Annotated in this window: 77 protein-coding genes, 1 pseudogene and 1 riboswitch; of the genes and pseudogenes, 44 read left to right on the top strand and 34 right to left on the bottom strand. The window is 75.2% G+C overall.

Annotated features, from left to right (window positions below; genetic code table 11):
* Positions 1-373 precede the first annotated feature (373 nt).
* The 5 genes from OO57_RS05555 (at position 374) to OO57_RS05535 (ending at position 6089) form a co-directional block, all read left to right on the top strand.
* A complete protein-coding gene (locus OO57_RS05555) occupies positions 374-1531 on the top strand; it encodes a 3-deoxy-7-phosphoheptulonate synthase (protein WP_033251127.1) in 1158 nt (385 codons plus the stop codon).
* Positions 1532-1707: 176 nt separating this feature from the next.
* On the top strand, positions 1708-2478 hold the full coding sequence (locus tag OO57_RS05550) for a 2,3-dihydro-2,3-dihydroxybenzoate dehydrogenase (protein WP_033251126.1): 771 nt from the start codon (positions 1708-1710) through the stop codon (positions 2476-2478).
* A 50-nt stretch (positions 2479-2528) separates the two neighbouring features.
* The gene (locus OO57_RS05545; RefSeq protein ID WP_033251125.1) at positions 2529-3158 is read left to right on the top strand and encodes an isochorismatase family protein; all 630 of its coding nucleotides are present in this window, start codon (positions 2529-2531) and stop codon (positions 3156-3158) included.
* A complete protein-coding gene (locus OO57_RS05540; RefSeq protein WP_033251124.1) occupies positions 3155-5074 on the top strand; it encodes an anthranilate synthase family protein in 1920 nt (639 codons plus the stop codon). The genes OO57_RS05545 and OO57_RS05540 overlap by 4 nt, the downstream gene beginning before the upstream one ends.
* 169 nt (positions 5075-5243) lie before the next feature.
* Positions 5244-6089 carry an arylamine N-acetyltransferase family protein gene (locus OO57_RS05535; protein WP_051776635.1) on the top strand — a complete coding sequence of 282 codons (846 nt, stop codon included), beginning with the start codon at positions 5244-5246 and terminating at the stop codon, positions 6087-6089.
* A 107-nt stretch (positions 6090-6196) separates the two neighbouring features.
* Here the strand turns inward: OO57_RS05535 and OO57_RS05530 are convergent, their stop codons facing one another.
* From OO57_RS05530 to leuA, 4 genes are all read right to left on the bottom strand, one after another.
* Positions 6197-7765 carry a class I adenylate-forming enzyme family protein gene (locus tag OO57_RS05530; protein ID WP_033251123.1) on the bottom strand — a complete coding sequence of 523 codons (1569 nt, stop codon included), beginning with the start codon at positions 7763-7765 and terminating at the stop codon, positions 6197-6199.
* Positions 7766-8064: 299 nt separating this feature from the next.
* On the bottom strand, positions 8065-9615 hold the full coding sequence (locus OO57_RS05525) for a class I adenylate-forming enzyme family protein (RefSeq protein WP_234337228.1): 1551 nt from the start codon (positions 9613-9615) through the stop codon (positions 8065-8067).
* 232 nt (positions 9616-9847) lie between these two features.
* Positions 9848-10393, bottom strand: coding sequence for an SRPBCC family protein (locus OO57_RS05520; protein WP_033251121.1), 546 nt, complete (start codon positions 10391-10393; stop codon positions 9848-9850).
* 215 nt (positions 10394-10608) lie between these two features.
* Positions 10609-12450 (bottom strand): 2-isopropylmalate synthase, encoded by a 1842-nt coding sequence (gene leuA / locus OO57_RS05515; protein ID WP_199811201.1) that lies wholly within the window; start codon positions 12448-12450, stop codon positions 10609-10611.
* 397 nt (positions 12451-12847) lie between these two features.
* Between leuA and OO57_RS05510 the strand changes: the two genes are divergently transcribed.
* On the top strand, positions 12848-13351 hold the full coding sequence (locus OO57_RS05510; protein ID WP_033251120.1) for a YbaK/EbsC family protein: 504 nt from the start codon (positions 12848-12850) through the stop codon (positions 13349-13351).
* 506 nt (positions 13352-13857) lie between these two features.
* Complete coding sequence (locus tag OO57_RS05505; RefSeq protein ID WP_199811200.1) at positions 13858-16380, top strand: discoidin domain-containing protein; 2523 nt, start codon at positions 13858-13860, stop codon at positions 16378-16380.
* Between the two features lie 78 nt (positions 16381-16458).
* On the opposite strand, the gene OO57_RS05500 is transcribed toward OO57_RS05505, so the two are convergent.
* Positions 16459-18183, bottom strand: coding sequence for an ABC-F family ATP-binding cassette domain-containing protein (locus OO57_RS05500; protein WP_081973468.1), 1725 nt, complete (start codon positions 18181-18183; stop codon positions 16459-16461).
* Positions 18180-19805 carry an ABC-F family ATP-binding cassette domain-containing protein gene (locus tag OO57_RS05495; RefSeq protein WP_033251118.1) on the bottom strand — a complete coding sequence of 542 codons (1626 nt, stop codon included), beginning with the start codon at positions 19803-19805 and terminating at the stop codon, positions 18180-18182. The genes OO57_RS05500 and OO57_RS05495 overlap by 4 nt, the downstream gene beginning before the upstream one ends.
* Before the next feature lie 759 nt (positions 19806-20564).
* Here OO57_RS05495 and OO57_RS05490 point away from each other — a divergent pair.
* Positions 20565-22589, top strand: a complete 2025-nt coding sequence (locus tag OO57_RS05490; RefSeq protein ID WP_035789624.1) for a sigma-70 family RNA polymerase sigma factor — start codon at positions 20565-20567, stop codon at positions 22587-22589.
* Between the two features lie 44 nt (positions 22590-22633).
* Here OO57_RS05490 and OO57_RS05485 read toward each other — a convergent pair whose 3' ends face one another.
* Positions 22634-24100 carry an amidase gene (locus OO57_RS05485; RefSeq protein ID WP_033251116.1) on the bottom strand — a complete coding sequence of 489 codons (1467 nt, stop codon included), beginning with the start codon at positions 24098-24100 and terminating at the stop codon, positions 22634-22636.
* 170 nt (positions 24101-24270) lie between these two features.
* Here OO57_RS05485 and OO57_RS05480 point away from each other — a divergent pair, with 170 nt between their 5' ends.
* A complete protein-coding gene (locus OO57_RS05480) occupies positions 24271-24726 on the top strand; it encodes a nuclear transport factor 2 family protein (protein WP_033251115.1) in 456 nt (151 codons plus the stop codon).
* Positions 24727-24729: 3 nt separating this feature from the next.
* Here OO57_RS05480 and OO57_RS05475 read toward each other — a convergent pair whose 3' ends face one another.
* Positions 24730-24999, bottom strand: coding sequence for a hypothetical protein (locus tag OO57_RS05475; RefSeq protein WP_033251114.1), 270 nt, complete (start codon positions 24997-24999; stop codon positions 24730-24732).
* A gap of 31 nt (positions 25000-25030) precedes the next feature.
* The gene (locus OO57_RS05470) at positions 25031-27334 is read right to left on the bottom strand and encodes an MMPL family transporter (protein WP_033251113.1); all 2304 of its coding nucleotides are present in this window, start codon (positions 27332-27334) and stop codon (positions 25031-25033) included.
* 170 nt (positions 27335-27504) lie between these two features.
* A riboswitch (ZMP/ZTP riboswitch) is annotated at positions 27505-27594 on the top strand.
* 38 nt (positions 27595-27632) lie between these two features.
* Between OO57_RS05470 and OO57_RS05465 the strand changes: the two genes are divergently transcribed.
* Positions 27633-28799 carry a phosphoribosylaminoimidazolecarboxamide formyltransferase gene (locus tag OO57_RS05465; RefSeq protein ID WP_033251112.1) on the top strand — a complete coding sequence of 389 codons (1167 nt, stop codon included), beginning with the start codon at positions 27633-27635 and terminating at the stop codon, positions 28797-28799.
* A 118-nt stretch (positions 28800-28917) separates the two neighbouring features.
* Here the strand turns inward: OO57_RS05465 and OO57_RS42220 are convergent.
* The 3 genes and pseudogenes from OO57_RS42220 to OO57_RS05455 all read right to left on the bottom strand — a co-directional run.
* Positions 28918-29112 (bottom strand): annotated as a pseudogene (locus tag OO57_RS42220) (zinc-binding dehydrogenase); the annotation flags it as partial.
* A gap of 14 nt (positions 29113-29126) precedes the next feature.
* A complete protein-coding gene (locus OO57_RS42215) occupies positions 29127-29615 on the bottom strand; it encodes a protein-tyrosine phosphatase family protein (protein ID WP_033251111.1) in 489 nt (162 codons plus the stop codon).
* Between the two features lie 303 nt (positions 29616-29918).
* Entirely contained in the window at positions 29919-30554 is a 636-nt protein-coding gene (locus OO57_RS05455; protein ID WP_033251110.1) for a TetR/AcrR family transcriptional regulator, read from the bottom strand.
* 135 nt (positions 30555-30689) lie between these two features.
* Here OO57_RS05455 and OO57_RS05450 point away from each other — a divergent pair, with 135 nt between their 5' ends.
* From OO57_RS05450 to OO57_RS05435, 4 genes are all read left to right on the top strand, one after another.
* Positions 30690-31832 (top strand): FAD-dependent oxidoreductase, encoded by a 1143-nt coding sequence (locus tag OO57_RS05450; RefSeq protein WP_081973467.1) that lies wholly within the window; start codon positions 30690-30692, stop codon positions 31830-31832.
* A 134-nt stretch (positions 31833-31966) separates the two neighbouring features.
* Positions 31967-32614, top strand: a complete 648-nt coding sequence (locus OO57_RS05445) for a TetR/AcrR family transcriptional regulator (protein ID WP_033251109.1) — start codon at positions 31967-31969, stop codon at positions 32612-32614.
* Positions 32611-33534 carry an aldo/keto reductase gene (locus OO57_RS05440; RefSeq protein WP_033251108.1) on the top strand — a complete coding sequence of 308 codons (924 nt, stop codon included), beginning with the start codon at positions 32611-32613 and terminating at the stop codon, positions 33532-33534. Before OO57_RS05445 ends, OO57_RS05440 begins: the two co-directional genes overlap by 4 nt.
* A gap of 112 nt (positions 33535-33646) precedes the next feature.
* A complete protein-coding gene (locus OO57_RS05435; protein ID WP_033251107.1) occupies positions 33647-34666 on the top strand; it encodes an NADPH:quinone reductase in 1020 nt (339 codons plus the stop codon).
* Positions 34667-34797: 131 nt separating this feature from the next.
* Here the strand turns inward: OO57_RS05435 and xylA are convergent, their stop codons facing one another.
* Positions 34798-35964, bottom strand: a complete 1167-nt coding sequence (xylA, locus tag OO57_RS05430; protein ID WP_033251106.1) for a xylose isomerase — start codon at positions 35962-35964, stop codon at positions 34798-34800.
* Between the two features lie 236 nt (positions 35965-36200).
* Between xylA and xylB the strand changes: the two genes are divergently transcribed.
* Complete coding sequence (xylB, locus tag OO57_RS05425) at positions 36201-37628, top strand: xylulokinase (protein ID WP_033251105.1); 1428 nt, start codon at positions 36201-36203, stop codon at positions 37626-37628.
* A gap of 98 nt (positions 37629-37726) precedes the next feature.
* The gene (locus OO57_RS05420; RefSeq protein ID WP_033251104.1) at positions 37727-39013 is read left to right on the top strand and encodes an ROK family protein; all 1287 of its coding nucleotides are present in this window, start codon (positions 37727-37729) and stop codon (positions 39011-39013) included.
* 191 nt (positions 39014-39204) lie between these two features.
* On the opposite strand, the gene OO57_RS05415 is transcribed toward OO57_RS05420, so the two are convergent.
* The 3 genes from OO57_RS05415 to OO57_RS05405 form a co-directional block, all read right to left on the bottom strand.
* On the bottom strand, positions 39205-39969 hold the full coding sequence (locus OO57_RS05415; RefSeq protein WP_033251103.1) for an LPXTG cell wall anchor domain-containing protein: 765 nt from the start codon (positions 39967-39969) through the stop codon (positions 39205-39207).
* A gap of 375 nt (positions 39970-40344) precedes the next feature.
* Complete coding sequence (locus OO57_RS05410; protein WP_081973465.1) at positions 40345-40983, bottom strand: polysaccharide deacetylase family protein; 639 nt, start codon at positions 40981-40983, stop codon at positions 40345-40347.
* Positions 40984-41132: 149 nt separating this feature from the next.
* Positions 41133-42164 (bottom strand): LacI family DNA-binding transcriptional regulator, encoded by a 1032-nt coding sequence (locus OO57_RS05405; protein ID WP_033251102.1) that lies wholly within the window; start codon positions 42162-42164, stop codon positions 41133-41135.
* A gap of 363 nt (positions 42165-42527) precedes the next feature.
* On the opposite strand from OO57_RS05405, the gene OO57_RS05400 reads away from it, so the two are divergent.
* From OO57_RS05400 to OO57_RS05350, 11 genes are all read left to right on the top strand, one after another.
* Positions 42528-42926 (top strand): DUF1508 domain-containing protein, encoded by a 399-nt coding sequence (locus OO57_RS05400; RefSeq protein WP_033251101.1) that lies wholly within the window; start codon positions 42528-42530, stop codon positions 42924-42926.
* Positions 42923-43339 carry a hypothetical protein gene (locus OO57_RS05395; protein WP_158715025.1) on the top strand — a complete coding sequence of 139 codons (417 nt, stop codon included), beginning with the start codon at positions 42923-42925 and terminating at the stop codon, positions 43337-43339. Before OO57_RS05400 ends, OO57_RS05395 begins: the two co-directional genes overlap by 4 nt.
* 405 nt (positions 43340-43744) lie before the next feature.
* Complete coding sequence (locus tag OO57_RS05390; RefSeq protein ID WP_051776634.1) at positions 43745-44767, top strand: substrate-binding domain-containing protein; 1023 nt, start codon at positions 43745-43747, stop codon at positions 44765-44767.
* Between the two features lie 284 nt (positions 44768-45051).
* The gene (locus tag OO57_RS05385) at positions 45052-45636 is read left to right on the top strand and encodes a hypothetical protein (RefSeq protein ID WP_033251099.1); all 585 of its coding nucleotides are present in this window, start codon (positions 45052-45054) and stop codon (positions 45634-45636) included.
* 326 nt (positions 45637-45962) lie between these two features.
* A complete protein-coding gene (locus OO57_RS39140) occupies positions 45963-48413 on the top strand; it encodes a hypothetical protein (protein ID WP_051776631.1) in 2451 nt (816 codons plus the stop codon).
* Between the two features lie 179 nt (positions 48414-48592).
* Positions 48593-49609, top strand: a complete 1017-nt coding sequence (gene pstC, locus OO57_RS05375) for a phosphate ABC transporter permease subunit PstC (RefSeq protein ID WP_033251098.1) — start codon at positions 48593-48595, stop codon at positions 49607-49609.
* Between the two features lie 13 nt (positions 49610-49622).
* A complete protein-coding gene (gene pstA, locus OO57_RS05370) occupies positions 49623-50867 on the top strand; it encodes a phosphate ABC transporter permease PstA (protein ID WP_051776629.1) in 1245 nt (414 codons plus the stop codon).
* Positions 50868-50893: 26 nt separating this feature from the next.
* Complete coding sequence (locus tag OO57_RS05365) at positions 50894-52609, top strand: substrate-binding domain-containing protein (protein ID WP_051776627.1); 1716 nt, start codon at positions 50894-50896, stop codon at positions 52607-52609.
* Between the two features lie 88 nt (positions 52610-52697).
* Positions 52698-53609 carry a sortase gene (locus OO57_RS05360; protein ID WP_033251096.1) on the top strand — a complete coding sequence of 304 codons (912 nt, stop codon included), beginning with the start codon at positions 52698-52700 and terminating at the stop codon, positions 53607-53609.
* 41 nt (positions 53610-53650) lie between these two features.
* A complete protein-coding gene (locus OO57_RS05355; RefSeq protein WP_106973904.1) occupies positions 53651-54541 on the top strand; it encodes a phosphate ABC transporter ATP-binding protein in 891 nt (296 codons plus the stop codon).
* Between the two features lie 182 nt (positions 54542-54723).
* A complete protein-coding gene (locus OO57_RS05350) occupies positions 54724-55275 on the top strand; it encodes a YceI family protein (protein ID WP_033251095.1) in 552 nt (183 codons plus the stop codon).
* 59 nt (positions 55276-55334) lie between these two features.
* On the opposite strand, the gene OO57_RS05345 is transcribed toward OO57_RS05350, so the two are convergent.
* Together OO57_RS05345 and OO57_RS05340 are read right to left on the bottom strand one after the other, a co-directional pair.
* Entirely contained in the window at positions 55335-56555 is a 1221-nt protein-coding gene (locus OO57_RS05345; RefSeq protein WP_033251094.1) for a hypothetical protein, read from the bottom strand.
* Complete coding sequence (locus tag OO57_RS05340) at positions 56545-57159, bottom strand: SigE family RNA polymerase sigma factor (protein ID WP_033251093.1); 615 nt, start codon at positions 57157-57159, stop codon at positions 56545-56547. The genes OO57_RS05345 and OO57_RS05340 overlap by 11 nt, the downstream gene beginning before the upstream one ends.
* A 147-nt stretch (positions 57160-57306) precedes the next feature.
* Here OO57_RS05340 and OO57_RS05335 point away from each other — a divergent pair, with 147 nt between their 5' ends.
* From OO57_RS05335 to OO57_RS05325, 3 genes are all read left to right on the top strand, one after another.
* Positions 57307-58785, top strand: coding sequence for a dihydrolipoyl dehydrogenase family protein (locus tag OO57_RS05335; RefSeq protein WP_267884950.1), 1479 nt, complete (start codon positions 57307-57309; stop codon positions 58783-58785).
* A 369-nt stretch (positions 58786-59154) separates the two neighbouring features.
* The gene (locus OO57_RS05330) at positions 59155-60111 is read left to right on the top strand and encodes a GNAT family N-acetyltransferase (RefSeq protein ID WP_033251091.1); all 957 of its coding nucleotides are present in this window, start codon (positions 59155-59157) and stop codon (positions 60109-60111) included.
* 168 nt (positions 60112-60279) lie between these two features.
* Positions 60280-61302 carry an LLM class flavin-dependent oxidoreductase gene (locus OO57_RS05325; RefSeq protein WP_033251090.1) on the top strand — a complete coding sequence of 341 codons (1023 nt, stop codon included), beginning with the start codon at positions 60280-60282 and terminating at the stop codon, positions 61300-61302.
* A gap of 60 nt (positions 61303-61362) precedes the next feature.
* Here OO57_RS05325 and OO57_RS05320 read toward each other — a convergent pair whose 3' ends face one another.
* On the bottom strand, positions 61363-62283 hold the full coding sequence (locus tag OO57_RS05320; protein ID WP_267884949.1) for a LysR family transcriptional regulator: 921 nt from the start codon (positions 62281-62283) through the stop codon (positions 61363-61365).
* Positions 62284-62482: 199 nt separating this feature from the next.
* Between OO57_RS05320 and OO57_RS05315 the strand changes: the two genes are divergently transcribed.
* Positions 62483-63898: an MFS transporter gene (locus tag OO57_RS05315; RefSeq protein WP_081973463.1), complete on the top strand. Its 1416-nt coding sequence runs from the start codon at positions 62483-62485 to the stop codon at positions 63896-63898.
* 164 nt (positions 63899-64062) lie between these two features.
* On the opposite strand, the gene OO57_RS39135 is transcribed toward OO57_RS05315, so the two are convergent.
* The 4 genes from OO57_RS39135 to OO57_RS05295 form a co-directional block, all read right to left on the bottom strand.
* Positions 64063-64782, bottom strand: coding sequence for a hypothetical protein (locus OO57_RS39135; protein ID WP_199811199.1), 720 nt, complete (start codon positions 64780-64782; stop codon positions 64063-64065).
* A 280-nt stretch (positions 64783-65062) separates the two neighbouring features.
* Positions 65063-67891 carry a cellulose binding domain-containing protein gene (locus OO57_RS05305; protein ID WP_081973462.1) on the bottom strand — a complete coding sequence of 943 codons (2829 nt, stop codon included), beginning with the start codon at positions 67889-67891 and terminating at the stop codon, positions 65063-65065.
* A 379-nt stretch (positions 67892-68270) separates the two neighbouring features.
* Positions 68271-70094 carry a hypothetical protein gene (locus tag OO57_RS05300; protein ID WP_051776625.1) on the bottom strand — a complete coding sequence of 608 codons (1824 nt, stop codon included), beginning with the start codon at positions 70092-70094 and terminating at the stop codon, positions 68271-68273.
* 180 nt (positions 70095-70274) lie between these two features.
* Entirely contained in the window at positions 70275-71384 is a 1110-nt protein-coding gene (locus OO57_RS05295; RefSeq protein ID WP_234337229.1) for a LacI family DNA-binding transcriptional regulator, read from the bottom strand.
* 451 nt (positions 71385-71835) lie between these two features.
* Between OO57_RS05295 and OO57_RS40325 the strand changes: the two genes are divergently transcribed.
* The gene (locus OO57_RS40325; RefSeq protein WP_106973903.1) at positions 71836-72273 is read left to right on the top strand and encodes a DUF4333 domain-containing protein; all 438 of its coding nucleotides are present in this window, start codon (positions 71836-71838) and stop codon (positions 72271-72273) included.
* Positions 72274-72393: 120 nt separating this feature from the next.
* On the opposite strand, the gene OO57_RS05285 is transcribed toward OO57_RS40325, so the two are convergent.
* Together OO57_RS05285 and OO57_RS05280 are read right to left on the bottom strand one after the other, a co-directional pair.
* Positions 72394-73167, bottom strand: coding sequence for a glycosyltransferase family 2 protein (locus tag OO57_RS05285; protein ID WP_033251088.1), 774 nt, complete (start codon positions 73165-73167; stop codon positions 72394-72396).
* Positions 73168-73363: 196 nt separating this feature from the next.
* A complete protein-coding gene (locus OO57_RS05280; RefSeq protein ID WP_033251087.1) occupies positions 73364-74005 on the bottom strand; it encodes an NADPH-dependent F420 reductase in 642 nt (213 codons plus the stop codon).
* Positions 74006-74112: 107 nt separating this feature from the next.
* Here OO57_RS05280 and OO57_RS05275 point away from each other — a divergent pair, with 107 nt between their 5' ends.
* Both OO57_RS05275 and OO57_RS05270 read left to right on the top strand, forming a co-directional pair.
* Positions 74113-74484 (top strand): winged helix-turn-helix transcriptional regulator, encoded by a 372-nt coding sequence (locus OO57_RS05275; protein WP_033251086.1) that lies wholly within the window; start codon positions 74113-74115, stop codon positions 74482-74484.
* A gap of 345 nt (positions 74485-74829) precedes the next feature.
* The gene (locus OO57_RS05270; RefSeq protein ID WP_051776623.1) at positions 74830-76530 is read left to right on the top strand and encodes a PP2C family protein-serine/threonine phosphatase; all 1701 of its coding nucleotides are present in this window, start codon (positions 74830-74832) and stop codon (positions 76528-76530) included.
* A 93-nt stretch (positions 76531-76623) separates the two neighbouring features.
* On the opposite strand, the gene OO57_RS05265 is transcribed toward OO57_RS05270, so the two are convergent.
* Positions 76624-77487, bottom strand: a complete 864-nt coding sequence (locus tag OO57_RS05265; protein ID WP_033251085.1) for a universal stress protein — start codon at positions 77485-77487, stop codon at positions 76624-76626.
* A 345-nt stretch (positions 77488-77832) separates the two neighbouring features.
* Between OO57_RS05265 and OO57_RS05260 the strand changes: the two genes are divergently transcribed.
* The 3 genes from OO57_RS05260 (at position 77833) to OO57_RS05250 (ending at position 82699) form a co-directional block, all read left to right on the top strand.
* Positions 77833-78480 carry a pyridoxamine 5'-phosphate oxidase family protein gene (locus tag OO57_RS05260; RefSeq protein ID WP_033251084.1) on the top strand — a complete coding sequence of 216 codons (648 nt, stop codon included), beginning with the start codon at positions 77833-77835 and terminating at the stop codon, positions 78478-78480.
* Positions 78481-78861: 381 nt separating this feature from the next.
* Complete coding sequence (locus OO57_RS05255) at positions 78862-80391, top strand: SDR family oxidoreductase (protein WP_051776620.1); 1530 nt, start codon at positions 78862-78864, stop codon at positions 80389-80391.
* An 88-nt stretch (positions 80392-80479) separates the two neighbouring features.
* Positions 80480-82699: an NADP-dependent isocitrate dehydrogenase gene (locus tag OO57_RS05250; protein WP_033251083.1), complete on the top strand. Its 2220-nt coding sequence runs from the start codon at positions 80480-80482 to the stop codon at positions 82697-82699.
* A gap of 106 nt (positions 82700-82805) precedes the next feature.
* On the opposite strand, the gene OO57_RS44560 is transcribed toward OO57_RS05250, so the two are convergent.
* Complete coding sequence (locus OO57_RS44560; protein ID WP_081973461.1) at positions 82806-84728, bottom strand: cellulose binding domain-containing protein; 1923 nt, start codon at positions 84726-84728, stop codon at positions 82806-82808.
* Positions 84729-85049: 321 nt separating this feature from the next.
* Between OO57_RS44560 and OO57_RS05240 the strand changes: the two genes are divergently transcribed.
* Both OO57_RS05240 and OO57_RS45140 read left to right on the top strand, forming a co-directional pair.
* On the top strand, positions 85050-85520 hold the full coding sequence (locus OO57_RS05240; protein ID WP_033251081.1) for an NUDIX hydrolase: 471 nt from the start codon (positions 85050-85052) through the stop codon (positions 85518-85520).
* A gap of 567 nt (positions 85521-86087) precedes the next feature.
* The gene (locus OO57_RS45140; protein WP_234337226.1) at positions 86088-86246 is read left to right on the top strand and encodes a hypothetical protein; all 159 of its coding nucleotides are present in this window, start codon (positions 86088-86090) and stop codon (positions 86244-86246) included.
* Between the two features lie 3 nt (positions 86247-86249).
* On the opposite strand, the gene OO57_RS05235 is transcribed toward OO57_RS45140, so the two are convergent.
* The 4 genes from OO57_RS05235 to OO57_RS05220 form a co-directional block, all read right to left on the bottom strand.
* A complete protein-coding gene (locus OO57_RS05235) occupies positions 86250-86798 on the bottom strand; it encodes a GNAT family N-acetyltransferase (protein ID WP_033251080.1) in 549 nt (182 codons plus the stop codon).
* 102 nt (positions 86799-86900) lie between these two features.
* Positions 86901-87332: a GNAT family N-acetyltransferase gene (locus tag OO57_RS05230; protein WP_033251079.1), complete on the bottom strand. Its 432-nt coding sequence runs from the start codon at positions 87330-87332 to the stop codon at positions 86901-86903.
* Positions 87333-87464: 132 nt separating this feature from the next.
* Positions 87465-87782, bottom strand: coding sequence for a hypothetical protein (locus OO57_RS05225; RefSeq protein ID WP_033251078.1), 318 nt, complete (start codon positions 87780-87782; stop codon positions 87465-87467).
* 182 nt (positions 87783-87964) lie between these two features.
* Positions 87965-89716 (bottom strand): cation:proton antiporter, encoded by a 1752-nt coding sequence (locus OO57_RS05220; RefSeq protein WP_033251077.1) that lies wholly within the window; start codon positions 89714-89716, stop codon positions 87965-87967.
* A gap of 233 nt (positions 89717-89949) precedes the next feature.
* Here OO57_RS05220 and OO57_RS05215 point away from each other — a divergent pair, with 233 nt between their 5' ends.
* Positions 89950-91296, top strand: coding sequence for an NAD(P)/FAD-dependent oxidoreductase (locus OO57_RS05215; RefSeq protein WP_051776618.1), 1347 nt, complete (start codon positions 89950-89952; stop codon positions 91294-91296).
* A gap of 27 nt (positions 91297-91323) precedes the next feature.
* On the opposite strand, the gene OO57_RS05210 is transcribed toward OO57_RS05215, so the two are convergent.
* Entirely contained in the window at positions 91324-91620 is a 297-nt protein-coding gene (locus tag OO57_RS05210; protein ID WP_033251075.1) for a hypothetical protein, read from the bottom strand.
* A gap of 259 nt (positions 91621-91879) precedes the next feature.
* Here OO57_RS05210 and OO57_RS05205 point away from each other — a divergent pair, with 259 nt between their 5' ends.
* The 3 genes from OO57_RS05205 to OO57_RS05195 all read left to right on the top strand — a co-directional run bounded on the left by OO57_RS05205 (position 91880) and on the right by OO57_RS05195 (position 94225).
* Entirely contained in the window at positions 91880-92509 is a 630-nt protein-coding gene (locus OO57_RS05205; RefSeq protein WP_033251074.1) for a helix-turn-helix transcriptional regulator, read from the top strand.
* Between the two features lie 32 nt (positions 92510-92541).
* Positions 92542-93033, top strand: a complete 492-nt coding sequence (locus OO57_RS05200; RefSeq protein ID WP_051776616.1) for a DUF3291 domain-containing protein — start codon at positions 92542-92544, stop codon at positions 93031-93033.
* Positions 93034-93217: 184 nt separating this feature from the next.
* A complete protein-coding gene (locus OO57_RS05195) occupies positions 93218-94225 on the top strand; it encodes an NADP-dependent oxidoreductase (RefSeq protein WP_106973901.1) in 1008 nt (335 codons plus the stop codon).
* An 800-nt stretch (positions 94226-95025) separates the two neighbouring features.
* Here OO57_RS05195 and OO57_RS43565 read toward each other — a convergent pair.
* Entirely contained in the window at positions 95026-96840 is a 1815-nt protein-coding gene (locus OO57_RS43565; RefSeq protein WP_063737496.1) for a hypothetical protein, read from the bottom strand.
* Positions 96841-97146: 306 nt separating this feature from the next.
* On the opposite strand from OO57_RS43565, the gene OO57_RS05180 reads away from it, so the two are divergent.
* Entirely contained in the window at positions 97147-97614 is a 468-nt protein-coding gene (locus OO57_RS05180) for a ricin-type beta-trefoil lectin domain protein (protein WP_033251072.1), read from the top strand.
* A gap of 66 nt (positions 97615-97680) precedes the next feature.
* Here OO57_RS05180 and OO57_RS05175 read toward each other — a convergent pair whose 3' ends face one another.
* The gene (locus OO57_RS05175) at positions 97681-99981 is read right to left on the bottom strand and encodes a CRISPR-associated endonuclease Cas3'' (protein ID WP_033251071.1); all 2301 of its coding nucleotides are present in this window, start codon (positions 99979-99981) and stop codon (positions 97681-97683) included.
* Positions 99982-100413 lie beyond the last annotated feature (432 nt).

Here is a 100413-nt window from a genome sequence, read left to right as displayed (position 1 = left end):
ACCCCACCCCGCCCCGCTCCGCCCCGCGCCAGCCCCCGCTGCACCCCGTCCGACCCCTGCTCCACCCCACCGGCACCGTTCGGCCACCGCCGAACGGTGCCGGACCCGTTGCGCGCCCACCGCCCCCCGCGCACCGCCCACCTGACGGAGTCTCCCGTCACCTGATGGAGTATCCGGTTACCTGACGGAATGCGGCGGCGGACGTTGGCCCGGACCGGTGGCACCGCACAGGATCGGCACGAGCCCGGCCGGTGGGACCGCCGGACGGCCCGGCCCGGACCTGCCCGCCACCCGTCCGCGCCGCCCGTCCGAGCCGCCCGCCCGCGCCTCCCCGCGCGCCCGAGCCGGACCGTCCACGCCCTGGGAGACACCCATGGACACCGCCCCGCCCACCCTGGCGACCCGGCCCGCCCTCCAGCAGCCCGACTGGGCCGACGACCCGCTGCTGCCCGTCGTCCGCACCGCGCTGGCGGCCCTGCCGCCCCTCGTCGACCCCGCCGACACCGCGCAGCTGCGCACCCTGCTCGCCGAGGCCGCCGCCGGACGCGCCCTCGTCCTGCAGACCGGCGACTGCGCCGAGGACCCCGCCGAGTGCACGGCCGAGGACGTCGCCCGCAAGACCGCCCTCCTCGACGACCTGGCCGGACTCCTCGGCGCCACCAGCGGCCTGCCCGTCCTCCGGGTCGGCCGCCTGGCCGGGCAGTACGCCAAACCCCGCTCCCGGCCCACCGAGCACGTCGACGGCCGCGAAGTCCCGGCCTACCGCGGCCACCTCGTCAACGGCCCCGAACCCGACCCCGAGCAGCGCCGCCCCGACCCCGGACGCATCCTGCCCTGCTACCTCGCCGCCGCCGAGACGCTCGCCCACCTCGGCCGCCCCGACCCGGCCCGCCGCCCGCCGGTCTGGGTCAGCCACGAGGCCCTGCTGCTCGACTACGAACAGCCACTGCTCCGGACGGACGACGACGGCACCACCCTGCTCGGCTCCACCCACTGGCCGTGGATCGGCGAACGCACCCGCGACCCGGACGGCGCCCACGTCGCCCTGCTCGCCGCCGTCGCCAACCCGGTCGCCTGCAAGATCGGCCCCGGCACCACCCCCGAGCAGCTGCGCGAACTCTGTGCCCGGCTCGACCCGCACCGCGAACCCGGCCGGCTCACCCTGATCGCCCGGATGGGCGCCGACCGGGTCGCCGACCGGCTGCCCGCCCTGGTGCGCGCCGCCCTGGACGCCGGCCACCCCGCGGCCTGGCTCACCGACCCGATGCACGGCAACACCTTCACCGCCCCCGGCGGCCCGAAGACCCGCCTGGTCGCCACCGTCGCCCACGAGGTCCGGAGCTTCCAGGACGCCGTCCGCGAGGCCGGCGGCACCGCCGCGGGCCTGCACCTGGAGACCACCCCCGACGACGTCACCGAGTGCGCCGACGACGCCGCGGCCGCGCACGTCGGCGACAAGTACACCAGCCTCTGCGACCCCCGGCTCAACCCCGCCCAGGCCCGCACCGTCGTCGCCGCCTGGCGCGCCTGAGCCGCCGCCCGCCGGAGTGCCGGAGTGCCGGAGCGCCGGAGCGCCTGTGCGGCCGACCGCCCGGCGCGCGACACCGAGCGTGCGACCGCTGGGCGCGCACCCGCCACCGATCCACCACTGACCCACCACCAGTCCACGAGCGGTCCGGCCCCCGGCCGGTCCGGAGGAGGTCTGCCATGAGCGACACCATCGCCCTGGTCACCGGCGCCGCGGGCGGCATCGGCGCCGCCGTCGTCCGCGCCCTGGCCGAACAGGGCACCACCGTCGCCGCGCTCGACCGCGACGAGGCGGGGCTGCGCGCGGCGGTGGCCGCGCTCACCGCCGAAGGGCTCCCCGTCACCATCCACCCGACCGACGTCAGCGACCGGCGGGCGGTCGACGAGACCGTCGACCGGGTCGAGCGCGAACTCGGTCCGATCGACCAACTGGTCAACGCCGCCGGGGTGCTGCGCCTCGGCGAGGTCCGCGACTACTCCACCGAGGACTGGACGGCCACCTTCGCCGTCAACGTCAACGGCGTCTTCCACGTCTCCCGCGCCGTCGTCGACCGGATGATCCCGCGCGGACGCGGCGCCCTGGTCACCGTCGCCTCCAACGCCGCCCGCACCCCGCGCGCCGAGATGGCCGCCTACGCCGCGTCCAAGGCCGCCGCCACGATGTTCACCAAGAGCCTCGGACTGGAGGTCGCCAAGTACGGCATCCGCTGCAACCTGGTGGCGCCCGGCTCCACCGACACCCCGATGCTCACCTCGATGTGGCACGACGAGACCGGCTCCGAGGGCACCCTGCGCGGCCGCCCCGAGGCGTTCCGGATCGGCATCCCGCTGAACAAGCTCGCCACCCCCGACGACGTCGCCGCCGCCGTGCTCTTCCTGCTCTCCGACGCGGCCGGCCACATCACCCTGCACGACCTCACCGTCGACGGCGGCGCCGGCCTCGGCGCCTGACCCGCGGCCCCTCCCACCCCCTCACCGGACCCACCCAGGAGCGTCCACCCATGGCAGGCATTCCGACCATCGCGCCCTACCCGATGCCGACCGCGGGCGACCTGCCCGCCAACACCGTGTCGTGGACCCTCGACCCGGACCGCGCCGTCCTGCTCGTCCACGACATGCAGCGCTACTTCGTCCGCCCCTTCCCGCCGGACGCCGCACCCGGACGCGAACTGCTCGACAACACCGCCCAGTTGCGCGAACGGGCGGTCGAGCTCGGCGTGCCCGTCGCCTACACCGCGCAGCCCGGCGACATGACGCCCGAACAGCGCGGACTGCTCCGGGACTTCTGGGGCCCCGGCATGCGCACCGACCCCGCCGACCGCGAAGTGGTCGACACGCTCACCCCCGGCCCCGACGACTGGCGGCTCACCAAGTGGCGCTACAGCGCCTTCTTCCGCTCCGACCTGCTCGACCGGATGCGCGCCGACGGCCGCGACCAACTGGTGCTGTGCGGCGTCTACGCCCACGTCGGCGTGCTGATGACCGCCGTCGAGGCCTTCACCCACGACATCCGGCCGTTCCTGGTCGCCGACGCCGTCGCCGACTTCGACGCCGCCTCGCACCGCCTCGCCCTCGACTACGCCGCCGCGCGCTGCGCGATGGTCACCACCACCAAGGAGACGCTCGCATGACCGACCGGACGGCCGAGGCGCTGCTCGACCGGGTCACGGCCGAGCAGCCGCCCGCCTACGCCCTCCTGCACCGGCCCGAGACCACCGGCCCCGGCACCCTGGACGTCCTGCTCGGCGAGGTCACCACCCCCGCCACCCTGGCCGACGTCCCGTTCGGCACCGGCCCCGGTGCGTTCGGCCCCGGTGCGTTCGGCCCGCCCGGCCCCGAGGTCCTCGTCCTGGTCCCGTACCGGCAGATCGCCGAACGCGGCTTCGAAGCCCCCGACGACGGCGCCCCGCTGCTCGCGCTGACCGTCACCGAGCACGCCACCGTCCCGCTCGCCCAGGCCCTCGCCCGCATCCCCGACCGGCCCACCACCCTCACCGGCGCCCGCTTCGACCTCGACGACGAGGCGTACGCCGACCTGGTGCGCCGGGTCGTCGCCGACGAGATCGGCACCGGCGAGGGCGCCAACTTCGTGCTGCGCCGCACCTTCCTCGCCGAGATCACCGACTACACCCCGCACGCCGCGCTCGCCTTCTTCCGCCGCCTCACCGAGCACGAGGCCGGCGCCTACTGGACCTTCCTCGTCCACACCGGCGACCGCACCTTCGTCGGCGCCAGCCCCGAACGCCACCTCAGCCTCCACGACGGCACCGCCGTCATGAACCCGATCAGCGGCACCTACCGCTACCCCGCGGGCGGGCCCACCCTCGACGGCGTCATGGACTTCCTCGCCGACCGCAAGGAGGCCGACGAGCTCTACATGGTCGTCGACGAGGAACTCAAGATGATGGCCCGGATCTGCCCCGACGGCGGCCGGGTGGTCGGCCCCTACCTCAAGGAGATGGCCCGGCTCGCCCACACCGAGTACCTGATCGAGGGCCGCACCGACCGCGACCCGCGCGACATCCTGCGCGAGACGCTGTTCGCCCCCACCGTCACCGGCAGCCCGCTGGAGAGCGCCGCCCGGGTCATCCGCCGCTACGAACCCGCCGGACGCCGCTACTACAGCGGCGTCGCCGCACTGATCGGCCGCGACGGGCACGGCCGACCCGAGATGGACTCCGCGATCCTGATCCGCACCGCCGAGATCGACCCCGCGGGCACCGTCCGGATCGGCGTCGGCGCCACCCTCGTCCGGCACTCCGACCCCGCCTCCGAGGTCGCCGAGACCCGCGCCAAGGCGGCCGGCCTGCTCGCCGCCCTGGAGACCGGCCGGCCCCGCAGCTTCGCCGCCCACCCGCAGGTCCGTGCCGCCCTCGAACAGCGCAACCGCACCATCTCCGGCTTCTGGCTCGGCCACCACGCCGCCCGCGCCCGCCCGCACGACGAACTCACCGGACGCCGGGTGCTGGTCGTCGACGCCGAGGACACCTTCACCGCCATGGTCGGCCAGCAACTCGGCTCGCTCGGACTGGACGTGACGATCCGCCGGTTCGACGAACCGTACGCCTTCGACGGCTTCGACCTGGTCGTGATGGGCCCCGGCCCCGGCGACCCGCGCCGCACCGGCGACCCCAAGATCGCCCACCTGCGCGCCGCCGTCACCGAACTCCTGGCCCGCCGCCGCCCGTTCCTCGCGGTCTGCCTCAGCCACCAGGTGCTCTCCACCCTGCTCGGCCTGGAACTGCGCCGCCGACCGGTGCCCCACCAGGGCGTCCAGGGCGAGATCGACCTGTTCGGCAGCCCGGAACGGGTCGGCTTCTACAACACCTTCGCCGCCCACAGCCCGCACGACACCGTCGAGATCGACGGAGTCGGCACCGTCGAGGTCAGCCGCGACCCGGCCACCGGCGACGTGCACGCCCTGCGCGGCCCGCACTTCGCCTCCACGCAGTTCCACGCCGAGTCCGTCCTCACCCAGGACGGCCTGCGGATCACCGGCGGCCTGATCGCCGGGCTGCTGCGCGCGGCCGCGGTCCCCGCCCGGTAGGGGGAGGCGAGGCAGGGGAGAGGGGGACGGGGAAGGGGAGGCCCGCGGGGCGCCGGTGGCTTGATCACGGCGCTGCCGCGCGTAGCAGCGGGCCCGGTCCGGTAGGGCGGGCGGAGACGGGGGAGGAGGAAGGGGAGAGGGACGGGACGGACGACAGGAAGGGCGGCCGGTGGTGGAGCGGGGCGACGAGTGGGGGGCCGCGCTGGTCGACCCCGGGGCCTACCTGCGGCGGATCGGGGTGCTCGGGGCGCTGCCGCCCACCGCCGAGAACCTGCACCGCCTGCACCGGGCGCACCAGTTGGCGCTGCCGTTCGGGAACCTGGACCCGGCGCTCGGGCGGCCGGTGCCGCTCGAACCGGAGCTGGTGCAGGCCAAACTGGTCGGGCGCGGCCGCGAGGGCTACTGCTTCGAGCACAACCTGCTGTTCGCCGCCGTCCTGGAACGCCTCGGCTTCCGCGTCACCCGGCTCGCCGCCCGCGCCCTGCTGAACATCGACCGGCCGCTGCCCCGCACCCACCTGGTGCTGGTGGTCGCGGCCGGTTCCGGGCGTTTCCTCGCCGACGTCGGGTTCGGCGCCAAGGGCCCGCTGGAGCCGCTCCCGCTCGCCGACGGCGCCCTGCTGCGGGACGGCGCCCGCAGCCACCTGCTGCGCCGCACCGGCACCGCCCCCGACCAGTGGGACCTCGAACTGCGGGACACCGCGGGCCGGTTGCCGCTGTACCGGTTCGAGAGCGGCCCCGCGCTGCACCAGCCGGACTGCGTGGTGATGAACCACTACACCGCCACGCACCCGTGCTCCCCGTTCACCGGCCGGATCCACCTCACCCGGTTCGCCCCCGGACGCCGGTTCACCCTCGACGGGCGGACCCTCACCGTCGAACGGGCCGACGGCCGGGTCGAGACCGTCCGGCTGACCGACCGGCAGTGCGCCGACACTCTCGCCGAGGACTTCGGCATCCGGCTCGGCCCGGACGAGCTGCGCGCGGTGCTGCGCCTGCTGCCCGCCGCCGACTGAACCCCGGGCGCGCGAGGGCCCCGGATGCGCGAGGGCCCCGGACGTGCGAGGGCCCCGAACGTGCGAAGGCCCCGCCACCGCGGCGGGGCCTTCGCACGTCCGGGCCGTCAGTGCTCCTCGGCGGTCGCCAACTCCCGGGCCAGCTCCAGGCGCTTGACCTTGGTGGTGGCGGTGTGCGGCAGCTCGTCCAGGCGGCGCTGCACCGGCGGCGCCAGGTCGGGCAGGCCGCGCACCGCCCGCTGCCAGCGGGCCCGGTCCAGCGGACGGTCGTCGCGGGTGCAGACCACCGGGACGGGGGCGCTCCCGGCACCGGGCACGATGATCACCTCCAGCAGTTCGGGCAGCCGGGTGAACAGCGCGTCCTCCAGGGCGAGGGTGCTGCTGATGCCCGGGATCTCGTCCACCTCGCGGTCCAGCAGGTGGACGCAGCCCCACTTGGTCCGGTAGCCGAGGTCGCCCATCCGCCACCAGCCGTCCGCGGAGAACTGCCCCTCGAAGCGCTCCTGCTCGCCCAGGTAGGTGACGATCTGGCCGCCGCTGCGGGCCTCGATGTGGCCCGGCGAGTCCGCGGTCACCGGACGGCCGTCCCGGCTGACCACCCGGACCTCGCTCATCCCGGGGAAGGTCCGCCCCACGCAGCGCCCGTCGGAGCCGCCGCGCCGCCACTTGGTCCAGGTGCGGGCGCAGATCGCGCCGGTCTCGCTCTGGCCGTACGTCTGGGCGAAGAACGGCAGGCGGCGCCGGGAGGCGCCCAGCAGGGTGTCCACGGTGCGGGGGTGGATGGCGTCGAAGGTGTTGCTGAAGCAGCGCACCCGGGCCAGCGGGCGGGCCGGGTGGTCGGCCAGCACCTCCCAGGCGAGCAGGGTGTTGGGGTGGGTCTCGATGACGCCGGGGGGTATCCGGGAGAACAGTTCGGCGGCGTGCTCCGGGGCGTCGTCCCGCATGACGATCATCGGGTGGCCGCGCAGCGCGAACAGCGCGGCGCCGCTGATCATCCGGGAGTGCACGAAGGAGACGTGCACGGCGATCGGCTCGTGCCGCCCGACCGGCGCCAGCAGGACGGACTGCGGACGGCAGCGGGCCTGGATGGTGATGCCGGTCTGCACGGCCAGCTTGGGCAGGCCGGTGGTGCCCGAGGTGTGGGTGATCAGGGCCGGGCCGTCCTGCGGGGCCGTCACCGGTGCCACCCGCTCCACCCCGGCCAGCGAGGCGAGCGAGGTGGCGCCCGGGTGCTCGCCGACGGCGGTCAGCACCCGCGCGGACAGCTCGAACACCTCGGCGGGCAGCGAGTCGGTGAGCTTGGCCGCGTCGGTGAGCAGCGTCGGCCGGTCGAGCCGGGCCAGCAGCCGGGCCACGGTGGCGCCGTCCAGCTTGGGGGAGAGCAGCACCGGGACGGCGCCGACCCGGGCCGTGCTGTAGGCCAGCAGCGAGATGTCGAAGCCGTCCGACTTGTGGATCACCACCTGCTCGCCGGGCCGGACCCGGGCCGCCCACAGCCGGGAGGCGAAGTCGTCGACCAGGTCGGCGACCTCGGTCAGCGTCAGCCGCCGGCCCAACTGCGGGGCGATGTCGAGGTCGTGGTCGAGGTAGACCGGGCTCGCCGGGTGGCGGGCGGCGGCGCGGTCGAAGACCGTGCCCAGCCGGATGCCCCGGTTGCCGACGCGTTGCAGGAACATGCTTCCGTCTCTCCTTCGGTTGGTCGTCGGGCGCACACCCCGCACGGGGCCCGGTCGACGGTCGGGCGGTCCGGCAACGTCGGCTCCGACGTCTCCGACAGCTCCGTCGGCTCCGACGGCTCCGACGTCTCGAACGCGCCTGTGAGGCAAGGAAGATGGGACGGCCGCCCACCGGCCGCACGGGGCATCGGTGGGCGACCGCCCGGCCGGCGCCCCGCCGAGTCGGGGCGCCGGGGTCCGGGGGCGGTGGTGCTCCGCGCGGGAGCACCCGTCCGGTCGGCTGACTGCCTGACTGATCGTCAGATCAGGTTCGCCGCTTGATCGTTCGGCGGAACAGCGGCCAGGTGGCGGGCCAGCTCAAGGCGCTTGATCTTGGTGGTCGCGGTGCGCGGGAGCTCCTCCAGGCGCCGGTGCACCGGGTCCGCCATCGGCGGCAGGCCGGAGGCTGCGCGCTGCCAGGCCGTCAGGTCCAGCGGGGCGTCGTCCTTGGTGCACACCACGGGCACCGCCCGGCCGTCCGGGCCCGGGATGATGATCACCTCGGCGAGGTCGGGCATCCGGCCGAACAGGGTGTCCTCGGCGGCCAGCGTGCTGCCGAAGCCCTCGATCAGGTCGACCTCGCGGTCCAGCAGGTGCACGCAGCCCCACCGGGTGCGGTAGCCCACGTCGCCCATCCGCCACCAGCCGTCCTTCGACACCTGCGCGTCGTAGCGGTCCTGCTCGCCCAGGTAGGTGACGATCCGCCCGTCGCTGCGCACCTCGATGTAGCCGGGGTTGTCCGCGGACGGCGGCAGGCCGTTGCGGCTGACCACCCGCACGTCCGTCATCCCCGGGAACGGCATGCCGACGCAGCGGCCGTCGTCGTCCAGGGTGCGGCGCCGGGTGAAGCCGCGGACGATCGCCGGGCCGACCTCGCTCTGCCCGTACAGCTGGCCGAAGTACGGGGCGCGGCGCCGGGTCGCCCGCAGCAGGCGGTGCACGGTGCGCGGGTGGATCGCGTCGAAGGTGCTGCTGAACAGCTTCACGTTGCTCAGCGGCCCGCGCGGGTCGTCCGCCAACTCCTCCCACTCCATGAAGGAGTTGGGGTGCGCCTCCAGGACGCCCGGCTTCAGGCGGGCGAACAGGTCGCCGACGTGCGCCGGGTCCGAGTCGCGCAGCACCACCAGCGGGAAACCGCGCAGCAGCGAGATCGCCAGCGCGGTGAACAGCCGGGAGTGCACGAAGGAGACGTGGATCGCGATCGTCTCCCGGCCCGGGACGAGCGGGGCCAGCACCGAGGCCTGCGGGCGGTAGCGCGACTGCAGGCTGAACCCGGTGTGCACCGCCAGCTTCGGCGTCCCGGTGGTGCCCGAGGTGTGGGTGATCAGGGCCGGGCGGTCCGGCGCCAGGGTGACCGCGGGCACCCGCGGCGCCCCCGCCAGCGAGCGCAGCTCCAGCGCGTCCCGGTGGCTGCCGGAGGTCAGCAGCACCCGTTCGGCGAGCGCGAAGACCGACCCGGGCAGCGAGTGCTCCAGCTTGTCCTGGTCGGTGACCAGGAACGGACGGTCGGTGCGGCGCACCAGTTCGGCGACGGTCGCACCGTCCAGCGCGGGGGAGAGCAGCACCGGTACGGCGCCGATCCGGGCCGCCGCGCACGCCAGCAGGGTGATGTCGAAGCCGTCGGCCTTGTGCACCACCACCCGCCGGTTGGGCCGGACCCCCGCCGCCCACAGCCGGGCGGCCAGCGCGTCCACCCCGTCGGCCACCTCCGCGACGGTCGAGCGCCGCTCCAGCTCGGGCAGCGCGTCCAGGTCGTGGTCGAGGATCAGGACGTTGGCGCCGTGCTTCGCCGCGGCGCGCTCGAACAGCATTCCGAGCCGGATTCCCCGGTTTCCGATACGTTGAAGAAACACCTGTACGCCTTCCGGAACGGCGGCAGTGCACCATCGGCACTCGACGTGGAAAATGAACGGGACAGTGAGCAGGGAAACGACGGCGGCCCGGGCCGGATGATTCCCGGGAATTACCGGAAATCACCGGGAATTACCGGAAATTGCCGGGAATTCACGGAAATTCACGGAAGGCGGCCGGGGGCGGAATTCCTCAGCCCTGCTCGACGACGGCCTTGATGCGGCGCAGGGTGACGGCCAGGTCGGCGGAGATCTTGTCGCCCCACTCGGCGAAGAAGCGCTCCCGCGCGGCCTCGTCCATCTCGGCGGTGATGCCCCGGATGCCCTCGGTGGGCGCGTCCATCCGGAAGTGGTGGGTCAGCAGGCTGCCGCCGTCCCCGGCGGGCTCGACGTCGAAGCCCCAGACGCTCTCCTGCTTGCGGCCCTGCGAGTCGCACATCGCCCAGCGGAAGGTCCGGCCGGGCTCGGCGGCGACCACCTCGGAGTGCGTCTGCCACCGCCCGCGCACCACCGGGGCCCACTCCACGACGTCCTCGGCGCGGAGGTTGTCACCGCGGAACACCGACCCGACGGCCGACGGCTCGCCGGACACCCACTCGCCGCCCAGGCATTCCGGGCTCCATTCGGAACTGCGCGGCAGGTCGCTGACCACCGCGTAGACCTCCGCGGGGGACGCGGAAACCCGGATGTCGGCGTCCGTGGAGAATATCGGCCGCTTCTCGTTGATGATTTCGCCCATGGCACGAATGCTCCCAGCCGCCCCCCGGCGGGGGTCAAGGCGGAAATGCCGGGTCCGTCAACTCCGGGATTCCGTGTCAACTCCGCCCGCCGCCCGCGGGAGCGCCCGCGGGAGCGCCGGTGGGGCGCCCGCCGCGGGCCGCACCGGGCCCGTCGGCGGCGCCCCGATCGGCCGGTGGCCGTCCGGCGCCGCCGACGCCGACTCCTGAGGGAGCGTCAGTTGTGGTCGCGGCAGCCGCGGTTGACGGCCGACACCACGGCCTGCAGCGAGGCGGTCACGATGCTGGAGTCGATGCCGACACCCCAGAACGGCCGCCCGTCCACCGAGCACTCCACGTACGCGGCGGCCCTGGCGTCACCGCCGGTGGCCATCGCGTGCTCCTGGTAGCCCCGGACCCGCACGTCCACGCCCAGGTCGGCCAGCGCCGCGGTGAACGCGTCGATCGGGCCGTTGCCCGACGCCGTCAACCGGTGCCCGACCCCGTCGAAGACCACCTCGGCCTCGATCGAGTCCTTCTCGTCGACGACCGCCACCGACCGGTGCGACAGCAGCGACAGCCGCCCCCACGGACGGGACGCCACCTCCGTGCCCAGCGCCCGCGCACCGGCTGCGGGCAGGTACTCCTCGACGAACAGCTGCCACATCTGCTGCGGCGACACCTCGCCGCCCTGCTCGTCGGTGCGGGCCTGCACCACCCGGGAGAACTCGATCTGCAGGCCGCGCGGCAGGTCCAGCTGGTGCTCGGTCTTGATCAGGTACGCGACCCCGCCCTTGCCGGACTGCGAGTTGACCCGGATCACCGCCTCGTAGCTGCGGCCCACGTCCTTCGGGTCGATCGGCAGGTACGGCACCGCCCAGTCGAACTCGCCCACTGGCTTCCCGGCGTCCGAGGCCGCCCGCTCCAGCGCCCGCAGGCCCTTGTTGATCGCGTCCTGGTGCGAGCCGGAGAACGCCGTGTAGACCATCTCGCCGCCGTAGGGGTGGCGCGGGTGCACCGGCAGCTGGTTGCAGAACTCCACCGTGCGGCGGATCCCGTCGATGTCCGAGAAGTCGATCATCGGGTCGACGCCCTGCGAGAACAGGTTCATCCCCAGCGTCACCAGGCAGACGTTGCCCGTCCGCTCGCCGTTGCCGAACAGGCAGCCCTCCACCCGGTCCGCCCCCGCCAGCACGCCCAGTTCGGCCGCCGCCACCGCGGTGCCCCGGTCGTTGTGCGGGTGCACCGACAGCACCACCGCGTCGCGCCGGTCCAGGTGGCGGTGCATCCACTCGATCGAGTCGGCGTACACGTTCGGCGTCGCCATCTCCACCGTGGCCGGCAGGTTGACGATCACCTTGCGGTCCGGCGTCGGCTGCCACACCCCGATCACCGCGTTGCAGATCTCCGCCGCGTAGTCCAACTCCGTTCCGGTGTACGACTCGGGGGAGTACTGCAGGCTGATCCCGGTGCCGCCCGCCCGTTCCGCCAGGTCCACGCAGGTGCGCGCCCCGTGCACGGCCAGCGCCGTGATCTCGTCGCGGTCCTTGCCGAACACCACCTGCCGCTGCAGCGTGGACGTCGAGTTGTACAGGTGGACCACCGCGTGCCGGGCCCCGCGCACCGCCTCGAACGTCCGCTCCAGCAGCTCGGTGCGGCACGGCACCAGCACCTGGATCGCCACGTCGTCCGGGACGAGGTCCTGCTCGATCAGCTGCCGGACGAAGTCGAAGTCGGCCCGGCTGGCCGACGGGAAGCCGACCTCGATCTCCTTGTAGCCCATCGAGACCAGGAGTTGGAACATCCGCAGCTTGCGGTCGGCGCCCATCGGGTCGATCAGCGCCTGGTTCCCGTCCCGCAGGTCCACCGCGCACCACTGCGGGGCCCGGGTCAGCGTCCGGGTCGGCCAGCTGCGGTCCGGCAGGTCGACGCCGCGGAACGCCTGGTAGCGCTGGTGCGGCATGCCCGACGGCAGTTGCCGCGGGAACGCGCGGGGAGCGGGGAACGGGGCGGGGGAGGGAGCGGGGAACGGGGGGACCGGCTCGGAGGCGCGCCGGGCCGGGAAAGGCGTGGAGGTCATGCGGAGACTTCTTCCTCTGGGTCGTCCTCTGCGTCGGGCCGACGACTTCGGCGCACGGCCGGACTCCGCGACGAGGAGGTCGAGCCCTCAGCGGCCCTCGTCGCGGCGCATAAGGAGGAGGCGAAGCTGCGCGGCGTTCATGACGCCCACCCTATCCCCACCTCCGTCCGGCGGCTTCCTGATTCTCCGTCAACACACCCGAGGAGAAGCCCTGTTGGGGCGAGGGGCGGCACCGGACCGGTCGGCGCCGCCCGGTACTGCCCGGTACTGCCCGGCGCCGCTCGGCCCGGGGCCGCCGGTTGATCCGGAACTCGTACGAGGCCTATCGTTCCACATGCGGAACGTTCCGTATGTGGAACGCTGAAACTCTGCTCCCCGAGGAGCCCAAGGAGCCAGCATGGAATCGACGACCACCAGCCCCTCCCTGCCCGCCCGCAGCGAACGGGTCGCCCGGGCCCTCGCCGCCGCCGGGATCCCGGGGGCGGTCAGGCAGCTCGCCGACTCGACCCGCACCGCCGCCGAGGCCGCCGCCGCGCTCGGCTGCGAGGTCGGCGCGATCGCCAACAGCCTGGTCTTCCTCTCCGACGGCCAGGCCGTCCTGGTCCTCACCAGCGGTCGCCACAAGGTGGACACCGCGGCACTGGCCGCCCGTTGGGGCCGCGGCAGGCTCCGGCGGGCCACCCCCGAGCAGGTCCGCGAGGCCACCGGCCAGGCCATCGGCGGCGTCGCCCCCACCGGCCACCCCGCCCCGTTGCCCACCGTGGTCGACCGGGCCCTGACCGACTACCCCCGGGTGTGGGCCGCCGCGGGCACCCCGCACACGGTCTTCCCCACCACCGCCGAGGAGTTGCTCCGCCTCACCGGCGGCACCCTGCTGCCGGTCGGGCCGGACGAGGACTGAGCCCGTTCGCCGGCCCCGCCCGCCGACCCTGCCCGCTGAGCCCGCCCGCCGACCCCGCCCGCTGCGCCGTCCGCCGACCCCGCCCGCCGACCCCGCTCGGCGAACTCCCGGGCCCCGCCCGCGTCCTGCACCTCAGGGCGCGGGCGGGGCTCGTGGCGTTTCCCCTGGCCAAGCTGGGTTTCGGAGAGCGCTCTCCAAGCGCGGTCCAGGGAAATTGAGATGTCGCCGCCAGGGTCTCTACTTTTCTCTCGCCATGAACTAACCTGATCCCGCGGTGTTTCCCCCAGGTGAAGCCGAGGTTTCAAGTCGTCCCCACGTGCGCCTTGACGCCCGGTGGCTCCTGCCGTGAGACTCCGCCAGGAGAGCGCTCTCCAAGGTTCTCCTCCCCCACCCCACCCATCCTCACAGCAGGAGGAGCCATGCGGCTCGCCCCTCCCCCTTCCGGTGCCCCCCTGCGCCGGACGCCTGCCGTACTCGCCGCCGCGGCCTTGGTCGCGGGTGCTGTCATGACGATCCCGGGCACCGCGCAGGCCGCGGACTCGCTGATCTCCCAGGGCAAGACGGTCACCGCCTCGTCCAGCGAGAACGGCGGGACCCCCGCCACCGCGGCCGTCGACGGCGACCTCGGCACCCGCTGGTCCTCGGCCGCCTCCGACCAGCAGTGGCTGCAGGTCGACCTCGGCTCCGTCTCCAGCATCAGCAAGGTACAGCTGAACTGGGAGGCCGCCTACGGCAAGGCGTACCAGATCCAGACGTCCACCGACGGCACCACCTGGACGACGATCTACTCCACCACCACCGGCGCGGGCGGCAACGAGACGCTCAACGTCTCCGGTTCCGGCCGCTACGTCCGGATGAACGGCATCACCCGCGCCACCGGCTACGGCTACTCCCTCTGGGAGTTCCAGGTCTACGGCACCCTGGGCGGCACCCCCACCGGCACCCCGTCCACCCCCTCGGGCGGCACCTGCTCCACCGACAACGCCGCGCAGGGCAAGACCGCCACCGCCTCCTCCACCGAGAACGGCGGCACCCCGGCGGCCTCCGCCGTGGACGGCAACACCGGCACCCGCTGGGCCTCCGCCGCCGCCGACCCGCAGTGGCTGCAGGTCGACCTCGGCTCCGTGCAGCAGCTGTGCAAGGTCGACCTCAGGTGGGAGGCCGCCTACGGCAAGGCGTACCAGATCCAGGCGTCCACCGACGGCGCCACCTGGGCCACGATCTACTCCACCACCACCGGCGCGGGCGGCAACGAGACGCTCAACGTCTCCGGTTCCGGCCGCTACGTCCGGATGTACGGCACCCAGCGCGGCACCGGCTACGGCTACTCGCTGTGGGAGATGGGCGTCCACACCGGCAGCGGCGGCTCCACCACCCCGCCCGTGCAGGGCGGCGGCGACCTCGGCCCGAACGTGCTGGTCTTCGACCCGTCCACGCCGAACATCCAGGCCAAGGTCGACGAGGTCTTCGCCAAGCAGGAGTCGAACCAGTTCGGCACCGACCGCTACGCGCTGCTGTTCAAGCCGGGCACGTACAACAACATCAACGCCCAGATCGGCTTCTACACCTCGATCGCGGGCCTCGGCCTGAACCCGGACGACACCACCTTCAACGGCGACGTCACCGTCGACGCGGGCTGGTTCAACGGCAACGCCACCCAGAACTTCTGGCGCTCCGCCGAGAACCTGCACCTCAAGCCGGTCAGCGGCACCGACCGCTGGGCCGTCTCGCAGGCCGCGCCGTTCCGCCGGATGCACGTCGAGGGCGGCCTCAACCTCGCCCCCAACGGCTACGGCTGGGCCTCCGGCGGCTACATCGCCGACTCGAAGATCGACGGCCAGGTCGGCAACTACTCGCAGCAGCAGTGGTACACCCGCGACAGCTCCATCGGCGGGTTCTCCAACGGCGTGTGGAACCAGACCTTCTCCGGCGTCCAGGGCGCCCCCGCCCAGGGCTTCCCGAACCCGCCGTACACCACGCTCGACACCACGCCGGTCTCGCAGGAGAAGCCGTTCCTGTACCTGGACGGCAACGACTACAAGGTGTTCGTGCCCGCCAAGCGCACCAACGCCCGCGGCACCTCCTGGGGCAGCGGCGCGCCGCAGGGCGCCTCGCTGCCGCTCAGCCAGTTCTACGTGGTGAAGGCCGGCGCGACCGCCGCGAGCATCAACCAGGCGCTCGCCCAGGGCCTCAACCTGCTCTTCACCCCCGGCGTCTACCACGTCGACCAGAGCATCAACATCACCCGCCCGGACACCGTGGTGCTCGGCCTCGGCCTCGCCACCGTCATCCCGGACAACGGCGTCACCGCGGTCAAGGTCGCCGACGTCGACGGCGTCAAGGTCTCCGGCCTGCTGCTGGACGCGGGCACCGTCAACTCCCCGGCCCTGCTGCAGGTCGGCAACGACACCCCCGGCGCCAACCACGCGGCCGACCCGATCGTCATCCAGGACGTCTTCGTCCGGGTCGGCGGCGTCACCGCGGGCAAGGCCACCAACGGCATGGTGATCAACAGCAACAACACCGTCGTCGACCACACCTGGATCTGGCGCGCCGACCACGGCGCCGGCGTCGGCTGGGAGAGCAACCGCTCCGACTACGGCTTCGTCGTGAACGGCAACGACGTCCTCGCCACCGGCCTGTTCGTCGAGCACTTCAACAAGTACGACGTGTGGTGGAAGGGCAACGGCGGCCGGACGATCTTCTTCCAGAACGAGAAGGCCTACGACGCCCCCAACCAGGCCGCCATCCAGAACGGCACCACCAAGGGCTACGCCGCCTACAAGGTCGAGAACAACGTCACCACCCACGAGGGCTGGGGCCTGGGCAGCTACTGCTACTTCAACGTCGACCCGACCATCGTGATGGACCACGGCTTCGAGGTCCCGGACACCGCGGGCGTCAAGCTGCACGACGTCCTGGTCAACTCGCTCGGCGGCAACGGCCAGTTCCTGCACGTGGTCAACAACACCGGCGCCGGCACCTCCGGCACCGGGACCGTCCCCTCCAACCTGGTCTCCTACCCGTAACCGCAGGTAGCCCAGGCAGGTCCTGACGCACACAGGCGGCCACCGTCCCCGGGCCGGGGGGCGGTGGCCGCCGCCGTCTCAGCGCCGGACGTCCGGCGGGACGTCCGGCGCTGGGGCGGCCGGTCGGACGCCAGATCGGGTGCCCGGTCGGACGCCCGGCCGGGTGCCCAGCTCCAACTCCCGGCCCCGCCAGCGGCGGCGCAGCCAGCGGTCGTGCCCCGCCACCACCACCGCGCCCGGGCCGCCCGCGCCGATCGCCTCCTCCAACTCGTCGCACAGCAGCGGCGAGAGGTGGTTGGTCGGCTCGTCCAGCAGCAGGAGCTGCGGCGGGCGCGCCACCAGCAGCGCCAGCGCCAACCGGCGGCGCTGGCCCACCGACAGGGCGCCGACCGGACGGTCCAGGTCCGCCGCCGCCAGCAGGCCCAGCGCCGACAGCGGCACCCGCTCCGCCCGCTCCGGGCCCACCGCCCGCGCGTAGGTGGCGGCGGCGGTGCGGTCCGGACGCGCGAACACGGTGTCCTGCGCCAGCAGGCCCACCGTCAGGCCGGGCCGCCGGTGCACCACCCCGCCCGCCGCCGCCTCCAGCCGACCGGCCAGCACCGCCAGCAGCGTCGACTTGCCCGTCCCGTTCCCGCCGGTCACCAGCAGCCGGTCGTCCGCGGCGAGTTCCAACGAGAGCGGGGCCAGCCGCCCCGGGACGCCGACCCCGCGCAGGGCGAGCAGCGCGTCCTCCGGGAGCGGACCGGACCCCTCCTCCGCCCGCGCACCCGCCACCAGCGCGGGCGGGGCGAACCGCAGCGGGACGGGCGGTTCGGCGACCTGCGCCCGCTCCAGCTCCGCCAGCCGCCGCGACGCGTCGCGCACCCGGCGGGAGACCTGCTGCTGCACCCGGCCCGCCCGGTGCCCGTACCCCATCTTCTCGTTGTCGGTGCGCCCCCGGTCCGGCGCGACCCGGTGCGCGGTCACCCCCGCCGAGTGCCGCAGCCGCTCCAACTCCTGCTGCTCCTCCGCGTGCTGCCGCTCCCAGCGGGCCCGGGCGGCCCGCTTCGCCGCCAGGTAGGCGAGGTAGCCGCCGCCGAAGCGCACCGGGCCGCCCACCGCCGGATCCAGGTCGACCAGGTCGGTGCAGACCGCCTCCAGGAACGCCCGGTCGTGGCTGGCGACCACCACCGTGCCCGGCAGCGCGAGCAGTTGGGCCTCCAGGAAGGCGGCCGCCGCGTCGTCCAGGTGGTTGGTCGGCTCGTCCAGCAGCACCGCCGACGGGCGGCGCACCAGCAGCGCCGCCAGCGCCAGCCGGCCGCGCTGGCCCCCGGAGAGCGAACCGAGGACGCGCTCCGGAGCGAGACCGGACAGGCCCAGGCCGTCCAGCACCAGGGCGGCCCGGCGGTCGGCGTCCCAGGAGCCGCGGGCCTCGGCCTGCTCCAGGCGCTGCCCGTACTCCGCCAACAGGCCCGGAAGGGACGGGTCGTGCTCCGGCAGGACGGCCAACTCGGCGCCCAGCCGCTCCAGTTCAGCGAGGTCGGTGCGGGCCTCGCGCAGCGCCCCGTCCAGCACCGCGGCGACCGTCGCACCCGCGTCGAACGGCAACTCCTGGTGCAGGAAGCCGAGATCGGCGGGCCGGACGACGCTCCCCGCATCGGGCTCGTCCACCCCGGCCAGCACCCGCAGCAGCGTCGACTTGCCGCAGCCGTTCTCGCCGATCAGGCCGATCCGGCGGCCCGGCGCCGCCGTCAGCGACACCCCGTCCAGGACCCGGCGCCCGCCCAGGACCCGGACCACCTCGTGCGCGAGCAGCGCCGTCACGCCGCCACCTCCGCCAACTGCCCGTCCGCCAGCAGCAGTCGGCGCCCCACCCCGATGCCCGCCAGGAACCGCTCGTCGTGGCTGACCACCACGAACGCGCCCCGGTACGCGTTCAGCGCGCCCTCCAACTGGCCCACGCCCACCAGGTCCAGGTTGTTGGTCGGCTCGTCCAGCAGCAGCAACTGCGGCGCGGGCTCCGCGCACAGCACGCACGCCAGCGTCGCCCGCAGCCGCTCGCCGCCCGACAGCACCCCCACCGGCAACTGCGCCCCCGCGCCCCGGAACAGGAACCTGGCCAGCAGGTTCATCCGCTCCGCCTCCGGCCGCTCCGGCGCGAACCGGGCGAAGTTCTCCGCCACCGACCGGTCGTCGTCCAGCAGGTCCAACCGCTGCGACAGGTACGCCACCCGGCCCTCGCCGCGCCGCAACTCGCCTCCGGTCAGCGGAAGTTCACCGCTGATCAGCCGCAGCAGGGTGGACTTCCCGGCGCCGTTCGCACCCGTCAGCGCGATCCGCTCCGGGCCGCGCACGATCAGGTCCACCCCGCCGGGCCCGAACACCTCCGCCCCGCCCAACTCGGCCTGCAGGCCCGCGCCGTGCAGCAGCGTCCGCCCCGCGGGCACCTGGGTCTCCGGCAGCTCCAGGCTCAGCCGCTGCTCCTCGCGCACCGCCCGCCCCGCCTCGTCCAGCCGGGCCCGCGCCTCGTCCACCCGCGCCGCGTGCACCTGCCCGGAACGGCCCGCGGACTCCTGCGCGCCGCGCTTCATGGTGCCCGCGAAGATCTTCGGCAGACCGGCGCTCTTCAGGTTCCGCGCCGCGTTGCCCGCCCGCCGCTCGGCCCGCTCCCGGGCCTGCTGCAACTCGCGCTTCTCCCGCTTCAACTGCTGCTCGGCACTGCGGACGTTGCGCTCGGCGACCTCCCGCTCCGCCCGCACCGCCTCCTCGTACGCGGTGAAGTCGCCCCCGTACAGCCGCAGTTCGCCGCCGTCCAGCTCGGCGATCCGCTCCATCCGGTCGAGCAGCTCCCGGTCGTGGCTGACCAGCAGCAGCGACCCGCGGAACTCGGCGAGGACGTCGTACAGCCGGTGCCGGGCCGCCACGTCCAGGTTGTTGGTCGGCTCGTCCAGCAGCAACACGTCCGGGCGGCGCAGCAGTTGGGCCGCCAGGCCGAGCGAGACCACCTGGCCGCCGCTGAGCGTGCCCAGCGGCCGGTCCAGCGCCAGGCCCTCCAGGCCCAGGCGGTCGAGCTGGGCGCGGGTGCGCTCCTCGACGTCCCAGTCGTCGCCGATCACCGCGAAGTGCTCCTCCGCGACGTCACCCGCCTCGACGGCGTCCAGCGCCCGGATCACCGCGTCGACGCCCAGCACCTCGGCGACGGTCAGGCCCGCCGCCAGCGGCAGCGTCTGCGGCAGGTACCCGAGCGTGCCGGAGACCGCCAACGAACCGGCGGTGGGAGTGAGTTCACCGGCGATCAACCGCAGCAGGGTCGACTTGCCGGAGCCGTTCGGCGCGACCAGGCCGGTACGGCCCGGCGGCACGCTGAACGACAGGTCGTGGAAGACCGGAGTGTCGTCCGGCCAGCAGAAGGACAGGTGGGAGCAGACGACGGCGACGTCGGACACGATGAGACCTCGAACGGTGCGAGAGGGCAGGGCGGCACGGTGAACTGCCGCTGCCCGGAAGGGAAGTGGAAAAAGGGGACGACGAAACGGACCACTCCCGCGGCGCTCCGAGCGCCGACCGGTGGCCGTCAGGACCGGGTCTCACCCGGAGATGTCGTCGTCACCCGCCACAGCTGTCCCTCTTCCGTACCTCGCGGGCGCACCTGCTGCGCCCCTCCTGATCCTCCGACTGTAACAGGCCACCCGGCCGGACCAATGGACGCACCAGCGGGGCGGCTACGCCGGACCGAAGCGGGGCGGTACACCGCACCGGCCGGGCACCGGCTCCCGCCCGGCGGTGGCGGTGGCGGTGGCGGCGGACGTGCGGAAGGGCCGGGCACCGCGCCCGGTGCAGGGGAAAGGGCGCGGTGCCCGGCAGTTGCCCTGCCGGGTCCGGGTGGGGGCGCCGGGGTAGCGCCCGGACCGGCAGGGTCGGAGGCGGACGGGCGGTGGGGGCCACCCGTCCGCCGGGCTCAGCCGGGGGAGCGGGCCCGACGGCCGGAAGCCGACCCCGTGCCGGGGCGGCGGCGTCCGCGTGCCATGCTGTGCCTCCTTCCGCTCCCCTGGTTGTGCGTGCGCACGTATCGGTGACCCCGGCGGACGCGCCCGATAACAGAAATCTCGCCGCGGGCCGGAAATTTCTGTTGGCGGACGCCCCTGCGGACGGTCTCCGTGAACGGAGAACGCCGCCGCCCGCACCCCACGTAGAGGAACGCACCCATGCCGCACACCAGACGCAGTGGACCCGACAGCGGGACGGTGACCGCGGCGCGCGCCGGCGACCGGCGGGCCCTGGAGGAACTGGTGGCCCAGAGCCTGCCGCTGGTCTACAACATCGTCGGCCGGGCGCTGAACGGCCACGCCGACACCGACGACGTCGTACAGGAGACGCTGTTGCGCGCGGTCCGCGGACTGTCCGACCTGCGGGACCCCGCCGCCTTCCGGTCCTGGCTGGTCGCCATCGCCGTCCGGCAGGTGCGCAACCGCCAGCAGGACCGGGCCGCCGCCCTCGACCGCTCCGCCCGCCTGGAGGACGCCGAGGCGATCCCCGACCCCGCACTGGACTTCGCCGGCCTCACCATCCTGCGCCTCGGCCTCACCGAACAGCGCCGCGAGATCGCCGAGGCCACCCGCTGGCTCGACCCCGACGACCGCGAACTGCTCGCCCTGTGGTGGCTCAAGGAGACCGGCGAACTCGAACAGGCCGACCTGGTCTCCGCACTCGGCCTCAGCTCCGGCCACGCCGCCGTCCGGACCGGCCGGATGAAGAAGCAGCTCGAACTCTCCCGCCTGGTGGTGCGCGCCCTCGCCGCCGACCCGCGCTGCCCCGCCCTGGACACGGCCGCCACCGGCTGGAACGGCACCCCCGCCCCGCTGTGGCGCAAGCGCCTGGCCCGGCACGTGCGCGACTGCGAACGCTGCGCCGGAACCCGGCACGACTTGCTCCCCGCCGAACGGTTGCTGTACGGCCTGCCGCTGCTCGCCGTCCCGCCGACCCTCGACCCGGCCCGGATCCTCGCCGGCCTCGCCGGCCTCGCCGGCCTCGACGGCCTCGCCGGCCTCGACGGCCTCGCCGGCCTCGACGGCCTCGCCGGCCTCGACGGTCCCGCGGGCCTCGACGGCCCCGGCGCGGACGGTACGGGGCCGGGGCGGGGGCCGGGCGGACACCGGGGCCGCTCCCGCGGGCGGGCCGGGCACCGGCGTGCGTCCTCCGGCGTCCCCAAACCGGTGCTCGGCGGCGCGGCCGTGGCGCTGGTGGCGGCCGCCGTCCTGATCGGGGCCGAACTGACCCCCGGGCAGGCCGACCCGCGGGCGGCGTCGACCGCGACGCCCGCAGCCGCCGCGGCCGCCCTGCCGCTGCCCGACGCGACCTCGTCCGCGGCCTCCTCGCCGTCGGCCCCGGCGTCGCCGTCCGCCCCACCGTCCCCCGCGGTCCCGTCGTCCGTTCCTTCGCCGTCCGCCCCTTCGCCGTCAGCCGAGCGGCCCGCGCCCCCGGCCGGGATCGCCACGTCCGCGCGCAAGGGCGTCGGCGTGTGGTCGTTCGACGGGGTGAGCCAGGCGCTCGCCGCCTCCGGGGCGGGCTGGTACTACACCTGGGCGCCGCAGCACCCCGGCATCACCACGCCCGCCTCGGCCTCCTTCGTCCCGATGATCTGGGGCGCGTCCTCCGTCACCGACGGCGCCCTCGCCCAGGCCCGCGCCAACGGCCCCTACCTGCTCGGCTTCAACGAGCCCGACATGGCGTCCCAGTCGAACATGACGGTCGACCAGGCCCTGGACCTGTGGCCGAAGCTGATGCAGGCCGGGCAGACGCTGGGCAGCCCGGCGGTCGCGTACGGGGCCGACACGCCCGGCGGCTGGCTGGACCGCTTCATGTCCGGGGCCGCCGCCAAGGGGTACCGGGTCGACTTCATCGCACTGCACTGGTACGGCGGCGACTTCCGCACCCCGCAGGCCGTCCAGCAGCTGACCTCCTACCTGGAGGCCGTCCACCAGCGCTACCACAAGCCGATCTGGCTCACCGAGTACGCCCTGATCGACTTCTCCCAGGGCACCCGCTTCCCCACCGCCGACCAGCAGGCCGCCTTCGTCACCGCCTCCACCAAGGCCCTCGACGCGCTGCCCTACCTCCAGCGCTACGCCTGGTTCGGCCTCGGCGCGGACCCGGCGAAGCCCAGCAGCGGCCTGTTCACCGACGGCACCACCCCCACCGCCGCGGGCCGCGCCTACCAGGCCGCCCGCTGAGCCGCTGGGCCGCCAGCCAATCGGTGGCCCAACGGCCCATCGGCTCAGCGCTTCAAGGTCGTCGGGACGCGGAAGCCGCCGAGGCGTTCCTCCAGGAGTTCGGCGAGGCGCAGCGGGGTGCGGTCCTCGTACATCGGGCCGATCAGCTGGACGCCGACCGGGAGGCCCTCGGCGGAGGGGCCGGTGGGGACGGCGGTGGCGGGGAGGCCGGGCATGGTGGCGACGCCCGCCCAGACGAGTTGGTCGAAGTAGGGGTGGGCGGTGCCGTCGACGGTGATCCGGCGGTTCAGCAGGTCGGGGTCCTGCTGGTGCGGGAAGGCGGCGGTGGGGGTGATCGGGGCGACCACGGCGTCGTACTCGGCGAAGAGGGCCCGCCAGCTGCGGCGGTGCAGTTCGCGGCGGTGGTCGGCGCCCGCCCAGTCGCGGTGGGAGAGGGACATGCCGCGCAGCCGGGCGGCCGACAGGCTGTGGTCGTCGGCTCCCAACCGGGCTGCCTGGTCGCGCAGTTGCTCGTACATGTCGAGGGGGAAGTTGGCGGCGAGGGCGGAGAACATCAGCAGCGAGTAGACCTCGGCGGCCTCGGCCAGGTCGGGCAGCAGCGGGCTGCGGTGCTCGATGCGGGCGCCGCCGTCGGCGAGCGCGTCGACGACCCGGGCGAGGCCCGCGCGGACGTCGGCGCCGGTCGGGATCAGCGGGTGCTCGTCCAGGACCAGGACCCGGAAGTCGCGCAGCCGTTCGTGCCGGGCGGGCGGTAGCGCGGTGGTGTGGGCCAGGCCGAGGGTCAGCGGGTCCGGGCCGGTCATCACGTCGAGCAGCAGGGACAGGTCGCGGGCCGAGCGGGCCATCGGGCCGACCACGGCGAGGTCGATGTCGGCGGGCAGCGCGGGCACCCCCGGCGGGACCATGCCGCGGGTGGGCAGCAGGTGCAGGGTCGGCTTGTGCGCGTACACGCCGCAGAAGTGGGCGGGGGTGCGCAGCGAGCCCCCGATGTCGGTGCCCAGCGACAGCGGGCCGTACCCGGCGGCCAGCGCGGCCGCCGACCCGCCGGAGGAGCCGCCGGGGGTGCGGGTGTGGTCCCACGGGTTGTTGGTGGTGCCGTGGATCTCGTTGTAGGTCTGGATGTCCCGCAGCCCGAGCGGCACGTTGGTCTTGCCGATCACCACCGCGCCCGCGGCCCTGACCCGCGCGACCTGCAGCGCGTCCTCGGCCGGGACGTGCTCCCGGAACTCCGGCATGCCCCAGGTCGTCGGCAGCCCGGTGACGTTGTACGAGTCCTTGACGGTGAGCGGGATCCCCAGCAGCGGCCGCTCCTCCCCGCGCGCCCGGGCCCGGTCGGCCTCCCGCGCGGTCTCCCGGGCCCGCTCGAAGTCCGGCGCGCAGATCGCGTTGAGCGCCCCGTCCTCCTGCTCGATCCGGGCGATCGTGCCCTCGGTCAGTTCCGCCGAGGTGACGTCCCCGGAACGCAGGGCTGCGGTGAGTTCTTCGGCCGTCGCATAGGTCCACTTGTCCATGCCGAGGACCGTACGCGCCCGTCGGAGGGGGCACGAAACATTCTTTCGGGCAACCGGTGACGGCGTACAACGACAGTGCGCCGACAGCGGGTTGAGAGCGATCTGACGGTGCGGCCCGGAACGGTGGTGGTCGACGGAGGAACGCACACCGACCCGAGGGGACGAGGACCATGGACGAGGCGCTGAACGAGGCGCTGGACGAGACGTTGGTCGCACGGATGCGGGAGTACCTGGCCGCGGGCGCGGCGATGGACGTGGACGCGCTGGAGGCGCTCTACGACGAGGAGTTCGAGAACCTGCGGGTCGACGAGGCGGGCCAGGTGGTGCGGCTGACCAAGGCGCATTTCATGGCCCGGTTCCGGGCCCTGGCCGCGCAGGGGCAGGCGGTCGGCGGCAGCACCGACGACGTCCGCTTCCTGGCCACCACCCGGCACGGCGACCAGGGCACCGTCGTCATGTACCGCTGCGAGCACGGCGTCCCGGCCCGCTACGCCTTCGTCTGGCGCCGGGTCGACGGTCAATGGGCCACCGTACTGCAGGAGTTCACCTTCGAACGGGACGTCACCCACCTGCTGCGGATGATGGCGGCGGCCTCGGCCTCGGCTTCCGCGCCCGCGGCCGGGTGAGGCTCAGCGGCTGGTCCGGCCCTTGCGCAGCGGCAGCACCCGCTCCTGCGGGCCGTTGCCGTCCTGCCGACGCAGCCGGACGGTGAAGCGCCGCCCGCCGCGGTACCCGTCCCCGACGGGCAGCCACGGCAGCGGGTAGCGGCCGTCGCGGTCGATCCGGGAGAGCGGGAACTCGTCCGCTCCGAGGTCGGCGAGCTGCACCGACTCCCCGTCCGCGGCGGCGAGTTCGAGCGGCACGGAGGTCGCGGGCGCGGGCCCGCGGTTCCACACCACCGGCGGGGCCGGGGCCGGGCCGTCGTCCGGGTCAGCCGTCCCTGAGGCCCTCGGCGTCGAGGTCGGGCAGCAGCCGGTCCATCCAGCGCGGCGTCCACCAGGCGGCGCCGCCGAGCAGCGTCATCGCGGCGGGGACCATCAGCAGCCGCACCACGGTGGCGTCGATCAGGACGCTGACGGCCAGGCCCAGGCCCATCATCTTGATCACCACGTTGTCGCTGACGACGAACGCCGCGAACACGCTGACCATGATCAGGGCCGCGCAGCTGATCACCCGCGCGGTGGTCTCCAGCGCGTGCGCGACCGCGCCGCGGCTGTCGCCGGTCAGGCGCCAGCGCTCGTGGACCCGGGAGAGCAGGAACACCTCGTAGTCCATGCTGAGGCCGAAGACGATCGCGAACATCATCATCGGGACGTAGCTCTCGATCGGCACCTTGCCCGACACCCCGAGCGCGGGCCCGCCCCAGCCCCACTGGAACACCGCGACCAGCACCCCGTACGAGGCGGCGATCGAGACCAGGTTGAGCACGGCCGCCTTCAGCGCGATCAGCGGCGCCCGGAACACCAGCAGGATGATCAGGAACGCCAGCGCCACCACCACCGCGATGATCGGCAGCAGGCGGCTGGCGACGAGGTCCAGGAAGTCGACCTGGGCGGCGGTCGTGCCCGTGACGTACGTGACGGCGGGCGTGCCCGCGACCGCGTCCGGCAGCACCGTGTCGGAGAGGTGGCCGACCAGGTCGGTGGTCCCCTGGTCCTGCGGGGCCTGCGCGGGCGTGACGGTGGTGAACAGCACGTCGCCGTCCGCACTGGTCTGCAGCGGTGCGGTGCCCGCCGTGTCCGGCACGCCGGTCAGCGCCTGCTGGACGGCGGAGGCCAGCGCCGGACGGTCGGCCGCGGCGACCGCGCTCTGGTCGACCACCACGGTCAGCGGCCCGTTGGAACCCGGACCGAACGCCGCCGACATCAGGTCGAACGCCCGCCGGTCGGTGAACGAGGTCGGGTCCGCGCCGTCCCCGATGTGCCCGAGCTGGATCGACGGCAGCGGCACCGCCAGCACCAGCACCGTCACCAGCCCCGCCGCCAGGTACCACCACGGGCGGCGCTCGACCCGCCGCGCGTACCGGTGCCACATGCCGCCGGTTGCGGTTGCGGTTGCGGTTGCGGTTGCGGTTGCGGTGGCGTCGGCGGGTGTCGCGTCACCGGGCGTCGCGTCAGCGGTTGACGCGACATCGGCCCCGGCGCCTTCGGCGACCGGCGTGCGGACGGTGAAGCGGTCCATCCGGCGGCCGATCAGGCCCATCAGCGCGGGCAGCAGCGTCAGCGCGCCGCACACCGCCGTCACCACCGTGACGCCCGCCGCCAGGCCCAGCTTCGCCATGAACGAGATGCCCGACACCGACAGGCCCGCCAGTGCGATCACCACGGTCGTGCCGGAGATCAGCACCGCCCGGCCGCTGGTCGCCACCGCGTGCCCGGCCGCGGTCTGCGGGTCCCGGCCGTCCATCAGGTTCTGCCGGTGCCGGGTCAGCAGGAACAGCGCGTAGTCGATGCCGACGCCCAGCCCGATCATCGTCGCCAGCGTCGGCGCGACCGTCGCGAAGGTCGTCAGCGCCGCCAGCAGGCCCAGCAGGCCCAGGCCCACCACCACCGCCAGCAGCGCGCTCACCAGCGGCAGCCCCGCCGCGATCACACTGCCGAACCCGACCAGCAGCACCACGATCGCGACCCCGAACCCGATCAGCTCGCTCACCCGGTCGCTCGGCTCCGGCCGCGCCAACTCGCCCAGCGGGCCGCCGTACTCGACCTGCACGCCCGCCTGCCGCAGCGGCGCCACCGCCGCGTCCACCTGGTCCAGGTAGTCGTCGCCGAACGTGGCGAGCACCCCGTCGAAGCGCACCGTGACGTAGGCCGTCCGCCCGTCCGCGGACAGCGGGCCGCCCGGCTGCGGGGCCTGGCCCTGCGGCGGCAGCGGGTTCTGCGCCGACAGCACGTGCGGCAGGTGCTGGAGGGAGGTCACCGCCTGGTCCACCTGCGCCTGGAAGTCCGTCAGCGGCTGCCCGTCGTGCAGCACCACCTGCGCGCTCGTCCCGCCGACGGCGGGCTCGTGCGCGGCCAGTACGTCCGCGCCCTCCTGCGCCTGGGTGCCCGGCAGCGAGAAGTCGTCCGAGTACGTGCCGCCGACGGCCCGGTCCGCGACCTGCACCCCCACCAGCACCACCAGCCAGCCGACGACCACCACCACCGGATGCCGGGCGCACCACCCGCCCAACCGCCACAACCACCCGCGGCGCGGCGGCACTCCGGACACTGACGCGGCGTCGGACGAGGACATCGACCCTCCCAGGGGCACAGCGCCACCCGCGCACGGTGACGGAACTCCGACGGTAGGCACGCCCCCGCCACCCGCCCGGCCACCCGCCCCACGACACGGCCGAACCCACTCGAACGCCGCTGCCCGGCCCCGGCCCGTTCCGCCCGGGCGCGTTCCGCCCGCTGCTAGCATCGGCGCGTCGCGACTGGCGAGAGGTGGAGCACCACCGGGGAGCGGCGCAGCACAGCACGGGACCGGCACCGTCCGCCTGGGTGTCCTCCGAAGCCGTCACACCGACTTCACGGAGGGGGCCACCACCATGGACCTTCGGTACGGAACCAACCCGCAGAACACCCGCGCCCGCGCCGAGGCGCTGCCCGGCACCGACCTGCCACTGAAACTGCTGCAGGGACAGCCCTCGTACGTCAACCTGCTGGACGCGCTCAACTCCTGGCAGCTCGTCAGCGAAGCCGCCGCGCTCCTCGGCCGACCCGCCGCCGCCTCGTTCAAGCACGTCTCCCCGGCCGGTGCCGCCCTCGCCGGGCCGGTCGACCCCGCCACCGCCGAGCTGTACGCCGTGGACCCGGCCGCCGTCGGCCCGCTCACCTCCGCCTACCTGCGGGCCCGTGACGCCGACCCGAAGTCCTCCTACGGCGACTTCGTCGCCGTCTCGCACGAGGTCGACCTCGAACTCGCCGACCTGCTGGTCCGGGTGGTCTCCGACGGCGTCGTCGCCCCCGGCTACGCGCCCGGCGTGCTCGACGTGCTGGCCCGCAAGAAGAACGGCCGGTACCTCGTCCTGGAGGCCCGCCCCGGGCACGTCCCGCCCGCCGTCGAGCGCCGCGAGGTGCACGGCCTGTGCCTCGTCCAGGACGTCGACACCGCCCCGCTCACCGTCGACCTGCTCACCGACGTCCGGGTCGGCGCCCTCACCCCCGCCACCGCCGACGACCTGCTGCTCGGCCTGGCCGTGCTGCGCCGCACCCAGTCCAACTCGGTCTGCTACCTGCGCGACGGCGCGGCCCTCGGCATCGGCGCCGGCCAGCAGTCCCGGGTCGACTGCACCCGGCTGGCCGGGGCCAAGACCGAAACCTGGTGGCTGCGCCGCCACCCCGCCGTCCGGGCCCTCGACTTTCGGCCCGAAGTCCGCCGACAGGACCGGATCAACTGGCAGATCCGCTACCTGGAGGGCGACTTGACGCCCGACGAGCGCACCCGGTTCGCCGCCGCCCTGCGCGGCGGCGGCGACGTGCCGGACGAACTCGGCGCGGCCGAGCGGGCCGCGTGGACGGCCCGGCTGGACGGTGTCGCGTTCGTCTCCGACGGCTACCTGCCGTTCCGCGACAACGTCGACCACGCCCGCCGCCACGGCGTCACCGCGATCGCCGAACCCGGCGGATCCGTCCGCTCCGCCGAGGTCGAGGCCGCCTGCGCCGAGCACGGGATCACGCTGGTGCACACCGGGCTGCGGCTGTTCCACCACTGACGACCCGGCCCCGGTGCTCCGGCACGCGCGGGCGCTCCGGGATCCACGGCCCGGGGCGGTCGGGGCGCTCGGGCCGGTCGGGTCGGGTTCCGTCGCGGTGACCGTGGACGGGCCGTCCTCACACGGAGGTGAGCACGATCTTGCCCCGGAGGTGTCCGCGGGCGGCCCGTTGGTGGGCCCTGCGGGCGTCCGCGAGCGGGGACGTGCTGTCGACGGCGACGCGGACCGTGCCCGCGTCGAGCAGGCGGCCGGGCCCTTCGAGCTGCGGGCCGTTCGAGCGCACCCGGGTCCCGGAGGTCGTGAGGCCCAGCCGACACGCACGTCCTGTCACCGAAGCGGGGGCACCCGGTCGGTCCAGGCGCGCTGCTCGGCGGTGTCCGGCACGGCCAGGCCGCGGGCGCGGGCGATCCGGGCCCAGGTGTCGTCCGGGTCCGCGCCGGAGCGGATCAGGACCGAGGCCGCCAGTAGTGAGGAGCGGCCGATCCCGGCCCGGCAGTGCACCACCAGGTGGCCGCCCGCGGCCAGCCGCTGCGCCAACTCGTCCACCACCGGCAGGACTTCGGCCAGGGCGGGCACGGTGCGGTCCGGGACCGGCACGGCCGTGAACCGCAGCCCGGCGGCCCGGGCGCACTCGGCCTCCGCGGTCAGACCGAGCTCGGCGCACTCCGCCGCCGTCAGGGCGCTGACCAGCTCGGTCACCCCCAGCGCGGCCAGCGCCGCCAACTCGTCGGCCAGCCAGTCGCCGCCGCGCGGCCGGGCCATGGTGCTGAGCCGGCCCGGGCCGGGCCGTTCGATCGTGAACAGGGTGGGACGCATGACGGAACCGACCTCCGGGCGGGAAGGGGCGTCCGGCCGGGCCGGGGCGGCAGCGGCCGGGAGCGGTGTCGGCCCGGCGGTCGGCAGGACAGCGGACCGGGGCGTCGACACCGGGGAAGGGCCGACCCGGTCGGGCACGCGCGGCAGGGACCTGGGCGCGGCGGGACGGCGGGCGGTGCGCCGAGGCTAGCAGCACCCGCCGCCACCGCGGCGGCGCACCGTGAACCCCGTACCGGACTCCAGGGCGAACCCGGCGTCACCCCAAGGGCGTTGCCGCCCCGGCGGTAGCGGTGCCGGAACTGTCTAGGAGGCCGGTTCGGCTGGCCCGGCCGGTTCGGCGGGCCCGGCGAGGCCGTGCAGGAGGAGGTCGGTGAGGGTGTCGACGACCTCGCTGTCCGGGTGGGCGGGGTGGTCGGTGGTGAGCAGGGCGTAGGAGAGCAGGCCGAGCATGGCGCCCATCGCGGGGGCGAGCAGGGCGGGGTCGCCGGGGAGGGGGCGGTTCTGTTCGCGCAGGTAGTCGAGGTGGTCGCGGAGGACGTCGGTGTCCGCGACGAGGCGCTGCCAGGCGCGGCCGGAGCGCGGGCCCTCGGCGACGATCGACTCGAACACGGCGATGGTGACCGGGAGGTGGTCGCGCATCGCCTGCCAGGACGCGCCGATGTGGGCGTGCAGTTGGCCCCGGTCGGCGAGGTCGTGGTCGCGCGGGTGGACCTCGGCGACGACCTGGTCGCGGGCCTGGGTGCGGACGTCGTCGAGCAGGGCCCGCAGCAGTTCGTCCTTGTCGGCGAAGTGCGCGTAGAACGAGCCGGTGGCCCGGCCCGCGGCCGCCGTGATGTCGGTGATCTTCGTGTTGAGGTAGCCGCGTTCGACGAACTGCTGCCGGGCGGCCTCCAGCAGCGCCGCCCTGGTCTCCGCCGCCTGCGCCTTGCGCACGCTCATCGTGTCCGGCCTCCTTCGCCCCTCGGGCCCCGCGCTCTCCCGCGCCTTGACCTGTCGCTCGTGCGGACATCATACTGACGGCCAGTTCAGTGAATACGGATTCATTGAACTTCGATTCAGTGAGGAGTGGGGCAGATGGAGCAGCTGAAGGCGGTAGTGATCGGCGCCGGAGTGGCCGGTGCGGCGAGCGCGATCGCACTGCGCAGGATCGGCGCCGAGGTGACGGTGTACGAGGCGTACCCGGACCCGGCGGGCAAGGTCGGGGCGTTCCTGAGCCTGGCCGTCAACGGCCTGCGCGCCCTGGAGACGCTCGGCTGCCTGGACGCCGTGCGGGCCGCGGGCTTCGAGGTCGACCGGCAGCGGATGTGGTCGGGCCGCGGCAAGCTGCTGGGCGACGTCCCGCGCGGCCGGCCCGCGGGCGACCCGCTGCGCAGCGTCACGCTGATGCGGGCCGACCTGGTGGCGGCCCTGCGCGCCGAGGCGGTGCGGGCCGGCGCGCGGATCGTGGTCGGCGAACGGCTGACCGGGACGGGGGCCGGGGGAGGGGTGGCGGACGAGGCGGCGGCCCGGGCCGACCTGGTGGTCGGGGCGGACGGGCTGCGCTCCGCCGTCCGCCGGATGCTCGACCCGGACGGGCCGGAGCCCGCGTACGCCGGACTGTACGGGCTCGCGGGCATCGCGCCGGGCGTGCCGGAGGCGGGCCCCGGCCGGACGTTCAACCTGACCTTCGGGCGGCGCGGCACCTTCCTGCACCTGCCCGCGCCGGACGGCACCGTGTGGTGGTCCGTGCAGATCGCAGACCCGGCCGTGCCGGCCGGGATCGGGCTCGACGTCGAGGAACTGGCCGCCCTGTTCGCGGACGAGGAGGTGCCCCGGCGGATCCTCGGTGCGGGCGCGCGGATCGACGCGACCACCCTGTTCCACGTCCTGCCGCCGGTGCCGCGCCGCCAGGACGGGCGGTGCGTGCTGGTCGGCGACGCGGCGCACCCGGTCGGCGCGGGCCAGGGCGCCTCCATGGCGCTGGAGGACGCGGTGGCCCTGGCCCGGGCGCTGCACGCCGGGCCCGACCGGGCCGCCGCGCTGGCCGCCTTCGACCACGGGCGGGCGGCCCGCGCAGGGAAGCTCGCCCGCTCCGCCGCCGCCAACCGGGACGCCAAGACCGCGGGCCCGCTCGCCGCCCGGGTGCGGGACGCGGTGATGCCGCTGGTGTTCACCCGCGCGTACGCCCGGTCCACGGGCTGGCTGTACGACTACCGGCCGGGCGCGCTGCCGCAGTGAGGCGGCCCGCGGGGCCGGTGCCGCTGCCGGGCTGACGGGGGTGAGGGCGGCCGGTGACAAACAGAACGGTGGTTCTGCTAGTGTCCTGGATGTCTGGACAAGCAGAACCGCCGTTCTTTTTGAAGGAGGGTGCGGTGCCCCGGCTCACCGACGCACGCAAGGAACTACGGCGCACGCAGATCGCCGAGGCCGCCGTCCGCTGCTTCAGCCGCAACGGCATGGAGCGGACCTCGATCGCCGACATCAGCGCCGAATCGGGCCTCTCGACCGGCTCGATCTACGCGCACTACCGGAACAAGGCCGACCTGGTCCGGGGCGCCGCCCGCGAAATGCTCCACCGGCGCGGCGACACCATCGGCGAGTACGCCGCCGCCGACGTCCCGCCCGACCCCGACGAACTGCTCGCCCGGCTGACCGCCGCGATCGACCCCGTCCACGCCCGGGTCGGCGTGCAGACCTGGAGCGAGTCGACCACCGACCCGGCCGTCCGCGCCGTCGTCGTCGACGCGACCGACCGGATGCGCGCCATGCTGCACGACTGCGTCACGGCCTGGCTGGTGAAGGTCGAGCACCACGAACCCGCCCCGGCCCGGGAGCTCGCCGCCCCGATCGCGCACCGGATCATGGCGCTCTACCAGGCCGAACTGCTCTACACCGCCCTGCGGACACCGGCCGAGCAGGCACCGGCCGAACCGACACCGGCCGAACCGACACCGGCCGAACCGACATCAGCTGAGCCGACACCAGCCGAGCCGACGCCGACTGAGGAGAGCACGCGATGACCAGCGCCCCCGCTGCCGCCGCCACCGCCCCGTTAGGAGCCCGCACCGTCCTGCGGACCGGGTACGGCGCGCTCCAACTCGAACGCCTGCACGCCCGCCGCGAGGAGGCCGTCGCCCTGTTGCGCCGCGCGGTCGAACTCGGCGTCGACCACGTGGACACGGCCCGGTTCTACGGCGACGGGTTCGCCGACGACGTGATCCGCGAGGCGCTGCGCCCCGAGGACGGCGTCCTGGTCGTCACCAAGGTCGGGGCCGACCCCGACCCCGGCGGCCGCCCGCCGCTGCGCCTGGCGCAACGCCCCGAACAGCTGCGCGCCAGCGTCGAGGAGAGCCTGCGCAGCCTGGGCACCGACCGGCTCGACGTCGTCAACCTCCGCCGCCTGGACACCGGGCCCGGCCTGCGCGCCGAGGGCGACCAGGTGGTCGACCTCGACGACCAGCTCGCCGTGATGACCGCCCTGCGCGACGAGGGCAAGGTCGGCGCGATCGGCCTCAGCAGCGTCACCCTCGACGGCCTGCGCCGCGCGCTGCCCGCCGGGATCGTCTGCGTCCAGAACGCCTACAGCCTGGTCGCCCGGGCCGACGAGGACGTGCTGCGGCTGTGCGAGGCCGAGGGCATCGCCTGGGTGCCGTTCTTCCCGCTCGGCGGCGCCTTCCCCGGCCTGCCCAGGGCGACCGACGAACCGGCGGTGCGCGCCGCGGCGCACGACCTGGGCGTCACGCCCGCCCAGGTCGGCCTGGCCTGGCTGCTGCACCGCGCCCCGAACGTGCTGCTCATCCCCGGCACCGCCGACGCCGCCCACCTGGAGGCCAACGTCGCGGTCGGCGGGGTCGCCCTCGACGCCGCGACCCTCGCGGCCCTCGACGGCATCGAGTCACGCACCACCGACCTCGCCCTCGACGTCACCGAGTCACGTTGAGGCGGCCGTCACCGGCAGTGCCGCCACCACCGGCAGCGCCGTCACCGGCAGTGCCGTCACCGGCCGACCGGGCCACGGCGGGGGCCACGGCCCCCGGGCACCGAGGAGGATCATGAAAGCCATCGTCCACCGCGAGCACGGCACCCCCGACGTCCTCCGGTTCGTCGACCGCGACCCGCCCGAGCCCGGGCCGGGCGAGGTCCGGGTCCGGATCGCGGTGTCGGGCGTCAACCCGACCGACTGGCAGGCGCGTTCCGGAGCCGGTCACCCCCGGCCCTTCCCGGAGCTCGTCCCGCACCACGACGGCGCCGGTACGGTCGACGCCGTCGGCGAGGGTGTCGACCGGAGCCGGCTCGGCCAGCGCGTCTGGCTGTTCATGGCCGCCGCCGGGCGGCCCACCGGCACCGCCGCCGAGTTCACCGTGCTGCCCGCCGACCAGGCCGTGCCGCTGCCCGACGCGGCCGGGTTCGACCTCGGTGCCTCGCTCGGAGTCCCCGCGCTGACCGCGCACCGGGCGCTCACCGTCGCCGAGGACGGGCCGCGCCGACTGGCCCCCGGTGCGCTCGCCGGGCGGACGGTGCTCGCCGCGGGCGGGGCCGGAGCGGTCGGGCACGCGGTGATCCAGCTCGCCCGCTGGGCCGGCGCCACCGTGGTCAGCACGGTCAGCGGCCCGGAGAAGGCCCGGCTGGCCACCGCCGCCGGGGCCCACCACGTGGTCGACTACCGCCGGGGCGACCCGGCCGCCGCGGTCCGCGCGGCCGCCCCGGACGGCGTGGACCTCGTCGCCGAGGTGGCGCTCGGCGCGAACCTCGCCCTGGACCTCGCCGTCCTGCGCACCCGCGGCACGATCTCGACCTACGCCAACGACGGCGGCGCGACGGTCGAACTGGACGTGCTGCGGAACATGGTGCTCAACGCGCGCTTCCAGTTCCTGGTCCTCTACCTGGCCGGTCCGGAGGCGCGCGCCGCGGCCGTCGCGGACGTCGCCGCCGCGGTGCGCGACGGTGCGCTCCCCGTCGGCGAGGAGCACGGCCTGCCGCTGCACCGCTTCCCCCTCGCCCGCACCGCCGACGCGCACCGCGCGGTTGAGGGCCGGGCGGTCGGCAAGGTCCTGGTGGACGTCACGGCCTGACGCCCGGCGGGCCGACGCGCGAGCGGCGGGGACGAGCGGGGGCGAGCGGGCGCGGCACCGACCGGCCCCGGGAACGCGGCACCGGCCGGCCCCGGGAACGGGGGCCGGCCGGTGGGCGTTGCGGGTGCGGGTCAGCGGGCGCCGAGCAGGTGCTCGATGGCCAGCTGGTCGAGCCGCTCGAAGGCCATGCCGCGCTCGGCGGCGGCGGTGACGTCGAACTCCTCGAACGCGGCGCGGTCGGCGAGCAGCGCGGCCAGGCCGTCGGCGGCGGTCGGCTGGGCGAGCTGGTCGAGGCGGGCGGCGCGCAGCGCGTCCTGGACCTCGGCGTCGGCGCGGAAGGCCAGCGCGCGCTCCTTGAGCAGCAGGTAGTTGCGCATGTTGCCGGCCGCGGACTCCCAGACGCCGTCGAAGTCCTCGGTGCGCGGCGGCTTGAAGTCGAAGTGCCGCGGGCCCTGGTAGTCGGAGGACTCCAGCAGGTCGACCAGCCAGAACGCCTGCCGCAGGTCGCCCGCGCCGAACCGGAAGTCCTGGTCGTACTTGATGCCGGACTGGCCGTTCAGGTCGATGTGGAACAGCTTGTCCGACCACAGCGCCTGGGCGATGCCGTGCGGGAAGTTCAGGCCCGCCATCTGCTCGTGGCCGACCTCCGGGTTGAGGCCGACCAGCTCCGGGCGCTCCAAGCGGTCGATGAACGCCAGCGCGTGGCCGATGGTCGGCAGCAGGATGTCGCCGCGGGGCTCGTTCGGCTTCGGCTCGATCGCGAAGCGCAGGTCGTAGCCCTGCTCCGTGACGTAGTCGCCGAGCAGGTCGAAGGCCTCCTTGAGGCGGTCGAGGGCGACCCGGACGTCCTTGGAGGCGCCGTGCTCCGCGCCCTCCCGGCCGCCCCAGGCCACGTACACGGTCGCGCCCAGCTCGACCGCCAGGTCGATGTTGCGGATGGTCTTGCGCAGCGCGTAGCGGCGCACGTCGCGGTCGTTGGCGGTGAACGCGCCGTCCTTGAAGACCGGGTGGGTGAACAGGTTGGTGGTGGCCATCGGCACCCGCAGGCCGGTCGACTCCAGGGCGGCCCGGAAGCGCTTGACGATCGCCTCCCGCTCCGCGTCCGAGGAGCCGAACGGGACGAGGTCGTCGTCGTGGAAGGTCACGCCGTACGCGCCGAGGGCGGCCAGCTTCTCCACCGTCTCGACCGGGTCCAGGGCCGGGCGGGTGGCGTCGCCGAACGGGTCGCGGCCCTGCCAGCCGACCGTCCACAGACCGAAGGTGAACTTGTCGGCGGGGGTGGGGGTGAGCTGGCTCATCTCGTACTCCAGAGGCTGGTGATCGACCGGGTGGATCGACCGAGGGATCGACCGGTGGCCCGACGCGGATCGGGCCCGGCACCGACGGTAACCCGGATTGGGGGCTATTCGTAAGGCCGGAAGACAAATTAGTATGGGCGAGCCCGCGAGGGGAAGCCCCCACGCGGAACGCACCGCCCCACCCATCCGGAAAACGCTTCCCGCAGGGCCCGGACCACCGCAGACAGGAGCACGCCATGGCACACCCCCAGGTGGTGATCGGCGTCGACAGCTCGACCCAGTCCACCAAGGCCCTGGCCGTCGACGCCGACACCGGACGCGTCCTCGGCGAGGGCCGCGCCCCCCACCGGGTCGACTCCCGCCACGGGCAGGAGAGCGACCCGGACCAGTGGTGGGACGCCCTCACCACCGCCGTCGCCGCCACCGGCTGGGCCGACCGCGCCCAGGCCCTGGCCATCGGCGGCCAGCAGCACGGACTCGTCACCCTGGACGCCGCCGGACGCCCCGTCCGCCCCGCCCTGCTCTGGAACGACGTCCGCTCCGCACCCCAAGCCGCCGACCTGGTGCGGAAGTTCGGCGCCCAGTGGTGGGCCGCCGAGATCGGCAGCGTCCCCGGCGCCTCCTTCACCGCCGCCAAGTGGGCCTGGCTGCGCGCCACCGAACCCGGCAACGCCGACCGCACCGCCGCCGTCCGCCTCCCGCACGACCACCTCACCGAACGCCTCACCGGCACCGCCACCACCGACCGCGGCGACGCCTCCGGCACCGGCTGGTGGACCCCCGACGGCTACCACGCCACCGTCCTCGACCACATCGGGCTCGACCCCGCCCTGCTCCCCGCCGTCACCCCCGCCGGGACCGCCGCCGGACACGCCCTCCCCGGCGGGCCGCTGCGCCCCGGCACCCCGATCGCCACCGGCACCGGCGACAACATGGCCGCCGCCCTCGGCCTCGGCCTCACCCCCGGCACCCCCGTGCTCAGCCTCGGCACCTCCGGCACCGTCTACACCGTCGCCCGCAACCGCCCCGCCGACCCCACCGGCACCGTCGCGGGCTTCGCCGACGCCCTCGACGGCTGGCTCCCGCTCGCCTGCACCCTCAACTGCACCCTCGCCGTCGACCGCGTCGCCACCCTCCTCGGCCGCGACCGCCAGGACGTCGAACCCGGCGGCACCGCCGTCCTGCTGCCCTACCTCGACGGCGAACGCACCCCCGCCCTCCCGCACGCCAGCGGCCTGCTGCACGGCCTGCGCCACGACACCACCCCCGGCCAGCTCCTCCAGGCCGCCTACGACGGCGCCGCGTACTCGCTGCTCGCCGCCCTCGACGACGTCCTCGCCGTCGACGGGCCCGGTGCAGCCGACCCCGAGCGGCCGATCCTGCTGATCGGCGGCGGCGCCCAGGGCCGGGCCTGGCAGGACACCGTCCGCCGCCTCTCCGGCCGTCCCGTCCAACTGCCCGCCGCCCGCGAACTCGTCGCCCTCGGCGCCGCCGCCCAGGCCGCCGCGCTGCTCACCGGCGAGCCCGCCGACGCCGTCGCCCGCCGCTGGGGCACCGCAGACGGCCCGGTGCTGCCCGCCCTCGCCCGGGACGACGCCGCGCTCGAACGGATCGCGACTACCATTTCGCAGACGGCCGCCCTCCAGGGGGACGGCGCCCACTGACGGCACGCCGCACCGGGCCGCCCGCCCCCGCCGGCGGGCGGCCCGGACCGACACACGCACGGACGAGCCGGACGACGGCACGGAGGGACGGGGCAGACGTGACAGAGGACGGGCAGCAGCCGCCCGACGGCGACCTCGCGACCAGGCGCGGCCCCGCCTCCCAGCAGGACATGCGGCGGCAGAACCTCGCCCTGGTGATGCGCACCGTCGCCGCCGCCCACCCGCTCTCCCGGGCCGACGTGGCCGGCCGCACCGGGCTGACCCGCACCGCCGTCTCCAGCCTGGTCGACGAACTCATCGGCGGCGGCCTCCTGCTGGAGGGCGAACTCGAACGCAGCGGCCGGGTCGGCCGCCCGGGCCGGGCCCTCGTCCTGAACGGGAACGGGCCCGCCGGGCTGGGCCTGGAGATCGGCGTCGAACACCTCAGCGCCTGCGTCCTCGACCTGCGCGGCGAGGTCCGGGTCGAACTGCACCGCCCCGCCGCCAACGCGGGCCGCCCCGCCGAGCAGACCCTCGCCGAACTCGCCGAACTCGCCGACCGGGCCGAACGGGAGGCCGTCGCGCTCGGCCTGCGGGTGGTCGGCCGGGTGCTCGCCGTCCCCGGCAGCGTCCCGCTGGGCAGCCCCGGCAGCCGGGTCGAGCACGCCCCCAACCTCGGCTGGCACCAGGTCGACGTCACCGCCTCCTGGCCCGGCTCCGGCACCGCCCCCGCCGTCGACAACGAGGCCAACCTCGGCGCGCTCGCCGAACTCTGGCAGGGCACCGCCAGCGGCACCTTCGTGCACATCTCGGCCGGTGAGGGCATCGGCGGCGCGCTCGTCCTGGACGGCCGCCTGTTCCGCGGCGTCCAGGGTTTCGCCGGAGAGCTCGGCCACCTCACCGTCCGCCCCGACGGGCGCGCCTGCTCCTGCGGCGCCCGCGGCTGCCTCGAACCGTACGCGGGCCTGGCCGCCGTGCTCCGCTCCGCCGGGCTCGCCGAGGAGCTGGACGAACTCGGCCGGGAGAATCGGGCCGTAAACCTGACGAGCCGTCAGGAGGCGGACCCGATCACCGAGTTGGTGCGCCGGGCGGAGGCCGGGCACGCCGAGACCCGGCGCGCGCTGCGGCACGCGGGCACCGCGCTCGGCACCGCACTGGCCGCCGCCGTCAACCTGGTCGACCCCGCCACGCTCGTCCTCGGCGGCGCCTACGCCGACCTCGCGCAGTGGCTGCTGCCCGCGATGCGGGCCGAGCTGGCCGAGCTGATCCGGGTCCGCCCCTGGCCCGAAGAGGCCCTGCGCGCCTCGCCGTTGGGCCGCCGCGGCCCCGTCCTCGGCGCGGCCCTGGTCACCGTCCGCAGCCTGCACACCGACCCGGCCGGGCTCTGGCAGCCCGAGGCGGTCTGACCGGTCCGGTCGGCCGGTCAGCCGGTCAGCCGGTCAGCCGGTCCGGTCGGTGCGGTCGGCGCGGGTGCGGGTGTGCGCAGACGCGCAACGGCGGGGTCCCGTACGGGGCCCCGCCGTCCTCGTGCCTCCACTGCCGCGGACGCCGTCCGTCAACCCGCCCTGTTCTCAGGGGAGTCGGCGGGCCGCCCGGTTCAGCGGTGCGCGCCCTTGCGGCGGCGCGACACCAGCACGCCACCCGCACCGAGCAGGGCCAGGCCCGCCACGGTGGTGCCGATCACGCTGGCACCGGTGAACGCCAGGCTGTCGTCCGCCGGGCCGGTGGTGGCCGAGGCGCTCGGCGAGACCGCCGCGCCGGAGGTGCTCTCCGAGGCGCTCGGCGACGGCGACCCGGAGGTGCCCTCGGACGGGCTCGGCGACGCGGACCCGGACGGCGACTCGGAGGTCTCCGGGCTCTCGGACGGGGACGCGGAGGCCGACGCGGAGGGCTCGGGGCTCTCCACCGGCGACTCGGACGCCTCCGGCGACGGGCTGGCCTCCGGCACGTTCGCCGGGCAGGTGTGCGAGAGGTTGAACTTGGCCTCGCTGCCGCCCCGGACCTCGGCCACGGCCGAGACGAGGGTGGCGCCCTTCTCCGACGCCACGTAGGCGTGCTTGCCGACCGGCTTGCCGGGGAAACTGGTGACGACCTGCTGGCCGCCCGGCTGGAAGGTCACGGTGAGCGTGACGAAGTCGGCGTCGTTGCCCGGGAGGACGAAGTGCCAGCCGTCCTGGGTGGCCGGGATGTCGGCGCAGGTCTTCTCCTGCTCGCCGAACGCGGCGGCGGTGGTCGGGACCTTCTGCCGCAACTGCGAGGTGTACGTGCTGCTGCTGGCGAACGCCGAGCCGACGGCCGGCGCGGACATCAGCCCGGCGGCGACCACGACGGCGGCCGCGCGGAGGGCTATGGATCGGTGCATGTGCTACCTGTCCACTCTTCGATGCTGGGATGGTTTTCAGCCACGGGAGACCCGGGGCGGCTCAAATCTCCCCACCGGCAAGGCCCTGGTCAAGTCCCTTGCCGCCCGCTCACTGGTGCGCGGGGCAGGGGACGCGCCGCGGAAGGTCCGGGCGGCTCACACCATCTCCGCCGGGTAATGGATCGGTCAAGTCCCTTGACGGTGCATCTGGGAGGCCATGGGGCTTATGTCCGCATGCAGTTCATTACAACGATCGGATCAACGTGCCCGTCCTGTGAAGGGGGCGGGGCGGGCGCGGTTCCACCGGTGACCGGACGCGTGGTGCGGGCGGGTGCGTCCGGCCACCGGTGTCTGGGGGGAGTTGCGGCGGGAGGGTCAGTGGGGGAGGGCGGCCGAGCGCAGGCCGCGGGCGCTGAGCGCGGCGAGGACGGCGGGCAGCGCGGTGACGGTGTTGCGGTTGCCGTGGTCGTGCAGCAGCACGGTGTCGCCCGGGCGCGCGGTCGCGAGGACGGCGACGATCCCGTCGGGCGCGGTGCCGTCCCAGTCCCGCGGGTCGACGTCCCAGAGCGTCTCGGTCAGGCCCGCCTCGGCCGCGAGCCGGGCGACGGCCGGGCTGGTGGCGCCGTACGGCGGGCGGAACAGCACCGGCGGGCGGCCGGTGAGTTCGGCCAGGACGCGGTTGGTGCGGTGGATCTCCTCGTGGACGGCGGGCAGCGGCAGGCCCGGCAGGGACGGGTGCGACCAGCTGTGGTTGGCGATCGCCATGCCGGCCTCGTCCAGGGCGCGGACCAGCTCCGGGTGGCGCTCGGCCTGCGCGCCGCACAGGAAGAAGGTGGCGCGGTGGCCGGCGGCGGTGAGGGCGTCGAGCAGCGCGGGCGTGGAGTCCGGGTGCGGGCCGTCGTCGAAGGTCAGCGCGAGGGTGCCGGACGCTGCCGCTGTCGGCGCGGGCGCCGGTGCCGGTGCGGGCGGTGGCGGCAGCAGCGGGCTGGTGGCGGCGGACGCGGGCTCGGCCATGGGGCTCCCTCCGAACGATCCGAAAGTTTCGAATACTTGTCGAATCTTCCGGTGTGACCCGGATGACGGTAGGGGAGCCGGGGAGGGGCGTCAACCACTCTGCGCGGCCCGGAACGTCCGGACCGCGCAGGAGAGTTGACGGGCGCCGATCAGCCTTCGGCCGGCGGCGGGGCGGTGCTGGTCCGGACGACCAGGCTGGTGGCGAGGTCGACCCTGGTCGCGGTGGGCTGCTCGCCGCGGCCGAGCCCGATGGCCAGCCGGGCCGCCGTCTCGGCCATCTCCACCAGCGGCTGGCGGACGGTGGTCAGCGGCGGGCCGACCCAGCGGGCCAGCGGCAGGTCGTCGAAGCCGACCACCGAGAGGTCTTCCGGTACCCGCAGCCCCAGTTCGCGGGCGGCCTCGTACACGCCCAGGGCCTGCAGGTCGTTGCCCGCGAAGATGGCGGTGGGCCGGTCGGGCCGGGTGAGCAGGGTGTGGGCGGCGGCGTACCCGACCTCGTGGTGGAAGTTGCCCTCGATGATCAGCTCCGGGTCGACCGGCAGCCGGGCCGTGCCGAGCGCGGTCCGGTAGCCGTCGACCCGGGCGCGGCTGCACATCATTCCGGACGGGCCGGAGATCATCCCGATCCGGCGGTGGCCGAGGTCGAGCAGGTGCCGGGTGGCGGCCAGGCCGCCCTGCCAGTTGGCGGCGCCGACGGCGGGCACCCCCTCCGCCGGGTCGCCGGCCGGGTCGAGCACCACGAACGGGATGTCCCGGCTGGCGAGTTGGTCGCGCTGGGAGGCGTCCAGCTCGGACAGCACCAGCACCACGCCGGCCGGACGGCGGGCCAGGACCCCGTCCACCCAGGTCTGGCCCGGGGTGAGCCGCCCGGCGGACTCGGAGAGCACCACGCTCAGGCCCTCGTCCCGGGCGACGTTCTCCACGCCCCGGATCACCTCCATCGCCCAGGCGTTGTCGAGCTGGTGGAAGACCAGGTCGAGCAGCCGGGACGGCGGCGTGGCGGTGCGGCGGCGCTGGTAGCCGGTGCGGCGCAGGATCTCCTCGACCTTGGCGCGGGTCGCGGGCGCGACGTCGGCCCGGCCGTTCAGCACCTTCGAAACTGTCGGCGCCGAGACGCCGGCCGCCCGGGCGATCTCCGACAGGGTCGGTGCGGGGTCGGGTTCGAGTTCTGCAGCGCTCATGGCTCGGATAGTAGCGCCCCCGACCGTCACCGGTGGGGTCGGTCGGGGGCCTCGTCCCGCGGGGACGGGCATCTTAGCGTGACCGAAACATTCGTCGATCAATCGAAATACTTGACGACGGAAGGCGGGTGAGCAGGAGGGGCGGGGCGGTCCCGCGGAGCGGCCCGCATTAACGAGGGAGAACTTCGCGGCGAACAGCGGCGCTGTGGAGGGGATTCCGCTTCCGTGCTCGCTCCGTGCACACATAGCGTTCGGCCCGTGACGATGTGCGTCCGGTTCGCGGTCCACGCGGGCCGGCTGGGTGTTCGGTGGTGCGGCCCGAGAACGGGCGCTCCGTCGGCGGACGATCCGGGGGTAGGGGCGGTGCGCGGGGAGGGCCTGTTCACGGAGCGGGCGCCGAACGGGCGGTTCCAGTGGCAGCTCAAAGCGATGAACGGGCGGGTGGTGGCGGTGTCCTCCTCCGTCCACGAGTCGTCCGGTGACGCCGAGCGGGCGTTCGCCGAGCTGGTCGCCCTGGGGCCTGCGCTGGTGGCGCGGATCACCCATGTCCGCGACGGACTGGGCTGGACCTGGGTGGTGCCCGGGCCGCGGGGCAATCCGCTGGTCAAGTCGAGCCGGGCGTACGAGCGTTACGCGACCTGCCAGAACGCGTTCCGGCGGTTCATGGCGCTGCTGGTCCGGATGTCCGCGGCGGCGGAGGCGGCAGGGGCCGCGGCGGCTGCGGCTGCGACTGCGGCGGCCGGGGGTGAGGGCGGGTCGTGAGCATGCTGGAGACCGGCCGCGGCCCCCGGCTGGTGCCGGTGCGCGGGGCGGACGGGCGGGTCGGCTGGTCGCTGGTGGCCGCGAACGGCAGGCGGCTCGCCGCGGCCGTCCGCACCTACCGAAGCGACCGTGAACTGGCAATCGGCATAGGGGAGTTGCTGGCCGAACGGGCCGTCCTGCGGTTCGTCCTCAGCCAGCGCGAGGACCGCCTCTGGGTCTGGACGGCGCACCTCCCCGCCCGCACCACCCGGGCCGGGGCGGGCGGCGGCGAGGCGGTCGCCCGCAGCGCCCGCGGCTACCTGCGCCGCGACCAGTGCCGTCAGAGCGTCACCGCCTTCCGGCAGGGCGCCGACCACGTCCAGCGCCTGCGCCGCCTGGGCGGCGGCGGACCGGCCCTGCCGCCCGCCTGGTAGCCCCGGCACCGGCCCCGCCCCCGGACGCGTTCCCGCGCCCCGTCGCTTCCCTGCGGCGGGGCGCTTCGGCGTTGCGCTGGTGCGGTGCGGTGCGGTGTGGGGCGGTGCGGGGGTGGTGCGGCGGGAGTGAAGCGGAGGTGGCCGGGGTGACCCCGTGGGCACACCTGGAGAAGAACGCGCCAGGGCCGGGCCGCCTGGGTGGTGAGCGGCCGACTCCCGTGCTGAGCAGGGCAATCGCGGCGGCAGCGGGCCGGGTGCGGCCGGGGCGGGGGAGGCGGCCGGTGCTTCCGGGGAGCAGGTGGACGCGGCGAGGATCGCACCGCCGGAGAGCCGCGGAGCCCTCCGGCACCGGGCCCCGCCAGGTTCCGGTCCAGCTAGGACTTTCCCCTACGGAGGAACAGGACCATGCGTCACACCGCTGCCAAGGCGTTCGCCGCCGTCGCGATGACCGCCGCCCTCACTGCCGTCGCCGTCCCCGCGATGGCGGACCCGGCCACCGGCACCGTCCCGGCGAGCACGGACATCGTCGGTGCTGGTTCGGACACCACGCAGGCTCTGCTCAACCAGTTCTCCACCGACTACAACGCCACCGTGTCGGGCACCCCGAAGCTGTACAGCTGGGACGCGACCGGCTCGGCCACGATCACCCCGAAGAGCGGCGCGGCCTCGATCACCCGCCCGAACGGCTCCGGTGCCGGCATCACCGCGCTGAACGCGGCCGGCAGCAGCCTGGACTACGCGCGCTCCTCCCGGGGCCCGCAGACCGGTGACCTGTCCTCCAACCTGTTCGTGGCGTTCGCCAAGGACGCGGTGACCTGGTCGGCGAAGTCCGGCGGCCACGCCCCGGCCAACCTGACCACCCAGGACCTGTTCGACATCTACTCCTGCACCGCGGGCAAGACCAACTGGTCGGCGTTCGGCGGCACCGCGGGCACCATCAAGCCCTACCTGCCGCAGATCAACTCCGGCACCCGTTCCTTCTTCCTGAAGGCCATCGGCAACCCGACCCTGGGCTCCTGCGTGGTCACCGGCCCGCAGGAGAACCAGGGCACCGACCCGCTGCTCGACGACGTCGACGTGATCTTCCCGTACTCGGCCGGCCACTGGGTGGGCCAGGCCAACGGCCACAACGACGCGGTCGACGACAAGGGCAACCTGACCCTGCGCTCCATCAACGGCGTCGCCCCGCTGACCGCCTCCGGCACCATCAACTCGGTCTTCGCCAACCCGACCTACGGCCGGGTGCTCTACAACGTGGTCCGGGACAGCGACTGGAACGCCAGCCCGGCCACCACCAAGAGCACCGCGCTGCGCGCGATCTTCGGCTCCAGCGGCTACCTCTGCTCCACCGCGGGCAAGGCGTCCACCGTCAGCTACGGCTACCTGACCCTGGCGGCCGCGGCCTGCGGTTCCACCACCCACATCTGACGGGCCCCGTCCCCGGAGCCCGTCCGCACCGCCCCGCCCCGCCCCGCAGTACCCGCCGCCCGTCCCGCGCCCCGGCCGGGACGGGCGGCGGCCCGTAGCGCCGCCCGCGCCGCCCGCGCCGCCCGCGCCGCCCGCACCGCCCGCGCCACCCGCGCCGCCCGCGCCGCCCGCACCGCCCGCACCGCCCGCACCGAGCAGTACGCACCGCACACCACGCGCCGCCACGCACCACGCGCCGGGTGCCGCCGCGCACCCCGCCACGCACCCCGTCCGAAGGAGCCACGATGTCCCGTCACGCCGTCCGGATCGCCGCCGCGGTCGCCGGTCTCGCCCTCGCCGCCACCGCCGCGTCCGCCACCTCCGCCACCGCCGCGCCGGCGGCCGGCAGCGTGGTGATCCACGAGAGCAACTCCTTCTTCCAGCAGGCCGCCCGGGCCGGCATCGTGGCCGTCCCGCTGCCCACCGCCACCGCGGGCTACGACGCGGCCAGCGGCCTGTCGGCGAGCTTCCCGGTGACCGACGGCAGCGGAACGCTGAACAACTTCTTCGGCGGGGTCAGCCTCGGCGGCGGCCTGCTCTTCGTCGACGCGAGGACCGGCAGCGCGGTCTCCTTCCACCAGCTGGCCTTCGCCTTCGACACCTGGGCCGTCACCGCCGTCCCGGACGGCTCCACCACCCCGGTCGCGCTGTTCGACCCGGCGGGCAACAACTCGATCACCAGCAGCGGCGGCACGCAGAGCCTGACCGCCGACGCGCTGGTGCTGGACGCCGAGGGCGCCCGGTACCTGGACAGCGAGCTGCACACCACCTTCTTCACCGCGGGCCAGGACGTCGGCTCCTTCGCGCTCTCCTACACGCCCGCCTCCTGACCCGCACCCACCGCTCGCACCCGCACCCGCGCCCGCACCCGTACCCGCGCCCGGAGTTCCGGGACCCCGTACCGCCCGACCGGTCCCCGGTCGGGCGGTACGCGCATGTGATGGCCCATCAATTCCATTGATTCGAGCACCAATTGGGGCCTCGTACACCTGGATAACAGCGACCGGCCAGACGCGACTGGCCGAATACCGTCGGAGCCGCCGACCGGTCGCTCCGCTCCCTGTCATCCGTGCGTGCCCGGTCCGGCGCGCCGTCAGCCGGAGGTGCTGCACCGATGAGAACCCGCCCGCGGGGGCCGAGAGCCGGATCGCGTCCGTTGAAGGCCTACCTGGCGGCCCTGCTGGCCTGGACGGTGGCCGCCGCAGTCGTGTTCCTGCCGTTGGGCGGCCCGGGCGTCCAGCCGGCCCGGGCCGCCTCCGGCACGACCGTGGACGGACCGGCCCGGTTCGACCCCGCGACCTGGACGGACGGGCTGACCGGCACCATCACGGTCTCGCAGGTCGACGACCTCAGGAACCAGGTGGTGCACGTCAGTTGGACGGGCTTCACGCCGACCGTCGACGTCATGGGCAAGCCCGTCGACGTGGTCGCGCTGAACGACGGCGCCGCCAACTACGCGGTGCGGATCTACCAGTGCCGCGGTGAGGACCCCGAGGTCACCGACTGCTACGGCTCCACCCTGTACGGCGGGGACGCGTCCAAGGGCTTCCTGCAGCCCACTCCGGCGGCCGGCACGTCCCCGGAGTTCCCGTCGAACACGGTCATCGCGGCGACCCGCCCCGACGGCACGGGCGAGGCGGACATCGAGTTGTGGACCGCCCAGCAGAGCCAGGGCCTCAACTGCGACCCCGCCCACAAGTGCTCCCTGGTGGTGGAGCCGAACTACGGCGGTGACTCGCTCGGCGCCAACAGCTACCCGGACGTCGTGATCAACTGCGACGACCACTCGCTGGACCTGGACGACTTCTTCCACACCGCCACCGACTCCTCGTTCCTGCTCAACCCGAGCGACACCAACTGGACCTCCGGCGAGTCGTGTGCCTGGAAGCGCCACGTCACCATCCCGCTGAACTTCGCCCGGACCCCCGACTCCTGCCCCGCCGGGGACGCCGACTTCTCCGTGATCGGCCTGGAGATGGCCGACCGCGCGGTCCAGCAGTGGCGCACCGGCAGCTGCCTGGAGAGCGACCCGCTGCGGGTGCAGTACTCCGTCGGCAACGGCGAGCCGCAGGCCCGTTCCTCCTTCCTGCGCCGCTCGGGCGCGGACGTGGCACTGACCTCCGTCCCGGACCGCAACGCGCCGACCCGGCCCCACGTGTACGCGCCGCTCGCCAACAGCGCGGTCTCGGTGGTCTACGTGGTCGACGACGGCGCCACCCGCCGACAGGTCCACCAACTGCGGCTCAACCAGCGGCTGCTGGCGAAGATGCTCACCCAGACGTACCGCTACTACAACACGGACGACACCGACACCGTCCGGGGCAACCCGCTCTGCATGTTCGACGACCCGGAGTTCCGCCGGCTCAACGCCGACACCGCGGCCGGCGTGACCTGGCCCAGCTGCGGCAACACCGCGAACACCGCGCCGGTCGTCGTCGGCGGCACCACCGACCTGGTGTACCGGCTGACCGAGTGGATCGCCGCCGACCCGGACGCCGCCCAGTTCCTGCAGGGCGCCCCCGACCCGTGGGGCACCCACGTCAACGGCAAGTTCCTGCCGTCGAGTTACGGCGGCTACCCGACCGACGCGTTCCAGACGCTGGACTACTCCGGTCAGAACAACCACAAGCAGTACGAGTGGAACCCGGTGCTCGGCGGGCTCGGCCAGGTGCTGCGGATGGTGCTGGAGAACCGGCTGTCCTGCCAGCTCCCCTACACCAACGCCGCGGGCCAGCACGACAAGTGCTTCGCCATGGTGCCCGGCAGGCGGGCGCTGTTCGCGGTCATGGACAGCGGCGACGCCCAGGCGATGAGCCTGCCCGAAGCCGAACTGCCCAACCCGGCAGGCCAGTTCACCACGCCGACGATCACCGCGATGCAGGCCGCCGCGAAGGACATGCCCTTCGACGAGACCACCGGCACCCAGCAACTCCCCTACGACGACGAGGGATCCGCCTACGCGAAGGACCCGAAGGCGTACCCGCTGACCATGGTGCAGTACGCCATGCTGCCGACCGAGGGCCTCGGGCAGGCCAAGGCCGAGGCGGTCAGCAGGTTCGTGCACACCGTCACCGACCCCGGCAAGGGGCAGGTCTACGGCCGGGGGCCGGGCCAACTCGCCGTCGGCTACGCGGCCCTGACCAAGGCCCAGGCCGCCCAGGCGAAGGCCGCCGCCGGCCACGTCGCCGCCCAGGACGGCGGCACGCCCGGCAAGCCCGCCGACACCGGCGGCGAGGACGGCGGCAGCGGCGAATCCGGCTCCAACGGCCCCGGCAGCGGCGGGAGTTCAGGCGGCAGCGGAGGCTCCGTCGGCGGTACGGGCGACGGCGCCGGGACGGCCGGGGGCACCGGCGCCGTCCAGGCCGGGGATGCGGCCTCCGGCCGGCCCAGCGGCAGCGCCTCGCCCGGCCTGGCCGCCGCACCCGTCGGGGAGGCCGCGGCCGACCGGGCCGGGATGGCCCGGCTGCTGCTGCCGGTGATCCTCGCCACCGGCGCCGTCCTGCTGGTCGGCGGCCCCGCCGCGCTGTTCCTCGGCGGCACCCCCGCCGGGGCGAACCTCCGCCGCAGCGCCGGACGGCTCCGGTCGCGGCTGCTCCGCCGCGGCTGACCCCGCCCCGCACCCGCCCCGCCCCGTGTCGGACGGGCGCCCCGCGCGCCCGTCCGGCCCCGACCCCGGCCCCGGCCCCTCGCCGGAAACCGGCACCGCCCCGTCCCGTACCTGCCCCGCTTCCGCCCCGCCCCGTCCCGAACGCCCCAGGAACCCTCACCGCGCGGAGAGTTGAGACCATGACAGCCGCCGTCCAGCCGACGGACACCCGCGTCCCACCGCCGACGTCCGACCCCGACCGGCCCCGCCGGATCAGCGCCCCCGCCTCGCCCGCCGACCGGGCCTTCCGCGGCGTGCTGCGCGCCGCCGGCCTGTCGGTGTTCGTGCTGATGGGGCTGATCGCCTTCTTCCTGCTGCTGCGCGGCACCGAGGCGCTGCGCGCCGTCGGCTGGTCCTTCCTCGGCGAGCAGAACTGGCGCACCGCCGCGCACACCTTCGGCATCGCCGCCGTCCTGCCCAACGGCATCCTGATCGCGCTCATCGCGCTGTGCATCGCCGTCCCGGTCTCGCTCACCGCCGCGCTGTTCATCTCCGAGTACGCGCCCGTCCGGCTGCGTCCGACGCTGGTCTCGCTGGTCGACCTGATGGCCGCGATCCCGAGCATCGTGTACGGGCTGTGGGGCCTGTTCTTCCTGCAACCGCGCTTCGTCGGGCTGTGCCGCTGGCTGGCCAACCACCTCGGCGGGCCGCTGCCCTTCCTGCGGGTGCGCGGCGGCGACACCCCGACCTCGTACACCTCCTCGACGTTCATCGCGGGCACCGTGGTCTCGCTGATGATCATCCCGATCATCACCTCGCTCAGCCGCGAGGTGTTCTCGCAGGCCCCGGCGGGCGAGCGGGAGGGCGCCTACGCGCTCGGCTCCACCCGCTGGGGCATGGTGCGCACCGTGGTGCTGCCGTTCGGGCGCGGCGGCGTGATCGGCGCCGTGATGCTCGGCTTCGGCCGCGCGATGGGCGAGACCATCGCCGTCGCGCTGATCATCTCCCCGGTGTTCCGGGTCGCCTGGCACGTGCTGGAGAACGGCGGCGGATCGATCTCCGCGCTGATCGCGCTGCGCTTCAGCGAGTCCGACGGCCTGTCGCTGTCCGCGCTGATGGCCGCCGGACTGGTGCTGTTCGCCCTCACCCTGCTGGTCAACGTGGCCGCCGGTTTCGTCATCAGCCGGTCCCGGTCCGGCGCCTCGACCTCGGACTGACCGGAGGACACCGATGAACCCCGCACCCGCACCCGCACCCGCACCCACGACGGAGACCCCCGAACCACCCGAGCAGCGGCGGATCAAGCTCGGCGGCACCACCCGCGAGGAGGTCCTCACCATGCTCGGCGCGGGCGCCGGCTCGCTCGCCCTGGACTGGCTGCTGTACGAGCGGGTGCTGCCGCTCAGCGGCGCGTTCGGCTTCCTGCTCTGCTGGTACCTGCTGTTCCTGGGGCTGTACACCCTGGTCGGACGGCTCCAGTGGGACGCCCTGACCGTCCGCGAACGGCTCGCCACCGCGCTCGCCTGGAGTTCCGGCCTGCTGCTGCTCGCCGTCATCGCCGAGCAGATCGGCTACGTCGCGGTCCGCGGCTTCGACGCGGCCCGGCACTGGAACTTCTTCACCGAGACCATGCGCACCACCGCCCCGCTGTCGCCGATCACCTCCGGCGGCTGCCTGCACGCCGTCGTCGGCTCGCTCGAACAGCTCGGCCTGGCCACCCTGTTCTCGGTGCCGCTCGGCGTGGTCACCGCGGTCTTCCTGGTCGAGGCGGGCACCAGCAGGCGCAGCGCCCGCTTCGTCAAACCCGTCCGGGTGCTGGTCGAGGCGATGACCGCGCTGCCGTCCATCGTGGCGGGCCTGTTCGTGCTCGGCGTGGTCATCCTCACCCTGGGCGCCGAGAAGAGCGGCCTGGCCGCCGCGCTGGCCCTGACCGTGATGATGACGCCGATCGTCACCCGCGCCGCCGAGGTGGTCGTCCGCCTCGTCCCCGGCACCCTCAAGGAGGCCTCCTACGCGCTCGGCGCCGGCCAGTGGCGCACCGTCTGGCACGTGGTGCTGCCCACCGCCCGGCCCGGCCTGACCACCGCCGTGGTGCTCGGCATGGCCCGCGGCGTCGGCGAGACCTCCCCGGTGCTGCTCACCGCGGGCTTCACCGCCCGGATGAACCTCGACCCGCTGCACGGCAACCAGGCCAGCCTGCCGCTGTACGTCTGGAACTACGTCAAGCAGCCCTACCCCGACATGGTGGCCCGGGCGTTCGCCGGGGCGCTGACCCTGATGGCCGTGGTGCTGGTGCTGTTCGTCACCGCCCGCGTCCTGGGCCGCCACCGCGCCCCCACCGACCGGCGGGCCCGCCGCCCGCTGCGCCGGTCCCGCACCACCGCGACCGCCGTGCCCGTACCCGCGGCCGCGACCGCCGTGCCCGCCACGAACGCCACGAACGCCGCGACCGCGTCGGCGGTGGCGAACCGATGACCCGTCAGAGAAGGAAGGCCCGTCCCGTGCGACTGCGCCACCTGGCCGCGGCGCTGCTCTCCGCCGCGCTGGCCCTGCCCACCGCCCTGCTCGGCGCGACCCCCGCCCACGCCGCGACCTCGCTGAGCGCGGACGGCTCCAGCTGGGCCGGCCCGGCGATCGACCAGTGGCGGCGCGATGTCGGCCCGATGGGCATCGAGATCGACTTCAACCCGGTCGGTTCGGCGGCCGGACGCGTGCAGTGGGCCAATGGCATGGACGACTTCACCGCCTCCGACGTGCCGTTCCGCAGCAAGCCCGACAGCGGCGTCGACCCGTCCCAGGCGGGCAGCTACCTGGGCCACGCCGAGGACCCGCGCCACGGCTACTCGTACGTGCCGATCACGGCGGGCGGCACCGCGCTGATGTACCACCTGGAGCTCGGCGGCAAGAAGATCACCGACCTGCGGCTGTCCCCGGACACCATCGTCGGGATCTTCACCAACCGGATCACCTCCTGGGACGACCCGAAGATCACCGCCGACTACGGCAAGGCGCTGCCGAAGATCCCGATCACCCCGGTGGTGCGCTCCGACGGCTCCGGCGCCACCGCCCAGTTCACCCGCTGGATGCAGCACACCCACCGGGGCGAGTGGGAGGCGTACTGCACCAAGGTCAACGGCGTCACCTGCGGCGACTACACCGAGTTCTTCCCGCCCTCCGGCCGGATGACCGCGCAGAACGGCTCCGACGTGGTCGCGGGCTACGTCCAGTCGCCCACCGGCGTCGGCGCGATCGGCTACGACGAGTACGCCTTCGCCAAGCGCAGCAACTGGCCCGTCGTCAAGGTGCTCAACCCGGCCGGGTACTACACCCTGCCGACCGCCTCCAACGTCGCGGTGGCGCTCAGCGCCGCGAAGATCCGCGGCGTCGACGACAGCACCTCCCCGAACGACCCGGACTACCTGCAGCAGAACCTCGACGGCGTCTACACCAACAACGACCCCCGCTCCTACCCGATCTCCTCCTACAGCTACCTGATCGTGCCGCGCGCCGGGGCCGCGCTGCCCGTGCCGCCGCGCTTCAACGACGCCAAGGGCAACGCCCTCAGCCGCTACCTCGCCTACGTGCTGTGCGCCGGACAGGGCGAGGCCGACGAGCTCGGCTACTCGCCGATCCCGCGCAACCTGGTGCGCGGCGGCCTGCTGCAGACCCAGCACATCCCCGGCAACGCCAGCCCCGTCGACCCCAACACGCTCACCAACTGCCCCAACCCGACGTTCAATTCGTCCGGTGAGCTGACCGTGCTGAAGAGCGCGCCGCAGCCCTCCCCGTGCGACAAGGCGGGCAGCCCGCTCAACTGCACCGTGCAGAACGGCCAGGCGGTCAAGGCCGGATCCAACTCCGGCTCCAGCGGCGGCGGTTCGAGCGGCGGCAGCGGCGCGGGCTCCGGCGGCGGTGCGGGCGGCGCCGGTTCCGGCTCCGGCTCCGGCGGGACGGGCGCCGGGGACGGCGGCGGTGCGGGCGGCGACGGCAGCGGGACGGCGATCGACCCGCAGACCGGCGAACTGCTCGACTCCGGCTCCGGCGGCGGCGGTTCGGGCTCCGGCGCGGCCCCCGCCCAGGTGGTCGCGCTCGGCGGACGGCCGCAGGACTGGCTGCTGTCCTCGCTCACCGCGGTCGAACTGCTCGGCGTGGTCACCGTCCCCCCGCTGCTGGCCGCCTGGTGGCGCCGCCGCGACCGGACGGCGGGCAGCCGGTGAACCCCGCCCCGACCGCGCCGACCACCCCGGTCGCTCCGACCGACCCGACCGACCCGCCCGCGGGCGCCGCACCCGAGGAGAGCAGCAGATGACCGCGCCCGCCCTGGACCGGCCCCCCGCCGCCCCGTCCGCGCCGGCCCTGACCGACGTGCCCGCGCCGGTGCTCCCTGCGCCCGCCCCCGCCGGGCCGCGCCGGGGCCCGCTGCTGGTGGCCGCCCGGGCCGTGACCCTGGCCGCCGGGCTGCTGCTCGGCTTCGTCGGCTACCTGCTCGGCCTGTCCGGCCTCCAGGAGGCCCACCACCAGTCCACCGCGTACGCCACCCTGCGCGACCGGCTCGCCGACGCCACCGCCCCGACCGGCCCCACCGAGGACGGCGCGCCGCTGGCCGTCCTCGACATCCCGGCGATCGGCCTGCGCCAGGTCGTCGTGGTCGAGGGCACCAGCGGCCGCGACCTGATGCGCGGCCCCGGCCACCGGCGCGACACCGTCCTGCCCGGACAGCCCGGCGTGGCCGTCCTGTTCGGCCGCTCCACCGCGTTCGGAGCCCCGTTCGCGGACCTCGGCGAGCTGGAGGTCGGCGACCGGATCGACGTCACCACCGGCCAGGGCACCTTCCACTACACCGTCAACACCCGCGGCGACGGCGACCACCCGATCAAGGACCCCGCCCCCGACCGGCTGGTCCTGGTCACCGGCGACTCCGACTGGATCCCCACCAGCACCGTCCTGGTCGGCGCCCGGCTCGACGGCGACCCCGAACCGGCCGGTGCGAAGCGGCCCGCCACCACCGCCACCGACAAGGTGCTGGCCGCCGACAAGGGCGCCCTGCCCGCCCTCCAACTCTGGTCGCTGGCCCTGCTGCTGGCCGTCGTCGCGGCCGCCGTCGCCGCCCGCCGCTGGCAGCGCACCGCCGCCTACCTGTGCGCCGCGCCGGTGGTCGCCGCGCTGCTCTGGTCGGTGTACGAGAACGCCGCCGCGCTGCTCCCCAACGTCTACTGACCGCCTCCGGCTCCCCGTTCCGGGAAAGGACCGCCCCGCCGATGACCGACACCGCCCAACCCCCCTCGCCCGTCCAGCAGTCCGGAGCGCAGGACGACCCGCCCACGGTGCCGCTGCCGCCCGTTCCGGCCGTTCCGGCCGATGCCCCGGCCCGCGCCCTGTCCGGCCTGGAGACCCGCGAGGTCACCGCCTGGTTCGGGCAGCGCAAGGTCCTCGAACGGGTCTCCTTCACCATGCGGGCCGGGGAGATCACCGCCCTGATCGGCCCGTCCGGCTGCGGCAAGTCCACCTACCTGCGGATCCTCAACCGGATGCACGAGATGGTCCGCGGCGCCGCCCTCGCCGGGGAGGTCCTGCTGGACGGCGAGGACGTGTACGCCCCCGGCCGCCGCCCCGCCGAGGTGCGCCGCCGGATCGGCATGGTCTTCCAGCGCCCCAACCCGTTCCCCGCCATGTCGCTGTACGACAACGTGGTCAGCGGGCTCAAGCTCTCCGGCATCAGGGCGAGCCGCGAGGAACGCGACCACCTGGTCGAGTCCAGCCTGCGCCGGGCCGGGCTGTGGGACGAGGTCAGCAACCGCCTCGGCACCCCCGGCGGCGCCCTCTCCGGCGGCCAGCAGCAGCGCCTGTGCATCGCCCGCTCGCTCGCGGTCTCCCCGGAGATCCTGCTGATGGACGAACCCTGCTCCGCCCTCGACCCCACCTCCACCCGCCGCATCGAGGAGACCATCGCCGAACTGCGCCACCGGGTCACCATCGTCATCGTCACCCACAACATGCAGCAGGCCCAACGCGTCTCCCAGTCCTGCGCGTTCTTCCTCGCCACCCACGACACCCCCGGCCGGATCGTCGAATCCGGCCCCACCGAACGCCTCTTCACCGACCCCGCCGACCCGCGCACCGCCGACTACGTCAACGGCCGCTTCGGCTGACCCTGCTGACCCTGCTGACCCTGCTGACCCTGCTGACGGAGCTGACGGAGCTGACGGAGCTGACGGAGCTGACCGCGCTGACCGCGTGTCACGGCGGAGGCGCGGAGCGCAACGCCTAGCGTGTGCGGGGGACCGGCCACCGGCCCCCGCACCCGCACCACCACGAGGAGAGAGCGCAGACCATGACCGTCAGCCTGCCCGAGCTCACCGGGGACTACGTCCTCGACCCGACCCACACCCGGATCGGGTTCGTCGCCCGCCACGCCATGGTCACCAAGGTCCGCGGCGCCTTCCACCAGTTCGAGGGCACCGCCCACCTGGACGGCGCCGACCCGGCCAAGTCCGGCGGCCAGGTCGTCATCAAGACCGAGAGCATCGACACCGGCGTCGAGCAGCGCGACCAGCACCTGCGCACCAACGACTTCCTGGACGCGCCGAACTTCCCCGACATCACCTTCCGCACCACCGGGGTCGAGCAGAAGTCCGACACCGACTACCGGGTCACCGGCGACCTCACCATCAAGGACACCACCAAGCCCGTCAGCATCGACTTCGAGTACACCGGCAACGCCGTCGACCCCTACGGCAACCTGCGGGTCGGCCTGGAGGGTTCCGTCACCATCAGCCGCAAGGAGTTCGGCGTCACCTGGAACGCCGCCCTGGAGGGCGGCGGCGTGCTGGTCGGTGACAAGGTCGTGCTCGAGTTCGACGTCTCCGCGATCAAGCAGAGCTGACCGCGCACGCGGAGGGCCGCCCCCGTCCGCGTCCGGACGGGAGCGGCCCTCCGCGCCGTTCAGGACCGCCAGGACGGCGAGAGCGCGACGGCCTTCAGCGCCGCCAGGTCGAGCGCCGGGGTGCCGGGGGCGGCGGCGTGGAACTGCTCGCCGTTCCACTCGTCGAGCAGCAGCACGGCGCCGTCCGGGTAGTGCACGGTCACCACCCAGTGCAGCAGGACGTCGGTCGCGGTCTTGCCGTTGCCGAAGGCGTTGACCACCACCGTCCCGCCGCCCGGCAGCGGTTCGCGCACCTCCAGCGGGGTCGGCAGGGTCTGCGGCAGGGCGGCGAGTTCGTCCAGCCCGCGCTGCGAGGGCGGCTCGTACGTCACCATCAGCGAGCTGTGCCGCCCGTCCGCCGTCAGGCCCAGCCTGGTGTGGGCCGGGTCGCGGACGTCCACGGCGGTGCCCGCCGGGAGCAGCGGGGTCAGCTTGTCGAGCAGGGCGGCGGAGCCCTCGGCCGAGAGCGACGGCCGGGCGTCCGCCGGGGCACCGGCGTCCGGGGCGTCGGCCACGGGCGTCAGCGCGGCGAACGCCTCCGTCCACAGCGGGGAGGTGACCAGGGCGGCGAGTTGGGCCTCCGTCAGCGGCGGGGCGTCCCGCACCGGCGTGCTCGCCCGGCCGTTGTACTCGGTCAGCCGCACCTGGCGGCCGTCCGGCGCGGCCCAGATGCCGTGCCACTCCCGCAGGCCGGGGACGCTCACGCTGCGCAGCCTGTCGACGACCAGCACCGAGCCGTCCGGCTGCACCGTGCGCTCGCAGCCCTCGCTCGGGACGTCGAAGCCGTCCACGCAGGTCACCCGGTCGACCGGGTCGCCGGTGTACTGCACCTGGATCTGGAGCATGCTCGCGCCGGCCCCGTCGTCGAAGACCAGCATCGAGCCCATCTCGTGCGGGTCGCGGCCCCCCGTCCAGGCGCGGTCCATCGGCTGGAGGGTGCCCTTCGGCAGGAGCCGGGTCAGCAGTTCGTTGAAGCGCTGCTCCGACATCCGGACGTGCCGCGAGGCGGCCGGGGCGTCCGCGCCGGAGCGCCCGTACCCGGCGGCCGAGAAGCCGGCCGCCGCCCCCAGCACCGCCACCGCCAGCGCGCCCGTGGCCGCCGCCACGTGCCGCCGCTGCCGCCGCAGGCCGGAGCGGCGGGCCCCCGCAGCCAGCCGCTCGTGCACCGGGTCGGGGGCCAGCGCGGCCGCGCCGTCGAGGGCCCGGGGGAGGGCCGCGGTCAGTTCGTCGTCAGTGGACACGGTGCGCCACCGCTTTCTCGGAGTCGTGACGGTCGTCGGAAGGGGCCGGGACGGCGGGGGAGGGGCGGTCGACCAGCGCGTCCAGCCCGGTGCCGAGCACCGCGCGCAGCCGGACCAGCGCCCGCTTGGTGCGGGTGCGCACCGCGCTGTCGCCGACCCGCAGCACGCCGGCGGTCTCCTCGACGCTGCGGTCCTCCCAGAACCGCAGCACCAGCACCGCCCGGTCCGCCGGGGACAGCGCCGACAGGGCCCGCAGCAGCGTCAGCCGCAGCGCCGGGTCCGGGTCGTCGACCCCGGTCTCCGGCAGCACGTCGGTGACCCGCTCGGTGCTGGAGCGCCGCCGCCGGTGCGACAGGAAGGTGTTGACCAGCACGGTCTGCGCGTACCCGCTCGGGTTCTCCAGCTTGGCGATCCTCCGCCACTTCAGGAAGACCCGGCCCAGCGCCTCCTGCACCAGGTCCTCCGCGAGGTGCGCGTCCCCGCCGGTCAGCAGGAACGCCGTCCGCAGCAGGTGCCGGGCCCGGAAGGCGACGAACTCCTCGAACTCCGGTGCCCGCGGTGGCTCCTGACCCTCCGGCCCTGCCCGCTTCGATGAGTGATCCATGCCCTGGTAACGCATCGGGACCGACGCTACGTGACACCCCGTCCGACCCACCCGCCCGGGACCCGGGTGCGGCGGGGCCCGTGGGGCACGATGGGAGTGACGGGCCGTCACGGGGCGGCGGGGCGAGCGGAGAGGGCGGTGGGCGCGATGGGTGCGACGGGTGCGACGGGCGCGACGGGCGCGGTGGGTGCGGTGGGCGGCGAGGACGGCGGCTACGACCTGGTGGTGATCGGCGGCGGCCCCACCGGGGAGAACCTCGCCGACCGGGCGCACGCCGGAGGGCTGAGCGTGGCCCTGGTGGAGGGCGAACTCGTCGGCGGCGAGTGCTCGTACTGGGCGTGCATGCCCAGCAAGGCGCTGCTGCGCCCGGGCGCCGCGCTCGCCGGGGCACGGCGGGTCGCGGGCAGCCGGGAGGCCGTCACCGGGGCGCCGGACGCGGACGCCGTGCTGGCGCGCCGGGACTCCTTCGCCTCGCACTGGCACGACGACGGGCAGGTCGACTGGCTGGCCTCGGCCGGCATCGACCTGGTCCGCGGGCACGGGCGGCTGGACGGCGAGCGGAGGGTCACCGTCGACACCCCCGGCGGCGGGCGGCGCACCCTCACCGCCCGGCACGCCGTCGCCGTCTGCACCGGCACCCGCGCCGCCCTCCCCGACCTGCCCGGCCTGGCCGACGCCCGGGTGTGGACCAGCCGCGAGGCGACCTCCGCGAAGTCCGTCCCGCGGCGGCTCGCCGTGGTCGGCGGCGGCGTCGTCGCGGTCGAGATGGCCACCGCCTGGCGGGCCCTGGGCAGCGAGGTCACCCTGCTGGTGCGCGGCGGCCGACTGCTGGAGCGCACCGAGGAGTTCGCCGGGCAGCTCGTCTCGGACGGCCTGCGCGCCGCCGGGGTCGACGTCCGGCTGGGGGTCTCGGTCACCGCCGTGCGGCGCGAGGCGGACGGCACCGTCCTGCTCGACCTGGCCGACGGCACCCGGCTGCCCGCCGACGAGGCCCTGTTCGCCACCGGCCGCCGCCCCGCCACCGCCGACCTCGGCCTGGAGACCGTCGGACTCGAACCCGGCAGCTGGATCGACACCGACGACACCGGCCGCGCCACCGCCGTCCCCGGCGGCTGGCTGTACGCCGCGGGCGACGTCAACCACCGCGCCCTGCTCACCCACCAGGGCAAGTACCAGGGCCGGGTCTTCGGCGCCGCCGTCGCCGACCGCGCCGCGGGCCGCCCGCTCGACCTCGCCCCCTGGGGCCGCTCCGTCGCCACCGCCGACCACGCCGCCGTCCCGCAGGTCGTCTTCGCCGATCCCGAGGTCGCCGCCGTCGGCCGCACCCTGCGCGAGGCCGAGGACGCCGGGCTGCGGGTGCGCGCCGTCGACTACGAGCTCGGCGACGTCTCCGGCGCCGCCCTGCACGCCGACGGCTACCGCGGCCGGGCCCGCGCCGTCGTCGACCTCGACCGGGAGGTGCTGGTCGGCGTCACCTTCGTCGGGCCGGACGTCGCCGAACTCCTGCACGCCGCGACCGTCGCCGTCGTCGGAGAGGTGCCGCTCGACCGGCTCTGGCACGCCGTCCCCGCCTACCCCACCGTCAGCGAGGTCTGGCTGCGGCTGCTGGAGACGTACCGGGGCTGAGGCGGCGTCAGCGGCCCCGCCCGCGAGGGGCGGGGGCTCCGGCGGGCGGGCGGGGGCGCCGGAGGGTGGGCGGACGGGGGCGCCGGAGGGGGAGGCGGACGGGGAGCGGACGGGGGCTTCGGAGGGTGGGCGGAAAATCCGTTGCGGGGTGGTTCGGCGGGGTCCTACCCTGGCGGCGCCGGTCCGCAGACCGGCGTCCCGATCGGGTTCGCGCGGTTGCGCGCGGCCCTGCGCAGAGAGGAGGCCGCGATGTCCACCCCGCACCCGGCGCTCCCGATCACCCCTGCGACCCAGGCCGCCCCCGCGCGGTAGGCCGCCCCGCCCGATCGGGCTGCGCCTCCGGTTCCCGCCCAACGCCCCGGAGGCACCTTGCTGTTCCGTCCCACCGTCGCGGCCGACCGCGACGGCTTCCTCCCGCTGCTCGTCACCGACCCCGCCAGCACCCTGACGGCCGACGCCTACCTGGCCCGGCTCGCCACCGGCGAGTACCACCCGGGGCGGACGTGGATCGCCGAACCGGCCCCCGGCGCCCCGCCGCTCGCGGTCGCCGTCTGGTGGTCCGGCCCCGCGGACGCCGGGCCCGCCGCGCTCGACGCCGTGCTCGTCCACCCCTCCGTCCGCCCGCCCGCCGAACGCACCGCGCTGGCCGCCGAGTTGCTCACCGCCGCGCACGCGGCGTACGGGCACGCCCCCGCCTACCACCTCTTCCTCCCCGGAGACTGGCACGACCGCCCCGACGCGGTCGCCGCCACGGCCTGGCGGCAGGAGGCGGCCCGGCGGGCCGGGCTCCCGGCGAGCCTGGAGCGGCTGCGCTACGAGTGGGCGCCGGGCGCCGGCCTGCCCGCCCCGAGCCGGCGGCTGCGGTTCCGCGCCGAACCCGACGACGAGGTCTTCGTCGACCTGTTCCGCCGCACCCTCACCGGCACCCGCGACGCCACCTCCCGAACCGCCGCCGCCCAGCTCGGCGCCGAGGCCCAGGCCCGGGCCGACGTCGCCCTCTACCGCGACGGCATGCTCGGCGAACGCAGCTGGTGGCGCACCGCCCACACCCCCGACGGCGAGACCGTCGGCTTCGCCGTCCCCTCCCGCAACTCCGCCGCCCCCGTCGTCGGCTACCTCGGCGTCCTGCCCGAGCACCGCGGCCGCGGCTACGTCGACGACCTGCTCGCCGAGACCACCCGCGTCCTGGCCGCCGAGACCGGAGCCGTGCCCGTCCGCGCCGACACCGACCTGGCCAACACCCCGATGGCCGCCGCCTTCGAACGGCTTGGCTACCGCACCACCGCCCGCCGCCTGGTCCTCTCCGCGGAGGCACCGCCGGGGTGAGCGGGCGGCCGGGGCCGGGCCGCGCGGTCGTGCGGCGCGGTCGTGCGGCGCGGCCGTGTTGCGGGAGCATGACGCCGCGTCACGATCCGGGCCGCCGGTTGATCACCGCCGTCCCGGTGTGTGAGCGTGGCGGCGTACCGCAGACCGAACGGACCGAGGAGGAACCCGGTGCCCACCCCCGACCGGCCGCTGCGCTCGCTGGGATTCCTGACCATCGGCCTGTTCGACGAGCACGACCCGGCGGGCGGCCACGAGGCCACCCTGCGGCTGATCGAGCTCGGCGAGCAGCTCGGCTACGACACCGCCTGGCTGCGCCACCGGCACCTGCAGTACGGGATCTCCTCCCCGCTGACGGTGCTCGCCGCCGCCAGCCAGCGCACCCGCCGGATCGGCCTCGGCACCGCCGTCACCCCGCTCGGCTGGGAGAACCCGCTGCGCCACGCGGAGGACCTCGCCACCGTCGACGTGCTCTCCGGCGGGCGCCTCAACCCGGGCATCAGCGTCGGCGTGCCGGTCCACTTCGAGGACGTGAAGGGCGCGCTGTACCCGGACACCGCCGACCGGGAGGACTTCGGGTACGGCCGGGTCGAGCGCCTGCTCGGCCTGCTGCGCGGGCAGCGGGCCAGCGGCTTCCGGGGCACCGAGGGCATCGAGGCGTACTCCGAGCGCGTCCAGCCGCACGTGCCCGGCCTGGCCGCCCGGGTCTGGTACGGCGGCGGCAGCCTGCGCTCGGTGCGCTGGGCCGGGGAGCACGGGCTGAACCTGCTCACCAGCAGCGTGGTGCGGGCCGAGGACGACGAGGGCTTCGAAGCCAACCAGCTCGCCCTGATCCGGGCCTTCCGGGCCGCCCACCCCGCGGGCGAACGGGCCCGGGTCTCGCACGGCCTGGTGGTCGTCCCCACCGACGGCGCCACCCCCGAACAGCGCGCCAAGTACGAGGCGTACGCCGAGTCCCGGTACGCCCGCACGCTCGCCCCGCAGGGCCCCGGCCGACTGCTGTTCGCCCCCGACCTGGTCGGCACCAGCGAGGAACTCGCCGAGCGGCTGTACGCGCACGCCGGGTTCCGGGAGGCCGACGAGGTCGCCTTCGCCCTCCCGTTCACCTTCGCACCGGAGGACTACGTGCAGATCCTCACCGACCTGGCCACCCGCCTCGCCCCCCTGCTCGGCTGGCGCCCCACCACCGGGTGAGACCCCGCCCGCCCGCTGGCGCCCGCCCGCTGGCGCCCGGCCTTCCGGCCTTCCGGCCGTTCAGCCCGCGAGCTGCCCGCGGAGTGCGTGCTGGAAACCGACCAGCTCCGGGTTCGCCGCGTTCCGCTCCAGCCAGGTCATGGTGACGGCCGTCCGCAGGCTGCCGTCGCCGACCTCGACCAGGGCGACCTCGCCCCGTTCGGCCCGGCCGCGGACCGCCACCAGTGGCAGCAGCGCGCAGCCCATCCCGGCCGCCACGCAGGCGCCGAGGGTGTCGATGCTGTCCACCTCGGCGACCGGTTCCTTGCCGGGCACCGCGCCGAGGACGCCGTCGTACATCTCCCGGAACCCGCAGCCCCGCTGGGTGGCCAGGAAGGGCTCCGCGGCGAGTTCTGCGAGGTCGGCCCGGCCGCGGGCGGCCAGCGGGTGTCCCGGCGGCGCGATGACCACCAGGGGTTCCTCGGCCAGCGTCTCCGCGGACAGGCCCGGGTCGGCGGGCGGGGCGCCGAAGGTCAGGCACAGGTCCAGGTCGCCGCGGAGCACCGACCGGTAGAGCTCGCCGCGGTTGTGCTGGGAGACCCGCACCTTCGTCCCCGGGTGCAGCGTGCGGTAGCGGGAGAGCACCCCGGGCAGCAGGTGGCGGCTCAGCGTCTCCAGGGCGCCCAGCGCCAGCTCCGCCGCGGGCCGGGAGACCGCGGCCCGGGCCTCCGCCAGCAGGCCGAGGATCCGCCCGGTGTACGAGGACAGCACCTCGCCCTGGGCGGTCAGCCGGATCCGGCGCTGCGAGCGGTCGACCAGTGCGACGCCCAACTCCCGCTCCAGCGCCTGGACCTGGTCGCTGACGCTGGACTGCGCGTAGTGCAGCTCCCGCGCCGCCTGCGTCATGCTGAGCGTCCGGGCGACCGCCTCGAACGTCCGAAGGTGCCGTAACTCCACGCGCTGCCATCCCCCTCGGCGGGCCAAGCGATCCAGGTGATCCATCGGCCGGGCCGATTCTACCCATCGGCCGTTCCCGTCCTCCGCACGGCCAACTCCCGCCCCGGGCACGGGAGAATGGGAGCTCCACCCCGAAGACCTGCGCGGCCGCGCGTCCGTGCATCCACATGTCCACATGTCCACATGTCGATGTTCCGGCGGTCCGGGGGTGCGGCACGCCGTTTCCCGAACGAGGAGCACACCCATGGCCACCCAGGCCGACGCCCCACCCGCCGTCACCCCGGCCGGGCCCGCAGGCCCCCCGCGCACCCTGCTGGTCGGGCTCTCGCTCGGCTACTTCATGGTGCTGCTGGACATGACCGTCGTCTCGGTCGCCCTTCCCGCGATCGCCGAGCACTTCGACGTCGGCCTCAGCGGCCTGCAGTGGGTCACCAACGGCTACACCGTCACCTTCGCCGCCCTGCTGCTCACCGCGGGCTGGCTGGCGGACCGCTTCGGCGGCCGCCGGGTCTTCCTCTGCGGCCTGGTCGCGTTCGGCGCGCTGTCCGGCGTCTCCGCGCTGGCGACCACCCTGCCCGCGCTGGTCGCGCTGCGGCTGGCGCTGGGCGCGGCGGGGGCGCTGCTGCTGCCCTCCTCGCTCGCGGTGATCACCAACGCGTACACCGACCCGGCGGCCCGGGCCCGCGCGGTGGGGGCCTGGGCGGCGCTCACGGGCGCGGCCCTGGCCGCCGGGCCGGTGGTCGGCGGCGTGCTGACCGACACCGTCGGCTGGCGCGCGATCTTCCTGATCAACGTGCCGCTGGCGGCGGCCAGCCTGCTGATCACCGTCCGGCAGGCCCCGGAGACCGCCCGCAAGCCGCGCGGCGGACTCGACCTGACCGGCCAGGCCAGCGCCGTGGTCGCCCTGGCCGCCCTGGTGTACGCGCTGATCGAGGGTCCGGACGCCGGCTGGGACTCCGCCTGGGTGGTGGCCGCCGCCGCCCTCGCGGTGCTCGCCGCGGCGGTCTTCGCGGCGGCCGAACTGCGGGCCGGGGACGCGGCGATGGTCCCGCTGCGGATGTTCCGCAGCCCCGGCTTCCCGTCCGCGGTCGGGGCGGGCCTGCTGGCCAACTTCGGGCTCTCCGGGCTGCTGTTCGTGCTCTCGCTGTTCTTCCAGGACAGCCGCGGCTACTTGCCGGCCGTGGCGGGCCTGGTCTTCCTGCCGCTGACCCTGCCGACCGCCTTCAACCCGATCTACACCGGCCGCCTGGTGGGCCGGATCGGGCCGCGCAGGCCCGCCACCCTCGGCTTCGTGCTGATGGGCACCGGCGCGCTGGTGCAGGCCCCGTTCACCGGCGACTCGGCGGCCGCCCTGGCCGCGACCGTGCTCGGCCTGCTGGCCTTCGGCTTCGGCGTCTCCTTCGCCCTGCCCGCACTGGTCGCGGGCATGGCGGCCACCGTCCCCGCCGAACTCGCGGGCACGGGCGCGGGCGTCCTCAACTCGGCCCGCCAAGTCGGCGCCTCACTCGGCGTCGCCGTCCTCGGCGTCGTCCTCGGCCTGTCCCCGTCCGGCGCCGACGGCACCCGCTGGGCACTGCTCACGGGCGGGGTGGTCCTGCTGCTCGGCGCCGTCGTCACCGCCACCGGCCTCCGCGGGAGGACCCCCGCCGCCACCCCCTGACCCACCCCGGGCCCCTGACCCGCCCCGGGCCCCTGACCCGGCCCGGGCCCCTGACCCGGCCCGGGCCCCTGACCCGGCGCAGGACTCGTGCGGGCCCTGCCGGAACGGCTACGTGCCGAACGTCTTCCACCGGCACGGCCCGACCCCGCGGCTCGGCACCACCCTCACCGGACCCTCACCGGCTGAGACGGCCCGCCCCTCCGGCCCGCCCCTCCGGCACGTCGCTGCTGCCGCTGCCAGCGGGCCCGGTGGAAGATCGGGTCGGCGGCGACCAGGCACAGCGCGTGCATCGGGTCGTCGGGGCGACCCGTGGCGAAGAAGCCCACCAGGTCCTGGAGGAAGCTCTCGCCGCGGCGGTGGATCCCGGGGTCCCCGGCGACGGCCTCCCCGGCGGCGGTCAGCGAGTCGCCGAGCCAGAACAGCAGCTCCGGCCGGGCCAGGACGAAGCACGCCCCGGCGTGCTCGGCGAGCCGGGCGGGGTGGCGCTCGGACAGGCGCTGCACCCGGTCGGGGCGGTCGGCGGAACGCGGCGCCGGGGCGGTCACCGTCAGGGGAGTGCCGCCGCGGCGCATCCCGCGGCGCAGCGCGGGCCAGTCGGACGGACGCAGGCCGGTGTCCTCGCGGGCCACCAGCAGGGGTGTCGCCCGGGCGTCCAGCGGGCCGGGGCCCGGTGCGGCCGGGACGTGCACCGCGCTGTGCGGACTGCTCGCGGCGACCCGGAACAGGGCGCCGAGGCGCAGCAGGTCGGCGCGGTTCGCGTACAGGTACCCGACCCAGAGGTCGGGCGGGTGGAAGAAGGTGCGGCGGAGCATCGGCCCGGTGTCCAGCACCCGGCCGAGCCGCGATCCGTCGGCCACCGGGTGGCCGGTCACCCGCAGCCGCATCCGCCCGCCGCCGCTCCCTCCCGTACCGCCGCCCCCTCCCGTACCGCCGTCACCCTCTCCCGTGCCGCCGTCGTCCCTCGCACCGCCGTCCGTCATGCGGCGAGTACAGCACGCGGTCCGCCGGGAGGGCACCGCTTTTTCCGGGTGCGCGGGGCCCGGGGCGCGACGGAGCCCGGGCCGCCTCCCCACGAGACATGGGCGACCCGGGCTCCGCCGTGGTGCCGCCGCCCCCGACCGGCCCCGGACGAACCCGGGCGGGGGCGACGAGTCGGTCAGCGCGTCAGCCGGTCTTCACGGTGCACGCGGTGCCGTTCAGGGTGAACGCGGTCGGGGCGGTGTTCGCGCTGCTCCAGCTGCCGTTGAAGCCGAAGGAGGTGGAACCGCCGGGCGCGATGGCCTTGTTGTAGCCCACGTCGGTGACGGTCACCTGCGCGCCGCTCTGGGAGACGGTGCCGTTCCAGAGCGAGGTGACGGTCTGCCCGCTCGGGAAGGCCCACTTGACCGTCCAGCCGTTGACCGCCGTGGTGCCCTTGTTCGCGACCGTGACGTTGGCGCCGAAGCCGCCGCCCCACTGGCTGCTCACCGCGTAGGTGATCTCGCAGGAGGAGGCGCCGGACGGCGACGAGGACGGGGACGAGGACGGCGAGGAGGAGGGCGACGAGGACGGCGACGAGGACGGGGAGGTCGAGGTCGACGGGGACGGCGAGGCGGAGGACGAGGTGCTCGCGCTCGGGGAGGGCGAGACGCCGCCCGCCGTGTCGCCGTACATGATGCCGCGGCCGTTGGTGCCGACGTAGACCCGGCCGTAGATCCGCGGGTCGCCGGTGATCGCGCCGCCGGTCCAGCCCCACTGGTGGGCGTCGTCGTTGATCCGGACCCAGCTGGCGCCCGCGTCGTCGGAGCGGTACAGGCCGCGCACGCCGCCGATCTTCGCGGAGGTGTACATCGCCGGGTAGGTCTTGCCGGGGGCGGCCTTGCCGAAGCCGATGTTGTCGGCCTGGTCGACGCCCGCCTGCTTGGTGAAGGTCGTGCCGCCGTTGGTGGAGTGCCACAGGCCGTAGCTGGTGGTGGCGGTGCCGCCGGCCAGCCAGATGTCGCCCTTGGTGCCGGGGACGGCCTTGAAGCGCACCGATTCGGTGGGCAGGCCGCTCGCCTTGGCGGTGAAGGTGGCGCCCGCGTCGGTGGAGACGTAGAAGGTGCCGCCGGACCAGCCGTAGAAGGTCTTCGGGTCGACCCGGTCGGCCTGCACGCTCGCGCCCGCCGGGAGGCCGGTGGCGGCCGTCCAGGAGCTGCCCGTCCCGGTGGTGCGGTACACGCCGGTGCCCTTCGGGCTCCACACGGTGGCCGAGCCGTCGGCCGCGATCGCGACCTGTCCGCCGCCGGTGACGCCGCTCGGCTCGGAGGAGGCCGCGAACCAGTTGGCGCCGCCGTCCATCGAGAAGCCGATGTGCTTCTCGGTCGAGCCGGACGCGGTCTCGCCGACCCGCACCATGCTGGCCGGGGAGGCCTCGGCGAAGTCCATCGAGGTGCCGGAGGTCAGGTTCGGCTGCGAGAAGATCTTCGCCGGGACCTTCGTCAGGTCGTCGTGCTTGAACCCGCCGAGGTCGCCCAGCGAGCTGAGCAGCGGCGCGCCGGTGGGGGGCGAGACCAGGTCGTTGACCGCGGTCTCCTCCAGGCCCTTGACGACGGGGGCGATGCCGACCTTGGTGCCCTTGTCGAAGTTGGTCAGGTTCGAGGAGCCGTACAGCGTCGCCCCGGTGCCGTACATCATCCGGTCCGAGTCGAACGGGTCGATCTCCAGCGCCTCGGTCATCCAGCCGAGCTTCGGCGACTCCTCCGGCGCGGAGACGTTCGCGTTGAAGGTCAGCCACGGCACCGAGGAGATGTCGATGCCGTACTGGTCGACCCGGGTCGGGTACCCGTTGTACGACCAGAACGGCTTCCAGGTCGCGCCCGAGTCGGTCGAGCGCCAGATCTGGGTGTCCGGCCACCACGAGCTGTAGCCCGTCACCATCAGCACGTTCGGGTGCTGGCGGTCGATGCTCAGGCCGGAGTAGCCGAAGAAGTTGTTGCTGGTGTCCGAGGACGGCACCGGGCTGACGTTCGTCCAGGTGCCGGTGCCCGTCGCGTACTTCCACAGGTCGCCGTGCCCGCCGTCGTACGGGCCGCCGGTGTCCGAGTACGAGACGAACAGGTTGCCGGACGCGTCCAGGACGGCCTTGTGCGGGACGAAGCCGGTCGGCTGGCTGCCGATCCTGGTCCAGGTCGTGCCGCCGTCGTCCGAGCGGTAGACGCTGTTCTGCTTGTCCGCGACGCCGACGTACATGGTCTTGGTGACGCCGTTGACGGTGCCGCTGCCCTGGTCGTAGACCTGCCAGAGCACGCCCAGCGGGTCGCTCTGGTAGCCCGAGGTGTCGGACGGGTCCGGCGCGTACGTGCCGGTCACCGGGAACGCCGTCACCTGCGACCAGGTCACGCCGTAGTCGGCGCTGCGCCACAGGCCCTTGCCGCTCGGCGCGCCGAACCACAGCACCGCGCTGTTGTTCGGGTCGACGGTCAGGCGCTCGCCCATGCCGCGGCCCGGCATGTTGCCGCCGATCTTGAACGGCAGGGTGGTGCGCTGCCAGGTCTTGCCCTGGTCGGTGGAGCGCAGGATCGCGCCGTTCGCCGGGTCCCAGCTGTTGGTGTAGGTGCCCGCCGCGATGTAGACCCGGTTCGGCTGCTTGGCGTCGGTGGCGAGGCTCGCCACGCCGGTCAGGCCCCAGTCGTCCCAGCCCAGCGAGTCCAGCAGCGGGATCCACTGCTTGGTGGTCGGGTCCTGCCGGTACGCGCCGCCGATGTCGGTGCGGGCGTACACCAGGCCCTTCTGCCCCTGGTTGAAGACGATGCCGGGGATGAACCCGCCACCGCCGATCTGCACGTTGTTCCAGGTGTACGACTGGCTCGCCGCGGTCGTCGACTCGGCGGCGCTGGCCGACAGCTGGGGCAGCACCGCGGTCGCCGCGCAGGCGGCGAGGGCGGCTGCGGCGGCCACCGTCGCCAGCACCGGCCGGCGTCCGCGCACCGGGGGCCGCGAGGCGGCCCGGCGCTCCAGGGGCACAGGGGTCATGGGGGACTCTCCTAGGTCACGGGTGGGGGGACCAGAAAACCGGCCCGGTCCACCCGCCCGACAACGACCCCGTTTCGCGAGCGTGTAAAATCGCAGGTCAGTGCCGCGCCCGCGGTGAAAGTTACATGGCCCGCACCCCCGAAAACCCCTCCGCACGGGGTGCTTGACGCCCCGTCGAAACCTTTCGCGGCCCTCCGTTCGACAGATATTCGACAGCTCTTTCGCCTGCGTGCGACATGCGCGGCGGCCCCGCCCGACACCCCGTCAGGGGCGTATTCGACAGTCGTTCGACAGTCCGCCGCCCGCTTGTACCAGTGCCCGCCGCCCGGTGTGAACCGGCCCGGACGGCGGGGTGGTGGCGGCCCGTCAGGCCGGTCCGTCAGCCGGGCGGGCGGCCGGTGAACAGCCGGGCCAGTGCCGGGAGCAGCGTCGGCAGCAGCACCGCGTTCGCCTGACCCAGCGGGACCTGGATCGTCTCCGTCCGCTCGCCGGTCCGGTACAGCCACACGGCGCCGTTCTCCACCCGGACCGGGGCCAGCGCCGCCCAGGCGATCTCCCGCCGGGGCCCGCGCCGGTCGCCCTGGACGTGCGCCCCCACCCCGTCCCGGTCCACCTGCAGCGCGCCGAGCAGCACCGCCTCCCCGGCCGCGACCCGCTCGAAGTACCGCTCCAGCAGCCGCGGTTCGACGTGCTGCTGGACGAGGTCGACCAGCGCCGTCCACTCCCGCGGCGGCTGGGCGTTGCGCCCGAACACCGTGAAGGGCAGGTGGTTCAGCTTGCGGCTCGGCCCCGCCCCGAAGGTGTACGTCGTCTCGTGCGAACTCGGCCAGAGGAAGCGGTGGGTGACGGTCCGGGCCACCGAGTAGCAGACCCACTCGATGTCGTCGAGCGCCAGCGTCTCCTGGCCGTGGGTGATCCGGGAGGTGTCGGCGTACAGGCGCCGGGACTCCAGGACCACGCGGGGCGCCTGCGGCTGCGGCTGTGCTTGCGCCTGCGGTTTCGGTGCGGGGGCGGGCGCAGGCTTCGGTGCGGGGGCGGGCTTCGGCCGGTCCGCGGCCAGGTGGCGGGTCAGCCAGTCGGGGACGGTGGGGCGCGGGTAGGCGAACAGGTCCTCGCGGTAGTGGACGGCGGGCAGCAGGTGGTCGGCGGGCAGCGGCTCGTCCCCGTAGTCGTAGTCGACCAGCACGCAGCCGAAGCTCAGCCCCGCGTCGGCCTCCACCAGCAGCCGGTACCAGGGCCCGTCGGCCGTCCGGGTGGCCAGGTGGCGCTGGCGCCGCACCAGGATCGCCAGCTTCTCCGGGACGCGGACCGCGGTCTCCCGGTTGCCGCGCCGGAAGCTCAGCCGGGCGACCTCGGCGCCGACGGTGCAGGAGAAGACGGCGGTGAGGCTCTCCCAGCCCTTCGGGCCGAGTTGGGCGAGTTGCTGCACGATCGGGTCGAGCAGCCCGGCGGCCCGCTTGACGAGGGTCGTCTCGGAGGGCTGGTTCACCACGGTGAACGAGGTGGGCGGCGCGACCGGCCCGCCCGGGGGCTCGGTGGCCGCCGCCCACAGGTCGGCCTCCTCGTCCCGGAGCGACTCCTCCTCCGGCACCCGGCGGATGAACGCCTCCTCGGCGCGGAAGCGCTCGCGCAGCACGTTCGGCGGCAGCGAGGTGGTGGCCTCGCGGATCCGCCCCAGGTCGCCGACCAGGAACACCGAGCGGCCCACCGGCAGGGACTCCAGGAACGCCGTCGGGTCGCTGTCGTCGACCTCCACCGGCGCGTACACCGACCAGCCGCCGGGGAAGCGCTCCGCGACCAGCGCGTCCACCGGGTAGTCGGCGCCGGTGGCCGCGATCCGCTCGGCGACCAGCCGCAGCGCCTCCGTCCGCTCCAGCTCGCCGCGGGTGCCCGCCGGGGGCTCCCCGGCCAGCGGGTGGTCGGGGTCGTCGCGGCCCGGGCCGGGGTAGTGGTGCAGCAGCTCGAACCAGAGCAGCACCTCCTCCGCGGCCCGCCGGTCGACCTCGTCGCACAGCAGGTGCCAGCGGCCGCCGCCGTCGCGGCCGAACACCATCTGCCCGTCCTCGTGCATCACCTCCACGTACGGGGCCCCGTGCTCGTCGCCGAACGCGCCCATCCGGGCCACGTCGGGCAGCACGGTGTCGGTGCGGTGGCCGTGCACCACCCCCGTGGCGTCGAGCGCCATCACGTCGTACCGGGCCATCGGCGGCACTCCCCTCCGACCTGCCCCGCGCGCGCCGGTGCGAACGGGTGCATTGGCCAACGACCCTAGCCCGGCCGCCCGGCGGCCGGGCGGCCTCCACGGAACCTCCAACTCGCTTCCCGCACGGGCGGATCGCCCGGCGGCCGCGGTGGCCGCCGGGCGGGAGGGGAGGAGCGGCCGTCAGCAGGACTGGCGCACCACCAGGTGGGTCGGCAGCACCACCGCACGGCCCGGCACCGGGTCCTGGAGCAGTTCCACCGCCCGGGCGCCCAGGTCCTCGACCGGCTGGCGGACGGTGGTCAGCCCCGGCCGGGCCGTCGCGGCGGCGGGGGAGTCGTCGAAGCCGATCACCGCCACGTCGTCCGGCACCCGCCGCCCGAGCCGGTGCAGCGCCCGCAGCGCGCCCATCGCCATCGCGTCCGAGGCGGCGAACACCGCGTCCACGTCCGGGTACTGGTCGAGCAGCCGGAGCATCGCGTGCTCACCGGAGCGCGACCCGAAGTCGCCGTACGCCACCGCACAGCGGGTCGGGTCGCCCTGGTCGGCCATCGCCCGCCGGTAGCCGGCCAGCCGGTCGGCGCCCGCGGCGGTGTCGGGCGGGCCGGCGATGGTGGCGATCCGCCGCCGCCCGGCCCGGTGCAGCAGGTTCACGGCGGCGCGGGCGCCGCTCAGGTTGTCGGCGTCCACGTGCGCCAGGCGCTGCGACTGCGGCGGCCGGCCCAGCGACACCACCGGCACGCCCGCGGCCTGCAGCAGCCCCGGCAGCGCGGGATCGCCCCACCGTCCGACCAGCAGCACGCCGTCCACGTGCCCGCCGCACAGGTAGCGCACCAGCGACGGCCGGGCCGGGCCCGGGCCCGCGGTCAGCACCACCAACTCCCGGTCCGGGACGACCCGTTGCGCGCCCGCGAGCAGCCGCACCGGGAACGGGTCGGCGTGGAAGCGCAGCACGTCCGCGAACGCCACCACGGCGATCGCCCCGGTGTCCCGGGCCGTCGCCGCGGGCGCCCGGCGGCGGACGTAGCTCAACTCGCGGGCCGCGCGCTCCACGCGCGCGGCGATCTCCGCGGACACCGGCGCGGACCGGTTCAGCACCCGGGAGGCGGTGGCGCTGGACACGCCGGCCCGGGCGGCGACCTGAGCCAGCGTCGGCCCGGGCGGCGTACTCGCCGGGTCCGCCGGGTTCGGTGCGTTCGCCGCGTCCGGACTGCCGTCCGGGCAGGGGGTCGGGAACGGGAGGGTGCCGCCCGGCTGGCGGGGGGCACCGACGGGGTGGGGGAGCGGGTGCACGGGCAACGCGGTCGCCCTTCCTTGCGCGGGGTGGGGGAAACGGTGGCCACCCGCCCGGGGCCATCGGTGACCGCACCGTAGGTGCCTGGTCGGTGGACCGTCAAGGCTTGTGACACGACCTTCTCGCCCGCCCCGCCCCCGGCCCCGCCGCACTCCGCCCCGGCCCCGCCGACCATGATCGCCAGCGCCGCACCGTCCGGCGGGAGTTGGCGCCTTTCCGAATTGACGGAGCGTCAGTGAACCGTCCGCCGCCGGGGGTTCGGTTCCGCCCCCGGGCGGGCGGCCCGTGGCCTCCGCGAGACGGATTTCTCAGCATCCGGACAGCCGCCGCTGCGCCCCCAGCGCCCCCGCGGCCTCGGGGCCGGGACGGGCGGAGTGCTAGGCTCCGGCTTTCGTCCAGGCCGTCGGGCTCCGCACGGGCCCGGCGCACACGGGGAGAGCAGGAGCCGAAGTGTTCGCAGTGCGCAGTGCCAAGACCGTTGCCATCGCCGTGGCGGCCGCCGCGACAGCCCTCCTGGCGGGCTGCACCGCGGAGGTGCACGTGGGAACCACCACCTCCACGCAGTCCAGCGGAAGCACCGGGAGCACCGGGAGCTCCGGTGACGACGCGGCCGCCGGTGACGCCGCGCTGCCGAAGGTCTCCGCCGACAAGGTGGGCAAGCTCGCGGCGCAGCGCCTCGCGCAGGTCACCAAGCAGCCCGAGCCCGAGGTCGTCTGCCCCGACGACCTGCTCGGCAAGGTCGGTACCGTCATGCGCTGCCAGCTCACCGCGGACGACGGCAGCACCCTGGGCGTCACCGTCACCGTGACCTCGGTGAGCGGGAAGAACGTCAACTTCGACATCAAGGCGGACGAGCGAGGCACCCCGAAGCCCTCCGCGACCTCCTGACGGGCCGCCCTGGCCGCCCCGCCCCCGCCTCCGCCCCGCCTCAGCGCCGCGCCCGTACCCGACCGGTGCGGTACGGGCGTGCGCAGCGGGGCGGCGTCCGCGGCCCGGGAGCGCCCGGTGTCAGATGCGCGCCTTCCGCACCGAGTGCACCGTCGCCCCGGCCAGCGCCAGCGTCGACCGGAGCAGCGGGAGCTGCTCGTGCCGGCGGTACAGCGCCCAGTTGTGCTTGACCAGCGACAACTTGTTCGAGGAGAGCGAACCCGCCCGGCCGGACCGGTAGACCGCCAGCGGCTCCTGCAGGCCCCGGGCCGGGTGCCCGTCCCGCATGATCGACAGCCACAGCGCGTAGTCCTGCCGCTTCGGCATGTCCGGCATCAGCCTGGTGCCCAGCGCCGTGCGGTCGTACATGGCGGTCAGGGCCCCGATGTGGTCCTGCACCAGCATGTCCCGGTACGTCACGCGCGCCCGGGCCGCGACCACCCGCCCGTTCGGCGTGAAGTCGCACGCCTCGCCCGCGTGGTCGCCGTCCACCTTGTAGTAGGAGGTGAACGTCAGCGGGGCGTCGCCCTCGGCGGCGAACGCCAACTGCCGCTCCAGCTTCTCCGCGAGCCACATGTCGTCGCTGTCCAGGAACGCCACGTACTCCCCGCGCGCCCGGGCCATGGCCAGGTTGCGGGCCCTGGCCGCGCCCCCCTGCTCGGGCGCCGCCTCCGGGAGCACCCGCCCGTCCTGCCGGGCCAGCTCCTGCAGCAGGTCCATGGAACCGTCGGTGGAGCCGTCGTCGGTGACCAGCAGCTCCACGTCCGCGTGCGTCTGCGCGAGTACGGACCGCACCGACGCACCCAGGGTGGCAACCGAGTTGTGGACCGGCATCACCACGGAGACCAAGGGCACGGCAGCGCTCCTCACCAGGAATCGGAATCGGCACGGACGTCCCCGCAACCGACCAGGACCACGCGCAGCCCCCCGCCACCCTCGGCAGGTCGCCCACGACGTCGACCTGCACCGTACCAAGCGGACGCACCCCCGCCGACCCACCCGGGCCAGCCACAACCCCCCTTGCGGGGGCCCGGTGGGTGCAGCGGGGCCGTCAGGGCCGGGGCTTGACGGTGGGGACGGCGGTGGCCGGGTCGTGGCCGGTGGCGACCAGGCGCATGACGAACCCGGCCACGTCCTCCAGCTGGCGGGCGTGCTCCAGGCCGCCGATCACGGCGGGGACGCCGCCGAGGTCGCGGACCAGGGCGGCGGCGGTGTCGAGGGCCGCCGGGTCGTCGCCGCACATCGCCACCGTCCGGACCGGCTGGTCGGCGGGGGCGGGCCTGAGCCAGCCCGCCCCCGCGAACAGGTGCAGGGCCTTCACCACGTGGCTGCCGGGGGCGAGCTCGGCGACGCGCTGCACGGCCGAGCCGGTGGACGGCTTGAGCAGGCCGTCGGCGTAGTCCACCGCATTGGTGCAGTCGAGCACGGCCTTCCCGGCCAGCGAACCGGCGTCGGCACCGGCGAGGGCCAGCACCTCGCCGAGGCCCTCCCAGGCGACGGCCACCACCACCGCGTCGCCCTCCTCGGCTGCCTTCGCCGGGTCGACCGCCCGCACCGCCCCGCCGAGCCGTTCGGCGATCGCCTGCGCCTTGTCCGGGGAGCGCCCGCCGACGAGGACCCGGTGCCCGCGTCCCGCCCACGCCTCCGCCAGTGCGGAGGCCATCGTGCCGGTGCCCAGAATTCCGATCTGCATGCCGTGTTCTCCCGTTCCGCGGGCCTCGGGCGAGGCCCTGACACCTCCTCACCATAGGAACCCCGGGCCTACCGACCGGTAGGCCCAGATCGGGTAGGAATGGCCGGGTGAACGACCACCACTGCGAACCCTTCGCGGCCGACTGCGCGGTGCGCCTGGCCGCCGAACTGATCGCCCACACCTGGGACCCGGTGGTGCTGATGGCGCTGCGCGCGGGCCGCCGCCGCCGACTCGACCTGCTGGCCGCGGTCGCGGGCGTCAGCGACAAGGTCCTCACCCAGACCCTGCGCCGCCTGCACGCCAACGGCCTGATCCTGCGGATCACCACCCCGGGCGACCGCGCCGTGGCCTACGAGCTCTCCCCCCTGGGCGCGAGCCTCGCCGACGGCCCCCTCGCGGCCCTCGGCGCGTGGGCGGTCCGGCACGCCGACGAGATCCTCGCCGCGCAGGAGGTGCAGGGAGCGCGCGAGAGCGTCTGAGTCTGACGGCGGGCGGAGCAAAGGGCGAGGCGGAAGGCGAAGCGGCAGGCGGGGCGAGGGCCCACAGCACGGCGGCGGTCAGCTCGGGGTGCACGGCGCGGCCCGGACGCAGGGTGGCGGCCATGAACCTGAATGAACGGGAAACGCGTCCTGGTCACCGGCGCCTCCCGCGCCCTCCTCGCCCTCCTGCGCCTCCACCCGCCCACCGCCCACCGCCCCCTGCGCGACGGCCGACCCCGCGACGCGCCAGCCCCGCGGCTCACCCGTCCGGGCCGTCAGGGTCGCCGCCGGTCCGGGAGGCCGGAAGAGTGACGGGGAGCGCCGAGCGGAGGGAGAGGGGCGGCCGTGTACGGGCGACCGGAGCAGGCCGACCGGGGCGAGGCCCTGCGCCGCACCGTGCAGCGGCTGCGCCGGGAGCAGCGCCGGGACCGGCCGGTCGAGCCGCCGGCGCCGCCGCCGCTCGTCCCGGAGGCCGCACTCGACCCCGAGCTGGCCCGCCCGCCGGACTTCGACCTGCACCACCTGCTGGACGCCGTCCCGCAGGCCGCGGTGCTGGCGGAGCCGGTGTTCGACGGCAGCGGCGGCATCCGCGACCTGGCCGCGGTGATCGTCAACGAGGCCGCCGTCCGCAACCCGCACCACCCCGGCCAGGCGCACCGGGACGCCGTCGGGGACCGCGGCCTCTCGCTGCGCGAGGCGTACCCGGGCCTGTGGAGCGCGGCGTTCGCGGACACCGTCGCCGAGGTGCTGCGCACCGGCTACGCGGCCCGCGGGGTGCCGGTGCGCTGGCGCGGCACGGCGCCCGACGGCAGCACCCGCGCCCGCCACGAGAGGCTGACCGCGCACCGGCTGGGGCGGCGGCTGCTGCTGGTGTGGCCCGAGGCCCGCACCGAGGAGATCGCCCGCGCCGCGCAGCGCATCGCCCGGGTCGGCTGGGCCGAGTGGAGCCTGCACGAGGACCGGCTCGACGTCTCGCCCGGCCTCGCCGTGCTGCTCGGCCTCGCCCCCGAGACGGAGAGCCTCCTCCCCGGCCGGGCGCTGCGCCGGGTCACCGAGACCGCCCGCCCGGCCCTGTACCGCGAGCTCGACCGGCTGCTGTCCACCGGCGAGGGCATCGACGTGCTGACCGAGCTGTACGGGGTCGGCCGGCCGCGCCGGATCCGGCTGGTCGCCGAGGCGCTGCGCGAGGAGGGCGGCCCGGTCGGGGGGCTGCGGGTCGTGCTGCAGGACGTCACCGAGCTGTGGGAGAGCAGGCGGCGGCTGCGCGAGCAGGAGGAGGAGACCGAGCGGCAGGCCCGCCGCGCCGACGCCGAGCACCGCGTCGTCCAGCGCCTCCAGGACGCCCTCCAGCCGCACCGGGCGGCGTTCACCGGGCTCGGCGTCAGCACCGCCGTCGCCTACCGCCCGGCCGAGGGTGGGGTCGGCGGCGACTGGTTCAAGGTCCGCCAGCTCCCGGACGGGCAGGTGCTGCTGGCGGTCGGCGACGCCCGCGGGCACGGCCTGGACGCGGTCGCCCTGATGTCGATGCTGCGGCACGCGCTGGCCGGGCTGGCGTTCACCGGCGCGCTGGTGGAGTCGCTCGGCGGCTGGCTCAACCGGATCGCCTGCGACGAGGGCGACGAGGCCACCGCCACCGCGGTCGTCTCCCGCTACTACCCCGACCGGCACCTGCTGCGCTGGATCTGCGCGGGCCACCCCCCGCCCGTCCTGCTGCGCGCGGGCCGGGCCACCCTGCTGGAGCCCGAGACCGGCCCCCCGCTCGGCGTGCTGCCGGACGCCGCCTACCGGGCGGTGGAGACGTACGTCCGCCCCGGCGACACCGTGCTGCTGTACACCGACGGCCTGATCGAGCGCCGCGACCAGGACATCGACGTCCGCCTGGAGGCCCTCTGCGAGGCCGTCCGGACGCACGCCGTCGCGGACTGCCCGACCGGCCCCGACCTCCAGGAACTGGTGGACGCCGTGGTGCGCGAGATGTCCGGCCCGCTCTCCGAGGACGACGCCACGCTGCTGGCTTTCCGCTTCGAGTGCGAGTTCGAGGGCTGAGGGCCCCGGGAGCCCGCCGGGAACGGCCGACCGCCCCGCCGCCACCGAGGAGGCGGTGGGACGGGGCGGCCGGAACCGGAGGAGGGGGCGGGCTCAGTCGTGCGGGACGACGGCGACCGGGGACTGGGCGTGGTGGATCACCGCGTGCGCGACCGAGCCGAGCTTGCTGCCCAGGCCCAGGGTGCGCCGACGGCGGCCGACCACCACCAGGTCGGCCTGCCCGGACGCCTCCACCAGCGCGGCCGCGCCGCCGCCGGTGCGGACGTCCTCCAGCACCAGGGTGCGCGGGTACTTCTCCCGCCACGGGGCGACCGCCTCGGCGACCATCCCGGCGGCCAGCGCGCCCAGCTCCTGCTGCTCGGTCTCGACCGGGATCCACCCGGCGTACCCGTACGCGGGCGGCAGCTCCCAGCCGTGCACCACCCGCACCCGGGCGCCGCGCAGCCGGGCCGCCTCGAAGGCGAACTCCAGCACGCCGTCGTCCGGGTCGAGCGCGTCCAGGCCGACCGCGACCTCCGGCTCGTGCGAGAGCGGGTCCGGACGGCCCTCGCGGACCAGCACCACCGGCGTCGCCGAACGGCCCGCCACGCCGAGGCTGACCGAGCCGACCAGCAGCCCGCGGAAGCCGCCCAGGCCGCGGGTGCCGATCACCAGCAGCTCGCCCTGCTCGGCGGCGGCCGTCAGCCCGTCGATCGCGGCGTCCGGCACCAGCTCGCCGGAGACGTCCAGGCCCGGACAGGCGGCGGTCAGCTCCTTGGCGACGTCGTCGAGCATGGCCCGGGCGCCGCCCTCCAGGTCATCGGCCTTCACCAGGTCGTTCGCCTTCCGGCCCAGGTACGGCCAGGCGTGCAGCAGCCGCAGCGGTGCTCCCCGCCGGCCGGCCTCCTGGGCGGCCCAGTGCGCGGCGGCCCGGCTGCGGACGGACGCGTCTACTGCGGCGAGAACGGGACGAGTCATGGCAGTGCCTTCCCTGTGCGGGTCCCCCGCGGGCCCCCAACGCCCGGCGGCGGGTTCGCAGCCCACTCTGCCTCCGTCCGCCGGGGCCCGCCAGGGTCGGCGGGCCCCGGCGGGCCAGGGCCGTTGGTCCCGACTCCGGCCCCCGCGGCGGAGCACGGCCGCCCGGCCCGGGGCCGGTGCGCCCGGTCCGGGCCCCGGCCACCGCGGCGCCCGGTTCGGGCCCAAGGCCCCTGTCGGGGCGGGGCCCTGGTCACGCACGATGGAGGTACCGACCGGACGAATCCGGATGGACCCGGAGGAAACACCCCGCACCGGCCGGACCGACGACCCCGGGAGGTGACCGAAGTGACCACCGAACACGCCCCCGCGACCGCGATCGCCCGCCGCTGCGCCGACCGCCTCGCCGACCTCGGGCTCACCGAGGCGCAGGCGGCGGCGAAGGCCGGCATGTCGACCGCCTACCTGCACCGCGTCCTGGAACTCGGACCCGCCTTCGACCCGCCCGCCCTGCTGCGGCTGGCCGCCGTCCTCGGCCTGGCGTACGAGGAACTGGTGGCCGGCCGACCCGCCGAACGGGTCGCCCACCCCGACGGCCCCGCGTTGGCCGGACCGCCCGTCCTCGGCGAACTCGGTGTCGCCGAGTGCTGGCAGCGCCTGGGGGCGGGCGGCCTCGGCCGGATCGCCCGCACCGGCCCGGACGGCCCCGTGGTGCGCCCCGTCGGCTACCTGGTGCACGAGCACACCGTCCTGTACCGCACCACCGGGGACGGCGCACTGGCCCCCGGCCCGGGCGGCGACGCCGCGTTCGAGGTGGACCGCGCCGACCCTGACCTGCGCGAAGGCTGGAGCGTGCTGATGATCGGCCCGCTGGAGTACGTCACCGAACCGGGCCTGCTCGCCGAACTGCCCAAGCCGCCCACGCACGGGCGCTGGGTGCGGCTGACCCCGAGCACCGTCACCGGACGCAGCATCCGGGCCGCCCGGCGGGAGTGACCGCGGGGGCCGGTCCGGACAGTGACGCTGGGGAAGGCACTGTTCCGGACCGGCGACCCGCCCGCGCGGGCGGAGCGCCAGGCGTCCGCCGCGACACGCGTCCGTGCTCCGCTGCCGGATCCGTGCTCCCGCCACATCGGGAGGGGCCCGCCGCCGGATCCGTGCTCCCGCCACATCGGGAGGGACCGGCACCCCCGCGGAACACGGGGTTTCCCTGAACAGCGCCCACCGTAGCCGCGGTCCGGCGCGCCGGATTGGCACCGCGTCCACAGCCACTTGGCGCTCCGTCCACCGCGGGCCCAGGCTGGAGGGGACGATCCGCGGCCGGGCCGGCACCGAAGACCGGGCGGGGGCCGGACGGGAAGGACGGGAGGCGGCGACGTGCGATGTCTGGTGACCGGGGCCACCGGGTACCTCGGCGGGCGACTGGTGCCCGAACTGCTGGCCGACGGGGCGAAGGTGCGCTGCCTGGTGCGCGACCCGGCCCGGCTGCGCGACCACCCGTGGCGGGCCGCCGTCGAGGCCGCCACCGGCGACGTCACCCGGCCGGCCACCCTGGACGGGGCCTTCGACGGCGTCGACGTCGCCTACTACCTGGTGCACTCGCTCGGCAGCGGCCCCGACTTCGAACGCACCGACCGGGACGCCGCCCGCGCCTTCGGCCTGGCCGCCGCCCGGGCCGGCGTCCGGCGGATCGTCTACCTCGGCGGCCTCGTCCCGCCCGACCTGCCCGAGGGGCGGCTCTCCCCGCACCTGCGCTCCCGGGTCGCCACCGGCCGGGCCCTGCGCGAGGGCGGCACGCCCGTCACCGAGCTGCGCGCCGCCGTGGTGATCGGCTCCGGCTCGGCCTCCTTCGAGATGCTCCGCCACCTCACCGAGCGCCTCCCGGTGATGGTCACCCCGCGCTGGGTGGACACCCGGATCCAGCCGATCGCCGTCCGCGACGTGCTGCGCCTGCTGCTCGCCGCCGCCCACCTGCCCGACGACCCGGCCACCGACCGGGCCTTCGACGTCGGCGGCCCCGAGGTGCTCACCTACCGCGCGATGATGCAGCGCTACGCCCGCCTCGCGGGCCTGCGGCGGCGCGTGATCGTCTCGGTGCCCGTCCTGACCCCCGGCCTGTCCTCGCACTGGGTCGGCCTGGTCACGCCCGTCCCCGGCGGCCTGGCCCGCCCGCTGGTCGAGTCGCTGCGGCACGAGGTGGTCCGCTCCGAACGGGACCTGGACCGCTGGATCCCCGACCCGCCCGGCGGCCCGATCGGCTTCGACCGCGCCGTCGAGCTCGCGCTGCGCCGGATCCGCGACGACGAGGTGGACACCCGCTGGTCCTCCGCCCTGCTGCCCGGCGCCCCCAGCGACCCGCTGCCCACCGACCCCGACTGGGCGGGCGGCAGCCTCTACCAGGACGTCCGCGAGCGGCGGGTGGCCGCGCCGCCCGAGGCGCTGTGGCGGGTGGTCGAGGGCATCGGCGGCGAGCACGGCTGGTACTCCTTCCCGCTCGCCTGGGCCGTCCGCGGCGCGCTCGACCGGCTGGCCGGCGGCGTCGGGCTGCGCCGCGGACGGCGCTCGCCCGGACGGCTGCGGGTCGGCGACTCGCTCGACTTCTGGCGCGTCGAGGAGATCGAACCCGGACGGCTGCTGCGCCTGCGCGCCGAGATGCGGCTGCCCGGCCTGGCCTGGCTGGAACTCACCGTCACCCCCGACGGGGACGGCGCCCGCTACCGCCAGCGCGCCCTGTTCCACCCGCACGGCCTGGCCGGACAGGCCTACTGGTGGTCGGTGGCCCCGTTCCACGCCGTCGTCTTCGGCGGCATGGCCCGCAACATCGCCGCCCGCGCGGAATCGGCCCGCGCGGAGTCGGCCCGCGCGGCGGCGGCCCCTGCGGAGTCGGCCCGCGGGGAGTCCGGCTGACCGCCCTCCGGGGGGTTGGTTGCGGAGATCCCCCCGGGACGAGATATCTTGACGTCAAGACGTTGCAGACGTGGAAGCTGGAGCTACGGTGACTGACTCGACCATCATCTACACCCACACGGACGAGGCCCCCGCCCTCGCCACGTACTCGTTCCTGCCGGTCGTCCAGGCGTACGCCGCCACCGCCGGCGTGAGCGTGGAGACCCGCGACATCTCGCTGGCCGGTCGGATCATCGCCGTCTTCCCGGAGTACCTCCAGGAGGACCAGCGCATCGCCGACGCCCTCGCCGAGCTCGGCGAGCTGGCCAAGACCCCCGGCGCCAACATCATCAAGCTGCCGAACATCTCGGCCTCCATCCCGCAGCTCAAGGCCGCCGTCGCCGAGCTCCAGGCCCAGGGCTACGCCCTGCCCGACTACCCGGACGACCCGCAGACCGACGAGGAGCGCGACGTCCGCGCCCGCTACGACAAGGTCAAGGGCTCCGCCGTCAACCCGGTCCTGCGCGAGGGCAACTCCGACCGCCGCGCCCCGCTGTCGGTCAAGAACTACGCCAAGACCCACCCGCACCGGATGGGCGCCTGGTCGGCCGACTCCAAGACCAACGTCGCCACCATGGGCGTGAACGACTTCCGCTCCACCGAGAAGTCCACCGTCATCGCCGAGGACGGCGCGCTGCGCATCGAGCTGGTCGCCGAGGACGGCACCGTCACCGTGCTGCGCGAGAAGGTGCCGGTGCTGGCCGGCGAGGTCGTCGACGCCTCCGTGATGCGCGTCGCCGCCCTGAACGAGTTCCTGGCCGCGCAGGTCGCCCGCGCCAAGGCCGAGGGCGTGCTGTTCTCGGTGCACCTCAAGGCCACCATGATGAAGGTCTCCGACCCGATCCTGTTCGGCCACGTCGTGCGCGCCTTCTTCCCGAAGACCTTCGCCGCGTTCGGCGCCGACCTGGCCGCGGCCGGGCTCAACCCGAACAACGGCCTCGGCGGCATCCTGGCCGGCCTGGACAAGCTCCCCAACGGCGCCGAGATCAAGGCCTCCTTCGACGCCGAGATCGCCGACGGCCCGGCCCTGGCCATGGTCGACTCCGACAAGGGCATCACCAACCTGCACGTCCCCAGCGACGTCATCGTCGACGCCTCGATGCCGGCCATGATCCGCACCTCCGGCCACATGTGGGGCCCGGACGGCCAGGAGGCCGACACCCTCGCCGTCCTCCCCGACAGCTCCTACGCGGGCGTCTACCAGGCCACCATCGACGACTGCCGCGCCAACGGCGCCCTCGACCCGGCCACCATCGGCTCCGTCCCGAACGTCGGCCTGATGGCCCAGGCCGCCGAGGAGTACGGCAGCCACGACAAGACCTTCGAGATCGCCGCCGCGGGCACCGTCCGCCTGGTCGACGCGAACGGCGAGACCGTCCTGGAGCAGGCCGTCGCCCCCGGCGACGTCTTCCGCGCCTGCCAGACCAAGGACCTGCCGATCCAGGACTGGGTGAAGCTGGCCGTCACCCGCGCCCGCGCCACCGGCGACCCGGCCGTGTTCTGGCTGGACGCCGAGCGCGCCCACGACGCCGTGCTGATCGAGAAGGTCAAGGCGTACCTGCCCGAGCACGACACCGAGGGCCTGGACATCCAGATCCTCTCCCCGGTCGAGGCCACCAAGCTCTCCCTGGAGCGCATCCGCCGCGGCGAGAACACCATCTCCGTCACCGGCAACGTGCTGCGCGACTACCTGACCGACCTGTTCCCGATCCTGGAGCTGGGCACCAGCGCCAAGATGCTGTCGGTCGTCCCGCTGATGGCGGGCGGCGGCCTGTTCGAGACCGGCGCGGGCGGCTCCGCCCCCAAGCACGTCCAGCAGCTCGTCAAGGAGAACTACCTGCGCTGGGACTCGCTCGGCGAGTTCTTCGCGCTGGCCGCCTCCTTCGAGCACCTGGCCACCACCACCGGCAACGCCGGCGCCCAGGTCCTCGCCGACACGCTGGACCGCGCCACCGGCACCTTCCTCAACGAGGACAAGTCGCCCTCGCGCCGCCTCGGCGGCATCGACAACCGCGGCAGCCACTTCTACCTGGCCCTCTACTGGGCCCAGGAGCTGGCCGCCCAGACCGAGGACGCCGCCCTCGCCGCCGCGTTCGCCCCGCTCGCCGCGACCCTGGCCGAGCAGGAGCAGGCCATCGTCGACGAGCTGATCGCCGTCCAGGGCCAGCCCGCCGACCTCGGCGGCTACTACCAGCCCGACCCGGCCAAGGCCGCCGCCGTGATGCGCCCGTCGAAGACCCTCAACGACGCGCTCGCCGCCCTGGCCTGACCCACCGGCACCCGCACGGCCTGACGCCGCCGCGGCCCGACCCCCCGTTGAGGGGGCCGGGCCGCGGCGGCGTTGCGCGTGCTCCGGCGCGTGCTCCGGCGCGGGATCAGCCGCAGGCGGCGCCGTTCAGCGCGAAGGCGGCCGGGGCCGGGTTGGTGGCGCCCTGGGTGGCGATGAAGCCGAGGGTGACCGAGCCCCCGGCCGGGACCGTCCGGGTGTAGTCCGCCGGGGCCACGCTCACCGCGCCCCCGCTCTGCGTCGCCGTGCCGCCCCACATCTGGCTGACCACCTGCCCCGCGGTGAACGCGAAGGACAGCGTCCAGCCGGTCAGCGCGGCCGTGCCGGTGTTGCGGATCGTGATCTCGCCCTGGAACCCGCCGCCCCAGCTGTTCACCACCCGGTAGTCGACCCCGCAGCCGCTCGCCGGGGCCGCCGCGGTGGTGACGGCGACGGTCGCCGAGCGCGGCGAGCGGTTGCCCGGCGCGTCGAAGGCGTACACCGCGAAGGCGTACGCGGTGCCCGCGGTCAGGCCGGTGACGGTGACCCGGGTGGTGGTGGTCGAGGCGACCACCGTCTCGCCGGAGCCGTCCACCCGCACCGCGTCGTACCGCACCACCCCGACGTCGTCGTTCGAGGCCGCCCAGGACAGGGCGGCCGAGGAGGCCGTGACCGCCCCGGCCACCGGCGTGCCGGGCGCGGTCGGCGGCATCGGCTCGACCGCGACGAGGGAGACGACGAAGGTGGTGACGCTCTGCGCGGGCAGCGTCGCCGTGAACGACCCGCCCGACGGGACGGGACCGGCCTGGGCCGCGAGCGTCCTGGTGGCGTCCGTCACCCAGGCGGACACCCCGGCCGGGGCGGTGCCGCCCGCCAGGGTGAACTGCTGGCTCACCGCCGCCGTCCCCTGGTTGACGGCCACCACCGTCACCGCGGACCCGCCCTGGTACGCCGAGGTCCACACGCCCGACTGCGGGTTCGCGAGCGCGTCCAGCCGCACGTGCCCGGGGCGGACGAACTTCGCGAAGTGCGCCATCACCGCGCCCCGCTTGCTGATCTGCCCGTCCTCGCGCATCGGCCCGTAGCCGCGCCGGATGTACCACCACACGTACGCCTGGAAGCCGCCGTCCACCAGCGCGTGGTGCATGTGCTCGCCGACGCCGAGCGCCTGCGGCCACAGGTCCGCGGAGTCGGAGCTGTTGGGGTAGTACACCTCCGTCATCCACAGCTCCTTGCCCTGCCCCTTCTGCTGGAACAGCGGGTACGGGAAGTTCGCGAACGACGTGCCGTACAGGTGCGCCCCGAGGACGTCCAGGTTGGCGAGCGCCACCGGGTCGTTCAGGACCGGGTCGGAGAGGCCCTTCAGGTACTGGAAGGACTCGGGGGCGATCACCCGGGTGCCGATCGCGCCCGCGTTCTCGCGCAGGAAGCGGACGATCTCGTCGGACGTCCACCACGTCCAGTCCTGCGCGTAGTCGGGCTCGTTCTGCACCGAGACGGCGTGCAGCTCGACCCCGTTGTCCGCCATGAACACCCGGAAGTCCTCCAGGTGCTGGGCGTACGCGCCGTACATGTCGTACCGCAGGCGCCGGGCGTTGGTCTGGCTGCCGCGGACGAAGGTCTCCACCATGGCGGCCGGCGGGTTCCAGGGCGAGGCGAAGACGATCGCGCCCAGCTCGGCGGCCCGCTTCGCGGTCGCCACCTCGCGGCTCCAGTTCGCCCGGTCCTCGTCGACGTGGATCCGCAGCACGGTGAAGCCCAGCTGGCCCGGACCGTTGCCGAACGCGGTCTCGCGCTGGGCGGCCGTCAGGTCACCGGCCCAGAGCGGGTGGTTCATGCCGCCGAAGCCCCGGATGCTCTGGCGCCGCGCCGACGGGTCGATCACCACCGCCGTCCCGGCCGCCGCCGCGCTCGTCGCCGTCGCGGTCGTCGCGGCGGCGAGCACCGGGAGGGCGCCGAGCGCCGCCAGTACGGTCCGGCGGCGGGGGGACGCCGTCCGGTCGGTCGCGGGGTCGTGCGGCACTGGCGTCACGGCGCTCTCCTGGGTCGCTCGGCGGGGGTGGGACCGGAAGCACGGGCATTGTGGGCCGTCGCGCGCGCCCCCGGTCAAGGCGGCCCGGCACCGAACGGCCCCGCGGCCGGGCGCGGCCCGGGGCACCCCGGGGCAACGGCGCAGGTCGGCGCGGACGGGCGGGACGGGCGGGGTGCCGGGCGGCGGGGGCGGCGGCCGTGAAACGAACAGAAAGACGGGGCGTCCGCCGCGGTGCCCTACTGCGGTGCGCCGCCGCCGGGCTCCGCCGCTGCGCTCCGCAGGTCCGCCGGGAACGGACGGGTGCGTACTACAGTGCACGGTATGCCCACGCCGCAATTCATCCTGGACCTGCGCGAACACGTCGGCCACGGCCCGCTGTGGCTGTCCGGCGTCACCGCCGTGGTGGTCCACGACGGTCGGATCCTGCTCAACCGCCGCTCCGACAACGGCCGTTGGGCCCTGCTGCACGGCATCGTGGAACCCGGCGAGCAGCCCGCCGACACCGTGGTCCGGGAGGTGCTGGAGGAGACCGGCGTCACCGTCCGGCCCGAGCGGATCACCAGCGTCCACACCCTGCCCGCCTTCGCCTGCACCAACGGCGACCAGGTGCAGTACCTGGACATCGCCTTCCGCTGCCGCCCGCTGTCCGGCGAAGCGGTGGTCAACGACGAGGAGTCGCTCGCGGTCGCCTGGTTCCCGCTCGACGCCCTCCCGCCGCTGACCCGGGGCGACACCCTGCTGCTGGAGAAGGCACTCGCCGACACCCCCGCGCCCTGGTTCGCCCTGAGCTGAAGCCCCGCGTAACTCCCCTGCGGGGCACGGCCGTTGGGGCGGTCATGGACCATCCGCCGACCCGCCTGCCCGGACGCGGCCCCGGCTGGCACCGGGGCGACCTGCACGTGCACTCGGTGCACTCCGACGGCGAGCTCGCCCCCGCCGAACTGGCCGCCGCGGCCCGCGCCCCCGGGCTCGACCTCCTCGCCACCACCGAGCACGACGCCCCCGCCGCGCCCGGGAGTTGGGGCGAGGCGGGCGGCGACGGCCTGCTGGTGATCCTCGGCGAGGAGGCCACCACCCGCACCGGCCGTCGGCAGCCCGCCGTCGGCAGCAGCGACACCTACCTGCCGGGTCAGCTCGGCACTCCGCAGACCGTCGTCCACGCCCGGGAGTTGAGCGTCCCCGCGGTCCTCGCCGCCGTCCGGGCCGGGCGCAGCTGTATCGCCGAATCCGCCGCCGTGCAGCTGGAGCTCACCGCGGAGGCGACCGGGCGGACGGCCGGGGCCGGCGAGCGCCCGGCCACCGCGGGCCGCCCGGTCGACCTGCTGGTGCGGCTCTCCGGCCTCCCCCGACGGCTGCACGGTGCACTTCCGCACCGAACGCGGCAGGGAGCACCGGGCCCCGGCGGCGGCCGAGGTGCGGTGGGGCACCGACGCCGGGCGGACGGCCTTCGTCCGGGTCGAGGTGCGCCGTCCGGACGGGCGGGTGGCGGCGCCCACCAACCCGGTCCTGCTGGGCTGAGCTTCAGCCCGACAGGCGGACGCCGAACCACTGTTGGGCGCCGTACTGCTCGAAGCGGTCGACCTCGGCGAAGCCCAGGCGTTCGGCGAGCCGCAGCGAGGCGGTGTTGGCGCTCCGGGTGGTCAGGGCGACGGGCGTGCCCGGCCGGGCGGCGGCGAGCCAGTCGAGGGCGGCGGTGCAGGCCTCGGTGGCGTAGCCGCGGCCCCAGGCGTGCGGCAGGAACAGGTAGCCGAGCTCGCGCGCCCCGCCCCCGGGGTGCAGGCGCTCCAGGCGCTCGGAGTCGTGCGGGTCGAGCGTGACGACGCCGATCATCGCCCCGTCCAACTCGACCACCAGCAGCCCCGGGCGGCGGCGGGGCACCTCGGGCAGCTGCCGCTCGAACTCCTCGCGCGGGCGGGCGCCGCCGATGTACGCGCCGACCTCCGGGGAGGTGAACAGCTCGACGATCCCGGCCCGGTCGCGGGCCTCCGGCTCGCGCAGCAGCAGGCGGGCGGTCGGCAGCGGGCCGGGCGGCCAGGGCAGCGGGGCGGGCACGGCCGCGGGTTCGATCACGCGTGCCAACGTACCGTGCACGTCCGAAGGGCGGTCAAGGGCCGTCGTCAAGGGCCGTCAGGGGGCGTCAAGGGGCGGCGGGCGGGTCGCAGGGCGGGGGATTCAGGAGGCCACCAGGTCGCGGCACCAGGCGACCTCGGTGGCCAGCGAGCCGTCCGCGAGGTACTGGCGGACCTGCGGGGCGTCGGCCAGCGCGGTGGCGGCCTCCGGGACGGGGACCTCGCGGAAGCCGAGGTGCTGCCAGAACGCGCCCGCCTCGGTGGAGAAGAGGTAGACCCGGCGGATGCCGCCCGCGGCCGCCTCGGCCAGCACGTCCTCGACCAGGCGGCGGGCGGTGCCGTCCCCGCGCCGGTCCGGCCGGACGGCGACGCTGCGCAGCAGGGCGGCCGGACCGGCGAGCTCCAGGGCGGCGCTGGCGGTCGGGCCGCTGGCGTCCCGGGTGGTCCACAGCAGGGTGCCGGGCTCGTCCAGGCCGTGCGGGTCGAGGCCCTGGGCCTCCAGGAAGGCGGCGAGGTCGTCGGTGGTGGTGGGCATCGGGCGGGCGGTCCTTCCTGGGACGGGAGCGGCAGTCGGAACGGTACCGGGCGGCTGTTACGCGCAGTGGCATGACGCCGTGTCAGGCGGGTGAACCGCCCGGCCGGTCCACCGGGGGCGCCGTCCCGCCGGTCACGCGGAGGGCGGGTCGACCTCCGCCCACAGCCGTTCCTGCTGCTGCTTGTCGCGGTGCCCGAACCGGTCGGCCGTGCCGAGCACCCGGAGCACCGCCGTCGCCACGGCGGCGTCCGGGTGCTCCAGGATCCGGAGGGTGATCCGGTGGCCGCCGCCGGGCAGGCGCTCGACCAGGGGGCGGTGGCCGGTCAGCTTGTGCAGGGCGTCGCCGATCCACCGGGCCCGCTCGGCGGGGCTGCGGTCGGTGCGGTCGGTGCGATCGCCACGGGTGTCGGCGGTGCGGTCGTCGGTGGTGCGGGTGTCGTCGTGTTCCACGGCCCGATCATCCCGCTCCGGGGCGGGACGCGGGGGCGCAACGGTGTTTCGGCCGCGCGGGGGCGGTGGGCTTCCGTTCCCGGTCGGGGTGTGTCCGCTCCGGTCCGCGGGTGTCGCTTCCGGCCGCGGGAACCGACAACCCCCTGCCGGGGACGGGCACCGTCGACCCCCTGCCGGGGGCGTCAGGCCGGGCCGAGGACGATCCGCTCGGTGACCTGCCCGGGGTGGGCGGGCTCGCCGTACAGGGTCGCGGGGTGCAGGTGCCCGGCCCGGTCGAGGGTGAACAGCAGGTCGTGGCCGGGCGGGAGTTCGCCGTCGGCGGGGCGGCGCAGGATGCGGGCGCCCGCGGCGTGGCGGCGGGCCAGTTCGGGGCCGGTCAGGGCGGCCGGGAGGACCATCGCCGCCGGGGTGTCGCCCACCGCGCCGGGTCCGGGCGCGGCGGCGGGCAGCCGGAACACCGGCAGCTCGGACTCGTCGTGCAGCACGGCCGCCGCGAGCGCGTTGAACTCGTCCTCGGCGGTCAGCAGGTACACCGCGGTGACGCCCTCCAGCTCGGCGCCCTCGCCGCTCGCGGTGGCCAGCAGCTCCCCGTCGGCGAGTTCCAGCCCGGCGGCGGAGATCCGGGCCCGCTGCTCGTCGCGCCCGGCCCACAGCAGCACGTCCAGCCCGGCCGAGCGCAGCACGGTGGCCAGCTCGACCGTCCAGGGTTCGCCGCCGACCAGCAGCGGGCGCGAGCGGGCCGGGCGGGTCACCCGCAGCAGCCGGGCCACCGGGACGGCGGTCAGGCCGTACAGCGTGACGGTCAGGACGATCACCAGGAAGGTCGCCGGGAGGATCTTCTCCGCGCCGCCGACGCCCGCCGCGGCCAGCCCGGCGGCGAAGGTCGTGGCGGTGGACGCGGCGACGATGCCGCGCGGGGCCATCCAGCCCAGGAAGGCCCGTTCGCCCTCGGCCAGGTCCGTCCCGGCGGTGGACAGCGCCGCCACCACCGGCCGCACCACGACCACCAGCACCGCGACCAGCGCCAGCGCGGGCAGCACCACCGGCTTGACCGAGGACCAGGTGACGGTCGAGGAGATCGACACGAACAGCACGCCGACGACCAGCGACACCAGGGTCTCGAAGAAGGTCAGCCGCCCCGGCAGGTCGAACGCGGGCACCGTCGCCACCACCACGCCCATCACGACCGCGGAGATCAGCCCGGTGTCCTCGCGCAGCGCGTCGCACAGCGCCGCGATGCCCACCACCGCCGCCAACTGGGCGCTGGTGCCGAGCACTTCGCCCAGCCGCACGTGCACCAGCAGGAACCACAGCACCGCCGCGCCGAGCAGCCCGCCGAGCAGGCCCAGGCCCACGCTGGCGGCGAACTCCACCATCCCGCTGCCGAACTTCCGGTGCTGCTCGCTCACCAGCGCGTGGAAGACCAGCGCGCCCAGGATGCCGCCGACCGCGTCGATCAGCGAGCCCTCCCACACCAGGATCCGCTGCACCCGCTCGGTCGGGCGGACGAAGTTCAGCAGCGGCCCGACCACCGTCGGCCCCGACACCACCAGGATCGCGCCCAGCATCGCCGCCGCCTGCCAGGAGACGCCCAGCAGCGGCGCCGCCGCCAGCGCGGCGGCCGGGGCGGTCAGCACGGTGCCGATCCACACCAGCCGCACCACCGCGTGCCGGGTGTGGCCGGTCAGCTTGCGCAGGTCCAGGCCGAGCCCGGCGTCGTACAGGATGACCGCGACGGCGAGCGAGACCAGCGGGGAGAAGGCCGGTCCGAGCAGTTGGTCGGGGTGGACGTCGTCGGTGACCGCCCCGGCGACGAAACCCACCGGCAGCAGCACGATGATGGCCGGGATGCGCAGCCGGGCGGCCAGCAGTTGGGAGGCGACGGCGAGTACCACGGTCAGCCCGGACCCGATCAGGATCTGCTCAGAGGTCATCCCACCATCCCATGCCGCGGACCGGTCCCCCGCCCCGCCACGCGCCCGGCAGGTCACCCGTCCGGCCCAGCGCCCCTGCCGCGCCGACGCCCGGAACCCGGCCGGGCAACTGCGGCCGTACCGGTCGGAAACGGTGAAACCCGCCCCCGGGCACGGCAGTTGCCCGTGCAGGAACAGCGGACGGACTGCGAACTTCCGGTGACCGTGAGCGCCGCATCCCTTACTGTACGGGCATGGGTTCCAGGGGGAGCGCGGTCGGCGACCGCGGTACGGCAGTGGTGATCGGCGGCGGCCTGGCCGGGTGCCTGGCGGCCTGGGCGCTGCACGGCGTCGCGGAACGGGTGGTGGTGGTCGAACGCGACCGCTATCCGGAGGGCACGGACTTCCGCCCCGGCGTCCCGCAGGCCAAGCACGGCCACCTGCTGCTGGAGGCGGGCCAGCGCACCCTCGACGAGCTGCTGCCCGGCGCCCTCGGCGAACTCCTCGCGGCCGGCGCCACCCGCGTCCCGCTCTCCGGCGGCCTGCGCTGGCTCACCGCCGCGGGCTGGCTCGCCCCGTACGAGAGCGCCCTCGCGGTGCTCACCTGCAGCCGCCCGCTGATCGACCGGCTCGTGCTGGACCGCGTCCGCACCGCGCCGAACATCGAGTTCCGCACCGCCACCGAGGTGACCGGGCTGCTCGGTGACGGACACGCCGTCACCGGCGTGCAGGTCAGCGGCCGCGGCCGGGACCGGGACGGCGAGGAGAGCGGCGAGATATCCGCCGAACTGGTCGTCGACGCCGCCGGACGCGCCACCCACGCCGCCAAGTGGCTCTCGGTGCTCGGCGCCCCCGCCGCCCCCCGCGAACGGGTCGACGCCGGGGTCTCCTACGCCACCCGCTTCTACCACCGGCCCGCCGACGCCGACCCCGGATCCGCCCTCTACCTGCAGAGCCACGCCCCCGAGCAGGGCCGCTTCGGCGTCCTGCTGCCCGTCGAGGGAGACCGCTGGATCGTCGGCATGGGCGGCATGCGCGGCTTCGAACCCTCGATGCAGGCCGAGGAGTTCGAGAAGCAGCTCGGCCTGCTCCGCGACCCCGGCATCGCCGAGGCGATCACCGGCGCCAAGCCCACCGGACCCGCCCGCGGCTTCGTCCCCGGCCCCAGCGTCTGGCGGCACTACGAACGCTCCGCCCCGCACGGCTTCCTCGCCCTCGGCGACGCCTCCTGCACCTTTAACCCGGTCTACGGCCAGGGCATGACCGTCGCCGCCCTCGGCGCCCGCGCCCTGCGCAACGCCGTCGGCAAGCACGGCGACCTCGGCCACGCCGCCGTCCGGGAGACCCGCGACGCCATCGCCGCGGCCACCAGGAACCCCTGGCAGATGGCGGCCGGCGAGGACGTCCGCTTCCCCGGCACCATCGGCGGGCCCTCCGGCCTCCAGGTCCGCGTCCAGCAGCGGATGCTGGACCGGGTGCTGGCCCGCGCCGTCACCGACGCCCGGGTCGCCGCCGCGTTCCACCAGGTCGCCGCCATGGTGGAACCGCCCACCCTGCTGTTCCGCCCCTCGGTGCTGGGGCCGGTCCTGTTCGGCGGCTGACCGGGCCCGCCGCTGAGCGGCGGGAGGTCAGATCCCGTGGGTGGGCAGCAGCAGGATCCGCTCGGGGTCGTAGCGCCGCCAGACCGGGGCGGCGGTGCTGCCGAGCAGGCGCAGGCGGCACCAGGGCGTGCCCTCGGGGGAGTGCCACCAGGCGTTGATCCGGCCCAGGGCCCAGCCGTCGGTGCCGCCGGAGCCGCCGGAGTCACCGGAGCCGTCGGGGCCGTCGGAGTCGTCGAGCCGGACTTCGACGGGCTGGTACGCGGGGCGGACGTCCTGCTCGGGCGGGGACCAGGCGGGGTCGGTCTGCAGCTGCGGAGGGAGCACTGCGGGCCTCCTTCGAGTCCGGTCGGCGGGGGTGACGGGCGCGGGGTGCGGGGTGCGGGGTACGGGGTGCCCGAACGGCCCGGCTGGGTGACGATCGGGAACACTCTACAGAGGTGTAGAAACCAATGGCGGGCAATCCGGGCGGTGTGGCGCAACGACGCCGCCCCGGTGGCGCGTTCACGGCTGCCCGGCGGTGCTGCCCGGTGGTGCTGCCGGGCGGAATCGCGGGGCCCGGGCGGGCCGGTCATAGACTCGACGGGTGACAGCTGAGGACTCCACGATCGAGGCGCTGGGCGCCCTCGCCGACCCGGTGCGGCGCGCCCTCTACCGGTACGTGGCCGAGGCGGCGGAGGAGGTCGGCCGGGACGCGGCGGCCGAGGCCGCGGGCGTCTCCCGCTCGCTGGCCGCCTTCCACCTGGACAAGCTGGTCGAGGCGGGCCTGCTGACGGCCGCCTACCGCCGCCCGGCCGGACGCGGCGGCCCCGGCGCCGGGCGCCCCGCCAAGGTGTACCGCCGGGCGGACGCCGAGTTCGCCGTGGCGCTGCCCCCGCGGGAGTACGGCGCGGCCGGGCGGCTGCTCGCCGAGGTGGTCGAACGGGCGGGCCTGGACCGCGAGTTGCAGGCCGCGGCGCGCGCGGCGGGCGGGCAGGAGCAGCCTCCGGACCTGCCGGAGGCACTGCGCGGGCGCGGCTACGCGCCGTTCCTGGACGGGGAGGTGCTGCGGCTGCGCAACTGCCCGTTCCACGCGCTGGCGGACGAGTTCCCGGCGCTGGTGTGCGGGATGAACCTGGCGCTGCTGGCCGGGCTGGCGGGGGAGGAGTGGACGGCCGCGATGGACCCGTGCGCGGGTGGCTGCTGCGTCTCCCTCTCTAAAAACAATAACCATTGACGATAGAAGCCGGGCCGGGCCATGCTTGCCGCATGACCACCCCTCAGTTCGCCGTGCCCGCACCCGGCCACCACCTCGCCCAGGTCAACATCGGCCGCACCGTCGCCCCGCTGAAAAGCCCCGAACTCGCCGACTTCGTGGCCCAGTTGGCCGAGATCAACGCACTCGCCGAACGCAGCCCCGGCTTCGTCTGGCGGATGGTCGACGAGGCCGGGGCGGACGCGACCGGCCTGCGCCCCGACCGGGACGACGACCTGCTGCAGATCAACTGCTCGGTCTGGGAGTCGGTCGCGGCGCTCCGCGACTTCACCTACCGCAGTGGCCACCTGCGGGTGCTTGCCCGCCGCCGCGAGTGGTTCCAGCGCCCCGAGGGGGCGCACCAGGCGATGTGGTGGGTGCCGATCGGCCACCGCCCGAGCGTCGCCGAGGCGATGGCGCGGATCGCCGCGATCCGCGCCCACGGCCCCGGCCCCGAGGCGTTCACCTTCCGGGAGGCCCAGTCGGCGCCGGGCGGCGCGGGCTGAGCCGGGCGCTCCCCGGGAGGGCCCCTGGTGCCCCCCGGGCCGCGCCTGGTGCTCCCCGAGCGGGGCCCCTGGCGCTTTGACTAAGCGCTTGCTTAGACTCGGTGGGGCGGGGCCGCCGGTCCATCCCCCGAGCACCGGCGGTCCCGCCCTCCCGCCCCACCCCCGTCCGCCGCAGGAGCGCACCATGCCGGTCACGAACCGTCAGATCCGTCTCGCCCGCCGCCCCGCCGGCCCGGTCCGCCCCGAGGACTGGGCGCGGACCGAGGAGCCGGTCGCCGCCCCGGAGGAGGGCTGGTTCCTCGGCCGCACCCGCTACCTCTCCCTCGACCCGGCGATGCGCGGCTGGCTCGACGACCGCCCCTCCTACCTGCCGCCCGTCGGCCTCGGCGAGGTGATGCGGGCCGGGTCGATCGTCGAGGTGGTCGAATCCGCCCACCCCGACTACCGGGTCGGCGAGTTCGTCACCGGCACCTTCGGCGTCCAGGAGTACGTCCGCTCCGACGGCCGCGGCACCCACCGGGTCGACCCGGCGCTCGCCCCGCTCCCCACCCACCTCGGCGCCCTCGGCATGCCCGGCATGACCGCCTACTTCGGCCTGCTGGAGGTCGGCGCGCTGAAGGAGGGCGAGACCGTCGTGGTCTCCGGCGCGGCGGGCGCCGTCGGCAGCCTGGTCGGCCAGATCGCCAAGCTGAAGGGCTGCCGGGTGGTCGGCATCGCCGGAGGCCCCGCCAAGTGCGCCTGGCTCACCGGCGAACTGGGCTTCGACGCGGCCGTCGACTACCAGAACGAGGACGTCCGCCGCGCCCTGCGCACCCACGCCCCCGACGGCATCGACGTCTACTTCGACAACGTCGGCGGCCCGGTCCTGGACGCCGCGCTCACCCGGCTGGCGATGCACGCCCGGGTGGTGGTCTGCGGCGCGATCAGCCAGTACAACAACGAGCAGGCCGTCCAGGGCCCCGCCAACTACCTCTCCCTGCTGGTCCGCCGGGCCCGCATGGAGGGCTTCGTCGTCTTCGACCACGCCGCCCGCTACCGCGAAGCCGCCCGGGAGATCGCGGGCTGGATCGCCGACGGCCGCCTCACCGCCCGCGAACACGTGGTCAAGGGCGGCATCGACGACTTCCCGGAGACCTTCCAGATGCTGTTCCGCGGCGCCAACACGGGCAAGCTGGTCCTCGAACTCGGCTGAGCCGAGGGCTGGACAGGGCCAGGTTCTGTCCGGCCGGTCTCGGGTCATGGGAGGATGCCGTCCATGACTCGCATCCGAAGGGGCCGTGCCGCGTAGAACACCGGCTTCGCTCCGGCCGCGGAAATGCGGCTGGGGTCTGCCCTGGGTGCGGTACCGCGATGTCCCAGGTCTGTCGGGAGCGGCGAATGCCGCTGTCCGCGTGCTCGAACGGGAGCGGTTGTCTCCGGGCGTCGTGGCGGTGGCGTTGAGCGTGTGGTCCGTGCGCGTCCACGGCACGAGGCGCCGGTGGAGGCGGTGTGAGGCGGAGTCCACCTGCCCCTGCTGCGGCGAGGGCTGGGCCCGGGACAAGCTGCAAGAGGCTCTGTTCATGCTTCCGCCGAGGGCCGCCGCCGAACTTCGGGTGCAGGTGGATCGCCTGGACGCGGTGCTCCTCGGGCGGACGCATCACGAGCCGACGGCAGACCCGGAGCTGGCGTGGTGGCATCGCAGGTGCTGACCGTACCGATGCCGCCCACGGCAACCGCCGGACCCGCCGCTACCTGCGGCGATGCGGTGTCCGCCACGCCATCCCCGAGAAGAGCGACCAGGCCGTGAACCGCGTACGCCCGGGCCGGAGGTCGCCCACCCGGCTCCGACAAGGAGCGGTGCAAGAGGCGCAGCACCGTGGAACGGGCGATCAACGAGCCCGGGAACCACCGGGCCGTGTCCACGAGGTACGACAAGCGCGCATGCGTCTGCCCGGGCACCGTCACTGCCGCAGCGGCCGTCATCCGGCTCCGGACACGACCGGCCGGACAGGGCTAGTTGAGGGGGCGCAGGCGGGTGCCGGAGGTGGTGACCGCTTCGACCGTGGTGGGGCCGGTGCCCGGGTTCTCGACGGCCAGGGTGCGGGTGGGCGGGGCGGGCTGGTCGAGCCTGCGGGACGGGGTGGTGACGATCAGGCGGGAGACCCGGCGGCTGGCGGCGACCAGCAGGTACGGGGTGCCGTTGGGGGCGCGCCAGCGGTACTGGGCGACGGTGTCCTGCTCGTAGCGGCTGCAGGCCCGGCCGTCCGCGTGGGCGAGGCGTTCGGCGCGGCCGCCGTTCGGGGGGAGGACCGCGGCCGCGGCGCTGCCGGAGCCGTCCCAGTGGTCGGCGCGCAGGCACGCCCAGGCCAACTCCCCGGCGTTCTGCGGGAGTTTCTGGTCGGCGAACTCCCAGAGGTTCAACTGCCGCACCTCCGGGCCGACTTCGGGCACCGCGCAGGCACCCGCCGCCCACCGGCGCAGGGCCTGGGCGCTGACGGCCTCCCGGGGCGGGCGGGCCTGGGCGGAGCCGTCCGGGGGCGGCGTGTACGTCAGGTGGGCCGGGGTGAGACCGCCCAAGTCGGCCATCAGGAAGGCGTGTTGCTCGGCGACCACCGGGTCCGAGCGCAGTTGCAGCACCGGCCCGGGGCAGCCCCGGGCGGCAGTGTCCGGCACCGGGTCGGTGACGCCGCCCGGGAAGGGCAGTGGGCGCTCGGCCTGGTCGGGGCGGTCCAGGCGGCGGGTTGCCGCGGCGGCGATCCACGGCGCCAGCAGGTAGCGGGTGCCGCGGTCGTCCCGGTGCAGGACGACCGCCGCCCCGGCCGTCACGTCGCTGTCCCCGGCGGGGGAGAGCGCCAGGGCCGGGCCCGCGGCCGGGGCGTCGGTGTAGCGGGCCAGGCTGCGGCCGTCCGTCAGCAGCACCACCGCGGCGCCGTCCAGCCGTCCCGCGTACAGGAGTTGGGGCACGGCGGCGGGCGGGGCGGTCTGCTGCCAGGCGGTGGTGGCGCGGCCGATCAGGGCGGTGTCGTCGCGCAGGTCGCCGCGGGCGGGCCAGACGGCGAGGCCCAGTTTCGCGGTGCGCCGCCACAGGTCGTCGGCGCGGCGCACGGGGGCGGCGGCGGTGGACGCGGCAGGTGGGGCGGCGGCCGAACTGCCGGTGCCCGGCTGGGGGGAGAGCAGGACCGGCAAGACCGAGGCGGTCACCGCCACCGCCACCGCCGAGGCCAGCACGGCCAGTCGGCGGCGGCGCAGCAGGTCGCCCGGCTGCAGGTGGACGGTGCAGGCGTCGTAGCCGGGCGGCAGGTCGGACCAGCTCGGGCCGCCCAGCGAACGCAGCAACTCGGCGCCCGCGCGGGCGGGTTCGGCGGGCGTCTCCACCCCCGCCCAGGCCAGCACCTCGGCGGCCTCGGCCCGGTCCAGGCCGTCCAGCGCCTGCAGGGCGAAAGCGGCCCGGGCCGGGGGCGGCAACTCGGCCAGCCGGGCGTCCAGTTCGGCGTCCGCGTCGTCCGGCGGGGTGAACAGCCGCACGCCCCACACCCGGGGGAACCCGGCCGACGCCCAGCGCCGACGGCGCAGCGCCCCCCGCAGCACCCGGACCCGGGCCGCCGGGTACCCGTCCTCCCCGGCCGTCCGCCCGCCCACCACCGGCAGGGCCCGCTGCACCACCGCGTGCGCCGCCACCACCCGCGCGTGCCGCCCCCGGTCGGCGGGCAGCGTCACGTACGCCAGGCACACCAGCCGCCGGTAGTGCCGCACCAACACGGCCTCTGCGGAAGCGAGTTGACCACCGGGGGCGGCCACCCCGGGCCGCGGCAGCGTCTTGAGATCCATCGGCCCTCCGAGGTGTCGGGAAGAAACCCGGTTACGTCGGACGGACCAACGAGTGGATCATCGGATAGTTGCGCCGCGTCCGCGCCGCGCCCGCGCTGGGCTCGTGCGGAGGCCCTGGCGGAGGCTCCGGCGAGGGGGCGCTGCCGACCGGGTGAATCCGGATGCACCGAGTGGTCATCCGGTTACTGCTTGCTGCTATCAATGGCGGTGCGCTCGACTCCGAGTCGCACTCCCCAATGGTCGTCCGTAGGCGAAGCGCTTCGGCGTGCGCGGCGGACGACCGCGACGAGAACGGAACCCGTCCCCATGGCAACCGCATTCCGCCGGGCGCTCACCCTGGCCGCCCTCGCGCTGACGGCCTCCTTCCTGCCGGCCGGACAGGCGGACGCCGCCGACCCGGCCCCGCACCCCGGCATCTACTGCCTCGCCAACGCCTGGGGCACCGCGAGCATCGGGACGAAGCCCTGCGACGCCAACGACCAGGGGCAGCACTTCACCGTCTCGGGGCAGCAGATCTCCCTCAGCAACGCCCCCGCGTACTGCCTCGCCAACGCCTGGGGCACCGCGAACGTCACCACCAAGCCCTGCGACCCGCAGGACCTCGGCCAGTACTGGACCGTCTCCGGCCAGCAGATCTCGCTGACCTACGCCCCCGCGTACTGCCTCGCCAACGCCTGGGGCACCGCGAACGTCTCCACCAAGCCCTGCGACACCCGTGACCCGGGCCAGCACTGGGTGACCTTCGACGAGCAGATCAGCCTGGCGTACGTCTGATCCGCGGCGTCCGAGGTGTCCGCCGGGGCGGTCGGGCCCCGGCGGACGGTCCGGACGGACGGCCCGTCAGACCGGACCGTCGTGGCGGGCGCTGGAGCGCCAGTCGGCGGTGCGCACCAGGCACTCCAGGTGGGCCAGCCGGAACGGGCCCAGCGCGGGGTCGGCCAGCAGGGCGGCCACCAGTGCGGGCCAGGTGCCGCCCGGGCGGAACGGGGCCGCGGGGGAGAGCGGGCGGGACGGGAAGTGCTCGCCGGTCGAGACGGACACCGGCGGGGTGCGGTCGCCCTCGCGCACGCCCAGCAGGGTGCCCGCCTCCTCGCCGGGCTCGGGGCGGACCGAGACCCGGACCTGCCCGTGGTGCGCCGCGACCAGGTAGGTGACCAGTGCCGGGTCGACACCGTCCGGGCGCCAGTGGTCGCCGTCCAGCAGCAGCAGCGCGCTGACCAGCTCGTGCCGGAAGTGCGGGCGGGCGGAGACCCCGTTGTTCCAGGGCGCCCTGGACTTGGCGAGCAGCCCCTCGGGCGGGTCGCCGCTGCCGTCGCGCAGCTTGGCCTGGAACACCCCGTGGCACTTGCCGAGGTCGTGCAGCCGGGCGGCGAGCGCCACCGCCTCCCGCTGCGCCCCGCGCGGGCCGGGTAGGACGGAGGTGAGCGCCCGGGCCTCCTCCTCGGTCTCCCGCAGGTGCTGGTCCAGGCCGACCCAGGCGGTGCACCCGGTCGCGGGGGGCGTGCGCCCGGTGAACAGCGAGGGCACCGGGACGCGGCTGTCCGGGGACCAGCCCGCCCCCGGGAGGTGGCCGCCGCGGGCGGAGTCGAAGAGCAGGACGGCGCCGGAACGCAGCTCCCCGGCCGCGGCCCGCCGCCACCGGCCGTCGGCGCGGTCCCGCAGCCACGCCCCGCCGCCCTCCTTGCTCCCGCGGGCCCGCAGCAGGGCCCGGACCTCGGCGAGCGGCGCCTCGCACTGCTCGGCCCACCCGGGCTCCGGCTCGTCCGGCGCCGGTCCGCCCGCCGCCCCCCAGTCGCGCCAGGCGACGAAGACCGTCCGCTCCGCCTCCGCGCACACCCACGGGTCGGCGTCCGCCGGTCCGGCCGCCCGCCCGGTGTCGAACAGCGCCGCCAGCTCGGCCGCACCCAGCGCGGGGGAGGGCGGCACCCCCGGCCCGGCGACCCGGGCCCGGAACAGGTCGGCGGCGGAGACGGCCGCCCCCTCGTGCGCCTCCAGCCACTGCGCCGCCGCCGACTCCGGCCCGTCCGGCCCGTCCGCAGCGTCCGCCGCGTCCGGCGGTACGCACCACAGCAGGTCGCCGCCCTCCGGGTGCTCGCCGTGCCGGTTGCAGCGCCCGGCGCGCTGGACGAGGGCGCTCCACGGGGCGAGTTCGGTCAGCACCGTGCGGCCGGACAGGTCGGACCCGGCGTCCAGCGCCCGGGACGCCACCACGAAGCCGTCCCCGTGGCTGTCCCTGTGGCTGTCCCTGTGGCTGTCGGTCAACTCCCGTACCAGGGAATGCCGTTCGGCGGGGCGCAGGTACGGGTGCAGCAGCACCACGGGCCGGTCGGGGTGGGCGGCGCGCAGCGCGGCGTGCAGGTCGCGGGCCCGCCGCGGGGAGTCGAGCAGGGCGAGGGTGCGGGTGCCGGGCCGGTGCGCGGCGCCCAGGGCCGCGGCCAGCTCGGCCACGTACCGGCCGGGGTCCGGGTGCAGGCGGCGGATCCGGCGCAGCGGGGTGGGGCCCGGGCCGGGGCCGGGCGGGGGAGCGGTGCCGTCGCCGACCGCGGACATCCAGGTGCTGCCGGTCGGCGCCGTGGTGCCCAGCTCCTCGCGCAGCGCCTGCAGCCGCTCGCCGGTGGCCAGGCCGGGTCCGAGCAGCGGCGCCTCGTCGAACACCCAGTGGGCGTCGTTGTTGAGCAGCGCGAAGGAGACCGGCGCCATCGTCCGGCTGTCGGCGAACCCGCGCATCAGCGCCCGGCTCAGCAGCACGTCGTGGGTGCCGACCAGGACGGCGGTCCGCTCCGGGTTGCGCCGCCAGGCCCCGTGCTGCCCGTCCGGGCCGGCCAGCAGGTGCAGGTCGACCTGCTGCGCCAGGCCCAGGCGCTCCAGCCACTCGCCGATCCGGGCGTGCGTCCAGTCCGCGAGGCTGCCCTGCGGCAGCACGTACACCAGCCGCCGCGGGGTCGCCCCCGGCGCCGAGACCGTCCGCCGGTACAGCCAGGCCAGCACCGCGCCCGCGGTCTTCCCGCCCCCCGACGGCACCCGCACCCACCGCGGCAGCCCGCGCTCCGCGAGCGCCCGCTGGTGGGCGTGCGGCCGGTGGCCGGTCGCCGTGCGGAAGAACTCCCCGTACCCCTGCGGCCCTTCGTACCCCTGCGTCATCCACGTCCCCTCGTCACGGTGGACCCCGACTCTAGGCCGCGGTACGGACGGGCGGGGAGGGGTGACGGGGCGTCAGGGCGCGCGCAGGGCGGCCTGGAGGGCCCGTTCGGTCGGCTCGGAGGCCGTGGGCGGTCTCCCGCAGCTCCGGCGGCAGGTCGCGGCGCGCGTCCTCGCGCAGGAGCAGCGCGACGCCCTCCGGCAGCACGACGACGGCGTCTTCCGAGTGGCCGTCCCCCGCTCGGCCGGGGGCAGGTGCGGGGCGGTCAGGGCCAGGAAGCGCGCGGCGTCCAGGTCGGCGGCCGCGCCGTCCGCGAACCGCAGCAGGTAGCGGTCCTAGTAGGGCTTGGTCAGGTTCGCCTGAGTGCGGGTATGTCGCGGTGGCAGGTCGGGCAGTGTCCTGCCCAGGTGGCGAGGACCAGCTGCAGCTCGCGG

The organism is Kitasatospora phosalacinea, from assembly GCF_000717185.1.
Classification (GTDB): domain Bacteria; phylum Actinomycetota; class Actinomycetes; order Streptomycetales; family Streptomycetaceae; genus Kitasatospora; species Kitasatospora phosalacinea_A.
This window is presented reverse-complemented; position numbering and strand designations above follow the sequence as displayed.

Coding starts and splice junctions, on each gene's coding strand:
- OO57_RS05555 (WP_033251127.1), top strand. CDS start 374: ATGGACACCGCCCCGCCCACCCTGGCGACCCGGCCCGCCCTCCAGCAG.
- OO57_RS05550 (WP_033251126.1), top strand. CDS start 1,708: ATGAGCGACACCATCGCCCTGGTCACCGGCGCCGCGGGCGGCATCGGC.
- OO57_RS05545 (WP_033251125.1), top strand. CDS start 2,529: ATGGCAGGCATTCCGACCATCGCGCCCTACCCGATGCCGACCGCGGGC.
- OO57_RS05540 (WP_033251124.1), top strand. CDS start 3,155: ATGACCGACCGGACGGCCGAGGCGCTGCTCGACCGGGTCACGGCCGAG.
- OO57_RS05530 (WP_033251123.1), bottom strand. CDS start 7,765: ATGTTCCTGCAACGCGTCGGCAACCGGGGCATCCGGCTGGGCACGGTC.
- OO57_RS05525 (WP_234337228.1), bottom strand. CDS start 9,615: ATGCTGTTCGAGCGCGCCGCGGCGAAGCACGGCGCCAACGTCCTGATC.
- OO57_RS05520 (WP_033251121.1), bottom strand. CDS start 10,393: ATGGGCGAAATCATCAACGAGAAGCGGCCGATATTCTCCACGGACGCC.
- leuA (WP_199811201.1), bottom strand. CDS start 12,450: ATGACCTCCACGCCTTTCCCGGCCCGGCGCGCCTCCGAGCCGGTCCCC.
- OO57_RS05510 (WP_033251120.1), top strand. CDS start 12,848: ATGGAATCGACGACCACCAGCCCCTCCCTGCCCGCCCGCAGCGAACGG.
- OO57_RS05505 (WP_199811200.1), top strand. CDS start 13,858: ATGACGATCCCGGGCACCGCGCAGGCCGCGGACTCGCTGATCTCCCAG.
- OO57_RS05490 (WP_035789624.1), top strand. CDS start 20,565: ATGCCGCACACCAGACGCAGTGGACCCGACAGCGGGACGGTGACCGCG.
- OO57_RS05485 (WP_033251116.1), bottom strand. CDS start 24,100: ATGGACAAGTGGACCTATGCGACGGCCGAAGAACTCACCGCAGCCCTG.
- OO57_RS05480 (WP_033251115.1), top strand. CDS start 24,271: ATGGACGAGGCGCTGAACGAGGCGCTGGACGAGACGTTGGTCGCACGG.
- OO57_RS05470 (WP_033251113.1), bottom strand. CDS start 27,334: ATGTCCTCGTCCGACGCCGCGTCAGTGTCCGGAGTGCCGCCGCGCCGC.
- OO57_RS05465 (WP_033251112.1), top strand. CDS start 27,633: ATGGACCTTCGGTACGGAACCAACCCGCAGAACACCCGCGCCCGCGCC.
- OO57_RS42215 (WP_033251111.1), bottom strand. CDS start 29,615: ATGCGTCCCACCCTGTTCACGATCGAACGGCCCGGCCCGGGCCGGCTC.
- OO57_RS05455 (WP_033251110.1), bottom strand. CDS start 30,554: ATGAGCGTGCGCAAGGCGCAGGCGGCGGAGACCAGGGCGGCGCTGCTG.
- OO57_RS05450 (WP_081973467.1), top strand. CDS start 30,690: ATGGAGCAGCTGAAGGCGGTAGTGATCGGCGCCGGAGTGGCCGGTGCG.
- OO57_RS05440 (WP_033251108.1), top strand. CDS start 32,611: ATGACCAGCGCCCCCGCTGCCGCCGCCACCGCCCCGTTAGGAGCCCGC.
- OO57_RS05435 (WP_033251107.1), top strand. CDS start 33,647: ATGAAAGCCATCGTCCACCGCGAGCACGGCACCCCCGACGTCCTCCGG.
- xylA (WP_033251106.1), bottom strand. CDS start 35,964: ATGAGCCAGCTCACCCCCACCCCCGCCGACAAGTTCACCTTCGGTCTG.
- xylB (WP_033251105.1), top strand. CDS start 36,201: ATGGCACACCCCCAGGTGGTGATCGGCGTCGACAGCTCGACCCAGTCC.
- OO57_RS05415 (WP_033251103.1), bottom strand. CDS start 39,969: ATGCACCGATCCATAGCCCTCCGCGCGGCCGCCGTCGTGGTCGCCGCC.
- OO57_RS05410 (WP_081973465.1), bottom strand. CDS start 40,983: ATGGCCGAGCCCGCGTCCGCCGCCACCAGCCCGCTGCTGCCGCCACCG.
- OO57_RS05405 (WP_033251102.1), bottom strand. CDS start 42,164: ATGAGCGCTGCAGAACTCGAACCCGACCCCGCACCGACCCTGTCGGAG.
- OO57_RS05390 (WP_051776634.1), top strand. CDS start 43,745: ATGCGTCACACCGCTGCCAAGGCGTTCGCCGCCGTCGCGATGACCGCC.
- OO57_RS05385 (WP_033251099.1), top strand. CDS start 45,052: ATGTCCCGTCACGCCGTCCGGATCGCCGCCGCGGTCGCCGGTCTCGCC.
- pstC (WP_033251098.1), top strand. CDS start 48,593: ATGACAGCCGCCGTCCAGCCGACGGACACCCGCGTCCCACCGCCGACG.
- pstA (WP_051776629.1), top strand. CDS start 49,623: ATGAACCCCGCACCCGCACCCGCACCCGCACCCACGACGGAGACCCCC.
- OO57_RS05360 (WP_033251096.1), top strand. CDS start 52,698: ATGACCGCGCCCGCCCTGGACCGGCCCCCCGCCGCCCCGTCCGCGCCG.
- OO57_RS05355 (WP_106973904.1), top strand. CDS start 53,651: ATGACCGACACCGCCCAACCCCCCTCGCCCGTCCAGCAGTCCGGAGCG.
- OO57_RS05350 (WP_033251095.1), top strand. CDS start 54,724: ATGACCGTCAGCCTGCCCGAGCTCACCGGGGACTACGTCCTCGACCCG.
- OO57_RS05340 (WP_033251093.1), bottom strand. CDS start 57,159: ATGGATCACTCATCGAAGCGGGCAGGGCCGGAGGGTCAGGAGCCACCG.
- OO57_RS05335 (WP_267884950.1), top strand. CDS start 57,307: ATGGGTGCGACGGGTGCGACGGGCGCGACGGGCGCGGTGGGTGCGGTG.
- OO57_RS05320 (WP_267884949.1), bottom strand. CDS start 62,283: ATGGATCACCTGGATCGCTTGGCCCGCCGAGGGGGATGGCAGCGCGTG.
- OO57_RS05315 (WP_081973463.1), top strand. CDS start 62,483: ATGGCCACCCAGGCCGACGCCCCACCCGCCGTCACCCCGGCCGGGCCC.
- OO57_RS39135 (WP_199811199.1), bottom strand. CDS start 64,782: ATGCGGCTGCGGGTGACCGGCCACCCGGTGGCCGACGGATCGCGGCTC.
- OO57_RS05305 (WP_081973462.1), bottom strand. CDS start 67,891: ATGACCCCTGTGCCCCTGGAGCGCCGGGCCGCCTCGCGGCCCCCGGTG.
- OO57_RS05300 (WP_051776625.1), bottom strand. CDS start 70,094: ATGGCCCGGTACGACGTGATGGCGCTCGACGCCACGGGGGTGGTGCAC.
- OO57_RS05280 (WP_033251087.1), bottom strand. CDS start 74,005: ATGCAGATCGGAATTCTGGGCACCGGCACGATGGCCTCCGCACTGGCG.
- OO57_RS05265 (WP_033251085.1), bottom strand. CDS start 77,487: ATGACTCGTCCCGTTCTCGCCGCAGTAGACGCGTCCGTCCGCAGCCGG.
- OO57_RS05240 (WP_033251081.1), top strand. CDS start 85,050: ATGCCCACGCCGCAATTCATCCTGGACCTGCGCGAACACGTCGGCCAC.
- OO57_RS05230 (WP_033251079.1), bottom strand. CDS start 87,332: ATGCCCACCACCACCGACGACCTCGCCGCCTTCCTGGAGGCCCAGGGC.
- OO57_RS05220 (WP_033251077.1), bottom strand. CDS start 89,716: ATGACCTCTGAGCAGATCCTGATCGGGTCCGGGCTGACCGTGGTACTC.
- OO57_RS05215 (WP_051776618.1), top strand. CDS start 89,950: ATGGGTTCCAGGGGGAGCGCGGTCGGCGACCGCGGTACGGCAGTGGTG.
- OO57_RS05200 (WP_051776616.1), top strand. CDS start 92,542: ATGACCACCCCTCAGTTCGCCGTGCCCGCACCCGGCCACCACCTCGCC.
- OO57_RS05195 (WP_106973901.1), top strand. CDS start 93,218: ATGCCGGTCACGAACCGTCAGATCCGTCTCGCCCGCCGCCCCGCCGGC.
- OO57_RS43565 (WP_063737496.1), bottom strand. CDS start 96,840: ATGGATCTCAAGACGCTGCCGCGGCCCGGGGTGGCCGCCCCCGGTGGT.
- OO57_RS05180 (WP_033251072.1), top strand. CDS start 97,147: ATGGCAACCGCATTCCGCCGGGCGCTCACCCTGGCCGCCCTCGCGCTG.
- OO57_RS05175 (WP_033251071.1), bottom strand. CDS start 99,981: ATGACGCAGGGGTACGAAGGGCCGCAGGGGTACGGGGAGTTCTTCCGC.